This window comes from Pseudomonas qingdaonensis, assembly GCF_018398475.1.
Lineage (GTDB): Bacteria > Pseudomonadota > Gammaproteobacteria > Pseudomonadales > Pseudomonadaceae > Aquipseudomonas > Aquipseudomonas palmensis.
Window position 1 is genome coordinate 987138 of the sequence record NZ_CP074676.1, and the last position, 112052, is coordinate 1099189.

Consider the following 112052-nt stretch of genomic DNA (forward strand, 5'->3'; position numbering starts at 1 on the left):
GTACCACGCGCATGCCGCTGGTGCGCAAGCTGGCGGCCGGGCTGTTCGGGCGCTTCCCTTCGATCAGCCTCAACCCCGATGAAGTGGTGGCCCACGGCGCCGCCGTGCAGGCCGCGCTCAAGGCCCGGGATGCCGCGCTCGAAGAGGTGGTGCTGACCGACGTGTGCTCCTACACCCTGGGCATGGAAACCGTGCGCCAGGTCGGTGACCGCCACGAGAGCGGGCACTACCTGCCGATCATCGAGCGCAACAGCGTGGTGCCGGTGAGCCGGGTGCAGACGGTGTACACCGTCGGCGACCAGCAGGAGCAGGTGCTGGTCAAGGTGTTCCAGGGCGAGAGCCGCCTGGTGCGCGACAACGTGCTGCTGGGCGTGCTGGAGATTCCGGTGCCACGGCGCAAGGCCGGCGAGGTGGCCCTGGACGTGCGCTTCACCTACGACATCAACGGCATTCTCGAAGCCCAGGTGAGCATCCCGCTGACCGGCGAGCAGCATGCCCTGGTGATCGAGAACAACCCCGGCGTACTCAGCCCCGAAGAGGTACGCGAACGCCTGGCGGCGCTGGCCGAGCTCAAGACCCACCCGCGTGACCAGCAACCCAACACCCTGTTGCTGGCGCGCCTGGAGCGCCTGTATCAGGAAAGCCTGGGCGAGGTACGTGAGCTGATCGGGGCCTGGGCCGCTCAGTTCCAGCGCGTGCTGGAAACCCAGGACGAGCGCCAGATCCGCGAGGTGCGCCACGAGCTCGAACAGCGCGTGAATGAACTGGGCCAGGACAGCTGGCGCTGAAGGAGCGGCAATGAGTGACGTGATCGAAGACTGCTGGAGCGTGCTGGCCCTGCCCCTGGGCGCTGATGAACGCAGTATCAGGCGCCAGTATGCGCGCCTGCTCAAGGTGCACCGCCCCGACGAGGACCCCGAGGCCTTCCAGCGCCTGCGCGAGGCCTATGAACAGGCGCTGGCGCGCAGCCGCTGGGCACACGAGGACGATGCAGCGCCAGCGCTGGAATCGGCCGATGTGCCAGCCCCGCAGGCCGCGGCGGTGCACGTCGACGTCGAACCCGCACCCGCCAGGGAGCAACAGGCCCGCGCGCTGCTCGAAGGGCTGGACCCTGCGCAGCTCGACAACCTGTGGCGCCAGGCCGGCGAACTGGGGTGCGAGGCGGCCTTCGAGCAGCAGTTGCTGCAGCGCAGCCTGGATGACGAAACCCTGCGCCTGCCCATCCTGCACTGGGCGGTGCCGAGGCGTGGCTGGTTCACCCCCTGGCAGGCGGTGCCGATCGGCGCGTACCAGGGCGACGAACTGCTGGGCAGCCTCTGGCAAGCCTGCCACGCGCAGTTGCAGCACTACTTGCAGGCGGGCGACGAACAGGCGTTTTTCGCCAGCCTGCAGCACTGGGGCGGGCAGGCCTGGCTGGAGCCCTTCGACCGCCGCGAGCAGTTCCAGGCCATGCTGCTGGAGCTGCTGCACGATCACCCCGGCAGCAGCACCGCGCTGTTCGAACGCGTGTGCGGCTACTTCAACTGGAGCGACGATGACGGTGGCCCCCGGCCCGCGCACCTGTGGCAGGGCCTGAACGAGCGCTGGCGTCGCGATACCTGGTTCGCCCGCCAGCAGGCCCTGGCCGAGCAGTGGCACTGGCACACCAACCCCGAGGGCAATGCGGCCTACCTGCTGCTGCGCAACCTCGAGTTCAAGCAGCAGGTGGCGCTGGCCCAGGGCTTCAGCGAGGCCGACTGGGAAGCCTGTGAGCACCTGACGCAAACCCTGCTCTACCACTACCCTGAACTGCTCGACCAGGTGCCGCACCGCGACCTGTACTTCTGGCGCAGGCTGGCGCCGCGCCCGCTGCACCCGCGCAGCTACCTGCGGGTGATGAGCTGCATGGTGCTGGTGATCGTGCTGTGGCTGGCGGGGCCGGATTTCTTCGCGCACCCCTCCAATGTACTGATTGCCGCCGTGGTGGGCTCGCTGCTGACGGTGCAACTGTCGGCGGTGTTCATGCGTTTCTGGCTGTGGACCGCGCCTAACCTGCTGGCGCTGGACCTGCGCCTGAGCGAATGGCTGATCCCGCGTCGGTTCAACCCCGATGGCGAGCGTCTGCTGCTGCGCCATGGCGTGCCGCGCCTGCTGCTGGCACTGCCGATCTACCCGATGCTGGCCGGTACCCACCCGTGGACCGGTATCGTCGCGCTGACGGGCTACTTCGCTGTCGGGCTGCTTGGCCTGTTGCCGTATCAGCCACCACAGGAAGGCGGCCCGGCGTGGCGCCAGCCGTGGGTGACGCTGCACCGGCTCTACGAATTCAACCTGGCCCAGGCCGCGGTGCTGCTGGTAACGGTGGGCGTGGTGGCGTGGTGGCAGGTTCACCCACCAGGAGTAATTTCATGAGTTTGCCTGAAGCTTTCGACACCGAGCTGTGCCTGAACGGGCCGCGCCTGCAACTGCGGCCCATGCAGGCCCGCGATGCCGAGCAGTGGCTGGGGATCATGGCCGACCCCGAGGTGATGCGTTACTGGCACCACGGGCCGTGGCAGACCCTGGACGAAGCCGAAGTGGCCTTGCTGGCCGACCGCGCCGCCTACCTGGCCGGGCGCAGCCTGAAGCTGGGTATCTACCCGCAGGGCAGCGACCTGCTGCTGGGCATGTGCCAGTTCTTCAACATCGACGCCGAGTCGCGCCGCGGCGAAATCGGCTACTGCCTGGCCAGCAGCGCCCAGGGCCAGGGCTACATGGGCGAGGCGCTGGAGCTGTTCGTCGAGTACCTTGCCATCGGCCTGAACATGCGCCGCCTCGAGGCCGAGATCGACCCGCGCAACGGTGCCTCGGCGCGCACCCTCGAACGCATGGGTTTCGAGCGTGAAGGGCTGCTGCGCGAGCGCTGGTGCATCGCCGGCGAGGTGTCGGATTCGGCGTTGTACGGGCTGCTGCTCGAATCGGCCTGAATGACTTGGACAGCGGGGCAGGCGATGGGCTATCGTCGCGCCCCGCTTCCCACCCGGCTGAATGGACTTACTGGTGCGCTTCGATTTCCGCTTGCTGAGCCTGCTGCTGTACCTCGCCTGCCTGTACCCGGAGGCCTGCGCCTGGGGGCACGATTCGGTGCTGCGCGGCATGCACGCGCTGTCGATGGGCTGGCTGGCCGGCGGCCTGTGGTTCGCCAACCCGCTGCTGCTGGGCGCCTTCGCAACCCACCGCAAAGACCCCAAAACCGCTTACCGCCTGGGCTGGTGCGCACTGCTGCTGGCGGGCTCGGCCCTGGCGCTGGGCTGGACCGACTGGTCGCCGATCCCGCCGGCGCCCCACGGCGGGCCTGACGTGCGCACCGGCTACTACCTGTGGCTGGCCTCGATGCTGGCATTCGTGATCGGCCAGCACCGCTACCGGCGCCAGCCCAGGCTTACCCAGCCAGCGCTGGGCTGGCTGCACTGGGTGCTGGTGGCGGGTATCGTGCTGACCATTCCACTGTCGTTCGTCAAGGCCACCGTCGCGCCGGCGCGACCGGTCTACATGAACCTCGGCGAGCCGCCAGCGGCCTGCGACGACTGCGAACTCGGGGTCAACTAGATGCTGGCACTGTTCAAGCGGCATTACGTGGTACTGAGCCTGGCGCTGTACCTGGGCAGCCTGTTTCTGGATGCCGTGCCGGTCAGCGAGGTGACCATGCGCGGCATGCATGTGCTGACCCTCGGCTGGCTGGGTGGCAGCGCCTGGTGGGCCAACCCGCTGCTGTGCCTGGCACTGATGCTGCGGCGCAACCGGCCGCTGCTGTCGCTGTTGGCGGCGGTCGCGGCACTGGTGCTGGCGGCGCAGTGGCTGCCAGTGATCGGCTGGGGCGACAGCGCGCTGGTGCCGCGCAAGGCCAATGGCCAGGCCAACCTGCTCGGCGCCTACTACCTGTGGTTGCTGGCGTTGGCGGCATACGTGGCCGGCCAGTTTCTCAACCGCCGGCAGGCGCCGGGCGGGCCGGGCCAGGGCTGGCTGGCCTGGGTGCTGGTGGCGGCGATCTATGCCACGGCGGCGTTCTCGTTCAGCGTGGGCAGCGGCGCCAATGTCACGCCCCCGGCCCCGGCAATACCCTCCAATTCCATCTGACCTGCGGACACTCCTGTGAAACGTCATTACCTCACGCTCAGCCTGGTGCTGTACGTGGCCTGCCTGTATTTCAATGCCTACTACACCGACAACGGTGCCCACATGAGTTCGGTATGGTTGCTGGTGTACGGGCTGTGGGGCATCCCGTTCCAGATCTATGGCTGGTTTGCCAACCCGGTCTTCGGCCTGGCGCTGCTGGCCCACCGCTGGTGGCCGCGGGTGGGGTTGGGCCTGTCGGTGCTGGCGCTGCTGCTGGGGCTGTCGTTCCTGGTGGTGAGCACGGTGCCGGATAACACGCCGCAGTCCTACGATTTCGTGCAACTCACCGCGCTGGGCGTGGGGTACTACCTGTGGATCGGCGCCTTCGTACTGATGACCCTGGGGCAAGCGCTGCACTGTCGTGACCGGCGCGAGGTGCGCCAGGTGCCGCATCTGCGCGTTGTCGACTGGCTGCTGTTGCTGGTGGTGCTGGGGGTGATCCTGTTCAATGCGTTCCCCCAGCACGGCTACGTGTTCGAGCGCACCCACCCCTGGTGAGCCCTCAACGGTTGGCGCGGGTGCCCCATTGCACCACCAGCATGCCGACGATGATCAGCGCCACCCCGGCGATGCGCAGGCCGTTGACCGGGCGCGATGGCAGGCCCATCAGCCCCCACTGGTCGATGATCAGCGACGAGAGTACCTGGCCGGCGATCACGCACACGATGAAGCCGGCCGCGCCCAGGCGCGGGGTGAGGATCAGCGCCGCGGTGATGTAGGCCACCCCGGCCACGCCACCCAACCACGCCCACCACGGCGCCTGGCCGAGGTTGGCCAGTTGCGGCAGCGGTGCGCGCATCAGCAGCAGGGCCGGCAGCACCATCAGCACGCTCACCGCCAGCGAGATCAGCGTGGCCCACAGCGGGTGCCCGAGCAGGCGCCCGAGCGCGGCGTTGGCGCCGGCCTGGAACGGCACGGCGGCACCGGCCAGCAGGGCGACAAGCAGCGGTATGGCGACAGCGAGGTTGAGGTTCATGGTGGTTTCCTTCTGGCTATGGAGGGCTTGGTACAGTCTTGGTTATCTGTTTCACTGATGGAAATTCGAATTGTGCACAGGGGCTATTCGCCACATGGATGATCTGCGCCGTATCGACCTCAACCTGCTGCTGACCCTGCATGCGCTGCTGGCCGAGCAGCACGTCTCGCGCGCGGCCTTGCGCCTGCACCGCAGCCAGCCGGCGGTGAGCCATGCGCTGGCGCAGTTGCGCGAGATCTTCCAGGACCCGCTGCTGGTGCGCCGTGCGGGCCGCCTGCAGCCCACGTTGCGTGCGCTGGAACTGGCGGCGCCGTTGCAGGATGCCCTGCAGCAACTGGATGCGCTGCTGGGCAGCCCCGGTTTCGAGCCGGCGCGGGCGCGGCGCAGCTTTCGCCTGGCGATGTCGGACTATGGCGCGCGGGTGGTGCTGCCGGGCCTGATGCGCTGCCTGCGCGAGACCGCACCGGGCATCGACCTGGTGGTCAGCCAGGGCAGCCGCGAGGCGATGCTCGGCCAGTTGCTCGATGGCGAGGTGGACCTGGCGCTGGGCGTATTCCCCACCCTGGCCGAGCCGTTGCAGGCCGCCACGCTGTTCGAGGAGGGGTTCGTGTGTGTGGCCGACCGCGCCACGCTGCCGGCCCGTGGCGGGCTGACACTGCCCGCCTGGCTGGCGCGCCCCCATGTGCTGGTGGCGATGCGGCCCGGGGCCGACAACGAGATCGACCAGGCCCTGGCGGCGCTGGGGCAGCAGCGCCGGGTGGTGCTGGCGTTGCCGCACTGGGCGGCGGCCAGCGACGTGCTGGTGGGTACCGACCTGGTGCTGACCGTGGCGCGGCGCAGCGTGCAGAACATCAAGGCGCTGCGTGGGTTGCGCTGTTTCGAGCCGCCGCTGGCGATTCGCGCGTTCGCCTTTCAGCAGGTGTGGCACGAGCGACGCAAAAAGGAAGCGGCGCACCATTGGTTGCGCGAGCAGGTCATGCGAGCCTGTGCGCCCTAGGCAGTCAGAACAGGAGAGGCAAGCCATGAGTATCAAGCGGATGATGGGGGTTGCGGTGCTGTCGCTGGCGGCAGTTGCGCCGTTGGCGCTGGCGCAGGACAAGACTTCGGCGGCCTACAAGGCCTGCATGGACACCGCGAACACCACGGTGAGTATGAACGAATGCAACAACGCCGAGAACGCCCGCCAGGACAAACGCCTGAACCAGGTCTACAAGAAGGCCATGGCCGCGTTTGGGCCGGTGCAGCAGGGCAAGCTCCGGGATGCGCAGCGGGCGTGGATCAAGTACATCGACAGCAACTGCGATTTCTACTTCACGCAGACCGGCGGCACCATGGACATCCTCAATGGCGGTGGCTGCCGCCTGCGCATGACCTCCGAACGCGCGGATGAGCTGGAGGCATTGCAGGCGCCTTGAACGCCCTTCGCCGGCAATGGCACGCGCTCGATGACAGGCGCGCGCCTTGCTGGCGAAGGCCGTGCCGCAACCCTCAGCGCAGAAACGGCAGCAGGTGCCCGACAAATGCCTCGGGCGCCTCTTCGGTCACAAAGTGCCCGCAGCCCTCGATGATCGCGCCCTGCAACGTGGCGGCGCGCCCCTCCAGGGTTACCCGCGGCGCATCATTGGTTGCCAGTTGCGCCCCGATCGCCAGCACCGGCATGCCCAGTGGCACCTGCCCGCGCTGCTGGTTCTGGCGAATCGTTTCGGGTATCGCGCGGTAGTAGGCAAACCCGCCACGCAAGCCCCCCGGCGCCGAGTACGCCTGCACATAGGTATCCACCGCCACCCGATCCAGGCGCACAGCCCATTTCTCGAACATGAACCTCAGGTACTGCGCTTCGCGCCCGGTAATCAGCGCCTCGGGCAGGTCCTGCAACTGGTTGAACATGAAGTGCCACAGGAAGATGTTCTGCTCCGGCGGCGCGAAGATCGACGGCGCCGGCGCCAGGCCCGGAATCACCGCTTCGCTCAGGCACAGCCGGTTCACCACCCCCGGAAAATCGCTGGCCAGGGCATACCCCACCCACATGCCCACATCGTGGCCCACCACGGCATAGCGTTCGTGCCCCAGTTGCCCCATCAGCGCGTGCAGGCGGGCGGCGCAGGTGCCGGTGTCGTAGCCGTCCAGCGGCTTGTCGGAAAGCCCCATGCCGGGAAGGTCCACGGCAATCGCCTGGTAACCGTTGTCGGCCAGGGCCGCCATGACGTGCCGCCAGGTGTACCAGGTCTGTGGCCAGCCGGGGATCAGCAGTACCGGTGCCCCTTCGCCCTGGGTGACGTAGTGCAGGCGCAGGCCGTGCACATGGGCGTAATGGTGAGAGTGCGTGCTCATCGTTGCAGCTCCCCGACAGGGTTGCCTTCAAGGCCGAGCATCCTGGCGATGACCGCCGGCGCCACCGGGGTACCGGCGAAGTCGTCGAACACCGTGTCGGTGACCTGGATGATGTGCCGGTTGATGAACGCCACCCCTTCACGTGCCCCATCGTGCTGGTTTTTCAGGCAGCACTCCCACTCCAGCGTGGCCCAGCCGCTGTAGTCGTATTCGGCCAGCTTGCTGAAGATGCCCTTGAAGTCGACCTGCCCGTCCCCCAGCGAACGGAAGCGTGCGGCGCGCTTGAGCCAGGGTTGATAACCGCCGAACAGGCCCTGCTTGCCGGTGGGCAGGAACTCGGCGTCCTTGACGTGGAACATGCGGATGTAGTCCCGGTAGTGGTCGATGAACGCCAGGTAGTCGAGTTGCTGCAGGATCAGGTGGCTGGGATCGAACAGCATCTTGCAGCGCGGGTGGTGGCCGACGTGTTCGAGAAACAGCTCGAAGCTTGCGCCGTCGTGCAGGTCTTCGGCGGGGTGAATTTCGAAGCACAGGTTGATGCCCTGTTCGGCGCAGGTATCGAGCACCGGCAGCCAGCGCCTGGCCAACTCGGCGAAGGCTGTTTCAACAAGGCCGTCGGGGCGTTGCGGGAAGGGAAAGACGTACGGCCATGCCAGTGCACCGGAAAAAGTCCCCATGTCGCTCAGGCCCAGGCGCCGCGACGCGATGGCCGCGCAGGTGAGCTGGTGCACCGCCCAGGCACTGCGGGCAGCCGCGTCGCCCTGCAGGTGGGCCGGTGCAAAACTGTCGCACAAGGCATCGTATGCCGGGTGTACCGCCACCAGTTGGCCAAAGAGATGCGTGGTCAGCTCGCTGATCACCAGCCCGTGTTCGGCCAGCATGGCGGTGATGTCGTCGCAGTAGGCCTGGCTGCTTGCGGCTAGCTCGACATCGAACAGACGCTTGTCCCAGGCCGGTATCTGCAACGCCTTGAAGCCCATGTGCGCAGCCCACCGGGCGATGTTTGGCAGTGAGTCGAACGGTGGCTGGTCGGCACTGAATTGCGCCAGATGCAGGCTGGGGCCTTTCAACGTGATCATGTGGAACTCCTATTGTTTGTTGATCGACAAACAATAAGGATGCAGCCTGCGCGTCGTCAAGTATTCTTTGTCTTTCGACAAACAATTACGGATAATGCCGCCTTCATTCCTGGTTGGAGAACTATCGAGATGGCAGGCCGACCACGCCAGTTCGACCGTGAAGCCGCGTTGCGCACCGCCCGGGATGTGTTCTGGGCACGCGGTTTCGAAGCCACATCCATGAGCGACCTGGTGGCTGCGCTGGGTATCGCTTCGGCGCGCATCTATGCCGCGTTCGGCTCCAAGGAGCGCTTGTTCAAGGAGGCCATCGAGCTGTATGAGCGCGAAGAGGGCGCATTTTCGACCCAGGCGCTGAGCGAGCAACCCACGGCCTACCAGGCCATCGAGCGGCTGTTGCTCGATGCCGTCGACCTGTACACCCGCCCAGCGGGTCCACTGGGCTGCATGGTGGTGTCGGCAGCCACCAACTGCTCGGCCGACAACGACGCCGTGCGTGAATGGCTGGCCGACCACCGCCGCGAAAAAACCTTGTCGATCATTCAGCGCTTGCAGCAGGCGGCCGAGGCGGGCGAGTTGAAACCCGAGGTCGATGTGCAATCGCTGGGCGATTTTTTTGCCACGCTGCTGCATGGGTTGTCAGTGCAGGCCCGCGACGGGATCGCGCGTGAGCGCCTGCTCAAGGCAGTGGCGCCGGCCATGCAGATGCTGGCCCTGGCTACCGGTGGGCATGGACCATCGGCCGCCGATCAAATACCCTGACACCGTCATTTCCCAACCCCGTACCGACCATGATTGCCCACTTCGCGATTTTTCTCTGCACCCTGGTCGCCATGGAAGGTGTCGGTTATCTGGCGCACAGGTACGTGATGCACGGCTGGGGCTGGTTTCTGCATCGCTCGCACCACGAACCGCACCTGGGCACGCTGGAAACCAACGATATCTACCTGCTGATCCTGGCCCTGGCCGCGATCACCCTGATCGTGCTGGGCAATGCCGGCCACGACCCGTTGCAGTGGGTGGGCGCCGGGGTGGCGGGGTTCGGGCTGATCTACGTGTTGGTGCACGACGGCATCGTGCACCGCCACTGGCCCGCGCGTCCCAGGCCGCGCCACCCCTATCTGCGTCGGCTGTACCACGCACACCTGATGCACCACGCGGTGAAGGGGCGCAGGCACAGCGTGTCGTTCGGCTTCCTCTACGCACCGCCCCTGCATGTGCTCAGGCAGCAGCTGCGCGAGCGCCGTGTCAGGCCGGCTCGCTCAGCGCCGGGGCCTTGCTCGGCGGCTTTATCGAGCCAATGTACACCGCCAGCACCGTCACCAGCGCCCCGGTGATCTGCATGGCCGAACTGGCCTTGTCCAGAAACGCCACGTCGATGAAGTAGGTGATCACCGGCTCCAGCAGCAGGATCAGCCCTGCCAGCCCGAGGCTGATGGCACCAATCGAGCGGTTGACCAGCAACCAGCCGACGAACTGCACCAGCACGCCATAGATCACCAGCATGTAGAAGGTCTGCTGGTCGGCGATGGCCAGGCTCTCGCCCCGCAACAGCGCGTACCCCAGCATCACCCCGGCCGCCCACAGGCTCAGGTGCAGCATCTGCGCGATCTTGTCGCCGCCGCCCTGGGGCAGTTGGGTGGTGACTTTCAGGTAGTACACGCACACGGCATAGGCCAGCCCCGACAGCACGCCATAGACCACGCCCTGGATACCCAGCGCGCTGCCCATCTCCGGCAGCAGCAACAGGTACAGGCCGACGAAGGCCAGGCTGATGGAGGCGACGAAATACAGCGACGGTTTCTCTTTGAGCAGGCACAGCCCGAGCAAGGTCATGAAGAACACCTGGCAGTTGGTCAGGATCGAGCCGATGCCCGGCCCGACGATGTAGATGCTGTGGTGCCACAGGATCAGGTCGATGGCCAGGAACACGCCGGCCAGGGCGGTGTAGCGTCGAGCCCTGGGGTGGGCCAGGCGAGCAGGTTGGCTTCTCACCCGCAGCAGCAGGTAGAACAGCACCGAGGCGATCAGCATCCGGTAGAAACCCGCGCCCCCGGCGCCGATATGGGCGAAGGCCACCGCCAGCGCCGACAGGCTGAGCATCAGCCCGCCCAGTGTCAGCTCGACGATGGCCCGGTTGCTGGAGAGGGTGACCCCGTTGGATGACTGCATGGTTTTCTCTGGTCTGTTGCGAAGAAGTCGGGCAAATTTATCCACCCGCCCTGCGCGCGTATTGCACAAAACTGGACAGGCCATGGAGCAACAGGACTTCTCGCGCTTCTGGCGCGTCCCCGAAGGGGGCTGTGAATTGCTGGCGGCGCGCTACAGCGCACGGGCCTTCGGCCGCCATTCCCATGAGCGCTACGCGGTGGGGGTGATCGGCGCGGGCGTGGAGAAGCTCTTCTACCGTGGCACCCAGCACCTGGGCACCGCCGGCAGCATCGTCACCCTGACCCCGGGCGAGATGCACGACGGCGTGCCGGGCAGCGCCGAGGGTTGGAGCTACCGCATGCTCTACCTTGACCCGCAGTGGCTCAACCGTGCGGTGTTCGAAGGGCGTTTCGGTGACGGGCATATCCACCTGTTCCAGCAGGCGCTGACCCACGACATGGGCTTTGCCCAGGCCTTCCTGCACCAGCATCAGGTGATCGAGCAGTCGTGTTCGAGCCTTGAGCGCGAGAGCGTGCTGCTGCACCTGGTCAGCCAGCTGTTCGAGCGGTGCGGCGGGCCGCAGCCCCGGGCGGTGGCCGACGAACGCGAAGTGGTGCGACGGGTGCGGCAGATGCTCGACGAGCAGTACGCGCAGAACATCGCGCTGAACGACCTGGCGCAGTGGGTGGGGCTCGATCCGCTGTACCTGATACGGGTGTTCAAGAAGAGCGTGGGCGTATCGCCGCACAGCTATCAGATCCAGACGCGGGTGGCGCGGGTGCAGCAGTTGCTGCGCAGTGGCGTGGGCATCGCCGAGGCGTCGCTGCGTTGCGGGTTCTTCGACCAGAGCCACATGACCCGGGCCTTCAAGAAAGTGGTCGGTATCACCCCGGGCTGCTTCCAGCGCGGCTGACTCGTGCAGGAGCCGGCGTGCAGGAGCCGGCCTTGCCGGCGAGGCGCCTGGCCCCGACAATGTGTTCCCGATGGATGCTCCACCAAGGAAGGACTTCACCGTGCACCGTATCGCCACGCTGTTGTGCTTGCTGCTCACCCTGGGCGGCTGTACCGAATACAAATGGGGTCATGACTGGAAGCCCGACCGCCTGGGCGGCTGGCAGGACCACACCGATCCCAAGCTGCGCTACGGCGCGTCGCTGGGCGCCACCTGCAACGCCAGCCCGTTGTGGCTCAAGGTGGTGAATCACGGTCAGTCGACCTACCAGTCGCTGTTGTTCATTCCGTTGTTCCCTGACCGCACAGGCGGCGAGTACCCCCTGTGGATAACCGTCAACCATCCGGCCCTCAAGGCGTGCAGCTCATCGGCACCGAGCCCGCTGCGGGTGAAGATGGGCGATCAGGTGGTACAGGGCCTGCGCTTTCCCGAGCGGGCGCAGGAGGACGGCACCTGCGTGATCGAATTCGATGACGATCGCTACGCGGCCGATGAGATGTCGATCGAGATCGACCCGGCGGTGCTGCCTTGCACGATCGCCCCCGTGACCCTGAAAAAGGACCGCTACTTCTGCATTCGCAACATGCGCTGGGGCGGCTCGCCCAGTTGCCGCGAGTAGGGCACGGCTTGCAAATCCCAGGGCGAGGGATAAGAATGCGAACAATTACCATTAGTGTGCCCCTCGCATGTCCAACCCGCGCCCGTCCGCCCAGCACCCGTTGCACCTGCTGTACGCCGAACACCATCACTGGTTGCGCGGCTGGCTGGCCCGTCGGCTCAATTCCCACGCCGATGCCGCGGACCTCACCCACGACACCTTCCTGCGTACCCTGACTTCGCCGCACCTGGGTCAGCTGGACGAACCGCGGGCGTTCCTGTGCATGGTCGCCAAGCGGGTGCTGTACACCTTCTGGCGTCGCGGCGAACTGGAGCGCGCCTACCTTGAAGCGCTGGCCAACCTGCCCGAGCCGGTGGCGCCGTGCGAGGAAACCCTGGCGGTGCTGCGCGAGGCGCTGGAGGCGGTGGATGCCTTGCTGGCCGGGTTGCCGGCCAAGGTGCGCCATGCCTTTCTGCTCAACCGCCTGGAGGGCCTGACCCACCAGCAGATCGCCGACCAGATGCAGGTGTCGTTGAGCAGCGTCGAGCGCTGGGTGCGGCGCGCCGTGACCCATTGCTACCTGGCGCAACTGGGCGCGGGCACGTGAGCGGCCGCAGCCTGGCAGCGCTGACCCCGGCGGTGCGCGAAGCCATCGAATGGAGCGTGCGCCTGGGCTCGGGGGCGGCGACGGCAGCCGACCGCGACGCCTTCGAGCAGTGGCAGGCGCTGGACGCAAGCCATCGCCAGGCCTGGCAGGCGGTTACCCAGGCCACCCACACACCCTTGAACCCCTTGCTGGAAGTGCCCGGCAGCGCCAGTGCGGCCACCCGCGCCCTGCGCAGCAGCGGGTTGTCGCTGCAGCGGCGCCGGTTGCTGCGCGGCGGCAGCGCCTTGCTGCTGATGCTGGGCCTGCCGGCGTTGTTGACGGTGCAACGGCGCATGCCACTGGACGCCGTGTTCAGCGACCACTACAGCGGCACCGGCGAGCGCAGGCGCATTCAACTGGCCGACGGCAGCGTGCTGCTGCTCAATGCGCGCACCACCGTGGAGGTGGCGTTCAGTGCCGAAGCCCGGGTGATCCATCTGCGCCACGGCGAGCTGAACATCCAGGTGGCCCGCGACCCGCACCGCCCCCTCGAGGTGGTTACTGCACAAGGCCGGGTGCGGGCCCTGGGCACGCGCTTCAGTGTCGCCACGCTGGATCAGCGCAGTGCCGTCAGCGTGCAGCAGCACAGCGTGCAGGTGCGCAATCGCGCCGGGCAGAGCATCGTGGTGGACAGCGGGCAGACCCTGCGCTTTGCCGACGATGCACTCTCGCCCCTGGGCAATGAGCAAGGCCGCCTGGATGCCTGGATGGAAGGTCGCCTGGAGGTGGACGACATATCGCTGGGCAGCGTGATCGATGCCTTGCGCCCTTACCGCTACGGCGTGCTGCGGGTTTCCCCGGCGGCGGCGCAACTGCGCGTGTTCGGGGTGTTCCCGCTGGACGACAGCGACCGCGCCCTGCAATCGCTGGCGCAGGTGCTGCCGATCAGTGTCGAGGCGTTCGGGCCGATCACCCTGATCGACCTGCGCTGAAAAAACATTCCGCCAGGGTGAAGGCTTTTTTCGGCTCGCTGGACATAGCAGGAAACGCCCATTCACTTCCTGCGAGGAAAGCCCTTCACATGCGTCCCCAACTCCTGAGCCCCGCGCGCCTGGCACTGGCTGTCGCGGTTGCCGTTTCTGCCTGCTCCCTCGACCTGAACCGCGCCTGGGCGGACCCAGCCATGCAGCGCTATGCGTTGCCGGCGCAACCACTGGACCAGGCCCTGCGCCAGATCGCCCGGCAAAGCGCCAGCACCCTGGTGGTGGACCCGGCGCTGCTGCGCGGGCGCCAGAGCGCGGCGGTGAACGGGCAACTGAGCGCCGAGGCAGCGGTGCGCCAGGCAGTGGCGGGCAGCGGCCTGCAACTGCGCGTGACCGACAACGGCACCCTGACCCTGGAGAAGGCCGACAGCAGTGATGCGCTGCAACTGGGTGCCACCAGCATCACCGGCAGTGCGCTGGGCGAGGTCACGGAAAACACTGGCTCCTACACCACCGCCAGCATGGCCACGGCCACCAAGTTCAAGGCCTCGGCCCGGGAAACCCCGCAGTCGGTGACCGTGGTCACCCGCCAGCGCATGGACGACCAGAACATGCAGACCCTGGACGACATCGCCAGTTACACGCCGGGGCTGACCCTGCGCAAGACCGGCGGCGAGCGCCCGCAGTTCTACTCGCGCGGTGCGGCCATCGACAACATCATGGTCGACGGCCTGCCCATCGCCTACGACAGCGACACCCTGGGCACCGCGACCCTGGCGATGTTCGACCGGGTGGAGGTGGTACGCGGGGCTTCCGGCCTGATGGTGGGCTCGGGCAACCCGTCGGGTACCCTCAATCTGGTGCGCAAGCGCCCCACGCTGGCGCCGCAGATCACCCTCACGGCGGCAGCCGGCAGCTGGGACAATTACCGTACCGAAATCGACGCCAGCAGCAGCCTCAATGATGCCGGTACCGTACGCGGGCGAGTGGTGGGCAGCTACCAGGACAAGAACAGCTTTACCGATGCCTACAGCAACCAGCGCCAGTTGCTGTACGGGATCACTGAATTCGACCTGTCGGACGCCACCACGCTGACCCTGGGCGGCTACTACAACCGCGAGGACAACCCCGGCGCGGACTGGAACGGCAGCCCGACCCATGCCGATGGCAGCTTCCTCGACATTTCCCGCTCGTCGCGCTTCAGCCCCGACTGGACCTACTGGGACAAGACCAACAAGAGCGTGTTCGCCGAGGTGGAACATCGCCTGGACAACGACTGGCGCCTGCGCCTGAGCGCCAGCTGGCTGAAGGCCAACCTGGAGATGCTGGGCAGCAGCTACTACCGGCTCGACCCGACCGCCGACGAGCTGCAACTGAATGTGGGGCGCTACTCCTACGAACATACGCAGAAGAGTATCGATGGTTATGCCAGCGGGCCGTTCAGCTTGTTCGGGCGTACCCATGAACTGGTGGTGGGGGCGAGCTACCGCCGCGACGATACCGACGACGGCCCTGGCGGCGGCCCGGATGCGAGCTTCAACTATGTCGTGGACCCCAACAACTTCCACTACAAGGACGTGCCCCGGCCGGCCATCGACTACAACTGGTCGCGCAAGGGCAAGGTGGATCAGTCCAGTGCCTACACCGCCGTGCGTTTCAACCTGCGCGATGACCTGAAGCTGATCCTCGGCTCGCGCCTGGACTGGTATGAGTACCAGCAGCACACCGAGGTCGGGGCCTACGCCTTCGGCGCCGACTACAAGGCCACCCGCGAGGTCACCCCGTATGCGGGGCTGATCTATGACCTGAACGACACCTACTCGGTCTACACCAGCTGGACGCGCATCTTCAAGCCGCAGGAGTACCAGAACAGCAGCGGTGGCCTGCTGGCGCCGGTAACCGGCACCAACTACGAGGCCGGGCTCAAGGCCGAGTACTTCGGTGGTGCGTTGAACGCCAGTTTCGCGCTGTTCCAGCTCGACCAGGAGAACCTGGCCAAGTCGTTGCCGGCAGGTGATTGCCCGACCATGGATGCCTGCTACGAGGCGGCCGGCGAAATTCGTACCCGCGGCCTGGAACTGGAGCTGGGCGGCGAACTGGCGCCGGGTTGGCAGGCGTCGGCCGGCTATACCTATGCGGCGGCCGAGTATGTGAAGGCCACCGGCTCGGCGCAGAAGGGTGACCGCTTCGACAGTGATTCGCCGTACAACCTGTTCAAGCTGGCGACCAGCTACCAGTTGCCGGGCGACCTCGATCAATGGAGCGTGGGCGGGGCCTTTCGCACCCAGAGCCGCACCTATACCAGCTACAGCGTGAAGCAGGGCGGGTACAGCGTGGTCGACCTGATGGCCCAGTACCGCGTGACGCCGGCGGCGACGTTGCAGACCAACCTCAACAACGTGGCGGACAAGCGTTACTACCAGAGCATCAGCAACCCGGCCGGGGCCAACATCTTCGGCGAGCCGCGCAATGTGATGTTCACCGTGAAGTGGTCGTTGTGAAGTCGCTGAAGGCGCGGAACAGGCGGGTGCCCACGTAGCTGCGCAGGTGCGGGTGGCGGCTGCGGTGGTAGCAATCCCAGTAGCTGACCATGCGTGCGCGGGTCAGGCTGAAGTAGGCGGGGTTGTCGTTGAAGAAGCGGCCGTAGGCGCTGGCGTCCAGGGTCGGCAGGTTGGCCTCGCACAGCGCCAGCAGCTCGATCACGTATTCGCCGGTGAGCTGGAACACGAACGGGATGACCCACGTCTCTGGTGCCCGAATGATCTGCTGCAGGTAACGCTCGCGCACGTGGCCGTCGGGGTGGCGGGTGAGCAGGCAGGCGTGGATCAGTGACCGGGCTGTATCGGCAGCCGGCAGGTGAAGGCGGTAGGGCAGGGTCAGGGGTTCGCCGTCGAGGGTGACGGCGATGCCCTGGTCACCGTTGGGCAGGTCGAGTTGCCGGGCCAGGTCCTGGACTTCGCGGGCCAGGTGGTGGGGGAAGGCGGCGGTGAGGGTGGTGGGCATGCACTGCTCCGGATTGTTGGGGTATGTGCTGGCGTCATCGCGGGTCAAGCCCGCTCCCACAAGGAACTGCGCCGAACCTGTGGGAGCGGGCTCGACCCGCGATGGGCGGCGCCGCTGCCCGCTTCAGCGCTGCGTCGCCCAGTACCCCTGCAACGCCCGCGCCGCCGGCTCGATGGCGGCCACGCGCTGGCGATGCAGCGCCACATCCAGGTCGGCGGGCAGTTCGAAGTTGTCCTGTGCGGCACAGGTCTCGATCACATCCAGTGCCACCTGCTGCGCCGCCGGCAAGGCCGGCCAGTTGGCCAGGCCTGCACCGCGCAGGTAGCCAAAGCACCACTCTTCGGCCAGCGTCAGCGGCTGGCCGTTGTGCTCGGTCTCCTCGAAGCGCGGCGAGAAACGCTGGGCCAGGTTGTTCGCGTGCAGGGTCACCAGCTCGACGAAGCGCTGGCAGTCTGCAGCGCTTTCCCATTCCGGCTGGCGGCCACCGAAGATCCCCGGGAACCATTCGTCGATAGCCACAGGCGCCGGGCCGGACACCAGCGCGGTGAGGTAGCCGTCCAGTTCCGAGGCGTTGAGCACCGAATGGTCATCGCCATACTGCAGCAGGATGTCTTCGATGAACTCGAAGTCGGTGTCGTTGAGCGTCTGCATGAAAAAGGTCCTTCACATAGCGGTGGGCGCAGCCAGGCTGCGCGTCAAAGGCGAGAAGGATGGCGCTTTCGCCGGTTTTTATCCAGCGTGCTGATCAGCGCTCAGAAGCGCTCGTCGAGCAGGGCCGGCAAGGTCAGCTCCTTGACGTAGCTGGCCGACGACAGGCTCAGTGCCATGCGCACCACCTGCACCACGTCGTGCACGGGGATCAGCTGGCCTTCGCCGCGTTGCTCGGCCACGTCGCGGGGCGTGCTGAGCGGGTCTTCGGTGTTGAGGTAACCCAGGTTCAGGCAGGTCACGGCCAGGCGCTGCTCGCGGTAGCCTTCGCGCAGCGCATCGGCGATGCCACGCAGGGCGAACTTGGAGGCGCCGAAGGCCACCTCGGGGCGCCCGCTCTGGGGCAGGCCGGAGGTGGAACCGGTGAGGATGATGCGCGGGGTGGCGCTGCGCAGCAGGGTGGGCAGCAGGCGCTTGATCAGCAGCAGGGTGGCGGTGATGTTGCAACTGACGATGGCCTGTACCTGCGCGTCGCTGTCGCCGAGAAAGTCGTAGGCCGGGTCGAAGGCCAGCTCTTCCCAGATGCCGAGGTTGTAGATCAGCGTGTCGAGGCCGTGCTCTGCCACAGCCTGGGCGATGGCGTGCGCGGCGCTGGCCGGCTCGGCCAGGTTGGCTTCGACCCAGTTCAACTGCACGCCGGCCTTGGCGGCGATGCCGTCGGGGCGCGTGCGCGACACGCCGACCAGCGTGTCGCCCGCCTCGCCGAGGCCTTCGATCAGGGCCTTGCCCAGCCCTTTGCTGGCACCGACTACCAGGGTTTTCATGGGGTGATTTCCTTGTCTGCACGGGGAGAGAGCGCGGATGCAAACAGAGGGCGAGGGGAATGGCAAATGGCCGGATGTATCCAGATGTGAATCTACTTGAGCGCTTAGCCTGTAGCAGCCGGCTGCCGGCGATGGGCTGCGCAGCAGCCGCGAAACTCGCCATAATGCGCCCCCCGCCAAGGAGAACGCTGTGAACAACCCCGTACAAGGAAGTCCCGTGACCACCCCTTACATCGCCAGCACCGCCGGCAAGCGCATCGGCCTCGCGCTGCTGGGTCTGCTGCTGTACTTCACCGCGCAGTTCGCCGGCGCCTTTCTGTTCGGCAGTGGCCTGGACTTCACCCTGGCTTTGTTCGGCGCCCACCTGGTGGCGTGTGCAGCCATCGGCGGGCTGTACCTGTTGCTGCGGCGCAACCCGCTGGCCGGGCATGCCTTCAGGGGGGCCAACTTCAGCTACAAGGCCCTCTGGCTTGGCCTGACCAGCGTGGTGGTGGTCTACCTGCTGGCCTACAACTACGCCGCCCTGGTCGACCAGCCCGCCGAGCCGTTCATGCTGCAGTTCATGACCCTGCTCGGTGCCGGTTCGCTGGCCGATCGCGTGCTGCTGACCAGCATGGTCATCGTGCTCGCCCCCCTGGGCGAAGAGCTGGCATTCCGGCATTTTCTGCTCAACCTGTTCCCGTTCCGCAAGCCGCTGTGGGCGGTGGTGGCGATCGTGGTCAGCGCCCTGGCGTTTGCCGCCATCCACCTGCAGTACACCTTCAGGTCGACCGTGGTGCTGTTGTTCATCCTCGCCCTGATGCTGGCCTATGCGCGGATCAGGACCGGCGGCCTGCTGGTGCCCATGGCGATGCATGCCTGCGCCTCGACCCTGGCGCTTGCGATGTACCCGCTGTTCTATCCGTGAGCCCGCACGGTGGCTGGTGACGGTATACTCGCGGCCTGTTCCGTCTATATCCGAGTATCGTCATGGGTCTTTCTCTCTCCGCGGCGCCTGAGCGCCGTCTCGGCGCGCCACTGGTTGCGCTGTCATTGCTGGTGGTCGGCGCCGTCTTTCTGAATGCCAGCGTGGGCATCAAACAGGTGCTGCTGCTGATCGTCGGCGCCGCCCTGGGCCTCACGCTGTACCACGCCGCGTTCGGCTTCACGTCCGCCTGGCGGGTGTTCATCAATGAGCGCCGTGGCGCCGGCCTGCGCGCGCAGATGGTGATGCTGGCTATCGCCGTGCTGCTGTTCTTTCCGGCCCTGGGCGCCGGCACGCTGTTCGGCCAGCCGGTGACCGGGCTGGTGGCGCCGGCCGGGGTGTCGGTGGTGTTCGGTGCGTTCATCTTCGGCATCGGCATGCAGATGGGCGGCGGCTGTGCCTCGGGCACCCTGTTCACCGTGGGCGGTGGCAACGCGCGCATGCTGGTGACGCTGCTGTTCTTCATCATCGGTTCGGTAACTGCAACCCACCACGCCGACTGGTGGTTCGCGCTGCCGTCGTTCCCGGCCACCTCCGTGGTGCAGACCTTTGGCGTGGCCCCCGCGCTGGTGCTTAACCTGGTGGTGTTCGGCCTGATCGCCTGGGGCACGGTGGTGCTGGAGAAGCGTCGCCACGGCGCCCTCGAGGCCCCGGCAGGCAGCCAGCATGAGGGCCTGCGTCGCTTCCTGCGTGGCCCGTGGCCGCTGGTGTGGGGCGCGATCGGCCTGGCGCTGCTGAACTACGCGACCCTGGCACTGGCGGGCCGGCCCTGGGGCATCACCTCGGCGTTCGCCCTGTGGGGCGCCAAGACCCTGAGCGGGCTGGGCGTGGACGTGGGCAGCTGGGCGTTCTGGCAGATGCCGGGCAACGCCAAGGCGCTGGCTGCACCGCTGTGGGAGGACGTGACCACGGTGATGGACATCGGCATCGTGCTGGGTGCGTTGCTGGCAGCAGGCCTGGCCGGGCGCTTCGCGCCGAGCCTGAAGATTCCGCTGCGCTCGCTGCTGGCCGCGGTGATCGGCGGCCTGCTGCTGGGCTACGGCTCGCGGCTGGCGTATGGCTGCAACATCGGCGCGTACTTCAGCGGTATCGCCTCGGGCAGCGTGCATGGCTGGCTGTGGCTGGTGGCGGCGTATGCCGGCAACGTGGTGGGGGTGCGGATTCGCCCGCTGTTCTTCGTGGCTGAACGCAAGAGCGTGGCAGCCAGCGGCGGCTGAGGCTGGCGGTACTGCATGGGAACCGGCTCGCAGTAGCCGGTTTTTTCATGCCCGCCCGTTACTGCGAATAGGCGCGCGGTGTACGGGGAGCAACTGACCGCTGTCGTACTGTTGCACTGCGAACAGTTGGCCAACACTTTGTTGCCGTGCATCCAGCCATGCCGCTTTCTGTTGTGCGTAACTAATTGATTTATAGGTGAAATTCAAGTGGCATGGGTTGTGCTATCTCACGGGGGACTCTGTGTACTCATCGAGATAGACCATGACTGCCACCCCTGTTTCTGCCCACTACGACATCCGCCAGCCGGATGCCCACGTCATCCGTGACGATGCCGAAGCCATTGCCATTGCCCATCGGGTTGCCGCGCTGCTGCGCGAAGGCGCGTCCGAGCGCGACCGCAGCCGCCAGGTCCCGGCCGACGTGGTGGATGCGTTCTCCAACAGCGGCCTGTGGGGCATCACCGTACCGAAACAGTACGGCGGGGCGCAGGTGTCCTTCGCCACCCTGGCCGAAGTGATCGCGATCATCTCCGCCGCCGACCCTTCGCTGGGGCAGATACCGCAGAACCACTACTGCCTGCTCGAAGACATCCGCCTGCAGGGCAGCGAAGAGCAGAAGCGCTTCTTCTTCGACCTGGTGCTGGCCGGGCACCGCTTTGCCAATGCGCTGTCGGAAACCGGCGGCAAGAACGTCAAGGAGATCCAGACCCGCATCGTGCCCCATGCCGATGGCTACCGCATCGACGGGCGCAAGGGCTACTGCACCGGCTCGTTGTACGCGCACTGGCTGGGGGTGCTGGCGCTGGACGCGCAGGACCGCTCGCAACTGGCCTTCGTGCGCCGCGATACCCCGGGCCTGGTGATCGTCGATGACTGGGACAACATCGGCCAGCGCACCACCTCCAGCGGCACGGTGCTGGCGCAGGAGCTGATCGTGCCGGCGTTCAACCTGTTTCCCACCTACCGCTCGTACGAAACCCCGACCCTGGCCGGCCCCTTCGCGCAACTGACCACCGCCGCCATCGACGCCGGCATCGGCCGTGCGGCGCTGGACGACGCCATCACCTTCATCCGCGAGCAGGCCCGCCCGTGGATCGATGCGGGCGTGGAGCAGGCCAGCCAGGACCCGCTGACCATCGTGCAGATCGGCGCGCTGGAGATTCGCCAGGAAGCCGCCGAGGCCCTGCTGGAGCGCGCCGGCAAGGTGCTCGACCGGGCCAGCCTGGCCCCCGACGAGGACTCGGTGGCCCAGGCCTCGGTGGCCGTGGCCAAGGCCAAGGTGCTGACCACCGAAGCGGCGATCGAGGCCAGCAACCGCCTGTTCGAGCTGGGCGGCACGCGCTCCACCCAGGTGCGCCACAACCTCGACCGGCACTGGCGCAACGCCCGCGTGCACACCCTGCACGACCCGGTGCGCTGGAAGTACCACCTGGTGGGCAACTGGGCCTTGAACGGGGCCAAGCCACAGCGTCACGACTGGAACTAGGCCGCCACCATGCCCAAGCAGATACGCCTCAATGCCTTTGCCATGAACACCGTCGGCCACCTGTCGCCGGGCTTGTGGCGCCATCCGCGTGACCAGGCCACGCGCTACACCGACATCCACTACTGGACCGAGCTGGCCAGGACCCTGGAGCGCGGCAAGATCGACGGGCTGTTCATCGCCGATGTGCTGGGCGCCTACGACGTGTACGGCGGCAACGCCGACGAGGCGCTGCGTACGGCTGCGCAGGTGCCGGTCAACGACCCGCTGCAGCTGGTGCCGGCCATGGCCGCCGTCACCGAGCACCTGGGGTTTGGCGTGACCGCCTCGGTGTCGTTCGAGCAGCCGTACCCGTTTGCCCGGCGCATGTCCACGCTCGACCACCTGACCCGTGGCCGCGCCGGCTGGAATATCGTCACCTCGTACCTTTCCAGCGGGGCGCGCAACCTTGGCCAGCGCGAGCAGCTGTCGCATGACCAGCGCTACGCCCTGGCCGAGGAGTACCTGCAGGTCTGCTACAAGCTGTGGGAGGCCAGCTGGGAAGACGACGCCGTGCGCGCCGACCGCGCCAGCGGGGTGTATGCCGACCCGGCCAAAGTGCACGGCATCGGCCACCAGGGCGAGTTCTTCCAGGTGCCGGGCTTTCACCTGTGCGAGCCTTCGCCCCAGCGCACCCCGGTGCTGTACCAGGCCGGTGCCTCGACGCGCGGCAGGGCGTTTGCGGCGGCCAACGCCGAGTGCGTGTTCGTTGCTGCGCCGAGCAAGACGGTGCTCAAGAACCAGGTGGCGCAGGTGCGCGCTGCGGCGGTGGCGGCCGGCCGCGCACCGGGCGATATCCTGGTGCTGGAGCAGCTTACGGTGATTGTCGCCCCCACCGATGAACAGGCCCTGGCGCGCCTGCGCGAGTACCGCGAGTACGCCAGCGCCAGCGGTGCGCTGACGCTGATGTCGGGCTGGACCGGCATCGACTTCGCCCAGTACCAGAGCGACCAGGTGCTGCGCGAAGTGCAGAGCGATGCGATCCAGTCGGCGGTGGAAGCCTTCACCCGTGCCGACCCCAGCCGCACCTGGACCACCGCCGAAATTGCCGACTATTGCGCCATCGGCGGCGACGGCCCGGTACTGGTGGGCTCGGCGCAGACGGTGGCCGACCTGTTGCAGGAATGGGTGCAAGAGACCGACGTGGACGGCTTCAACCTGGCCAGCGTGGTGGCCCCGGAAACCTTCGAGGCGGTGGTCGATCTGCTGGTGCCCGAGTTGCAGGCCCGTGGCCTGTTCAAGCGCGATTACGCCCCGGGCACGCTGCGCAACAAGCTGTTCGGCGCAGGTGACCGGCTGGGCGCGCCGCACCCGGCCGCCGCGCTGCGCAGGGGCGCTGGGCAATGAGCGAGCTGCTGGCCCATGTCAACTGGCCCGAGGTGGGCCAGGCCTGCCTCGACACCTTGAGCATGCTCGGCGTAGCGCTGGGTTTCACGGTGCTGATGGGGCTGCCGCTGGGGGTGCTGCTGTACCTCACCGGCCAGCGCCAGTTGCTGGCCTCGCCGCTGGTGTACCGCGTGCTGTCGGTGGTGGTGAACGTGCTGCGTTCGATGCCGTTCATCATCCTGCTGATTGTGCTGATCCCGCTCACCCAGGTGGTGGCCGGTACTTCGCTGGGCGTGCCCGGCGCCATACCGCCGCTGGTGATCGGCTGTACGCCGTTCTTTGCGCGGCTGGTGGAAATCGCCCTGCGCGAGGTCGACCGCGGCCTGGTGGAGGCCACCCAGTCGATGGGTGGCAGCACCTGGCAGATCGTATGGCACACCGTGCTGCCCGAGGCGCGCACCGGCCTGATCGCGGCGGTGACGGTGACCGCCATCGTGCTGGTGGACTACACGGCGATGGCCGGGGTGGTCGGCGGCGGCGGCCTGGGCGACCTGGCGATCCGCTTCGGCTACCAGCGCTTCCAGACCGACGTGATGGTGGTGACCGTGCTGCTGCTGATCGTACTGGTGCAGGTGCTGCAGGTGAGTGGCGACCGCCTGGTGCGGCGCTTCACCCGGCGTTGAATTGTGTTTCCCGTCAGCGGCAGCCGGGTTTCGCTGCCGCCGGCCCACGTATCCCACGGCGGCCAATGTTCTACCTGTTCAGGAGCAAGCCCATGAAGAAGACCCTGGCCGTACTGGCCGCCGTGCTGTCGCTGTCGGCGCACGCCAACGAGAAACTGGTGGTGGGCGCCACCCCGGTGCCGCATGCCGAGATCCTCGAGTTCGTCAAACCGGCGCTGGCGGCCGAAGGCGTGGACCTGGACATCAAGGTGTTCAGCGATTTCATCCAGCCCAACCTGCAACTGGCCGAGAAGAACCTGGACGCCAACTACTACCAGTACCGGCCGTTCCTCGACGAATTCAACGCCACCCGCAAGACCGACCTGGTGCCGGTGGTGGGCGTGCACATCGAGCCTTTCGGTGCGTACTCCACCCGCATCAAGAGCATCGCCGAGCTCAAGGACGGTGCCAGCGTCGCCATCCCCAACGACCCGGTCAACGCCGGGCGTGCCCTGGTGCTGCTGCACGAAGCCGGGCTGCTCACCCTCAAGGACCCGAGCAACACCCTGGCGACCCAGCGCGACATCGCGGCCAACCCAAGGCACCTGAAGATTCGCGAACTCGAAGGCGCGCTGCTGGCCCGTGCGGTGAACCAGGTGGACCTGGCGTTCGTCTTCGCCAACTACGCGCTGGAGGCGGGCATCGATACCAGCAGCGCGCTGATCGTGGAGAAGGGCAAGGACCTGTACGTGGAGTACCTGGTCGCACGCCCCGACAACATCGATGACCCGCGCATCCAGAAGCTGGCCAAGGCGCTGAACTCGCCACAGGTGCGCGACTTCATCCTGACCCGCTACAAGGGCCAGATAGTGCCCGGCTTCTGAGCCCCGGTGGCCCGCGCTGGCGACAGCGCGGGCCTTGGTCGAATCGCATCCTTCGCAGGGCAGGCCTTGATCCATGGTCAGTTTCAATCAACAGCCGCTGGCAGGCGCCGTGCATATCCGCCTGGTGGGGCTCGGCAAGCAGTACCCGGGGCGCGAGCGCACTGTGCATGCGCTGCGCGACATCAACCTGGAGATACGCCGGGGCGAGGTGTTCGGCATCATCGGGCGCAGCGGCGCGGGCAAGTCGTCGCTGCTGCGTTCGCTCAACCGCCTGGAGCAACCCAGCAACGGCCAGGTGCTGATCGACGGCGAGGACATCGCCGGCTACGACACCGCGCAACTGGCCCGCCAGCGCCAGCGCACCGGCATGATCTTCCAGCACTTCAACCTGATGTCGGTGAAAACCGTCGGCGAGAACATCGGCCTGCCGCTCAAGCTGGCCGGCATTGGCCGCGCCGAGCGCGAGCGGCGGGTGAGCGAGATGCTGCAACTGGTGGGCCTGGAGGACAAGCGCGATGCCTTCCCCGCACAGCTGTCCGGTGGCCAGAAGCAGCGCGTCGGCATCGCCCGGGCGCTGGTGCTGCAGCCCGACCTGCTGCTGTGCGACGAGGCGACCTCGGCGCTGGACCCGCAAAGCACCCAGTCGATTCTGGCGCTGCTACGCGATATCAACCGGCGCCTGAACCTGACCATCGTGCTGATTACCCACGAGATGGAAGTGATCCGCGAGCTGTGCGACCGCGTGGTGGTGCTGGAGGCGGGCGAGGTGGTGGAGCAGGGCGAGGTGTGGCGGGTGTTCGGCTGCCCGTGCCACGAGGTGACCCGCACCCTGCTGCGCACCCTGCACCCTGGCGGCGCCCATGACCTGGCCCCAGCCAGCGCCGGCGACTGGCTGCTCGACCTGCATTACACCGGGGCCCGTGGCCAGGCGCCGGAGCTGAGCGCGATCAGCGCGGCACTGGGGTACCCGACCCACCTGGTGCAGGCCAATATCGAGCGTATCCAGGGGCGTATCCTTGGCCGTCTGCGCGTGCGCGTGGAGGCCCCTGAACAGGTGTGTGCGCAGGTGCTGCAGCAGGCCCGCACAGTGGCCGACAGCGTCGAGCGGGTGGCCGCACGGGCCTGAGCCGACCCGCCTGCACCGGGTAGCCCGGGCCCTGCCCGTTACTGGCTGGCGGCGGGCCTGGCCTGGCCGGCACGCACGTCGAAGGCGCCCCCGGTGAAGGCGCCATCCACCGTCACCTTGCTTTTGCCGGGCAGCAGCGGGAACACCAGTTCGGCGAAGCGGTAGGCTTCCTCCAGGTGCGGGTAGCCCGACAGCACGAAGCGGTCCACGCCCAGGGCGACGTACTCCTGCAGCCGTGCCGCCACCGTGGCCGGGTCGCCGACCAGTGCGGTGCCGGCGCCGCCACGCACCAGGCCGACCCCGGCCCACAGGTTGGGCGAGACTTCCAGTCGGTCGCGGCGCCCGCCGTGCAGCGCGGCCATGCGCCGCTGGCCTTCGGAATCCATGCTGGCGTAGTTGGCCTGTGCGGCGGCGATGGTGGCCTCGTCCAGGTGGCTGATCAGTTCCTCGGCCGCCGCCCAGGCCTGTTCACTGGTTTCACGCACGATCACATGCAGGCGCACGCCAAACTGCACCGTGCGCCCGTGGCGGGCGGCACGGGCGCGCACGTCGGCGATCTTTTCGGCCACCGCGGCGGGTGGCTCGCCCCAGGTCAGGTAGGCGTCCACATGCCTGGCCGCCAGCTCGTGCGCGGCGGCTGACGAGCCACCGAAGTACAGCGGCGGGTAGGGCGTCTGCACCGGCGCGAAGAAGTTCTGCGCGCCCTCCACCCGCAGGTGCTCGCCGTGAAAGTCGACCCGTTCGCCACTGAGCAGCTGGCGCCACACGGTGAGGAATTCGTCGGCGGCGTCGTAGCGCTGGTCGTGCGCGAGAAACACGCCATCGGCGGCCAGCTCGGTGGCATCGCCGCCGGGCACCACGTTGAGCAGCAGGCGTCCGCCGCTGGCCTGGTCGAGGGTGGCGGCCTGGCGCGCCGACGCGGTGGGGTTGCCCAGCGAGGTGCGCAGGGCCACCAGCAGCTTGAGGCGGTGGGTCACCGGCACCAGGCTGGCGGCGGTGACCCAGGGGTCGAGGCAGCTACTGCCGGTGGGGATGAGAATGCCGTCATAGCCGAGGTTCTCGGCGGCCACGGCAATCTGGCGCATGTAGGCGTTGGTGGCCGGGCGCCCGCTGGCGGAGTGGCCGAGGTAGCGGGTGTCGCCGGAGGTGGGCAGAAACCAGAAGATATCGAGGCTCATGGTGGGGTGCTCGTTGCAGGAAGAATGGGCCACCGCCCCGGCCGGGACGGCGTGCAACGCAAGGTGGGTGAAGTCGCTGCTTGCTTGGGCAAGTCTGGGTCAGATCGACAGGTTGATGACGCGTGTGGCGTTCGGCTCCGGTGGCGGCTGGCGCTTGTTCACCACCAGTTCGCCGATGCGGATCAGCAGGGCACGGGTGACGTTGCGGCTCAGGCCCAGCAGGCGCGCGGTGTGCACCTGGTTGTAGTGGCAGAAGCGGTAGGCACTGCGCAGCAGCGCCTCCTCGACCTTTTCATGCAGCGCGCCGTGCTCTTCTTCGAACAGCTTCTGAAACGCGCGCTGCAACAGGGCGTTGGCGGATGTGTCCGGGGCGGGTGTGCCCTCGGGTCGCTCGATGCGCAGGTTGGACAGGCGCAGGTCGTCCTGCTGGATCACGCCGTCATGGCAGATCAGCAGGGTGTGGTGGATGACGTTTTCCAGCTCGCGGATGTTGCCCGGCCAGTCGTAGCTGGCCAGCTTGTGCTCGGCCTCGCTGCTCAACTGCACATCGCCATAGCCCAGGCGGGCGCTGTAGCTGGCCATGAAGTGGCGGGTCAGCGGCAGGATATCGCCGGGGCGCTCGCGCAGCGGGTGCAGCTGCAGGCTGACCACGTTGAGGCGGTAGAACAGGTCTTCGCGAAAGTGCCCGGCGTTGATCGCCTTTTCCAGCTGCACATTGGTGGCGGCCAGCACGCGCACGTTGATCGGGATGCTCTTGCGCGACCCCAGGCGCACCACTTCGCGCTCCTGCAGCACACGCAGCAGCTTGACCTGGATGGCCATCGGCAGGTCGCCGATCTCGTCGAGAAACAGCGTGCCGCCGTCGGCTTCCTCGAACCAGCCGGCCTTGGACGCCAGGGCGCCGGTGAAGGCGCCCTTTTCGTGTCCGAACAGTTCGGCCTCGACCAGCGACTCGGAGAACGCCCCGCAGTTGACCGCCACGAACGGCCCTTGGTGGCGCCGGCTGAGGTTGTGGATATGTCGCGCCACCAGCTCCTTGCCCGTACCGGTTTCGCCAATGATCAGCACGCTGGCCTCACTCGGCGCGACCTGCTGCAGGTGGGCGAGCAGCGCCTGCGACCTCGGGTCTTCGAACACCTGTGCGGTGGCCCTGATCGAGGTGGCCAGGGTTGGCGATGGCGGGAGCGTCAACAGGTGCATGGGCAGCCCTCAGGAGTAGAAGGACGGGGCGGGCACCGTCCGGTTCAGGGCCCAGTCACCCAGCTCGTGGACCTTGTAGTCCACCGGGTCGTGCAGGGTCTGGGTGCGCAGGTTGCGCCAGTAGCGGTCGAAGCGCAGCGAGGCATGCGTGGCGCGCGCGCCGGTCACTTCGAACAGGCGGTTGCACAGGTCCAGGCCGGTGCGGGTGGCCGCCACCTTGGCCGCGGCGATGGACAGCGCCAGCTGCCCGCGCTCGTCGCTGCTCAGCGTGGGGCCCTTGTGCCAGGCTTCGTCGAGCTGGTTGCAGGCGCGTTCGGCCAGCAGCCGAACGCCTTCCAGGCCCACCCAGAAGTCGCCGTAGTGGCGCAGGATGTACGGGTCTTCGCTGACGTGCCGGGCGTTGGACTTGAACCACGGTCGCCCTTCCTTGAGCGTGTACTGGCGTGCCTCTTCCAGCGCACCTTCGGCGATGCCGAGGAAGATGTGCGCAAAGTGCAGTTGCGCGATCAGCGGGCGCAGGCAGGCGAACGGAGTGCTCAGCGGGCCGGGGTCGAGCAGCAGTTCGGATTCCTCGACGCGCACGCGCTCGAAGGTGGCGCTGCCGCTGTCGGTCTGGCGCTGGCCCATGTTGTTCCAGTCGCCATGCAGGGTGATGCCGGTACGTGCCGTGGGGATGGCGGCGATCAGCAACTTGCCGCCGGCGCTTTCATCCACCGCCGAGGCGATCAGCATTTCCGAGTCGCTGGCGCCGGAGCAGAAGCTCTTCTTGCCCGAGAATTCGCGCCAGCCGTCGTACTTCTTGACCACGGTGCGGGTGTCGAGCGGGTTCAGGGCGTTGCCCCAGAACCAGTTCTTGCGGGCGGTCTGCTCGAACCAGGGCTGCCACTGGTCGGGGCTGGAGAACAGGCGCACGGTGGCCAGCATCAGGTGCTGGAAGCCGAACACGTGGGCGATGGAGCTGTCGACCCGGGCGAACTCTCGCACGATGTTCAGGGTTTCGCCCCAGCTGGCGCCCATGCCGCCGAACTGCGTGGGAATGCTCAGGGCCAAGAGGCCGCTGTGGCGAATGGCGTCACGCTCGGCCTTGGGTGTGCCGCCGCGCTCGTCGCGTTCGGCGGCGGTCAGTGCGAACTCGGCGGCCAGGGCGCGCGCGGTCTGCAGCGGGTTGAGCAGGGTGGGTTCCGGTTGCTTGGCACTCATGCGGTCTGCGCCTTGGGCAGCACATCGTTGGCGATCATTTCGCCGAACGGCCCGGTCAGGTTGGTGACGCCGCGCCCGGCCAGACTGGCGTAGGGTTCTGGCAGCAGCGGGAACACCAGCTCGGCGAAGCGGTAGGCTTCCTCCAGGTGCGGGTAGCCGGAGAAGATGAAGCTTTCGATGCCCAGGTCGGCGTATTCCTTGATGCGCGCGGCCACCTGTTGCGGGTCGCCCACCAGCGCGGTGCCGGCGCCGCCCCGTACCAGGCCCACACCGGCCCACAGGTTGGGGGCGATCTCCAGCTGGTCGCGGCGACCGCCGTGCAGGGCAGCCATGCGCCGTTGGCCTTCGGAGTCGAAGCGCGCGAAGGACTGTTGCGCCGCGGCGATGGTGTCGTCGCTGATGTGCGCGATCAGGCGGTCGGCGGCCTGCCAGGCCTCTTCGGCGGTTTCGCGCACGATCACGTGCAGGCGGATGCCGAATTTCACCGTGCGCCCGTGCCTGGCGGCGCGGGCGCGCACATCTGCGATCTTCTCGGCGACGGCGGCGGGCGGTTCGCCCCAGGTGAGGTAGACGTCCAGCTGTTCGGCGGCCAGGTCATGGGCGGCGTCGGACGAGCCACCGAAGTACAGCGGCGGGTAGGGCTTTTGTACCGGTGGGTAGAGCGCCTTGGCGTTCTCGACCTTGAAGTGCTTGCCCTCGAAATCCACCGACTCGCCTTGCAGTACGCGGCGCCAGATACGCAGGAACTCGTCGGTGACCTCGTAGCGTTCGCTATGGCTGAGGTGGATGCCGTCGCCGCGGTTCTCGTCGGGGTCGCCGCCGGTGACCACGTTGATCAGCAGGCGCCCGCCGGAGAGGCGGTCCAGGGTGGCGGTCATGCGCGCCGACACGGTGGGCGAGATGATGCCGGGGCGTATCGCCACTAGGTAGCGCAGGCGTTCGGTCAGCGGCGCCAGGGCCGAGGCGACCACCCAGGAGTCCTCGCACGAGCGGCCGGTGGGGATCAGCACGCCGTGGTAGCCCAGGCCATCGGCGGCCTGGGCGATCTGCTTGAGGTAGTTGAGGGTGACCGGGCGCGCGCCGTCGCTGGTGCCGAGGAAATGACCGTCGCCGTGGGTGGGCAGGAACCAGAACACGTTCACCGTTCGGCCCCGCTGGCGAGCTTGCGCTGGCTGTGGGCGTGGGCGGCGAAGAACGGTGCGGCACGCTCGGCGGCCAGGCTGACACGGGCTTGCAGCACCGGGCTGCTGACCTGGTAGTTCTGCAGGTCGCCTTCGCTGCCATACACGCCGATGGGCAGGGTCAGCGCCTGGAAGAAGCTGAACAGCGGGCGCAGCTGGTGGTCGATCACCAGCGCATGCAGCGGGCTGCCACCGGTGGCGGCCAGCAGCACCGGGGTGTCGATCAGGCTGTCCTGGCCCACCAGGTCGAACAGGTGCTTGAGCAGGCCGGGGTACGAGCCGCGGTAAACCGGCGAGGCGACGATCAGCAGGTCGGCATGCTCGATGGCCTGCAGCTGCTGTTCGACCGTGGCCGGCAGTTCGGCGCGCGACAGGGCGCCGCCTACCGGGCGGGCGATCTCGCTCAGCTCGATGAGCTGGGCGTCGATGTGCAGGTGCTTGCCCAGCTCGGCGACGATCGCCTCGGTCAGTGCCAGGGTGCGTGAGGGGCGATAGGCGCCGCCGGAAACGGCGACGACCTTGAGTGCTGCGGTCATGTGTGCGTCCTGTGGTGTGGCCCTGCGCTCAGAGCGTTACCCAGGCTTGAGCAAGAGCCGTACCACTGTCGCAGGCCCCGTTTTTGCTGGGCCTGGCGCGGTAGTGAGGTGGCAATGGTGTTGGTGCGGGAGGTTTTTGTTGGCTGGCTGTTGCTGGGGCAACAGTTGCTGGGCAGACAGTTGGCTATCTGTGTAGGCCTGGCGCGCTACTGCTTGGGTTGCAGCGAATCGTGTTGCATCAACTTGCCGCGTTGGCGAAGTACTGGCTGGGCGCCGCGCCCAGCACGCGCCGGAACACACTGGTGAACGCACTGGGGCTGCTGTAGCCAAGGTCCGTCGCCACCCGCGTGATCGCCTCGCCATTGCCCAGGCGCACCACCGCCGCCATCAGGCATGCCTGCTGTCGCCATGCCACGAAGCTGATGCCGGTGTGCTGGCGAAACAGCCGGGTGAAGGTGCGCCGGCTCATGCCCACCTGGCGGGCCATGTCATCGATCCCTGTATCCAGCGAGGGCTGTGCCAGCAAGTGCTGGCAGGCCCGGGCGAGCCTGGGCTCGCTGGGCAGCGGTGCATTCAGCGACAGCGCCGGCATGTCGGCAATCTCGTGCAGCAGCAGGTTCATCAGGTAGCCCTCGCGGCTGCCTTCGGCATACAGCGCCGGCACATCCCGGGCGCCCAGCAGCAGTTGGCGCAGCAGCGTCGACACACCGAACACCTGGCAGTGTTCGGGCAGGCCGAGGCGGGTGGCGGCAGGCTGGCGCACATAGGTGTTCAGCATCGTCACCGGGCCGTTCATGCTCATCTCGTGGGGCACGCCTGCGGGCACCCAGATGGCCCGCTGCGGCGGCACCACCCAGTTGCCCTGGCGGGTGAACACCGTGATCACCCCGCAGGCCGCATACGCGAACTGCCCGCGCTGATGGGTATGCAAGGCAAAGTGCTGCCCGTCGTCATAGTCGTTGGCCGTGACCACGGCGTCGCGGGGGGTGTGTTCATAGGGGTCGATGTCGATTTCGCGCATGGCCCGAATTTAATGATCTATGACCTGATAGTGCAAGCGAGCCAGTGTGCTCATTGCGCATAGTGGCGCCCTGACTTTCGGGATAGGTACGCCATGCAAAAGAAACATCTGGCCCTGGCCGTGCTGGTGACGGCGATGTGGGGGTTCAACTTTCCCATCACCAAGCTCGGCCTGGCCGCAATTGACCCGCTGCTGTTGACGGCGTTGCGATTCACCCTGGCGGCGTTGCCGTGGGTGTTCTTCATCCGGCGCCCGGCGGTCGGCCTGGGCTGGGTGGCGGCATACGGGTTGATCTTTGGCGTGGCGATGTGGGCGTTGATCAACCTGGGAATCGAGCTGGGCGTGCCGCCGGGTACGGCGGCGTTGCTGGTGCAGTTCAGTGCGTTTTTCACCCTGGGTTGGGGCGTGTTGCTGTTTCGCGAACGCCTTGGCGTGGGGCAGGGCGTCGGGGTGGGGCTGGCAGTGCTGGGGCTGGTGTCCATCATCGGTGGCAGGCCCGGCGATGGCTCGGTGGTGGGTTATGGCTTGTTGCTGGTGAGTGCGTTCAGCTGGAGTGTGGGCAATGTCATCATCAAGCGCTCGAAGGTGCGCGAGATGTTTGCCTTTGTGGTGTGGGCGAGCCTGTTCGCACCGCTGCCGCTGGTGCTGCTCACCTGGCTGATGCATGGCACCGCGCCGTTCACCGGTGTGGCTGCGCAGGTGGGGTGGGTGGCGGTGTTTTCGCTGGTGTTCCAGGTGTATGCGGCGACGCACTTCTGTTACTGGGGGTGGAACCTGCTGCTGCGCGAGTACCCGGTGTCGAAGGTGGCGCCGTTGTCGTTGCTGATCCCGGTATTCGGGGTGGCAGGGTCGATGGTGCTGCTGGGGCACCGGGTGGATGCGCACGAGGCGGTTTCGATCGGGTTGATTCTGGCGGCGCTGGGGGCGGGGTTCGTGAAGTGGCCTGGGCGGGCGCATTCGCCAGCAAGGCTGGCGCCTACAGGGGAGCGCGAGACGGTGTAGGCGCCAGCGTTGCTGGCGAAGGGAGGTGACATGCTCTTGCAGCTGCAATAGCTGGAGGTTTTTTAACCTTGGGAAATGTACCGCTTCAAATCAGGAATTGTCTTGTTCCAGAGGCATGCGCAAGCGCCCATCGTATTCCAGTTGCTCGTTCGAAAGGCGAGCGATTCACCGGCAGTCTGGTAAGCATCCAAACTTGATCTTGCTTGCCAGCCTGTATCCGTAGGGATACATTCAGGGCCTGATGTGATCTATTCCATAGAACAGACTTTGGCATTCAGCGGCTGGCTTCTGGCGCTACGCGATGTGCGAGCGAGGATCGCCATTGGTCGACGCATCGAACGTGCGCTTGCGGGCAACTTGGGGGATACGAAGGCGGTTGGTGATGGTGTTTCAGAGATGCGCATCGATTCCGGCCCAGGCTATCGGGTGTACTTCACCGTGCGTAGCGGCGTAGCAATCTTGTTGCTGACAGGCGGGGACAAGTCTTCTCAAGCAGCAGATATCCGGATGGCCAAGCGGTTGGCCAAAGAGGTTTGACCATGAGCGTTACATTGATTCCATTCGACATGGCGGCACTGCTTGATAGTGATGAAGCCATCAGCGAGTACTTGTCTCAGGTGCTGGCAGAGGGCGACAGCGACGAGCTTTTACGTGCAATAGGGTACGTGGCCAAAGCGCGCGGAATGTCGCTGGTTGCCAAAGAGACTGGATTGGGAAGAGAGAGCCTTTACAAGGCCTTCGCGCCAGGCGCCAAGCCTCGTTTCGATACGGTGCTGAAGGTGATGCATGCGCTGGGAATCGAACTCTGTGCGCGCTCGCATCGAGGGGCTTCGGTGTAGGTTGATTCTGGAATGCTTCAGCGACTTTTTTGTCTGGAAACAACTTCTGAGCTGCCTGTATGGCAGCCCAGAAAAATCACCGTGTCCTCAGTGAATCGCCTCAGAGTGAACGCTGAAGAATTCAGCGGAACACTGCTGCTCGACCTACCGTTTGGGGGATAGCAATCCCCAAGCCCTGGTGGCGGGTAGCCCGCGCCAACCGGTGAGGGCACTGATCGCTACTGCACCGGATCACTCACCGGCTTGGCAATGATCGCCTTGAGTTCACTGGTCATCGGGAACTCGAGGTTCAAGCCTTTTGGCGGGATCGGCTGCTCAAACCAGCGCTGGTAGATCCCGTTGATCTCCCCCGAGCTGTACAGCTCGCCCAGTGTCGAATTCACCAGTGCGAGGAATTGCGGATCGTCCTTGCGCACCATGCAGCTGTAGATTTCCCGCGACTGCTCCTCCCCAACCACTACCCACTTGTGCGGATCGCGAGCCTTGGCGCGCTCGCCGTAGAGCAACGCATCGTCCATGTAGAACGCCGCTGCCCGACCGGACTGCAACAGCTGGAAGGCTTCGCCGTGGTCCTTGGCGCTGATCACGAACATGTCGATCTTGTTATCGATGTTGTAGCTCTTCAGATAGCGCTCGTTGGTGGTGCCGGCGGTGGTCACCACGTTCTTGCCGCGCAGGTCGGCGAAGCTCTTGATCCCACTGTCGTTGGCGGTCAACAACTGGCCTTTGACGTAGATGAAGCCGTAGGAAAACGCCACCTGTTTTTGCCGCTCAGCGGTCACGCCGGTCGAGCCACATTCCAGGTCGACCGTGCCGTTCTGCACCAGCGGAATGCGGGTTTGCGAAGTCACCAGGTTGTACTTGACCTTGAGCTGGGGCGCCGCGAGCTTTTGCTGCACGCGCTCGACGATCTTGTTCGCCAGGTCCACCGAGTAACCCATCGGTTGACCCGAGTGATCGCCCACGTAGGAGAAGGGCACCGATGCATCGCGATAACCCAGGGTAATGCTGTTGGTACTGGCAATCTTGCTCAGGGTCGGCCCCAGCGAGGTTTCTTCAGCCTGCACTTGAGTGCCGAGCAATACGCCCAGGGTGCAGCCGAGCAACGTGATTTTTTGCATTGTTATTCTCCGTTGTGGGTGATGGATTGCTTAGCGGCGGGCCGCGATAACGCTGATTTCGACTCGCACCTGCGGGCGGGCCAGCTCGGCCTGCAAGGTCGTGCGACTCGGTGCCTGGCCAGGCGACAACCAGTCCGACCATACGTAGTTCATCGCCGCGAAATCCTCACCAATGTCCTTCAGGTAAATGGTCGCGCTGAGCAGGTGATCCTTGTCGCTGCCCGCCTCGGCCAACAGTGCGTCGATTTTTGCCAGCACCTGGCGAGTCTGGCCAGCGGCGTCGGTGGCATCACCCGGTACTTGGCCGGAGAGAAACACCAGGTCGCCAAAGGTCACGGCAGCGGACAAGCGTGGATTGGTCTGGATGCGGCTGATGGTCATCGGATAGTCCTTCTCTTGGGTAATTTCAGGCCACACGGGGCGCAAAGCCCTGCAGATCAATGGAGGGGCGGCGCTGGCCGATCAGCTCGCTGAGCAACTGCGCACTGCCGCAGGCCAGGGTGAAGCCCAGGGCACCATGGCCGAGATTGAGCCACAGGTTGCGATACGCCGTTGCGCCCAGCAGCGGCACGCCGCTAGGGGTCGCCGGGCGCATACCGGCCCACTCGATGGCCTGCTCGTAGTCGCCGGCATTGGCGAAGGTGTCACGCGCCTGGCGCTTGATCAGGGCCAGCCGCTTGGGGTCCAGCGCCGGTTCAAAGCCGACGATGTCGACCATGGCCGCTACCCGCAGTTGCTCGCCGATGCGGGCGTAGACGATCTTGCGGTCATAGTCAGTGATGCTCAGATCCGGGGCCCGGTGGTGGGCGCCGATCGGCACGGTGAGGCTATAGCCCTTGAGCGGGTACAGGGGCAGGTGCACCCCTGGCAACGTCAGCAGTGGGCTGCGATGGCCGGCGGCAATCACCAGATGCTCCACTGGCAGCACTTCATCCCCCAGTTCGATTGCGCTCACCATGCCATTGGCCTGGCGAATACCGGTCACGGCCTGGCCCAGGCGGAACTCGCAACGGCCCGAGGCCCGCAAACGCGCCGCCAGTTGCTGGCAGAAGCCGTGGCAGTCACCGACCTCTTCATCGGGGGTGTAGATCGCGCCAACAAAGGGGGCATCGGCCAGCGCCGGGTCCAGGCGGGCGCAGTCGGCAGACGACAGCACCTGCTGTTGCTGGGGGGCGGCCAGCCTGTGGCGGGCGTGCTCGAAGCTCGCGGTGTTGCGAAAGGTCACCAGCTTGCCATTGCGCCGCCAGTGGAAACCGTCCAGGGCATCGTCTTCGCGCCAGGCCTGCAGGGTGGCCTGGCTGAACAACGCCAGGCGCAGCAGGTGGGCTGCATTGGTGCGGTTGACGGAGGAGCGACAGGCCCCCAGAAAGGACGCCATCCAGCGCCACTGCGCCGGGTCCAGGCGGGGGCGCAGCTTCAACGGTGAGTCACCGCGCAGCATCCAGCCGATGGCCTGCAATGGCACGCCGGCATCGGCCAGGGGCGCCACGTAGCGATAGGACAACTGGCCGCCATTGGCAAAGCTGGTTTCACTGCCCAGCGAATCCCGCGCCTCGACCAGGGTCACCTCAACGCCATCGCGCACCAGTGCGTAAGCCGTTGCCAGGCCAATGACGCCGCCGCCGATGATGCATACACGCTGAGCCATGTCATTCCTTAGCCGTGGTTGAGACGAGACCGAGGTTAGAGCCAGGTGACAGGCGCCGAACAATGAACAAAGATGGTCATCCCATAAACAAAGGTTATGGACTCGCCATGCGCCTTCGCCACATCGAGATCTTCCAGGCCATCCGCCAGACCGGTTCGGTCAGCGCTGCCGCGCAGCTACTGCATGTCTCCCAACCCGCCGTGACCAAAGTGCTGCAACACGCTGAGCAGCATCTGGGTTTCCCGCTGTTTCTACGGGTGCGCGGCAAACTCCAGGCCACCCCGGAAGCGCTGGAGCTGGAGCGTGAGGTCGACAAGGTCACCGAAAGCCTGCAAGGGGTGCGACGCCTGGCCCAGAGCCTGCGCCGTGAGCCGGGCCACAGCCTGCGGATCGGCGCGACCCCGGCACTGGCCCTGTCGTTGTTGCCGCCGGCCATTCATGAATGGACGCAACGTTATCCGGAGATCGCCTGCGAGCTGTCCAGTGCCCATAGCCGCGAGCTGGTGCAGAACCTGCTGATGCGCGAAATCGATGTCGCCCTGACTCTGCAACTGCCCGATCATCCGGGGCTCAAAGCCCAGGCGCTGGCCAGTGGGGTGTTGGTGGCGTTGGCGCCGGTCGGTTACTGGCCCCAGGAGGAAGAAGGCCAGCCGCTGCCGCTACAGGCCCTGGCCGACGCGCCGCTGATCGGGCTGTCCAGTGCCGACCCGCTGTCGGCCCGCCTCGACAGCTATCTCGAGGCGGTAGAGCCGCCGCCACGGGTGAGCATCGCGGTGCAAACCTATTCACTGGCCAGGGCGATGGTCGAATCCGGTGCAGGGCTGGCGGTGATCGATCCCTTCACCGCCCTCAGCGCGTCGCCTGGGGCCACCGCCATTCGCCCCCTGGCTCCAGCGTTGCCGATCACCCTGTACGCGGTGACCCGCGCTGCCGAACCGCCACCGCATACACTGGGCGAGCTGCTGACGATCTTCAGCACTCGTGCGCAGGGGCAATTGGATTGTTGGCGCTGAAGCGTTGACTTGCCAGGGAAGGGGATTAAACCCCAGAGACTAAAAAGCCCGCAGTCAGTGGGCTTTATGGGTGTTGCGTAGTCGTCGTTGGACGGCTATGTACATCGAAATAGTAATGGGTTTGGAAGCCATTCGGTAAGCACATCCAAAACAGAGTTGGGCTGTGATAAGCGATGTGTTTTCCACCGCATACGAAAAACCGTAATTGCTACATTAGAGCGTGCAGATGTAAAAAATCTTGTCATCATTTCATGGGTAGGTCATAAAGCAGAAGGTTTGTTGCGGATGACTGTTGACAGGTATTCCGAAGGAAAGCACTTGAAGAACTCGCATACAAGTTCCAGTCTTAAATATATTGCATCCCCGCGATGTTGGAATGCTGGCGTTTAACTATTGCTCAAATGGTGATAGCATTTTGCCTTACCAGCAAGACTTGGCTCTCGCGATTCAACTGAATGGATAAGGAAAAAATGGAAAAAATTAAAAGCTTTGTGTTGGCATCGTTGGTTGCCGCTTTTGCGTGCACAGCATCAGCAGAAACCTTTGAACACGTCGAGCTTGATAAAGACAGAAGAAGCGTTGAGTATTCTGGACCTATCAATAAGACAATCAGTGCGATTAAAGAACGTAAATGGCTAGGACAAACCAAGGCTATGGATGGTGGGGTCGTGTTCACCCCTTATGTGAATCCCCAATTCGGTAAGAACAATACTGAATCCGGGGGTGCCATTATGGTGACTGCTACATTCTATCTCTATGACAAGCCAGTCAAAGAAGCGTTGATGGTTGCACGTCAAAGTCAAATTCCCGGTTTTGTTGAGTTTTATGGCTATGATTCAAGGGAGCTTCAAATGCATATAAGAATGGTTGACGATGACACCTTTCAATCGTTCGCAAGTGATACGCAATATCGCTCTCCTGAAAAGTTGAATACTTACAAGAAAGTCGACAGTTTTAATAAGAGTAATTACAAGAGCGAGTTGAAGTCTGCCTTGGATGATGGCACTGTTTTTTGAAATGTGTAAACGACAATAAAGCACATCAGTGTTTTTGTTGATTTGAGGTCGATGAAGAGAAGATAGACCGCGTTCGTATAATGGTCGATAACTATCAGGCTGCCCTTCAAGGTGGCCTTTTCAATGCCTGCTATACAGTTGCCAAGCATTGTTGAATGCTTGATTTGTTCGGTCTTTTAATTTCGATGACAGTCAAATAATGGCTTGATGCAACGAAATATTGTGTCAATGGTAGATTGAAAATATATGTAGGGTTGGATGGTAGCTGTCAAAAATTAAAAGTTAGGGTTAGACCCGTGCTCAATTTTCATGCTTGAACACGTTCAACCACAAAAAACGACCTTGCCGGAGACGCGAAGGTTTTTGAATACCCATAAAATCTATTGATTTTTGTGGGTTTGTATGATCTTGACTTCGCGTGATGTGACGCTTTGGGGCCGCATTTTCCGAGGGAAATGGGTTTGAGAAGAACAGATTTTCTGAATAGAAAAAGGGGTAGAAATTTCTTTCTACCCCTTCTCTAAGCCCTTGATTTACAAGGATTTGTATGGTGCCCCGAGGGAGACTCGAACTCCCACTCCTTTCGAAAACGGATTTTGAATCCGCCGCGTCTACCAATTCCGCCATCAGGGCTTGTGGCGGCGAAGTATAGTGAGGCGCCTACCGTTGGTCAATCAGCTTTCATGGTCAATTTTGCCGCTTTCCGCTAAACTTTGCGGCCCTGTCAAACCGATCACCATCATGCGCGTCGCCGATTTCTCCTTTGAGCTTCCAGATTCCCTGATCGCCCGCCATCCACTGGCTGAACGGCGCAGCAGCCGGCTGTTGACCCTCGACGGGCCTACCGGCGCGCTCGCGCATCACCAGTTCACCGACCTGCTCGAGCACCTGCGCCCGGGCGATCTGATGGTGTTCAACAACACCCGGGTGATCCCGGCCCGACTGTTCGGCCAGAAGGCCTCCGGCGGCAAGCTGGAGATCCTCATCGAGCGTGTGCTCGACAGCCATCGCGTGCTCGCCCACGTGCGCTCGAGCAAGTCGCCCAAGCCAGGCACCCAGCTGCTGATCGACGGCGGCGGCGAAGCCGAGATGGTCGCGCGCCACGACGCGCTGTTCGAGCTGCGCTTCACCGAAGAGGTGCTGCCACTGCTCGACCGCGTCGGCCACATGCCGTTGCCTCCTTATATAGACCGCCCCGACGAAGGCGCCGACCGCGAGCGCTATCAGACGGTCTATGCGCAGCGCTCCGGCGCCGTCGCCGCGCCCACCGCCGGCCTGCACTTCGATGAAGAGCTGATGGGCAAGATCGCCGAAAAGGGCGTGAGCACCGCCTTCGTCACCCTGCACGTGGGCGCCGGCACCTTCCAGCCGGTGCGCGTGGAACGCATCGAAGATCACCACATGCATAAAGAGTGGCTCGAAGTGGGCCAGGACGTGGTGGACGCCGTGGCCGAATGCCGGGCGCGCGGCGGGCGGGTGATCGCGGTCGGCACCACCAGCGTGCGCTCGCTGGAAAGCGCGGCGCGCGACGGTACGCTCAAGCCGTTCAGCGGCGATACCGACATCTTTATTTTCCCGGGCCGCCCGTTCCACGTGGTCGACGCCCTGGTGACCAACTTCCATTTGCCCGAATCCACGCTGCTGATGCTGGTTTCGGCCTTCGCCGGTTACCCCGAGACCATGGCTGCCTACGCCGCAGCGGTGGAAAACGGCTACCGCTTCTTCAGTTACGGTGATGCCATGTTCATCACCCGCAATCCGGCGCCACGCGGGCCCGAGGATCAAGCATGAGTCGCACCTGTCGTATGTCCTTCGAGTTGCTGGCCACCGACGGCAAGGCCCGTCGCGGCCGCCTGACATTCCCCCGGGGCGTGGTCGAAACCCCGGCCTTCATGCCGGTGGGCACCTATGGCACGGTCAAGGGCATGCTGCCGCGCGACATCGAGGCCATCGGCGCGCAGATGATCCTGGGCAACACCTTCCACCTGTGGCTGCGCCCGGGCACCGAGGTGATCAAGGCCCACGGCGACCTGCACGACTTCATGAAGTGGCAGGGCCCGATCCTCACCGACTCCGGCGGCTTCCAGGTGTTCAGCCTGGGCGCGATGCGCAAGATCAAGGAGGAGGGCGTGACCTTCGCCTCCCCGGTGGACGGCTCCAAGGTGTTCATGGGCCCGGAAGAGTCGATGCAGGTGCAGCGCGACCTGGGCTCGGACGTGGTGATGATTTTCGACGAGTGCACCCCGTACCCGGCGGATGAAGATGTGGCGCGCATCTCCATGGAGCTGTCGCTGCGCTGGGCCCAGCGCTCCAAGAACGCCCACGGCGACAGCACTGCAGCGCTGTTCGGCATCGTGCAGGGCGGCATGCACCGCAACCTGCGCGAGCGTTCGCTGGAGGGCCTGGACAAGATCGGCTTCGACGGCCTGGCCATTGGCGGGCTGTCGGTGGGCGAGCCCAAGCACGAGATGATCAAGGTGCTGGACTACCTGCCGGGCATGATGCCGGCTGACAAACCTCGTTACCTTATGGGGGTAGGCAAGCCGGAAGATCTCGTTGAGGGTGTGCGCCGCGGCGTCGACATGTTCGATTGCGTGATGCCCACGCGCAATGCGCGCAACGGTCATCTGTTTGTCGATACCGGCGTGCTTAAAATCCGTAACGCGTTCCATCGCCATGATGATTCGCCACTGGATCCGACCTGTGACTGCTACACCTGCCAGAACTTCTCCCGCGCTTATCTGCATCACCTGGATAAATGCGGCGAAATGTTGGGCAGCATGTTGAATACCATCCACAACTTGCGTCATTACCAGCGCCTGATGGCTGGTTTGCGCGAGGCTATTCAACAGGGTACATTGGCCGCCTTTGTCGATGCCTTTTACGCCAAGCGCGGGCTGCCTGTGCCGCCCTTGGATTGATGTTCTGTCGAACCTGACACACGTACAACAACTTGCAACTTGGAGTGCTAAATGAGCTTTCTGATTCCTGCCGCTTACGCGGACGCAGCAGCCCCGGCAGCTGCCGCCGGCCCAGCCGGTACCGGCTTCGAGTGGATTTTCCTGGTCGGCTTCCTGGTCATCTTCTACCTGATGATCTGGCGTCCACAGGCCAAGCGCGCCAAAGAGCAGAAGAACCTGCTGAGCAACCTGCAGAAAGGTGACGAAGTTGTCACCAACGGCGGTATTGCCGGCAAGATCGTCAAAGTGGCCGATGACTTCGTGGTGCTGGAAGTGTCCGACACCGTGGAACTGAAGTTCCAGAAGGGTGCTATTGCCGCGACCCTGCCCAAGGGCACGCTCAAAGCGATCTAAGTTTCAGATTTTCTACAATCGACGGGGCGCGCAAGGCGCCCCGCGTCTTGAACGGGCGGCGTGATGCTGAACAAATATCCTCTATGGAAATACGCACTGATCCTGGCGGTACTGGCGATCGGTTTTATTTATTCCGCTCCCAACCTCTACCCTGACGACGCGGCTATTCAGGTCAGTGGTGCCAGCACGGCGCTGCAGGTCAGCCAGGCCGACCTGGACCGTGCCACCAAGGCACTGGCCGACGCCGGTATCGCGGTCAAGGGTGCAAGCCTGGGCGAGAAGGGCAAGGGCGCACTGGTGCGTCTGGCCAAACAGGACGACCAACTGCCGGCCAAGGACGTTGTGCGCAAGGCGCTGGGTGACGACTACGTCGTTGCACTGAACCTGGCCCCGACCACTCCGCAATGGCTGCGCAACCTGGGTGCAAGCCCGATGAAGCTGGGCCTGGACCTGTCCGGTGGTGTGCACTTCCTGCTTGAAGTGGACATGGACAAGGCCATGGCGGCACGTCTGAAGGTGTACGAAGGCGAAGTCAAAAGCCTGCTGCGCAAGGAGCGTGTGCGCTACCGCAGCCTGCCGCAGCAAGATGGCGGCATTCAACTGGGCTTCTCCGATGACCAGTCCCGCGAACAGGCTCGCAGCCTGATCCGCAAGAATTTCAACGATTTCGAGCTGACCACCACCGAGCGTAACGGCCTGTCGGTGCTGCGTCTGGCGATTACCCCGGCCAAGGTCGCGGAAATCCGTGAATACTCGATCAAGCAGAACCTGACCACGGTACGTAACCGCGTCAACGAACTGGGTGTGGCCGAGCCACTGGTTCAGCGCCAGGGTGCCAACCGCATCGTGGTCGAGCTGCCAGGCGTGCAGGACACCGCCGAAGCCAAGCGTATCCTGGGCAAGACCGCGAACCTGGAGTTCCGTCTGGGTGCCGAGCCGGGTGCGTCCAAGGCCACTACCGAGACCTTCGAGTTCCGTGAGGGCGGTCGCCCACCGGCAGCGGTCGAGCGTGGCCTGATCATCACCGGTGACCAGGTCACCGACGCCCAGGCCAGCTTCGACGAGCAGGGTCGCCCGCAGGTGAACATCCGCCTGGATGGCCACGGCGGTGAGCTGATGAGCCGCGCCACGCGCAGCAACGTCGGGCGCAGCATGGCGGTGATCTTCATCGAACAGCGTCCGGTTACCCGCTACGTCAAGCAGATGGTCGACGGTGTCGAGAAAGACGTGCCGGTGCAGTCGTTCGTGGAAGAGAAGCGCATCATCAGCCTGGCGACCATCCAGTCGCCGCTGGGCAGCCAGTTCCGCATCACCGGCCTGAACGGCCAGGGTGAGTCGTCCGAACTGGCCCTGCTGCTGCGTGCCGGTGGTCTGGCGGCGCCGATGTACTTCGCCGAAGAACGTACCATTGGCCCGAGCCTGGGTGCCGACAACATCACCAAGGGTATCGATGCATCGCTGTGGGGCATGCTGTTCGTGTCGCTGTTCATCATGGCCATCTACCGTGCTTTCGGCCTGATCGCCACCATCGCCCTGGCGGGCAACATGGTGCTGCTGCTGGCGCTGATGTCGCTGCTGGGGGCTACGCTGACCCTGCCGGGCATTGCCGGTATCGTGCTGACCATGGGTATGGCGGTCGACGCCAACGTACTGATCTTCTCGCGCATACGTGAAGAACTGGCCAATGGCATGTCGGTGCAGCGCGCCATCCACGAAGGCTTCAATCGTGCCTACACCGCGATCGTCGATGCCAACCTGACCACCCTGCTGGTGGGCGGCATCCTGTTCGCCATGGGTACCGGTCCGGTCAAGGGCTTCGCGGTTACCATGTCCCTCGGGATTTTCACCTCGATGTTCACGGCCGTCATGGTCACCCGCGCAATGGTCAACCTGACCTGCGGTGGGCGGGATATCAAGAAGTTGTGGGTATAAGGGGCTGCCATGTTACGTACCATTAACTTCATGGGTGTGCGGAACGTCGCGTTCGGCGTCACCCTGCTGCTGACTGTGCTGGCACTGTTCAGCTGGTTCTACAAAGGGCTCAATTTCGGCCTGGACTTCACCGGCGGTACGCTCATCGAGCTGACCTACGAGCGCCCGGCCAACCTTGGCGAGGTTCGTGAAGAGCTGGTCAGGTCCGGCTTCCACGATGCCGTGGTGCAGAGCTTCGGTGCTACCACCGACCTGCTGGTGCGCATGCCGGGCGACGACCCGATGCTGGGCAACAAGGTGGCCGAGGCGCTGCAGAAGATCAGCACCGACAACCCGGCCACGGTCAAGCGTGTCGAGTTCGTCGGCCCGCAGGTGGGCGAGGAACTGCGTGACCAGGGCGGCCTGGGCATGCTGCTGGCGCTGGGCGGCATCCTGGTCTACCTGGCCTTCCGCTTCCAGTGGAAGTTTGCGGTGGGCGCCATCCTGTCGCTGGTGCACGACGTGATCGTGACCATGGGCATCCTGTCGTTCTTCCAGATCACCTTCGACCTGACGGTGCTGGCGGCGGTGCTGGCGATCATCGGCTACTCGCTCAACGACACCATCGTGGTGTTCGACCGGGTACGGGAAAACTTCCGCGTGATGCGCAAGGCTTCGCTGATCGAGAACATCAACGTCTCGACCACCCAGACCCTGCTGCGTACCGTGGCCACCTCGGTGTCCACCTTGCTGGCGATCGCGGCACTGCTGTTCTTCGGTGGTGACAACCTGTGGGGCTTCTCGCTGGCACTGTTCATCGGTGTAATGGCCGGTACCTACTCGTCGATCTACATCGCCAACGTGGTGCTGATCTGGCTGAACCTGAACAGTGAAGACCTGATCCCGCCGGTGAAAACCGAGGGTGTGGACGAGCGTCCATAAGGCTTTTTGCCACTGTCCTGAGCGGTACAAGAAGGCGCGAGTATTGAACTCGCGCCTTTTTTTATGCTCCAAGGCTGGGAGAAGCGCGGGCGTGTTCCCGCAGGTAAATCAGGAGGTTCACGTGAACAAGTCAATGCTGGTGGGTGCGGTGCTGGGTGCTGTCGGTGTCACTGCCGGAGGTGCCGTGGCTACCTACAGCTTGGTCAAGGGCGGGCCGCAATACGCGCAGGTGACGTCGGTGCAGCCGGTCAAGCAGACCGTCAAGACGCCACGGGAAGTCTGCAAGGATGTCACGGTGACCCGTCAGGCGCCGGTGAAGGATCAACACCAGATCGCCGGTACCGTGCTGGGCGCCGTGGCAGGTGGGTTGCTGGGTAACCAGATCGGCGGCGGCAATGGCAAGAAGATCGCGACCGTGGCCGGTGCCGTCGGTGGTGGCTATGCCGGCAACAAGGTGCAGGAAGGCATGCAGAACCGCGATACCTACACCACCACGCAAACCCGCTGCAACACGGTCAATGACCTGAGCGAGAAGGTGGTGGGGTACGACGTGAAGTATTCGATTGGCGACAAGGCCGGGCAGGTGCGCATGGAGCGCGACCCGGGTTCGCAGATCCCGCTGGACGAGAATGGCAAGCTGGTACTGACGCAGGCACAGCCTGGGCAGTGATGGCCCTTTCGCCGGCAAGGCGGGCTCCTACAAAGCCATGCGCAACCTGTAGGCGCCGGCCTTGCCGGCGAAGAGGCCCGAAAGCCAGCCACAAAAAAGCACCCCGAAGGGTGCTTTTTTATTGCCCGGCTGAAACTCAGCGCTTCAGCGAGGCCGGCAGGTGCGGCTGGATCGCCGTCAACACCGCCTTGAAGCACTTGATGTTGCCGGCAACGATGTGGCCCTTCTCGAGGAAGTCATGACCACCGGTGAAGTCGCTCACCAGGCCGCCCGCTTCCTGGATCAGCAGTGCGCCTGCCGCCATGTCCCACTCGCTCAGGCCCGACTCCCAGAACGCATCGAAGCGGCCGGCGGCCACATAGGCCAGGTCCAGGCTCGCGGCGCCGGCGCGGCGGATGCCGGCGGTCTGGCCGACCAGGGCACGGAACATGCCCAGGTAGTTGTCCAGGCCATCCATCTGGTTGTCACGGAACGGGAAGCCGGTACCCAGCAGGGCGCCGTCCAGGCTGGTGCGACCGCTGACGCGCAGGCGGCGACCATTGAGCTGGGCGCCACGGCCACGGCTGGCGGTGAATTCTTCCTGGCGTACCGGGTCGAGGACCACGGCGTGTTCCAGGCGGCCGCGGTACTTGCACGCGATGCTCACGGCAAAGTGAGGGACGCCACGCAGGAAGTTGGTGGTACCGTCGAGCGGGTCGATGACCCACAGGTAGTCCTTGCCTTCTTCGCCGTTGCCAGCATGCAGGCCGGTTTCTTCACCGTAGATGGAGTGGTTCGGGTACGCCTTGCGCAGGGCGTCGACGATGACTTTTTCCGCCGCGCGGTCGACTTCGGAGACGTAATCCTTGGCGTCTTTCTCATCTACCTTGATGGTATCCAGGCGCTCGATGGAGCGGAAAATCAATTCACTGGCGCTGCGGGCGGCGCGCAGCGCGATATTCAGCATGGGCTGCATGGACGTTTCACCTGGGTCGTTAAAGAAAGCCGAACATTCTAGCAGAAAACTTTGAACGAAGAAGGGCGACATTTGCTTTCATAGCGTAATGCCGGTCGCTTCTGTAAGATTTGCTCCCTTCCTTCCGTGTCTGTGAGCCGTGCCCGTGCTGCCAAGAATTCGTGTCGTCCTGGTCAATACCAGTCACCCCGGCAATATCGGCGGGGCTGCGCGCGCCATGAAGAACATGGGCCTGTCGCGCCTGGTGCTGGTCGAGCCGAACGACTTTCCTTCCCACGAGGCCAGTGCCCGTGCCTCCGGCGCCGATGACGTGCTGGCGGGTGCCGAGGTGGTGGCCACGCTCGAGGATGCGCTGGTGGGCTGCACCCTGGTGGTGGGCACCAGTGCCCGCGACCGGCGCATCCCGTGGCCCCTGCTCGATCCGCGCGAATGCGGCGCCAAGGTCGTCGAGCAGGCAGGCGAGGGTGCCGAGGTGGCGCTGGTGTTCGGCCGTGAACATGCCGGCCTGACCAACGACGAGCTGCAGCGATGTCATTATCACGTGCATATCCCGTCCAACCCGGATTTCAGTTCGCTGAATCTGGCGGCTGCGGTCCAGGTCCTGGCCTATGAAGTGCGCATGGCCTGGCTGGCAGCCGACGGGCAGGCGTCGAAAGTCGAGAAGGTCGAAGTGGCCTCGGTGCGCAGCGCCGAGCTGGCGACCATGGACGAAATGGAGCTGTTCTACCAGCACCTGGAGTCCGCGCTGGTGGACATCGGCTTTCTCGACCCGACCAAGCCCAAGCACCTGATGCCGCGTTTGCGTCGCCTGTACGGGCGCAGCGCGGTGAGTCGATCGGAAATAAGCATTTTGCGCGGCATCCTCACCGAAACCCAGAAAGCGGCCCGGGGCGATGCGCACAAGCGGAAGGATCAGTAAATGTTCGAGCGTCTGCGTGAAGATATCCAAAGCGTTTTCCACCGTGACCCGGCGGCGCGCAATGCCTTTGAAGTGCTGACCTGCTACCCGGGCATGCATGCGATTTGGCTGCACCGCGCGGCGCATGCCCTGTGGGTACGGGACTGGAAGTGGCTGGCGCGGCTGGTGTCCAACTTCGGTCGCTGGATGACCGGCATCGAGATTCACCCCGGTGCAAAGGTAGGACGGCGCTTCTTCATCGACCACGGCATGGGCATCGTGATCGGCGAAACCGCCGAGATCGGCGATGACGTGACCCTGTACCAGGGCGTGACCCTGGGCGGCACCAGCTGGAACAAGGGCAAGCGCCACCCGACCCTGGAGGACGGCGTGGTGGTGGGGGCCGGCGCCAAGGTGCTGGGCCCGTTCACCGTGGGCGCGGGGGCCAAGATCGGCTCCAATGCGGTGGTCACCAAGGCGGTGCCGGCCGGCGCTACGGCGGTGGGCATCCCGGGGCGTATCATCGTCAAGTCCGACGCCGAGCAGGAGGCCCGGCGCAAGGCCATGGCCGAGAAGATCGGCTTCGACGCCTACGGCGTGAGCGAAGACATGCCCGACCCGGTGGCCCGCGCCATCGGCCAGTTGCTCGACCACCTGCAAGCGGTGGACGGGCGCCTGGAGGACATGTGCGGTGCGCTCAAGAACCTGGGCAGCGACTACTGCGCCAAGGAACTGCCGGCCCTGCGTGACGAAGACTTCGCGGACGTGAAGGCCGACGCCCGCAGCGACGCGTCGACGCATTGACAGAAGGGCGTGCGCTGGCGCGCCCGACTTTGCTACACTCTGCGCCGCCTCTCAGGCGCAATCCCGACTAAAGCAGTAGGTCTTATAGTTGACTTAAATGCTCGGGAATCGCATACTCGCACACATCCCGTAACTCCCGTGGTACCAAATAGCCATGCGACTGACTACAAAAGGCCGATACGCCGTGACTGCCATGCTTGACCTGGCGTTGCACGCGCAAAACGGGCCGGTGTCCCTGGCCGACATTTCCGAGCGCCAAGGCATCTCCCTTTCCTATCTGGAGCAGCTGTTTGCCAAGCTGCGTCGCAGCAGTCTGGTTTCCAGTGTGCGCGGTCCAGGCGGCGGCTACCAGCTGTCGCGCGTGATGGAAAGCATCCAGGTAGCCCAGGTGATCGATGCGGTCAACGAATCGGTCGACGCTACACGCTGCCAGGGCCTGGGTGATTGCCACGCTGGCGATACCTGCCTGACCCACCACTTGTGGTGTGATCTCAGCCAGCAGATTCACGAATTTCTGAGCGGTATCAGCCTGGCTGACCTTGTTACTCGCCGTGAGGTGCAAGAAGTCGCCCAGCGTCAGGACCTGCGCCGCATGGCGGGCCGGACACCGCATCTGGACAAGATTGAGACATCCGCCGTCGAATGACCGTTTCGACTGCGCGATGAGCCCGCCTGATAGGAGATATTCAATGAAGTTGCCGATCTACCTCGATTACTCCGCGACCACCCCGGTCGACCCACGTGTCGCCCAGAAGATGAGCGATTGCCTGCTGGTCGACGGGAACTTCGGTAACCCGGCCTCGCGGTCCCACGTCTTTGGCTGGAAAGCCGAAGAAGCGGTCGAGAACGCTCGCCGCCAGGTCGCCGACCTGGTCAACGCCGACCCGCGGGAAATTGTCTGGACCAGTGGCGCCACCGAGTCCGACAACCTGGCAATCAAGGGCGTCGCGCACTTCTACGGCACCAAGGGCAAGCACCTGATCACCTCCAAGATCGAGCACAAGGCCGTTCTGGACAGCACCCGTCAGCTGGAACGTGAAGGCTTCGAAGTCACCTACATCGAGCCGGGCGCCGATGGCCTGATCACCCCGGCCATGGTCGAGGCAGCCCTGCGTGAAGACACCATCCTGGTGTCGATCATGCACGTGAACAATGAAATCGGCACCATCAACGACATCGCCGCCATTGGCGAGCTGACCCGCTCGCGTGGCGTCATGTTCCACGTCGATGCCGCGCAGTCCACCGGCAAGGTCGAGATCGACCTGCAGAAGCTGAAGGTCGACCTGATGTCGTTCTCGGCGCACAAGACCTACGGCCCCAAAGGCATCGGCGCGCTGTACGTCAGCCGCAAGCCGCGCGTGCGTCTTGAAGCCACCATGCACGGCGGCGGTCACGAGCGCGGCATGCGTTCGGGCACCCTGGCTACCCACCAGATCGTCGGCATGGGCGAAGCCTTCGCCATCGCCAAGGAGCTGATGGCCAGCGAGAACCTGCGTATCAAGGCGCTGAGCGACCGCTTCTACAAGCAGGTCGAGAACCTTGAAGAGCTGTACATCAACGGCAGCATGACCGCGCGTATTCCGCACAACCTGAACTTGAGCTTCAACTACGTCGAAGGCGAGTCGCTGATCATGGCCCTCAAGGACCTGGCAGTGTCTTCGGGTTCGGCGTGCACCTCGGCATCGCTCGAGCCGTCCTACGTGCTGCGCGCCCTGGGCCGCAACGACGAACTGGCGCACAGCTCGATCCGCTTCACCTTCGGTCGCTTCACCACCGAAGAAGAAATCGACTACGCCGCGCAGAAGGTCTGCGAGGCCGTGACCAAGCTGCGCGAATTGTCGCCGCTGTGGGATATGTACAAAGACGGCGTCGACATCTCCAAGATCGAGTGGGCTGCGCACTAAGTAGTCGCCAGCAAGAGCGGCTCTCTGATGAGGAAGGAATAGCACCATGGCTTACAGTGAAAAGGTCATCGACCACTACGAAAACCCACGCAACGTCGGCAAGATGAATGCCGAGGACCCGGATGTCGGTACCGGCATGGTCGGCGCGCCTGCGTGCGGCGACGTGATGCGCCTGCAGATCAAGGTCAACGAGCAGGGCGTCATCGAAGATGCCAAGTTCAAGACCTACGGCTGTGGTTCGGCCATCGCTTCCAGCTCCCTCGCTACCGAGTGGATGAAGGGCAAGACCCTGGACGAAGCCGAAACCATCAAGAACACCCAGCTGGCCGAAGAACTGGCGTTGCCGCCGGTGAAGATCCACTGCTCGGTACTCGCCGAGGACGCCATCAAGGCGGCCGTGCGCGATTACAAGCAGAAGAAAGGTTTGCTCTAAGTTCGCCTGTTGCAGGTAAGGAGTCTCGATGGCTATCAGCATGACAGAAGCCGCCGCCAACCACGTGCGGCGCTCCCTCGAAGGACGCGGCAAGGGTGACGGCATTCGCCTGGGCGTTCGCACCACCGGCTGCTCGGGCCTGGCCTACGTGCTGGAGTTCGTCGACGCGCCGGACAGCGAGGACCAGGTGTTCGAAAGTCACGGCGTCAAGGTGATCATCGACCCGAAAAGCCTGGTGTACCTGGACGGAACCGAACTGGATTTCGTCAAGGAAGGGTTGAACGAAGGCTTCAAGTTCAACAATCCCAACGTGCGCGGTGAGTGTGGCTGCGGCGAAAGCTTCAACGTCTGAGGCTGCGCGTGGGTACTCCTTGTCATTTCGCCCTGTTTGACCTGCAGCCGGGCTTTCGCCTGGACCTCGATAAGCTGGCCGCGCGCTATCGCGAGCTGGCCCGCGAGGTTCACCCGGACCGCTTCGCCGATGCCCCCGAGCGTGAACAGCGCCTGGCGCTGGAGCGCTCGGCCGGCCTCAACGACGCCTACCAGACCCTCAGGAGTGCGCCCAAGCGGGCGCGCTACCTGTTGGCGATGGGGGGCCACGAAGTGCCGCAGGAAGTCACTGTCCACGACCCCGAGTTCCTCTTCCAGCAGATGCAATGGCGAGAAGAGCTCGAAGACCTGCAGGACAGTGCCGACCTCGATGGCGTGGGCGCGTTCAAGCGCCGCCTGAAGGTCGCCCAGGAAGCACTCAACGAGGACTTCGCCGCCTGCTGGGAGGATGCTGCGCAGCGTGAACAGGCCGAGCGCCTGATGCGCCGCATGCAGTTCCTCGACAAGCTCGCCTATGAAGTGCGCCAGCTGGAAGAGCGCCTCGACGATTAACCCGGTGGCGCCGTTGGCGACACCCCTGGTATCAGATAAGCATGGCCCTACTGCAGATCGCCGAACCCGGTCAGACGCCACAGCCCCATCAGCGCCGCCTGGCCGTGGGCATTGACCTTGGCACCACCAATTCGCTGGTCGCTGCATTGCGCAGTGGCATTTCCGAACCGCTGCCAGACGCCGAGGGCCGGGTCATCCTGCCGTCGGCGGTGCGCTATCACGCCAACCATGTCGACGTGGGCTACAGTGCCCGTGACGCGGCCTCCAGCGACCCGCTGAACACCGTGCTGTCGGTCAAGCGCCTGATGGGGCGCGGCCTGGCCGACGTCAAGCAACTGGGCGAGCAACTGCCCTACCGCTTTGTCGGCGGCGAGTCGCACATGCCGTTCATCGACACGGTGCAGGGCCCGAAAAGCCCGGTGGAAGTCTCGGCCGACATTCTCAAGGTGCTGCGCCAGCGCGCCGAAGCCACCCTGGGTGGCGAGCTGGTCGGCGCGGTGATCACCGTGCCGGCGTACTTCGACGACGCTCAGCGCCAGGCCACCAAGGACGCTGCGCGCCTGGCCGGGCTGAACGTGCTGCGCCTGCTCAACGAACCGACCGCTGCGGCTGTGGCCTATGGCCTGGACCAGAACGCCGAAGGCGTGGTGGCCATCTATGACCTGGGCGGCGGCACCTTCGACATTTCCATCCTGCGCCTGACCGGCGGTGTGTTCGAAGTGATGGCCACCGGCGGCGACAGCGCCCTGGGCGGCGATGACTTCGACCATGCGGTGGCCGGCTGGATCATCGAGCAGGCGGGCCTGTCTGCCGACCTCGACCCCGGCACCCAGCGTCAACTGCTGCAAGCTGCCTGTGCGGCCAAGGAAGCGTTGACCAACAGCGATGTCGTGTCCGTGAGCCATGGCGCCTGGCAGGGCGAGCTGACCCGTGCCGGCTTCGACGCGCTGATCGAACCGATGGTGGCGCGCAGCCTCAAGGCCTGTCGCCGCGCCGTGCGCGACAGTGGCATCGAGCTGGATGAAGTCGAAGCCGTGGTCATGGTCGGTGGTTCCACTCGCGTGCCGCGTGTGCGCGAGGCGGTGGGCGCGCTGTTCGGGCGTACCCCGCTGACCGAGATCGACCCCGATCAGGTGGTGGCCATCGGCGCCGCGATCCAGGCCGATACCCTGGCCGGCAACAAGCGCGACGGCGGCGAACTGCTGCTGCTCGACGTGATTCCGCTGTCCCTGGGGCTGGAAACAATGGGCGGGTTGATGGAGAAGGTGATCCCGCGCAACACCACCATCCCGGTTGCCCGTGCCCAGGAATTCACCACGTACAAGGATGGCCAGTCGGCCATGATGATCCACGTGCTGCAGGGTGAGCGTGAGCTGATCAGCGACTGCCGCTCCCTGGCGCGCTTCGAACTGCGCGGCATTCCGGCCATGGTGGCCGGTGCGGCGAAGATTCGCGTCACCTTCCAGGTCGACGCCGACGGCCTGCTCAGCGTTTCGGCGCGCGAGCTGGGCTCGGGTGTGGAATCGAGCATTCAGGTCAAGCCGTCCTACGGCCTGACCGACGGCGAGATCACTCGCATGCTCAAGGACTCCTTCGAGCATGCCGGCTATGACAAGGTGGCGCGCCAGTTGCGCGAGCACCAGGTCGACGCCGAGCGTCTGCTCGAAGCGGTGCAGGGCGCGCTGGACGCCGATGGCGAGCGCCTGCTGGACGCCGAAGAGCGCCTGGCGATCGAACAACAGATGCAAGACTTGCGTGATTTGATGAACGGTACCGATGGCGCCGCCATCGAGCAGCAGACCAAGCGTCTGTCGCAAGTGACCGATGCCTTTGCCGCCCGTCGCCTTGATTCGACGGTAAAAGCCGCTTTGGCCGGGCGCAACCTGAATGAGATCGAGGAGTAACTGATGCCGCAGGTGATTTTTCTGCCCCACGAGAAGTTCTGTCCGGACGGAATGGTGGTGGAGGCCGAAACCGGTAAGTCCATCCTTGAAGTGGCCCATGACAACCACATCGAGATCGAAAGCGCCTGCGGCGGCGTCTGCGCCTGCACCACGTGCCACTGCGTGATCCGCGAGGGTTTCAACTCGCTGAACGAGGCCGACGAGTTGGAAGAGGACTACCTCGACCGCGCCTGGGGCCTGGAGCCCACGTCGCGCCTGACCTGCCAGGCCAAGGTCGGCACCGAGGACGTGACCGTCGAGATCCCGAAATACTCGCTCAACCACGCCGCCGAAGCGCCGCACTGACCGTTGGAGTCATCATGAGCCTGAAATGGGTTGATGTACTTGAAATTGCAATTCAGCTTGCCGAAAGCAAGCCGCAAGTCGATCCTCGCTACGTGAATTTCGTCGAACTGAGCCGCTGGGTGCAGGCCCTGCCCGACTTCAGCGACGATCCGAACCGTGGCGGAGAGAAGGTGCTTGAAGCCATTCAGGCCGCCTGGATCGAAGAAGCCGACTGAGCGCACTCGGCAGGTTAGGCAATCCCCCGGAACCCGCGTATAATTCGCGGGTTTAATTTTTCGCTTCACTTACTGTTTCTGGAGTTACACCATGGCTGTTCAACGTACTTTCTCCATCATCAAGCCTGACGCCGTTGCCAAGAACGTGATCGGCGAGATCACCACCCGTTTCGAAAAAGCCGGCCTGCGCGTCGTTGCCTCGAAACTCAAGCAACTGTCCAAAGCCGAAGCCGAAGGCTTCTACGCCGAGCACAAAGAGCGCGGCTTCTTCGGTGACCTGGTTGCCTTCATGATCTCCGGCCCGGTCGTTGTACAGGTTCTGGAAGGCGAAAACGCCATCGCTCTGAACCGTGAGCTGATGGGCGCCACCAACCCTAAAGAAGCTGCTGCCGGTACCATCCGTGCCGACTTCGCCGAGTCGATCGACGCCAACGCCGTTCACGGTTCGGACTCCGAAGCCGCTGCTGCTCGCGAAATCTCGTACTTCTTCGCAGCTACCGAGGTAACCGCTCGCTAAGCGACAGCTTACGAGTGAGGGTGAATCCATGACGACATCGACTGGTAAAACTAACCTGTTGGGCCTGACCCAGCCGGAAATGGAAAAATTCTTCGAGTCCATCGGGGAGAAGCGTTTCCGTGCCGGCCAGGTAATGAAATGGATTCACCACTTTGGCGTCGATGATTTCGACGCCATGACGAATGTCGGCAAGGCCCTGCGCGAGAAGCTCAAGGCCGTTGCCGAGATTCGCGGCCCCGAAGTGGTCAGCGAGGACATCTCCAGCGACGGCACCCGCAAGTGGGTGGTGCGCGTGGCGTCCGGCAGCTGCGTCGAGACCGTGTACATCCCCCAGGGCAAGCGTGGCACCCTGTGTGTCTCGTCCCAGGCCGGTTGCGCCCTGGACTGCAGTTTCTGCTCCACCGGCAAGCAAGGATTCAACAGCAACCTCACCGCCGCCGAAGTGATCGGCCAGGTGTGGATTGCCAACAAGTCGTTCGGCAGCATTCCCGCCACCATCGACCGCGCCATCACCAACGTGGTGATGATGGGCATGGGTGAGCCGCTGCTCAACTTCGACAACGTGGTCGCCGCCATGCACCTGATGATGGACGACCTGGGCTACGGCATTTCCAAGCGCCGTGTGACCCTGTCCACCTCCGGCGTGGTGCCGATGATCGACCAGCTGGCCAAGCACATTGACGTGTCCCTGGCGCTGTCGCTGCACGCACCCAACGACGCCCTGCGCAACGAGCTGGTACCGATCAACAAGAAGTACCCGCTCAAGATGCTGCTCGAGTCGTGCATGCGCTACATGGCCGAACTCGGCGAGAAGCGTGTGCTGACCATCGAGTACACCCTGCTCAAGGACGTCAACGACAAGCTCGAGCACGCGGTCGAGATGGTCGAGCTGCTCAAGAACATCCCGTGCAAGATCAACCTGATTCCGTTCAACCCGTTCCCGCACTCCGGCTACGAGCGTCCGAGCAACAACGCGATCCGCCGCTTCCAGGACCACCTGCACCAGGCCGGCTACAACGTTACCGTGCGCACCACCCGTGGCGAGGACATCGACGCGGCCTGTGGTCAGCTGGTGGGGCAGGTGATGGACCGCACGCGCCGCAGTGAGCGCTATATCGCGGTACGGCAGCTCAATGCCGACGCCGATATGCCGCAAACCGGCGCGGCGGGCAACTGAGGCCGACATGGGCCTGCGCGCCGCGCTGCCAACCCTGTTGCTGACGCTGCTTGCCGGCTGCGTCGGCAGCGGCAGTTCCGACCCGCTGCAAAGCGGCAAGGGGCGCGAAGAGGCACGCCAGGCCTATGTGCAACTGGGCCTGGGTTATTTGCAACAAGGTTTGACCGAACGCGCCAAGGTGCCGCTGAAAAAGGCCCTTGAACTGGACGCTCGCGACCCGGCAGCCAATGCCGCGCTGGCCCTGGTGTTCCAGCGCGAGGACGAGCCGGCGCTGGCCGAGGGGTATTACCGCAAGGCCCTGGCTGCCAACCCCGACGACCCCCGTATTCGCAACAATTTCGGCAGTTTCCTGTATGCACAGGGGCGCTATGCCCAGGCGCAGCAGATGTTTCGCCAAGCGGCGGCCGATACCCTGTATCCTGAACGCTCCCGGGTTTTCGAGAACCTTGGCCTGACCGCCATCAAGCTGGGTCAGCGCGAGCAGGCGCGTGAACACCTGCAAAAGGCTTTACGGCTCAACCAGCAGCAACCGCGCGCGTTGCTCGAAATGGCTGAGTTGTCTTACGAAGACAGGCATTATGTGCCGGCGCGCGACTACTACGATCGTTTCAGCCAGCTGAGCGATCACGGCCCCCGCAGCCTGCTGCTGGGTTCGCGCCTGGCAACTGTATTCGAAGAACCTGACAAGGCCGCCGAACTGGGCGTGCAATTACAACGACTTTATCCCGGTACGCCGGAATATCAGCAATACCTGTCGGAGCAATGATGAAAGCGGCGCATCCCGAAGTAGCAGCAGCGACTCGCCAGAATCCCGGTGAGACCTTGCGTCAGGCCCGTGAAAGCAAGGGCTTGTCGCAGGCCGAAGTGGCCCGCAAGCTCAACCTGACCGTGAGTTCCCTGAACAACCTTGAAACCGGCGCGTTCGACAAGCTGCCAGGGCATACCTTCGCCCGCGGCTATATCCGTGCCTACGCCAAGCTGTTCGAGATGGACCAGGCCGAACTGGTGCTGGCCTTCGACCAGGCCACTGGCAGCAATTCCCAGGGCAGCGACGTGCATGCGCTGGGGCGTATCGAAGAGCCGGTACGCCTGTCGCACAACATCCTGCGCATCGTCAGCCTGTTGCTGCTGATCCTGGTGATCGGCGGTGGCTTCTTCTGGTGGCAGGACCAGACCAGCCTGCGCGGCAAGGACCTGGCCAGCCTGGCCATGGAACACGTCGAGGTCGAGAGCGCCGACGGTACCACCCAGATCCACCCGCTGGACGAGCCTGAAGACCAGGCCGTGGCCGAAAGCCAGGAAGCGCCGGCTGCCAGCGCACCGGCCGAGCAGGCCCAGCCTGCCACCGACGAGGCTGCCGCACAGGCCCCGGCCGCCAGCAACCCGGCGCCAGCTGCGCCTGCCGCACCCGTAGCCCCGGCTCCCGTAGCGCCGGCCCCTGCGGCCAGCGCCCCGGCTGTGGCTGCCGCCCCTGCGCCTGCCACCCCCGCTGCGCCAGCGGCTGCACCGGCTGCCGGCAGCGCCTCGTTGCACATGCAGTTCGTTGCCGATTGCTGGACTTCGGTCACCGACGGCAACGGCAAGGTGCTGGTCAATGCCACCAAGCGCAAGGGCGAGACCCTCGAGCTCACCGGCAAGCCGCCGTTCGCGGTACGCCTGGGCTTTGCCCGTGGCGCACAGATCAGTTTCAACGGCCAGCCCGTCGACGTGGCGCCGTTCACCAGTGGCGAGACTGCTCGCCTGAAGTTGGGACAATAAGTCATGCACGGCGAATCTCCGATCAAACGTCGCGAATCGCGCAAAATCTGGGTAGGTAATGTGCCTGTCGGCGGCGATGCACCCATCGCCGTCCAGAGCATGACCAACACCGACACCAACGACGTCGATGCCACCGTCGCACAGATCACCCGCCTGGTGGATGCCGGCGTCGACATCGTGCGCGTCTCGGTACCGGACATGGACGCGGCCGAAGCCTTCGGCCGCATCAAGCAGCGGGTCAGCGTGCCGCTGGTGGCCGATATCCACTTCGACTACCGCATCGCCTTGCGCGTGGCCGAGCTGGGTGTGGACTGCCTGCGCATCAACCCCGGCAACATCGGCCGTGAAGACCGCGTGCGCGCGGTGGTGGATGCCGCGCGTGATCGCGGCATCCCTATCCGTATCGGCGTCAACGCCGGCTCCCTGGAAAAGGACCTGCAGAAGAAGTACGGCGAGCCCACCCCGGCGGCCCTGGTCGAGTCGGCCATGCGTCATGTGGAGCACCTCGATCGCCTGGACTTCCAGGACTTCAAGGTCAGCGTGAAGGCCTCCGACGTGTTCATGGCCGTCGAGGCCTATCGCCTGCTGGCCAAGCAGATCGTGCAGCCGCTGCACCTGGGCATCACCGAAGCAGGCGGCCTGCGCTCGGGCACGGTGAAATCGGCCGTGGGCCTCGGTATGCTGCTTGCCGAAGGGATTGGCGATACTATCCGCATCTCGCTTGCCGCCGACCCGGTCGAGGAAGTGAAGGTCGGCTACGACATCCTCAAGTCGCTGCACCTGCGTTCGCGTGGCATCAACTTCATCGCCTGCCCGAGCTGCTCGCGGCAGAACTTCGATGTGGTCAAGACCATGAACGAGCTCGAAGGGCGCCTCGAAGACCTGCTGGTACCGCTGGACGTGGCGGTGATCGGCTGTGTGGTCAACGGCCCCGGCGAAGCCAAGGAAGCCCACGTGGGGCTCACCGGCGGCACGCCGAACCTGATCTACATCGATGGCAAGCCGGCGCAGAAGCTGACCAATGACAACCTGGTGGATGAGCTGGAAAAACTCATCCGCCAGAAAGCGGCCGAGAAGGCCGAGGCCGACGCGGCAGTGATTGCCCGCGGTTGACCGACACCGATTTCGTTAAGGATTTACCGTGAGCAAATCGCTGCAAGCCATTCGTGGCATGAACGACATCCTGCCCGAGCAGACCCCGCTGTGGCGCTATTTCGAGAGCACCGTGGCCGGCCTGCTGGACACCTACGGCTATCGCCAGATCCGCACCCCGATCGTCGAGCCGACCGAGCTGTTCAAGCGTTCCATCGGTGAAGTGACCGACATCGTCGAAAAAGAGATGTACACCTTCGCCGACCGCAACGGCGACTCCCTGACCCTGCGCCCCGAAGGCACCGCCGCCTGTGTGCGCGCCGTGCTCGAACACGGCATCAGCGGTGGTGGCCAGGTGCAGAAGCTCTGGTACATCGGCCAGATGTTCCGCCACGAGCGCCCGCAGAAGGGCCGCTATCGCCAGTTCCACCAGATCGGCCTGGAGGTGTTCAACCTCGATGGCCCGGACATCGACGCCGAGCTGATCGTGCTCACCTGGCGCCTGTGGGGCCTGCTGGGCATCCGCGATGCGGTCAAGCTCGAACTCAACAGCCTGGGTACCAGCGAAGCCCGCGGCCGTTACCGTGACGCGCTGGTCGAGTTCCTCTCGGCGCGCCTGGAGCAACTGGACGAAGACAGCCAACGTCGCCTCAAGACCAACCCGCTGCGCATCCTCGACAGCAAGGACGCCAACACCCAGGCGGCGCTGGTGGGTGCACCGAAGCTCGAAGACTACCTGGACGAAGAATCGCGCGTGCACTTCGAGGGCCTCAAGGCTCGTCTGGACGCCGCCGGCATTCCGTTCGTGATCAACACCAAGCTGGTGCGTGGCCTGGACTACTACAGCAAGACCGTGTTCGAGTGGGTCACCGACAAGCTCGGTTCCCAGGGCACCGTATGTGCCGGTGGCCGCTACGACGGCCTGGTCGAGCAGATGGGCGGCAAGCCGACCCCGGGCGTGGGTTTTGCCATGGGCATCGAGCGTCTGCTGCTGCTGATCGAGACCCTGGGCCAGGTGCCCGAGTCGATTTCGCGTCAGATCGACGTCTACCTGTGCGCCTTTGGCGAACAGGCCGAACTCGCCGGGCTGGCCCTGAGCGAGCGTCTGCGTGACCGCCTGCCGGGCTTGCGCCTGCAGGTCAATGCCGGTGGCGGCAGCTTCAAGAGCCAGTTCAAGAAGGCCGACAAGAGCAACGCTCTGTATGCCTTGATCCTGGGGGACGACGAACTGGCGCAACAAGTGGTAGGTTTCAAACCCCTGCGTGGTCAGGGCGAACAACAAAACATTGCCTGGGATGCTCTGGCCGAGCACCTGGAAGCTTCCCTCGCGCAGGCGTGAAGCGGGTCAACAGCCGATTTGGTGAAAAGGAGTATTGGGGTGTCGAGTAGCGATGATGAACAACTGGCCGCATTCAAGGATTGGTGGCAGCGCAACGGCAAACCACTGCTGACCGGTGGCCTGTTGGCGCTGGTGGTAGTGTTGGGCTGGCAGACCTGGCAGAAGTACCAGGGCAACCAGTCCCAAGGTGCTTCGAACCTTTATCAGGCCCTGCTTGAAACCACCCTGACGCCGACCGGCCAGCCGGACATGGCCCAGGTCGCGGACCTGTCGGGCAAGCTCAAGAGCGAGTTCGGCGGCACGGCCTACGCGCAGTACGCCAGCCTGTTCGTGGCCAAGGTCGCGGTCGAGAGCGGCAAGCTCGACGACGCCGCCAGCGAACTGAAAAGCGTGCTCGACAAGCCGGCCGACGCCACCCTGGGCGAAATTGCCCGTCAGCGCCTGGCCCGTGTACTGGCCGCGCAGAACAAGGTCGATGACGCCCTGAAGCTGCTCGATGGCGATGCCGACAAGGCCTTCCTGGCCAGCCGTGAAGAACTCAAGGGCGACCTGCTGGTACAGCTGGGTCGCGCCGATGATGCTCACGCCGCGTATCAGAAGGCCAAGGCCGCGCTGTCGGATGACGCCGCGATCGGTGGCCTGCAACTCAAGCTCGACGACCTTGCCAAAGGGGATGCGTGACGTGATCGGTTGGAAACATGCAGCAGTGCTGGCCGTGGCCCTTCTGGCCGTTGGTTGCAGCAGCAACAGCAAAAAGGAACTGCCGCCGGCCGAGCTGACCAAGTTCACCGAAGAGGTGGTACTGAAGAAGCAGTGGAGCCGTTCGATCGGTGACGGCCAGGGCGAGAGCTTCAACATGCTCGTCCCGGCCATCGAGAACGACCGCATCTACGCCGCCGATGTGACCGGCGTGGTGATGGCGCTGGACCGCATGAACGGCGACGTGATCTGGAAGAAAGACCTCGACCTGCCGGTATCCGGTGCGGTGGGTGTCGGCTACGGCCTGGTCATGCTCGGCACCCTCAAGGGTGAAGTGATCGCCATGGATGCCAGCACCGGCGAAGAAAAGTGGCGTGCGCGGGTCACCAGTGAAGTACTGGCGCCCCCGGCGACCAACGGTGACGTGGTGGTGGTGCAGACCCAGGACGATCGCGTGATCGGCCTGGATGCCAGCACCGGCGACCGCCGCTGGATCTACGAAAGCACCCCGGCCGTACTGACCCTGCGCGGTACCGGTGCGCCGATCGTGACCAACCGCCTGGCCGTGGCCGGCCTCTCGACCGGCAAGGTCGTGGCGCTGGACACCCAGAACGGCGTGCCGGTCTGGGAGCAACGTGTTGCCGTTCCGCAAGGGCGTTCCGAGCTTGACCGCGTGGTGGATATCGACGGCGGCCTGCTGCTGTCGGGCGGTGTGCTGTACGTGGCCAGCTACCAGGGGCGCGTCGCCGGCCTCGAGCTGGAAAGCGGTCGCGTGCTGTGGCAGCGCGATGCCTCCAGCTACGCCGGTGTGGCCCAGGGCTTTGGCAACGTCTACGTGAGCCTGGCGTCCGGTACGGTCGAAGGCATCGACGAGCGTTCTTCGTCGGCGCTGTGGAGCAACGACTCGCTGGCCCGTCGCCAGCTGTCGGCACCGGAAGTGTTCTCCAGCTACGTGGCCGTGGGTGACCTGGAAGGTTACCTGCACCTGCTGAGCCAGGTGGACGGCCGCTTCGTGGGTCGCGAGCGCATCGACAGCGATGGCCTGCGTGCACGCCCGCTGGTGGTAGGTGACATGATTTATGTGTTTGGCAACAGCGGCAAACTCGAGGCGCTGACCATTCGCTGAGTCTATGCTTGAGGCCTGCGGGCCTCGGGCTGCGGCGCCTTCGGGGCGCCGCCCGAACTCCGGCCGCTGCACTGCAGCGGCCTTTGTATTTTTTGAATTCAAGCAGTGGAGAGCCGCATGGTTCCCGTAATCGCCCTGGTGGGCCGACCGAACGTCGGCAAATCTACAATGTTCAACCGCCTGACCAGGACCCGCGATGCCATCGTTGGCGACCTGTCTGGCCTGACCCGTGACCGTCAATATGGCGAGGCGCGCTGGCAAGGGCGCTCCTACATCCTGGTCGACACCGGTGGTATCTCCGGTGACGAACATGGCATGGACGAAAAAATGGCCGAGCAGTCGCTGCTGGCCATCGAAGAAGCCGATGTGGTGCTGTTCCTGGTCGATGCCCGTGCCGGTCTGACCGCTGCCGACCAGATGATTTCCGAGCACCTGCGCAAGCGCAACAAGCGCTCGTTCCTGGTGGCCAACAAGATCGACAACATCGACCCGAACACCGCCATTGCCGAGTTCGCACCGTTGGGTATGGGCAACGCCATCGGCGTGGCCGGCGCCCAGGGCCGTGGCGTGAACAACCTGCTCGAGGCTGTGCTCAGCGACTTCCCGCGGGACAAGGAAGAAGAAGAGATCGACATGAACGTCGCCGAGGGCGAGGAAGCCGTGCGCATTCCTGGCCCCAGCGAGAAGGATGGCATCAAGATCGCCATCATCGGTCGCCCCAACGTCGGCAAGTCGACCCTGGTCAACCGCATGCTCGGTGAAGACCGTGTGATCGTGTACGACCAGCCCGGCACCACCCGCGACAGCATCTACATTCCCTTCGAGCGCAATGACGAGAAGTACACGCTGATCGACACCGCCGGTGTGCGCAAGCGCGGCAAGATCCACGAGGAAGTCGAAAAGTTCTCGGTGGTCAAGACCCTGCAGGCGATCAAGGACGCCAACGTGGTGATCTTCGTCATGGATGCCCGCGAAGGCGTGGTGGACCACGACCTGAACCTGCTGGGCTTCGCCCTGGAAGCCGGTCGCGCCATCGTGATCGCGCTCAACAAGTGGGATGGCATGCAGCCGGGCGAGCGTGACTACGTGAAGACCGAGCTGGAACGACGGCTGTTCTTCGTCGACTTCGCCGACATTCACTTCATTTCGGCACTGCACGGCACTGGCGTGGGCAACCTGTACCAGTCGGTGCAGAACTCGTTCAAGTCGGCGGTCACCCGCTGGCCGACCAGCCGCCTGACCCAGATCCTCGAAGACGCGGTCAGCGAGCACCAGCCGCCGATGGTCAACAGCCGTCGCATCAAGCTGCGCTATGCCCACCTGGGGGGTGCCAACCCGCCGATCATCGTGATCCACGGCAACCAGGTGGAGAAGGTGCCCAAGTCCTACTCGCGCTACCTGGAAAACACCTACCGCCGTGTGCTCAAGCTGGTCGGTACGCCGATTCGCATCGAGTACAAGGGTGGCGAGAACCCGTACGAAGGCAACAAGAACACCCTGACCGACCGCCAGGTCAACAAGAAGCGCCGCCTGATGTCGCACCACAAGAAGTCGGCCAAGAAGCGCAAGGACAAGCGCTGATGGTGCGGGAGCCGGCCTTGCCGGCGAAATGGGCAGCGCGGATCAACTGAACCGCGCTTACCCTTTCGCCAGCAACGCTGGCTCCTACAACCTGGCGGTCCAATCCGCTATGCTCGGAGCCTGACCGCGCAGGAAAGAGGGCTCCATGATCAGCAGCAAGTTGCCGAACGTCGGCACCACCATCTTTACCACCATGTCCCAGCTCGCCGTGCAAACCGGCGCCCTGAACCTGTCCCAGGGCTTTCCCGATTTCAACGGCCCGCAAGCGCTGCTGGACGCGGTAGGGCGGCACATCAGTGCCGGCCACAACCAGTATTCCCCCATGACCGGCCTGCCGGCCCTGCGTCAGCAGGTAGCGGCCAAGGTCGCTCGCCAGTATGGCGTGACGGTCGATGCCGACCACGAGGTGACCATCACCCCCGGCGCCACGGCCGCGATCTTCTGCGCCATCCACGCGGTGATCCGCCCCGGCGACGAAGTCATCGTCTTCGACCCCTGCTACGACAGCTACGAACCCGCCGTGGAACTGGCCGGTGGCCGTTGCGTGCACGTGCAACTGGGCGCCGACAGCTTTGCCATCGACTGGCAGAAACTCAGCGATGCGCTGAGCCCGCGTACCCGCATGATCGTCATCAACTCGCCGCACAACCCCAGCGGCGCGCTGATTACCCGTGCCGAGCTGGACCAGCTGGCGGCGCTGATCGCCGACCGTGACATCTATGTGCTCAGCGACGAGGTGTACGAGCACCTGGTGTACGACGGCGCGCGCCACGCCAGCGTGCTGGCCCACGAAGCCCTGTACGCGCGGGCCTTCGTGGTCAGTTCGTTCGGCAAGACCTACCACGTGACCGGCTGGAAGACCGGCTATGTGATCGCGCCGCCAGCCCTGAGTGCCGAGTTGCGCAAGGTGCATCAGTACGTCAACTTCTGCGGCGTGACGCCGCTGCAGTGGGCGCTGGCCGATTTCATGGCCGAGCACCCGGAACATGTCGAAGAGCTGCCGGCGTTCTACCAGGCCAAGCGCGACCTGTTCTGTGGCCTGCTGCAAGGCTCTCGCTTCCAGTTCAAGCCGGTGGCCGGTACGTATTTCCAGCTGGTGGACTATTCGGCGATTCGCCCGGACCTCGACGACGTGCAGATGTCGGTATGGCTGACCCGCGAACACGGCGTGGCGACCATTCCGGTGTCGGTGTTCTACCAGCAACCCATTCCCGAGCAGCGCCTGGTGCGCCTGTGTTTCGCCAAACGCGAGGAGACGCTGCGTCAGGCAGCGGAAAAACTATGCGCGATCTGAGTACATTGCCCAACTTGACCGTGGCGCTGGTGCAGACCAGCCTGGCCTGGCAGGACCGCATGGCCAACTACGAGCATTTCGAGGTGCTGCTGGAGCAGGCCCGCGGCGCGGACCTGATCATCCTGCCGGAGATGTTCACCACCGGTTTTTCGATGGACTCCGAAAGCCTGGCCGAGCCGGAAAACGGCCCCACCTACAAATGGCTCAAGAGCCAGGCCAGGAAGCTCGATGCCGTGGTGACCGGCAGCGTGATCATCCAGGCCGAGGACGGCAGCCACCGCAACCGCCTGCTGTGGGCGCGCCCGGACGGCGAGATCCTGTTCTACGACAAGCGCCACCTGTTCCGCATGGCCGGCGAGCACAAGCATTACACCCCCGGCGAGCGCCAGGTGCAGTTCGAGCTCAAGGGGTGGCGGGTGCGCCCGCTGATCTGCTACGACCTGCGCTTCCCGGTGTGGAGCCGCGATGCACAGGACACCGACCTGCTGCTGTACACCGCCAACTGGCCGGCGGCACGGCGCCTGCACTGGAACCGCCTGCTGCCGGCACGGGGCATCGAGAACCTGTGCTATGTGGCGGCGGTGAACCGCGTGGGCACCGATGGCAAGGGCTTTGGCTACAGCGGCGACAGCCAGGTGCTGGACTTCCAGGGCGAGAGCCTGCTCAGTGCCGGCGAGGCAGACGGCGTGTTCACCGTGGTGCTGAGTGCGGCGGACCTTGCCGCATACCGCACGCGGTTCCCGGCCAACCTGGATGCCGACACCTTCGACCTGCACTGACCCCTTCGCCGGCAAGGCCGGCGTCTACGGGCATCCACCAGCCCCGTAGGCGCCGGCCTTGCCGGCGAAGAGTGACGCTCAATACACATCCCGCCGGTACCGCCCCAGCTCGATCAACTGCTCAAGCTCTTCAGCCCCCAGCACCTCGGCCAGCACCGCATCCACACCCGCCGCCATGCCTTCAAGGCTGCCGCAGATATAGATCGACGCTCCCTCCGCCAGCCATCGGCGCAGCTCATCAGCCTGTTCGCGCAGCCGATCCTGCACATACACCTTCTGCGCCTGGTCCCGCGAGAACGCCAGGTCCAGCCGCGCCAGTTCACCACTCGCCAGCCAGCCCTGCAGTTCCTCCTCGCACAGGAAGTCATGCGCCCGGTTACGTTCGCCAAACAGCAGCCAGTTGCGTTGCTCGCCGTCCACGATTCGCGCCCTCAGCAGGCTGCGCAACCCGGCCAGCCCGGTACCGTTGCCGATCAGGATCATCGGTGCCGGAGCCGTCGGCAGATGGAAACCGCTGTTGCGGCGCAACCGCACGCTCACGCTCGCGCCCAGCGCCAGGTGTTCGGTCAACCAGCCCGAGCCCAGGCCCAGCGTGCCGTCCGGATGACGCTCCTGGCGCACGATCAGCTCCAGCACACCATCACTGGCAATCGAGGCGATGGAGTATTCGCGCGCTGCCACCGGGATCAACGCATCCACCAGCGCCTGCGCGTGCAGGCCGATCAGGTGGCCGCGGCTGGCCGGCAACAGCCGCCCGCCCAGTGCATGGTCCAGGCGCTCCTCCAGGCCGTCCACTCGCACAGGCGTGTGAGGCTCAAGGCCAAGCCCGTCGAGCAACGCCTTGACCGTCGAACCGGCATTGCGCGGCAGTACATCGACCAGGTCCCCGGCATCCCAGCGCTCTGGCTGCGACGGTTGCAGACCGAGCAGGTACACCGGTGCGCCCTGGCTGCCGGGGTTGAGCAGCTCGCGTCGGGTCAAGGTCCAGGCGCTGAACTGCGGCGGCTGCCAGGCAGACAGCGGCGCTGCGCCGGTCAATGCCGCCAATTGCTGCTGCCATTGCTGCAAGGCAGCAGGATCTGCACTGTCGACTTCCACGGCAGAGAAACTGGCGGTGGCACCGCGAGCCTCCAGCCAGTGCTGCAAGCTGCGCGCAAACCCGCAGAAATGCGGGTACTGGCGGTCTCCCAGTGCGAGCAGGGCGTAGTTCAGGTTACCCAGCGTCCACGGCTGGCCAAGCACCTTGCGCTCGAAGCCGCGGGCGCTGTCCGGCGCCTCGCCGTCGCCAAAGGTGCTGACCACGAACAGCGCGCGTTGCGCCTGCTGCAGATCGGTTTCGGTCAGCGTCGCCAGGGGCTGCACGCGCACCGCCAGGCCCGCCGCCTGCAGTTGCCCGGCGCTCTGCCAGGCCAGTTGTTCGGCGAAGCCGCTCTGGCTGGCAAACCCCACCAGCCATCCGTTGCCTGTGTCGCCGGCCGGGTTCAGGCCCTTGCGCGCCTCGCGTACCTGGCGCTTCTTGCGCCTGCGGTCCAGGTACAGCAGCCAGCCGGTGATGAAGAACAGCGGCATGCTCAGGCTGGCGAGGGTCACCAGGATGCGCCCGGTGAGCCCGAAGTAGCTGCCCACATGCAGGGCATACACGCTGGCCAGCAGCTGCGCCTTGAACGACTTGTCGGCGTAGCGATCGTGCTGGCGTACCGCGCCGGTGGCCGGGTCCAGGCTCAGGGTGTTGAGCGCGCGCTCGTGCTCGGCGTTGTCGAGCAGGTAGAACAGGGTGGCGGGCTGGCCGCCGGCCGGTGGCAGGCGCAGGTTGTAGGTGCGCAGGCCCGGGCCGGCCGCTGCCTGCAGGCTGGTCCAGATGGCGTCGTAGTCCACCACCAGCGGCGCCGCATCCTTGCCGGGTGCGGGCGGGCGGCCACGGCCTTCGCCGCGCTTGCGCTGTTCGCCAGCGGCCGGTGCATCGCCCAGCAACCGGTTCAGCCCCTCGCGGTACCACTCGTAGGACCAGAACAACCCGGTCAGGGCAAACAGCAGGTAGAACAGCAGGCACCAGGTACCGGCCACCGCGTGCAGGTCCCAGTTGAAGGCACGACCTTTCTTCGCCCAGTCCAGGGTCAGCCAGGTTCGCCAGTTCAGCGCCTGGCGCGGCCAGCGCAGGTACAGCCCCGACAGGCAGAAGAAGATCAGCATCAGGGTACAGGCACCGGTGATCTGCCGGCCGGTGTCGCCCATGGCGAGGAAGCGGTGCAACTGCAGCATCAGGTCGAAGAACCCCTGGCCACTGACCGGGGGCTGCAGCTTGCCGGTGTAGGGGTCGGCATAGCGCAGGGTGCCGCGGCGCTCGCCCGGCGGTGGGGTGAAGAAGATGCGCGCAGCTTCGTCGCTGCGCACGTTCACCCACAGCATCGACACCTTGTCGCCCTGTTCGGCCTCGACGCGGCGCACCAGTTCGGCCGGCGGCAGCACGCCTTCGTCGCGCACCTGCACCTTGAGCACCTGTGGGTTGAACAGGCGCAGCAATTCGTCCTGGAACGACCAGGTTGCCCCGGTCACTCCCATCAGCGCCAGCACCAGCCCGGCGGTGATGCCGAAGAACCAGTGCAGTTGAAACAGGCTTTTCTTCACCACATCGACCACCTTGTGTTGCGGGTTGCGTGAATGCGCCGCGCATTATGCCTTGATACACAAAGGCCCCGATCACCGAAGTGAACGGGGCCGGGCCTGCCAGCTGCCGTCAGAAGTGGAAGCTGGTGGTCAGCAGCGCCGTGCGACCGGCCGCCTGGTTGGCGTAGTGCGCCGCGTAGGCCTTGTCGTAGTAGACCTCGTTGGTGAGGTTCTGCACGTTCAGCTGCAGGTCGACGTTCTTGGTCAGCTTGTAGCTGGCCATGGCGTCGTAGCGCCAGTACGAATCGACCATCACGCTGTTGGTCACGTTGCCGAACACGTCGTCGACGTAGAAGGCACCACCGCCGAGGGTGAGTTTTGGCGTGACGTTGTAGGTGGTCCACAGGGTCAGGCTGTTGTTCGGCGTGTTGGGCATCTGGTTGCCGTCGTTGTAGCCGTCCACCAGCACACCGCCGACCGACTGCGCGCCACCGTCGACCAGCTTGGCGTCCATGTAGGTGTAGCCGGCGAATACCTGCCAGTCATTGGTCAGCTTGCCGGTGGCGGTCAGCTCCAGGCCATCGACGCGGCTCTTGCCGGCGTTCTGGTAGGTGTTGGCATCGACCAGTACGCGGGCGTTTTCCTTCTCGGTGCGGAAGATCGCGGCGGTCAGGTTCAGACGCTGATCGAGCAGGTCCCACTTGGTGCCGATTTCGTAGTTGGTGGTCTCTTCGGCCTTCAGGTCGCTGGTGGTGGTCGGCGTCAGCAGCGGGTTGCCGTCGCTGCCTTCACCCAGCGAAGCGCCGGCCGGGGTGGCCGAGGTCGCATACGAGATGTACACGCTGCCGTTGTCGGTCGGCTTCCAGGTCAGGCCCAGCTGGCCGGTCACGAACTCGCTGGTGTCTTCGGTCTTGAAGCTGGTCGCACCGCCCGCCACCTTGGTCTTGGCCTTGGTGTCGAAGTGGTCGTAGCGCAGGCCCATGGTCAGCAGCCAGGCCGGGTTCAGCTCCAGGGTATCGGTCAGGTAGATGGCGCGGGTGCTGCTGGTGGTGTCGGCGCCGGCATCGGTACGGGTCACGTCGCCGCCCCAGGCCTCGTTCGGGTTGGGATTGGGGAACGAGGTGCACACACCCGGGATCTGGCCGGTGGCCGAAGAGCAGTTGCCGGAACGGAAGCCGGTGATGTCGTAGCCTTCCTTGGTGGAGGCCTCGCGGCTCAGCTCGATACCGGTGGAGAAGGTGTTCTTGAACCCGCCGATGTACACCTCGCCGAACAGGTCGGTCTGGTTGGTGGTGGTGCGGGTGTTGGCCACGCGGTTGTTCGGGCGGCGCCAGACTTCACCGTTGAGGATGTTGCCCTTGCTGTCGTCGGGCTGGCTGTAGATGAAGTCTTGCAGGGTGTTGCCGTGACGCAGGGTGTTCTTGAGGGTCAGCGCATCGTTCAGGTCGTGCTCGACGGCGATGGTCGCGATATCGGCACGTGTCTTGTAGAAGTCGCGATCGACCAGGCCGTAGTAGTTGCTGCTGCGGCCGCCATCGTCAGGCTTGTCCGGGTTGGCCGAGGTGCGCCCGGCGGTGCTGCCCGAGCGCAGGCCGTAGGGGATGCCCGAATCCGGCAGGTCGTCGCTCTCCACGTGGTAGTAGTCCAGGCTCACGCGGGTCGGGGTGCCCAGGCCGAACACCAGGGACGGGGCCACGCCCCAGCGGTCGTAGTTGACCTCGTCGCGACCGGCCACGTTGCTTTCGTGGCTCATCAGGTTCAGGCGAAACGCTGCGGTGTCGAGGAACTGGTAGTTGCCATCGAAGGTGTAGCGCTTGGTCTGGTCCGAGCCCCAGGTGAAGGCACCGTCGGTGCTGTTGCCCAGGTGGGCCTTCTTGGTCACCAGGTTGATGGTGCCACCGGCTGCACCGCGCCCGCCGATGGTCGAGTTGGGGCCCTTGGCCACTTCAACCGATTCGATGGCGAAGATCTCGCGGGTCTGCGAGCCCACGTCACGCACGCCGTCCAGGTACATCGAGCCTTGCGAGTCGAAGCCGCGAATGAACGGGCGATCACCCGACGGGTTGCCGCCTTCGCCGGCGCCCATGGTGATGCCCGGCACGGTACGCAGGGCATCCTGCAGGGTCAGGGCGTTGGTGTCCTTGATGACCTGTTGCGGCACCACGGTCACGCTGCGCGGGATGTCCACCAGCGGCGCCGTGTACTTCTGCGATGAGGACTTCTCGACCTTGTAGTCGGTGCTGGCGGTATCGGCCTGGCCATTGATGCTGGTGGCATCCAGCGCGATCGAGCCGCTTGTGGCCGGGGCTGCGTCGGCCGCATAGGCCAGGTGGCCGGCGGACGTGGCGCTCAACGCGACCCCGATGGCAGAAGCAAGCAGGCGTGGTGAACTGACAGCGGTAGGCACGTAATGGCGCGACATCGGAAGGTCCCCAAGGTGTGAAGGCGCCGAAATATAATGTAAACAAATATGAGTAACAATTGAGATCAATTGCTATTCTTACTGAATTTACATTCTTTACACCTTTGTGTGGCGGTTTATGCCTGCTGAAACGTCCCGCCCCTCGCAAGGGGCTTGTACTGGTTCAATAAGAATCAATACCATTGACGCCCTTTAGCCGACCCCTGGTGCCTGCGCCATGCTTTTACACATTCCCGGCCTGTTCACCCGCGAAGAAGTGCAGCGTATTCGCCAGGCGCTGGAGCAGGCCGATTGGGCCGACGGCAAGATCACCGCGGGCTACCAGTCGGCCAAGGCCAAGCACAACCTGCAGCTGCCCGAGGCGCACCCGCTGGCCAAGGAAATCGGCAGCGCGATGATCGAGCGCCTGTGGAGCAACCCGCGCTTCATGTCGGCGGCGCTGCCGTTCAAGGTGTTCCCGCCGCTGGTCAACTGCTACCGCGAAGGGGGCAGCTTCGGCTTTCACATCGACAACGCCATTCGCCAGCCGCGCGGCAGCCATGAGCGGGTACGTACCGACCTGTCGTCGACACTGTTCTTCAGCGACCCCGACGAATACGACGGTGGCGAGCTGGAGATCCAGGACACCTATGGCCTGCAGCAGGTCAAACTGGCGGCAGGCGACATGGTGCTGTACCCCGGCACCAGCCTGCACAAGGTCAACCCGGTAACCCGTGGGGCGCGCTATGCGGCGTTTTTCTGGACCCAGAGCATGGTGCGCGAGGACAGCCAGCGGGCCTTGCTGTTCGAGATGGACAACGCCATCCAGCAGCTCACGGTGGATGTGCCCGACCACCCGTCGCTGATTCAGCTCACCGGCACCTACCACAACCTGCTGCGCCGCTGGGCAGAGGTCTGAGCCGTGACCTTCAGCCTGCGTCGCGAAGAACAGGTCGATATCGACCAGTTGCATCAACTCATCGAACACAGTCCGGGCAAGGCGGCCCAGGCCCTGCTGGCGGCTGCCGCGCAGAACGTTGTCGAGGCACAGCTGCTGCTGGGGCAGATCCTGCTCGACGGGCGTGGCATCGAGCAGGACCCGGCACTGGCGCGGACCTGGTTCGGCATTGCCGCCCGCCAGGGCAGTTCGATGGGGCACAACATGCTCGGGCGCTGCCTGGAGCATGGGTGGGGAGGGCAGGCCGACCTGGCGGCGGCGGCCGCTCACTACCGTGCGGCCGCTGCCGCAGGGCTGGACTGGGGTCAGTACAACCTGGCCAACCTGCTGGCCACGGGGCGGGGTGTGGGCCAGGACCATGCTGCGGCCCTGCACCTGTATCAGCAGGCCGCCCACGCCGGCCACGCCAAGTCGATGAACCTGCTGGGACGTTACCTGGAGCAGGGGCTGGCCTGCGCGGCCGACCGGCACGCCGCCATGCACTGGTATCGTCTTTCTGCCGAGGCCGGCGATTTTCGCGGGCAGTTCAGCCATGCGGCGATCCTCGCCGAGCAAGGCCACATGGAGCAGTCGCTGGTGTGGCTGCAAAAGGCCCTGGAGCAGGGTAACGGCAACTTCCTGCGTGCTGCAGTGGCCAGCCTGGAGCAGGCCGAGCAGCCGCAGATCCAGGCGATGGCGGGGGCCTATCGGCAGCGTCTGGAGCAGGTGTCGCGGCAGGCCACGGAAAGCCTTCACTCTCGGGTTTAGCCTGCCGCCTTTCTATGCTCGATCACTCCCATGCTTCTCAAGGAAGATCGACCATGAACAGCAACCACCGTCTTGCCAGTCACCCGGGCCTTGCCTGCGCAGGGGGTCCCCATGAGTGACACCTGGAATTTCTCATTCATCGCCAGCCTCTACTCGGTGACGCCGGGCCACAAGGGCCGTATCGGTATCAGCCTGGTCGAAGGCGGCATCGACAACGATGGCTGGTTGCAGGTGATGACCGACACCCGGCTCATCAAGCCGGTCAATTTTCGTTTCGACTACGTCTCCCACACCGACCGGCGCATTACCTACAACATCTCCAGCTCTTCGGATACCGGGTTCTATCGGGGCGCGGCGGTGGGCAAGAACTTCAATCACTATGTGGGCCTGTTCCCGGGGGGTACCAGCGAGCCCTGGCTGGTCAAGCCCATGGGGGAGTGGGGCGACCATGACGTGCTGCGACTGAAGCTCTATGACACCTACGAGTGCAGCATCGGCAACTACCGTCACTCCGACGGCATGGATTACCTGAATGTGATCAGCGGGGAGAACCTCGAGTTCGAGGCACATGTACTGCGTGTGCTGAGCTGACCGCGTGGGCCCATGAAAAAAGGCGACGGTAGCAACCGTCGCCTTTCGTGTGCAGCTGACCCGTGGTTACAGGTAGTACGCCTTCAGCGGCGGGAAGCCGTTGAACTCCACCGCGCTGTAGCTGGTGGTGTAGGCGCCGGTCGACAGCCAGTACAGGCGGTCACCGATGGCCAGGTTCAGCGGCAGGCCGTACTTGTAGTGTTCATACATGATGTCGGCGCTGTCGCAGGTCGGGCCGGCGATCACCACCTCTTCCATCTCGCCTTTCTTCTCGGTCCAGATCGGGAACTTGATCGACTCGTCCATGGTTTCGATCAGGCCGGAGAACTTGCCCACGTCGGTGTATACCCAGCGCTCCACGGCGGTACGCGACTTGCGCGCCACCAGCACCACTTCGCTGACCAGGATGCCGGCGTTGGCGATCAGCGAGCGGCCAGGCTCCAGGATGATTTCCGGCAGGTCGTCGCCGAAGTCTTCCTTGAGAAAGCGAATGATCTCTTCGGCGTAGGTTTCCAGGCTGTTGGTACGGGTGATGTAGTTGGCCGGAAAGCCGCCACCCATGTTGATCAGCTTGAGCACGATGCCGTCTTCTTCCTTCAGGCGCTCGAAGATCACCTTGACCTTGGCGATGGCCGCATCCCACACGCTGATGTCGCGCTGCTGCGAACCCACGTGGAAGGAGATGCCGTAAGGCACCAGGCCCAGGTCGCGGGCCAGGATCAGCAGGTCCATGGCCATGTCGGTCTGGCAGCCGAACTTGCGCGACAGCGGCCAGTCGGCGGTGGTGGAGCCTTCGGTAAGGATGCGTACATACACTTTCGAGCCCGGTGCGGCCTTGGCGATATTGCGCAGGTCGGCTTCGGAGTCGGTGGCGTACAGGCGCACGCCCTTCTCGTAGAAGTAGCGGATGTCCTTGGATTTCTTGATGGTGTTGCCGTAGCTGATGCGCTCCGGGCCGATGCCGCGGGCCATCACCTTGTCCAGCTCGTAGATCGAGGCGATGTCGAAGTTCGAGCCCTTGTCCTTGAGCAGGTCGATGATTTCGACCGCAGGGTTGGCCTTGACCGCGTAGTACACCTTGGCGAATTCGAAACCGGCGCGCAGGTCGTCATAGGCCTTGCTGATCATGGCCGTGTCGATGAGCACGAACGGGGTTTCTTGCTTGTCGGCGAACGCCTTCATTTTGTTGAAGGTATCGCGTGCGAAGTAGTCTTCGACCTGGATCGACATGCTGGGGGACTCCATGGGCAAACTGAATGAATAAGTGGCTGCAACTGAGCGCCCTCCGTATCCCCACTTTGGTTCGCCTACTTCCCAAGGCATGTCGCCGAAAGCAAAAAGGTCAACCGGGTCGCAGAAGCTGCGCAGCGGGTGACCTTGCTGTCTCGTCGTCAGTACTTGAGCCGGATGGATCGTTTCCAGCATGGACGCTCGGCGCGAACTTTAGGACCTGAAGGATTCAAGATCAACAAAAAATCTCGCGTTTTTTCGCTACGCTGACGCACGTTGCAGACACCCCTCGTTTTAACCGACCCGGATGACAGGCAGATGTTCCCGAAGTTTTGCGAAGCGTTAAAAATACCCGCACGTTCGCAGCTTTTGCAGGCCAACTCAGCTAAAACAACGATGGCGTCAACTTCGGCGACGATGGCCCCAAAAGGTTGGGCAAGCGCACGCAAACAGCTTGAACGGGCAGGGCACGGGCACCGTTCGCAGCGGGGCGTGTGTGCATATTTTTAGCCGCTCGCATGGGCGCTGTTGCAGGGCAATCGCTCGGCGGTGATTGCCGGGTTTAATAAGAAACATTACTATTCGCAACCTCCCTCCCGCCTAGCGACGACCCCCGCACCGTGTCTCGACACAAAGGCTTCCTCGACCACTACCATGAGCTGATCGGCACCTGGACACGCAAGCTGCGCAGTCGTCAGCAGGCCGAGGACCTCGCGCACGATGCCTTTGTGCGGGTGCTGGAAAACCCCGCCCTGCCAGTCGAGCAGCCGCGCGCCTATCTGCACCAGACGGCACGCAACATTGCCGTGGACGGCTACCGGCGCGAAGACCGGCGCCAGGCCCTGGAGCAGGAAGGGCTGGACCTGTCGCCCACCCCGGGCGATGACCCCGAGGCCTATGTGCATGCACTGGAGCTGGCCGACAGCGTGGAACGCGCCCTGGCCGAGTTGCCGCTCAACTGCCGCAAGGTGTTCATCTGGCAGAAGCTCGAAGGCCTGACCCAGGCCGAGATCGCCGAGCGCATGGGCTTGACCAAGAACATGGTCGAAAAGTATATGATCCGCACGCTCCGGCATCTGCGTGAGCACCTGGATGTGTCAACGAGATGAGTCAGGCAAATGTTTTCATGAATCAGGGCACATGCCCCTGCGGCGATGACGCCGTGCGCGAGCAGGCCGCCGAATGGTTCGCCCGTGGCCGCGATGCGCCCCTGACGCCCCAGCAGCAGGCGCAACTGCATGCCTGGCTGGCGCAGCACCCCCAGCATAAATATGAGTACGACCTGCTCGGGCGCCTGTGGGGCGCGGCCGACCTGCTGCCGCGCGAGCGCCTGCAGGCCTTGTGTGCGCCCGACCCGGTGCGCCAGCTGCCGCGTCGACGCCTGTTGCGCCAGGCCCTGGCAGCCAGTGTGGTGGCGGTCGCGGCAGGGCTTGGCTGGTTCGGCTGGCAGCAGCACCAGCTCAATTACCAGGGCCAGATGCAGACCGGCCTGGGCGAGCGTCGCCAGCTCGACCTGCCCGATGGCTCGCGCCTGGAGCTCAACGGCCGCACGCGGGTGCAGGTGAGTTTCAGTGCCGGGCAGCGGGACATTCGCCTGGAGCAGGGCGAGGTGATGTTCAGCGTTGCCCATGATACGGCCCGCCCCTTCGTGGTCAGCACCGGCCATGGCAAGGTCACGGTCACCGGTACGCGCTTCGATGTGCGCCGCGACAGCGAGCAGACCCGCGTGGCGGTCGAGCAGGGTTCGGTGCGCGTGCAGGGCGACGGCCAGGCGCAGGCGCTGCTGAGCGCCGGCCTCGGTTCGCACATCGATGCCCATGGCGCGGTGGCAGCGCCCTATACGGTGGACGCCGCCGCGTTGACCGCCTGGCGCGGCGGCAAACTGGTGTTCAACGATGTGCCGCTGGGCGAGGTGGTGCGCGAGGTGTCGCGCTACCGCGAACACCCGCTGCGCGTGGCCCCCGGCAAAACGGCGGCGCTGCGCCTCAGCAGCAGCTTCAGCACCGATGACACCGACGCCCTGCTGCGCGCCTTGCCCAGCATCCTGCCGGTGGCCATCAAGGCCCATGCCGATGGCTCGCAAGAAATAATCGCAAAATAGATTCAGGTTTTTTTCCCGTTGTTCGTCTTCCTGCCCAACTGCAACTGCCAAGCATTTTCATTCGCAGGCGGTGGCCGATTTTCTGACCCTCAGGACTTCTCGACGACGTGAACAACAACAAGGTTTCCAAACGCTGGCTGCCGCTGGCACTGGCATTGGCCGTCAGCGGCGGCATCGCCAACAGCTACGCCGATTCGGCACCCACCAGCATCCAGATCCAGGCCCAGCCGCTGGCCGCGGCACTGGGCCAGCTGGGCCGGCAGACATCGCTGCAACTGTTCTTCAGCCCCGACCTGGTGGCCGGCAAGCAGGCCCCGGCGGTGTCCGGCAACCTGGCCCCCGAACAGGCGCTGCAGGCCCTGCTGCAGGGCAGCGGGCTGACCTACGAGATTTCCCAGGGCACCGTGGTGCTGCACGCGGCGCAGCCAGTGAGCACGGCGCCCGGCACCCTGGAGCTGGCGCCTACCGACATCAGCATGGTCGGCGACTGGCTGGGCGACGCTCAGGAAAGCGTGGTGCAGAACCACCCCGGTGCGCGCACCGTGGTACGCCGTGAAGCCATGGTCGAGCAGGGCGCGCTGAGCGTGCGCGACGTGCTGCGCGGGGTGCCGGGTGTGCAGGTGCAGGACTCCAACGGCACCGGCGGTAGCGACATCGCGCTGAACGTCGGCGTGCGCGGGCTCACCTCGCGCCTGTCGCCGCGTTCCACGGTGCTGATCGATGGCATTCCCGCCGCATTCGCCCCGTATGGCCAGCCGCAGTTGTCGATGGCGCCGATTTCCTCGGGCAACCTGGACAGCATCGACGTGGTGCGCGGCGCAGGCTCGGTGCGCTATGGGCCGCAGAACGTCGGCGGGGTGATCAACTTCGTCACCCGAGCCATCCCCGAGAAGGCCACCGGCGAGCTGGGCACCACGATCCAGACCTCGCGTCATGGCGGCTGGAAGCACATCGAGTCGGCCTTCCTTGGCGGCACCGCCGACAATGGCCTGGGTGCGGCGTTGCTGTACTCCGGGGTCAAGGGCAATGGCTACCGCAGCAGCAACAACAGCAACGACATCGACGACGTGCTGTTCAAGACCCACTGGGCGCTGACCGACCGTGACGAGCTGTCGCTGAACTTCCATTACTACGATGGCAAGGCCGACATGCCCGGCGGCCTGACCCAGGCCCAGTTCGACAAGAACCCCTACCAGTCCGACCGCGACCACGACAACTTCACCGGTCGGCGCAAGGATGTCTCGCTCAAGTACCTGCGCCAGATCGACGACGTGACCCAGTTCGAGGTGCAGACCTACTACACCGACAGCTTCCGTGGCAGCAGCATTGCCGCGCGCGACCAGCAGACGCTGTCGTCGTACCCGCGCAGCTACCACACCTTTGCCGTCGAGCCGCGCCTGTCGCGGGTGTTCGTCACCGGGCCGGCCACCCAGGAGGTCAGCGTCGGTTATCGCTACCTCAAGGAAGCCATGCACGAGCAGGCCACGCGCCTGGCGCTGATCGACAACGTGCCCACCGTAACCCCTGAATCCGACGGCCACGTGTACCAGGACCGTACCGGCGGCACCGAGGCCAGCGCCTACTACATCGACAACAAGATCGACGTGGGCAACTGGACCATCACCCCGGGCGTGCGTTTCGAGCACATCAACACCGACTGGAACGATCGCCCGGTCATGGGCCTGGGCAACAAGCCGGTGGTGGCCAAGAGCCGCAGCGTGACCAGCAACGAACCGCTGCCGGCATTGAGTGTGATGTATCACCTGTCCGATGCGTGGAAGCTGTTCGCCAACTACGAGACCTCGTTCGGCAGCCTGCAGTACTTCCAGCTGGGCCAGGGCGGGCAGGGCGACCAGACCGCCAACGGCCTGCAGGCCGAGAAGGCCAAGACCTACGAGATCGGCACGCGCTATGACAACGGCAACTGGGGCGGCGAGCTGACCGCGTTCTACATCGACTTCGATGACGAGCTGCAGTACATCAGCAACGACGTGGGCTGGACCAACCTGGGCGCGACCAAGCACCAGGGCATCGAGGCCTCGATGCACTACGACCTGGCAGGGCTGGACCCGCGTCTGCAGGGCTTGAGTGCGAACGCCGGCTTCACCTACACCCGCGCCACCTATGAAGGGGCGATCCCGGGCTTCGAAGGGCGCGACCTGCCGTTCTACTCACGCCAGATCGCCAATGCCGGGCTGCGTTACCAGGTGGACCGCTGGACCTGGAATGTGGACGCCTATGCGCAATCCAAACAGCGTGCTCCGGGTACCGGCATGACCAGCAAAGGTGCCTTCACCGGCGACTACATCACCGAACCGACGGCTGATGGGCAGTATGGCGACATTCCGGGGTATGTGACCTGGAGTGCGCGGGGCGGGTATGACTTTGGTGCGCAGCTGTCGAACCTGAAGCTGGCGGCGGGGGTGAAGAACATCTTCGACAAGCAGTTCTTCACCCGTTCCAGCGACAACAATTCGGGGATCTATCTGGGCGAGCCGCGCACGTTCTATGTGCAGGCCAGTGTAGGGTTCTGACAACGCCTTCGCTACGCCGATCACACAGGCCATGGCCTGCCGGACCGGCGTTGTCAGCCTTGTCTGTTCGGCAGTAGATCGCGGTGGAGCTATTCAGGCCACTGTTTCGGCCGGCGACACGATGCTGGTCTTCATGCCCCGCGAACGCCCCGAGCTCAGGTACGCGGCAATCGATTCCTGGGTGACCTCGCCCAGGAACACGTTCTCGGCGTCCAGCACCGGCAACCACGAACGGTTGAACTCGTACATGCGCGACAGCAGGATGCGCAGGTGCTCGTCATGCGCGGCGGTGGCGTTGAACGTGCGCAGGAAGTCCGCGCAGGTGCCCTGCTGACGGTGCAGGTCGCGCCGGCGCACATAGCCCATCGCCTTGTTCTGGCCATCGGTGACCACCACGTAGCGACGGTCATGTTCGTCCATCAGCTCCAGCGCATCGGCCACCGACGTCTCGGGGCTCACCGATGGCGCGTTGTCCGCCGCATCCTCGGCACGCACCAGCAGCAGGCGCTTGAGGGTGCTGTCCTGGCCCACGAAGTTGCTCACGAAGTCATCTGCCGGGTGCGCCAGCAAGGTGTCGGGGTGGTCGATCTGGATCAGCTTGCCGGCGCGGAAGATGGCGATCTTGTCGCCCAGCTTGATCGCCTCGTCGATGTCGTGGCTGACCATGATCACGGTCTTGTTCAATGCACGCTGCATCTCGAAGAACTCGTTCTGGATCATCTCGCGGTTGATCGGGTCGACCGCACCGAACGGCTCGTCCATCAGCAGCAGCGGCGCATCCGCCGCCAGCGCGCGGATCACGCCGATACGCTGCTGCTGGCCACCGGACAGTTCACGCGGGTAGCGGTGCAGGTACTGCTTGGGCTCGAGCTTGATCATGCTCATCAGCTCGCGGGCCCGCTCGTGGCACTTGTGCTTGTCCCAACCGAGCAGGCGCGGCACCACGGTGATGTTCTCCTCGATGGTCATGTTGGGGAACAGGCCGATCTGCTGGATCACATAGCCGATGGTGCGACGCAGCGTCACCGCGTCCAGGTCGGTGGTGTCTTCGCCATTGATCAGCACCTTGCCCGAGGTGGGCGCGATCAGGCGGTTGATCATCTTGAGGGTGGTGCTCTTGCCGCACCCGGACGGGCCGAGGAACACGCAGATCTCGCCTTCGTTGACCGTCAGGCTTACCGAGTCGACGGCCTTTACGTCCTTGCCGTTGCTGTGGAAGGTCTTGCACAGGTTCTGAAGTTCGATCATTTGAGCAGTCCTTTTGGAGTCAGCGAGCGTTGCAGGGCTTGCAGCAGCAGGTCGGCGAAGATGGCCAGCAGGCTCACCAGCACGGCGCCGACCAGCAGCATCGACATGTCGCTGCGGCTGATGGAGGTCAGGATAAGTACGCCAAGGCCACCGGCACCGATGGTCGCGGCAATGGTCATCACGCCGATGTTCATCACCACGGCGGTGCGTACACCAGCCAGAATCACCGGTACCGCAATCGGCAGCTCGACCATGCGCAGGCGCTGGCCGAAGGTCATGCCGATGCCGCGGGCGGCTTCGCGTATGCCGGGCTCGACGTTGGTCAGCGCCAGGTAGGTGTTGCGCAGAATCGGCAGCAGTGAGTACAGAAACACCGCGGTGATCGCCGGCAGCGGGCCCAGGCCCTGGCCGAACTTGGAATAGAACGGCAGCAGCAGGCCGAACAGGGCGATCGACGGCACGGTCAGCAGCACCGTGGCGCTGGCCTGCAGAGGCCCGGCAAGCACCGGAAAGCGGGTCATCAGGATGCCCAGCGGTACGCCGATCAGAATGGCCAGGGTGACCGCGATGCCGACCAGGGTGATGTGCTCCCAGGTCAGTTGCAGCACCTGGGCCCAGTCCAGGTGGGCGAAGGTATCAAGCAGACTCATGGTTGCTCCTCGGCAGGTGGATGCTGGCGCAGGTAGGCGGCGGCGACTTTGCTCGGGCTCTGGTGCTCGACGTCCACCTTGGCATTGAGCTGGCGCATGGTCTCGTCATCCAGTTGCTCGGCCAGCGGCTTGAGCAGCCCGGCCAGTTGCGGATGGGCGTCGAGCACGGCCTGGCGCACCACCGGGGCGGCGGTGTAGTCGGGGAAGTAATGCAGGTCGTCGTCCAGCAGCTTGAGGTCGAAGGCGCTCAGGCGCCCGTCGGTGGTGTACACCAGCCCGCTGAACACCTGGCCGTTGCGCAGCGCGGTGTACACCAGCCCGGCGTCCATCTGGCGGATGTCGCGGCGGGTGAACTGCAGGTCGTAGGTCTGGGTCAGGCCCACCAGGCCGTCGGGGCGGTTGGCGAACTCGGTGTCCAGCGCCAGTACATGGCTGCGGTCGGGCTCGTCGCGCAGCACCTGATTGAGCTGGCTGATGGTGTTGACCTGCGGGTACTGCTCGGCGATGTTGCGCGGCAGCGCCAGGGCATAGGTGTTGCTGAACTTCGAGGGTGCCAGCCACACCAGGCCCTTCTTCACGTCCAACTGCTTGACCCGGGCGTAGGTGGCCTCGGCGCTGTCCATGCGTTCGTCGATATGGTTGTAGGACACCAGCGACACGCCGGTGTATTCCCACACCATGTCCAGCTGGCCGCTTTCCTGCGCGCTGCGCGCCAGGGTGCTGCCCAGGCCGCCGGTGATGCGCACGTCGAAGCCGTGGCTGCGCAGGTACTGCGCGGTGATTTCGGCCAGCACGGTCTGTTCGGTGAACACCCGCGCGCCGAGGCGGATCAGGGGTTTGTCGGCGGCCTGGGCGAATCCTGCGAACAGCAGGGCCGCGCCCAGCAACAAGGCGATTCTTTTCATGGGGGTTCCTTCGCTTAGTTGGCCAGGCCGCGTTCGAGCCAGCGGCGACTGCATTGGCTGACCAGCGCATCGAGCAGCAGGGCGAGCAAGGCCGTGGTGGCGGCGCCCAGCAACAGTTGCGGCTGGTTGTTAAGGGCGATGCCGGGGAAGATCAGGCTGCCCAGGCTGTTGGCGCCGATCAGGAACGACAGCGGCGCGGTACCCACGTTGATTGCCAGTGCCACTCGAACGCCGCCGACGATGATGGGTACCGCATTGGGCAGCTCGACCCGCCACAGCGTCTGGCGCGGGGTCATGCCGATGCCGGTGGCGGCTTCCTTGAGCGAGGCGGGGACGTTTTTCAGGCCTTCGTAGGTGTTGCGCACGATGGGCAGCAGGGAGGCGAGGAACAGCGCGAAGATTGCCGGGCCTGCGCCGATGCCCAGAAAGCTCAGGGCGATGGCCAGAACGGCCAGGGGGGGAACGGTGTTGCCAATGTTGAAGATCTGCATGAAGCGTTCGGCGCGGTCGACCCGGTGCGGTCGACTCAAGGCAATGCCGGCGGGGATACCCACGGCCAGCGCCGCCACCATCGAGCACGCCACCAGCATCAGGTGCGCTTGCAGGTAGAACCACAGATCGGCGCGGTAGTGCGCGATTGTATCGATGCCGATCCAGTGGATCAGCAGGGCCAGGATGACGAGCGCGGCGGCCCATCCCATCAGCCCCTTGCCATAGCGTTTAGCCACAGGCGGACTCCTTTTTTTTGTCGGCGGGCACACTCCCGTGGCGGCTGCCGGTCCAGGCAGCAGGCAGTGTGATCGCGATAAGCAGCGGGTCGCTCCGGTAGAGCGGAACACGCCATGAGCGCAGCCTCGTCAGGCGCATGTTGCCGATGAAACCCACCCTGACGAACGGTTGAAAACCGTATACGTAACATCTCGTAACAGGGCAGTGGACGTCTCCGCAGATGCAAAGGTTCCCATCCGAAGCGGCATTTGGCCAGCGCAGATCGACCCAGTGGTTCAGTTAGGGGGTGAGTTTGGGCTATAATCGCCGCCCTTTTTTGAATCTCCAGTCAGGCGATTTCCCATGACCAACCAGGCCGCCGAAGTCGCGAAACGCCGCACCTTCGCCATTATTTCCCACCCCGATGCGGGTAAGACCACCATCACCGAGAAGCTGCTGCTGATGGGCAAGGCGATTGCCGTCGCCGGTACGGTGAAATCGCGAAAGTCCGACCGCCATGCCACCTCCGACTGGATGGAAATGGAAAAGCAGCGCGGCATCTCCATCACCACCTCGGTGATGCAGTTCCCGTATCGCGACCATATGGTCAACCTGCTCGATACCCCCGGCCACGAAGACTTCTCCGAAGACACCTACCGCACCCTGACCGCAGTGGACTCGGCGCTGATGGTGCTCGACGGCGGCAAGGGCGTAGAGCCACGTACCATCGCCCTGATGGACGTGTGCCGTCTGCGTGACACGCCCATCGTCAGCTTCATCAACAAACTCGACCGCGATATCCGCGACCCGATCGAGCTGCTCGACGAGATCGAGGCGGTTCTCAAGATCAAGGCCGCGCCGATCACCTGGCCGATCGGCTGCTACCGCGACTTCAAGGGCGTGTACCACCTGGCCGGTGACTACATCATCGTGTACACCCCGGGCCACGGCCACGAGCGTACCGAGGTGAAGATCATCGAGAAGCTCGACTCGGACGAAGCCCGCGCCCACCTGGGTGACGAGTACGAGCGCTTCATCGAGCAACTGGAACTGGTGCAGGGCGCCTGCCATGAGTTCGACCAGGACGAGTTCATCAACGGCCAGCTGACCCCGGTGTTCTTCGGTACCGCGCTGGGCAACTTCGGTGTCGACCATGTGCTCGACGCGGTGGTCGACTGGGCGCCACGTCCGCTGCCACGTGTGGCCCATGAGCGCACCGTGGAGCCGACCGAAGAGAAGTTCAGCGGCTTCGTGTTCAAGATCCAGGCGAACATGGACCCCAAGCACCGCGACCGCATCGCGTTCATGCGCATCTGCTCGGGCAAGTACGAGAAGGGCATGAAGATGCGCCACGTGCGCACCGGCAAGGACCTGCGCATCGGCGACGCACTGACGTTCTTCTCGTCCGAGCGCGAGCAGCTCGAAGAGGCGTTCGCCGGCGACATCATCGGCCTGCACAACCACGGCACCATCCAGATCGGCGACACCTTCACCGAGGGCGAGAGCCTGGGCTTCACCGGTATCCCGCACTTCGCCCCTGAGCTGTTCCGCCGCGTGCGCCTGAAGGACCCGCTCAAGTCCAAACAGCTGCGCCAGGGCCTGCAGCAACTGGCCGAAGAGGGCGCCACCCAGGTGTTCTTCCCCGAGCGCAGCAACGACATCATCCTCGGCGCCGTGGGTGTGCTGCAGTTCGACGTGGTCGCCAGCCGCCTGAAGGAAGAGTACAAGGTCGAGTGCGGCTACGAGCCGATCACCGTGTGGTCGGCGCGCTGGATCAGCTGCGACGACAAGAAGAAACTCGAGGAATTCAGCAACAAGGCCGTGGAAAACCTGGCAATCGACGGTGGCGGTCACCTGACCTACCTGGCACCGACCCGGGTCAACCTGGCGCTGATGGAAGAACGCTGGCCGGACGTGAAATTCCGCGCCACCCGCGAACACCACTGAGTTTTCGCACACCCCACGCCCGCGCAGCCCCCTGGCTGCGCGGGCGTTTTCGTTTCAGCCCCCCGCCGCCGGTGGGCGATGGCTTGCCTGGCCCAGGCGGTAGACCAGCAAGGTCAGCGAGTCGGCGTTCTTGAGCATGATTCGCGAGCGCACCACCGCATCGTCCAGAAAGCGCTGGCGCGCGACCGCCAGGTCACGGGTGTCGGCGATCTTGAGGATCAGGCTCAGGCCCTTGTTGTCGTCACGGGTGATGTCGCGTCGGGTACCGTCGCGTGAGCGCACCACGAACAGGCGCCGGGCCGGTGAACGGTGAGAGAACGCCTCGTCGTGCTGGCGCCTGAGCCAATCCTGCTGCTCGCCGGGCATGAGCAGGTCGGCAAACGCCAGCGAGGCATCCAGGTAGCGCATGTCGCGTGTGTCATAGGCGATATGCGAGAACTCGTGCAGCAGGCAGTTGGCACGCGCAATGGCATCGGCTTCCTGCCAAGACAGCTCGGGCCTGAGCTGGAGCCTGCCCAGGTAGCTGACGTCGAAATAGGCGTCCAGCAGAAACAGTTGCCGGAGCGGGTCATGGGGCGAGGTGAAGGCGATGCCGGTGTAGTTGCCGATATTGCTGGCCAGGATGTAGCGCCTGGACGTGGCGACCGAGTAGTCCTGCGAGGTCATCAGTTCGAAGAGTTTTTCCACCGGTTCACGTACGCGCTGCAGCAGCGCTTCGTCGGGTTCGACGCCGAAGAAATCGCTGAGGATCGTGCGGGTCTGTGCCGGCATGCGTTGCACCGGGCTGGCCTGCTGCAGGTTGTCCAGGCAGATGCCCAGGTAGTCGAGCGCCGTGCGGTGTGCCTGGCGCAGCATGCGCGCACGGGCCGGCATGAGTCGCTGGATCTGGCGCATGCCCACGGCCCGGATGACGATATCGTTGCCGGCCATCACCTGACGCGAGGCCCACCCGCCCAGCCTGCCGATGATGCCACCACTTAGCACGGGTATGGCCTGCTGCGGGTCGATCTGCCAGCGGCCGTTGCCTTCGCTGAGCAGGCGTGGCCCTGGTTCGTCGATGTCCGGCGCACTCAGGTGCCAGCGCTGGTCCAGCTGGCGAACGCCGTACACCTTGCCCTCCAGGCAGGCGAACTGCGTCTGGCCATCGACGTCGGTATAGATCTTCTCGCGGCTGGCCAGGCCATCGAGGGACTGCTGCGGCACTTCGTAGGCGGACAGCCGCTGGTGCGACGCCTGCCCCAGGCGCCGCCAGAATTCGCCTTCGTCGGCCGGCAGCGCGCCAGGGCCCTGTTCGCGCACGCCATGCCCGGCCAGCAGGCCCTGCACCAGGGTGCAGGTCAGTTCCGACAAGGCCTGCGCCCAGTCGCCCGAGGGGCGCTCGGCCAATTGCAGCAGCGACAGTTCGCCCTGCCACGCGGCCAGCAGCAGGCCGATGCGGCCGGGGATGAACAGGGTCAGTTGGCTCCAGAGCAGCCCGAGTACCTCTTTCAGGGTGGCCCAGCGGGCTTCGGCGGTACTCACCAGTTGCGTATGGGCCATGCCCTGCAGCAACGCTGCATTGGTCTCGAACAGGTACTGCAGGGCGTTGCCCTGTACCGGGCGCCAGGCCAGGGTCACCGGCTGCTGGGCATACAGCGGCAGCTCGAAATCGAATTCGGCGCTGTAGGGCAGGTGGGCCTCGGTGAACCCACCGTGGTCGTAGCGCGGGCGCATCGTGTCGGGCATGCAGGCCAGTATCCGGGCCTGCAGGGCCGGCACGCTGCGAAGCTGCTGCAGCAGGTCGGCCGAACTGCTGAAGGCCTGGAACAGACCGCCGGCCTGGTACGGCGTGTACATCACCACGGGGCCGGGCGCGGGGCTGGCGTACATGAACAGGTACACCCCGGGCACGGTATCGGGGGGCAGGCCGCTGTCGGCGATCAGTTCCAGGGGCACCAGTTGTGCGGCGGGGGCTGGCAGCTGGTCACGGGCGGTGGCGTCGGGCTGCTCGACGACGGCGCGGATGCACTCGACGTCGGCTGCGCCCAGTTGCCCCTGGAGCCGGGCGCGCCACGCCGCCTCCAGCAGTTGCCCCGGCAATTGCCGGCAGAACAGCCGCAGGCGCCTGGGGTAGCTCGCATGGTTGCGGTCCAGTTGCTCGGCCAGCAGCTGGCGATAGCCTTGACCCAGGTCCAGTTCGCGCACCAGCGCCCGCAGGTAGGCGGCATCGATGCGTGCAGGCACGGTCATGTCGCCCTCGAGCGTGATTGCGGTGATGGCGTGGTCCCAGTCGCGGTAATGGTTGAGCGCGTAGTCGACCAGGGTCTGGCGGTGCTGGATGCTGGCGGCCGCTTCGCCTGTGGGGACCTCACCGGTGGGCGGCAACGCGGTGACCCAGCGCGTGGTGGTGATCAACAGCTGGTCGGCAGGGTAGCGGCCGGCCGCGAAGTCCTGGTCCAGGCGGGCCTGAACCCGTTGGCGGGCATAGTCGGTCACCGCCGGGATGTCGAACAGGTAGTCCTGTGGTGACGGGCTTTGCAGCAGGTTGCGCCCCAGAACCTGCAGGTAGCCGTACTGTTCGGTGGGGGCGGCCTGCGCCAGCCAGTCAGGCATATGGCCACGCAGGCGCCGGGCACTGGCCAGGCGCTGCAGACGCTGCAGGTAGCGCAGCGTGCCAGGCGTGTCGAGCGTGCTGCGCAGCAGGTCGGGCAGGTGCGCGGCAGGCAGGCCGCGCCGGGTGAGCCGGTCGAAGGCGCGCCGCGTTGCGGCCACGTCGTGTTCGGCCTGCCAGCTCTGCAGGTGGTGCGCAGGTGCGCCTGCCAGCGCCAGCCATTGAAAGCGTTGCGCGGCGGGGTAGTGCGCTGCGACGGCCTGCTCCAACGCCAGGCGCGAGGTGAATGCGGCAAAGCCCTGGTCGAGGGTCTACAGCAGCCACAGATCGGGCTGTGCCTCGAGCGGCTGGCGGGTCAGCAGCAGGGCCTCGCTGCTGGGTGCCTGGTCCAGGGCCAGTTGCCAGGCCCAGGCCGGCGCTGCCGGCGAGGGCGCCGGAAACAGGGCGGCGTGAATCAGCGCGCGTGCCGGGGCTGGCAGCAGGCTGTCGTGGTCGAGCAGGCGGTATTCGAGGGTCAGGGCCAGTTGCCACAGGTGCTTGAGGTACGTGCGTCGCTGCGCTTGATACTGCGTCAGGGCGCTCGCCAGTTGGCTGCCGGTGGCATCAGCGACCTGTGCGACAGCCTGTCGGGTCAGCGCCAGGTCGAGCGCAGGCAAGGCCACAGGCTGTTCGGCCACCACCGGGCCGCTGACCAGCCAGCGTTCATCCAGCGAGGTACCGATACCGCCGAGCCGCTGCCACACCAGTTCGGCCAGGCTCAGCCAGGTGCGCCCGGCGTCGGGCTGGCCCAGGCGTACCTGGGTCACTGGCGGGCCCTTGTCCAGCACTGCGGCAAGGGCCTGGTCGAGCCCTGCCGCAGTCACCGCCTCCAGGCCTGGCACCTCTTCGAACAGTGCCTGCGCGTGGCCGGTCAGTGCGCTCACCAGCCGGTTCAGTTCCTCCAGGTCAGCGCCGGCTGCCTGTGCCGACGCTTGCAGCCGGGCCAGGGTGGCCGGGCTGTCGTGGGCGTGGGGCGAGGTGCCCAGGCGCGCGAGTTCGCCGGCCAGTCGACTGTCGAGGTCCAGCGCCTGGCGGCATGCCTGATAACCGTCCTGGCCGCTGTCATGGCGCAGTTGTGTTTCGATGTCCTGTTGCTGGGCGCTCAGCACCTGGCCAACCCAGCTGTCCAGTGCAGGGGCGGCCAGCGGTTGCAGGTGCAGGGCGCTGATGCGCAAGGCGCCCAGTTGGCTCTGCCGCGATGGGCTGACCACCGGGCGCCAGCTGTCGCGCAACCGGGGGGCGGTCAGCGACGATAACAACGCCCGCTTGCTGGCATGGCGCTCCAGCCCGCGTGCAGCACACCAGGTGAACACCGGGCCGGCACGGGTGTCGAGCGCGAGCACGCCCTCCAGCAGTTGGCTGTGGCCTTGCGCGGTGGTGATGTTGAGGCTGAACGCCTGCAGGGGCGAGAGGGCCTCGGTGTCCAGCCATTGCAGCAGCGCTGCATGGTCGGTTTCGGCAAGGGCGCCGGCCCAGGCCTGGCGCGTGATCGCCTCGCGCACGCGCGCGCCCATCAGGCGGGCCAGTTGCCGGGCCGGGGTTTCGCTGCCGGCCTTGGCGGTATGCCAGTACCGGTGCAGTTGCCGTTGGCCGTCGCGTGCCGCCGCCAGGCGCTGCGGCGCCGCTGCAGCGGTAGCGGTGGTGGTGGCCAGGGCCTGCTCCCACAACGAGTCGGCTGGCGGCTGGCCCAGTACCTGCTGCTGCAGCTCGCCCAGCGCCTGGCCCTGGCGAGCGGCGATGACCAGCATCAGGTACTCGAACACCTCGTCCTCCAGCCGTTCGACCTGAACATCCACGATGCCGCCCTGGCCTGCCAGCAGGCGATCCCTGGGGGCGATGTAGTGCAGCAGTACGTGCGGGTGGCCGCTGTTCAGCAGTTCAACGAGGTGGTGCTTGAGCTGGGTACGGTCTTCGAAGCGCAGCAGCCCCAGCAACGGGTGGTAGAAAAAAACACGGGGGTGCGTGCTGCGGCTCAGCAGCAGGCTGGCGGTCAGTTCGCTGGCGTGGGCGCTGGCGGTGATCGCGCTCAGGCGGTCGATTCGCGGCGCGTCGGGCCCTGGCGCCTGCAGCCAGCCTTGCAGCCAGCGATGCTCCTCTTCATCGAGGCTGTCTCGGGTCTGTGCCAGGTGATCGGCAAAGCGCTGGCGCAGCGCAATGCGGTGAAAGTACGGCAGGGTCTTCAAGGGCATGGTGTGTGCTCGGCAGTGGGTGGGCGCCGGGCAACGGGCGGGCTGCGCTGTTGCCCCGGCAAGGGCTTCAGGCTGCCGGGGCACACAGGCCGAGGGTGGTATCTATTGCAGGGTGGCTCAGTTGCCGGCCTTGATGCTGGTCCAGATGCGGGTGCGCAGGCGGTCGATCTTGGCCGGCATGGCCTGCAGGGCGAACAGCTTGCCGAGCATGGCATCGGTCGGGTAGATCATGCTGTTGGCCTTGAGCGCCGGGTCCACCAGGCGGTCGGCTGCCTGGTTGCCGTTGGCGTACTGCACATGGTTGCTGATGTCGGCCATCACCTCGGGCTGCAACAGGTAGTTCATGTAGGCATAGCCGGCCTTTTCGTCCGGGGCATCGGCGGGCATGGCGACCATGTCGAACCACATCGGCGCGCCTTCCCTGGGAATCTCATAGCCCACCTTCACCCCGTTTCTGGCCTCTTCTGCACGGTTTCTGGCCTGCAGCACGTCGCCGGAGAAGCCCACCACCACGCAGATATCGCCGTTGGCCAGGTCGCCGGTGTATTTGGAGGAGTGGAAGTAGCTGATGTACGGGCGCACCTTCATCAGCAGGGCCTTGGCCTTCTCGTAGTCGGCCGGGTCCTGGCTGTGGTGCGGCAGGCCCAGGTAGTTGAGCGCGATCGGCAGCAGTTCGGGGCCGTTGTCGAGGATCGCCACGCCGCAGCTCTTGAGCTTGCTGATGTTCTCTGGCTTGAAGATCAGGTCCCAGGAGTCCACCGGGGCATTCTCGCCCAGCGCCGCCTTGACCTTGTCGATGTTGTAGCCGATGCCGGTGCTGCCCCACAGGTAGGGGAAGCCGTAGCGGTTGCCCGGGTCGTTGACTTCCAGCGCCTTGAGCAGCACCGGGTTGAGGTTCTTCCAGTTGGGCAACTGGCGCTTGTCCAGCGCCTTGAGCGCCTTGCCCTGGATCTGCCGGGCCATGAAGTGGTTGGAGGGGAACACCACGTCGTAGCCCGAATTGCCGGTCATCAGCTTGCCGTCGAGGGTCTCGTTGCTGTCGAACACGTCATAGGTGGGCACGATGCCGCTGGCGGCCTGGAAGTTCTTCAGGGTGTCGGGGGCGATGTAGCTGGACCAGTTGTAGATTTTTACCGAGTCGGCCGCCTGGGCGATGGAGGCGGCCAGCAACAGCGGGGCGAAGAGCAATGGGCGCATGTCCGGATTCCTTGCTTGGTCTGTTTTTGTCGAAGGAGGCAGGCGATCAAAGGATCAGAAAATCAATACGTAGGTCTTGCGCACGGTCTCGTGGATATCCCAGATACCGGTGCTGTTGGCCGGCAACATCAGTGCGTCGCCGGCTTCTATGGTCAGCGGCTCGCCGCCATCGGGGGTGAAGGTGCAGCGGCCCTTGATGAAGTGGCAGAACTCCTGCTGCTCGATCTGGCGCCGCCAGCGGCCCGGGGTACATTCCCAGATGCCGGTTTCGACGCCGTCGTTGCGCTCCACGCAGGTCACCGAGGTGACCGCCACCGGCTCGCCCAGGGGCACGGCCACCGGGTTTGACTGTTCGAGAGCGACGCTATGGGTGTGCTTGAACTGGGTAATGCGCATGCCGGTGGTCCTGTGCAGGGGGAAGTCAGTGCATCAGGCTTTCCATGAAGTCCGCCACACCGCTGGCCAAGCGCCGGCGCCAGGGGGCGCTGGCCGGGTTGGCAAGGGTCTGGTCTTCGTGGACGAAGCTCTTGATGATCGCGTTGTAGCCGAGCCAGCGGCATGGCTCGGGCTCCCAGCGCGCCAGGCTGTTCAGGCGCGCCGCGGGGTGTACCCAGGGCTGGGCGGTGAGTGCGTTGCGTTGGCCCAGGATCAGCGCCGCCACGGTGCGCCCGCCCAGGTTGCTGGCGCCCACGCCTTCGCCGCCATAGCCACCGGCCAGGGCGATTCCCTGCTCGGCATCGCACAGCATGTGCGGGCGAAAGCGCCGCGCCATGCCCAGGTTGCCGCCCCAGGCGTGGGTGATGTCGACGTTCTTGAGCTGCGGAAACAGCTCGCCGAACAGGTAGCGGCGCAGGCCGATTTCGCTGTCGCTGAGGGTGAAGTCTTCGCGCAGGCGCCCGGCGAAGCGATAGCCGCCGCGGGCGCCGAACACCAGGCGGTTGTCGGCACTGCGCTGGCCGTAGGTGACCTGGCGGCTGTTTTCGCTGAAGGCCTGACCGGCGTTCAGCCCGATCTGCTCCCACACCTGCTCAGGCAGCGGCTCGGTGGCCACCAGCAGGCTCTGTACCGGCAACTGATAGCGACCCAGCGGCGGCAGCCCGACGGCATAGCCTTCCACCGCCGGCACCACCCACTGGCAGCGCACCTGTGCCTGGGCGGTGCGTACCTGCCCCTTGTGCCAGTCGATGACCGGGCTGTTCTCGTAGAGCTTCACCCCCAGACGCTCGACGGCCCGGGCCAGGCCGCGCACCAGTTTGGCCGGGTGCACGGTGGCCACGTTCGGCGTGTAGATCGCCCCATAGGGCTTGGCGATGCGCAGCTGCGCGGCCAGCTCGACCGGGCTCAGCCAGCGATACTCGGCCTCGTTCAGGCCCTGCCGGTAGAGCTTTTGCAGGTAACTGCGCAGGCTCGCTTCCTGCTCGGGGTAGCGCGCCGCGCAATAAAGGGCGCCGCCCTTGCGGTAGTCGCAGTGGATGCCTTCGCGCTCGAGTACCGTTTCCACTTCGTCGGGGATGCCGTGCAGCAGGTCATAGGCGTCGCGGCGCTGTTCGGGGGAGCAATCGGCCAGCAGGCGGTCTTCGCCCAGCAGGTTGCCCATCAGCCAGCCGCCGTTACGCCCCGAGGCGCCGAAGCCTGCGATGTTGGCCTCGACGATGGCGATGTTCAGGTGCGGTGCCTGGCGCTTGAGGTAGTAGGCGCTCCACAGGCCCGTGTAGCCGGCGCCGATGATGCATACATCCACGTCTAGGTCCTGGCGCAACGCCGGGCGCGCGATCAGCGGCTCGTCAAGCTGGTCCATCCAAAGGCTGATACTGCGCCATGCCTGCATTGTGTTCGGCTCCACATCCGTAACGGTGTGGGCCGATGCTAGGGCTGGGCGGGCGGATTGTCTTGCGTGCGTGTCCGCAGAGAAATCTGTTGCACGTAGGCCTTGGGCGACAGGCCGGTGTGCTGGCGAAAGCACTTGTAGAACGCCGACAGTGAATTGAAGCCGGCGGCGAAGGCCAGGTCATCGACCTTGGGCGCCGGGCCTGCGCGTTCCAGTTCAGCCAGCAGATGCTGCAGGCGGGCCTGGTTGACGTAGCGGTAGAAGCTCTGGCCCAGCACCTGGTTGAGCAGGTAGGAGATCTGGTTGCGGCTGTAGCCGCACTCGCGGGCGACCTGTTGCAGGTCCAGTTGCGGGTCCAGATAGGGCTGGCGACGGGTGAAGTAGTGCTGCAGGTCCTGGGCCATGAAGCTCAGCTGGCGCGGTGACAGGCCCAGGCGGCTGGTGGCCGGGCGCAGGCTGGGGTGGCCGGTGTGGCGTGAAGGCTCGCGCACCAGCGAGGCGTATTCGTTGACCTGCCAGATCAGGCCGTCGCGCACGGTGATGGCCTCGCTGGCACGAAACGCGGTGATGCCGTCGCCGCCGCGCAGCGTTACCTGGTACTGGATGAAGGCGGTGCAGCCGTCGGTGCGGATGCGGTCGCTGTGCACGATGTCCTCGCCGTCCTGGCGCGGCATGCTGGCGGCCACGTATTCGCGCAGCTCGGCCAGGTGCAGTACGCGGTTCTGGAAGAAGTCGTTGTACTGGATGTCGGGGTGATAGAGCGCCATCACGCCGTCGAGGTCGCGGTGTTTCCAGCACAGGTGGTAGCGCAGCACGGTGGCGGCGGTTTCGGCGGTGTGTTCGGGGCCGTCGGGGATCGGGTGTGCGGCCATGGGGCTGGCTCATTGGAGGTAGGAAAGCAGAATACCTGCAGGGCCCTATCGCGGGTCAAGCCCGCTCCCACAAGGACAGCAGTGATCCGTGTGGGAGCGGGCTTGACCCTCGATTGCTGGCGCAGCGGTTCTAGAGAAACTGCTCCGCATAGTGGCACGCCACCTGCCGTGTACCCACTGGCCGGAACGCCGGTTCTTCACTGGCACAGCGCTCGGTGGCATACGGGCAACGCTTGTGGAACGCGCACCCCGGCGGTGGGTTCAGCGGGTTGGGCAGCTCGCCCACGATCCTGATCTTTGGCTTGAGCGGGTCGGGGTGAATGGTCGGGGTCGCCGACAGCAGGGCCTGGGTGTAAGGGTGCAAAGGCCTGGCATAGATATCCTCCTTGGGCCCCATTTCCGCCGGGCGCCCCAGGTACATCACCAGCACCTGGTCGGCCACATGCCGTACCACCGCCAGGTTGTGCGAGATGAACACGTAGGCGGTGTTGAACTCCTTCTGCAAATCCATGAACAGATTCAGCACCTGCGCCTGGATCGACACGTCCAGCGCCGAGGTCGGCTCGTCCGCCACCAGCACCTTGGGTTGCAGCATCATGGCCCGCGCCAGGGCGATGCGCTGGCGCTGGCCACCGGAGAACATGTGCGGGTAGCGCTGGTAGTGCTCGGGCCGCAGGCCCACCTGCTGCATCATCGCCTGCACCTTCTCGCGGCGTTCGGCCCTGGACAGCCGGGTGTTGATCAGCAGCGGCTCGGCCAGTTGGTCACCGACCTTCTGGCGCGGGTTGAGCGAGGCATAGGGGCTCTGGAACACCATCTGCACATCGCGGCGCAGTTGCCGGCGCTGCTGCTTGCTGGCACCGGCCACCTCCTGCCCGGCGATCTGCAACGAGCCCGACGACGGTTCCTCGATCAGGGTCAGGGCGCGGGCCAGGGTCGACTTGCCGCAGCCGGATTCGCCGACCACGGCCAGGGTCTTGCCGGCCTCCAGTTCGAACGACACCCCATTGAGGGCGCGTACCAGGGCATGGCCCTTGAACAGGCCCAGGGACACTTCGTAATGACGGGTGAGGTCACGGGCGGTCAGTACGACGCTCATCACGCCACCTCCTGGTTGAGCGGGTAGAAGCAGCGGGCCAGGCTGTGGGCCTTGGGGTCCAGGCTCGGACGCTGCTGGCGGCAGTGGTCCTGCACGTAGGGGCAGCGCGGCGACAGCAGGCAGCCGTGGGGCCGGTCGTAGCGTCCGGGCACGATGCCGGGCAGGGTCGCCAGGCGCTCGGCGCCTTCGCTGTGCTCGGGGATCGCTGCCAGCAGGGCTTCGCTGTAGGGGTGCGCAGGCACCTCGAACAGCTCGGGCACCTGGCCGACTTCCACTGCCTGGCCGGCATACATCACGCACACGCGGCGGGCGGTTTCGGCCACCACGGCAAGGTCGTGGGTAATCAGGATCAGCGCCATGTCCTGCTCTTTCTGCAGGTTGAGCAGCAGCTCCATGATCTGCGCCTGAATGGTCACGTCCAGCGCCGTGGTGGGCTCGTCGGCGATCAGCAGCTTGGGTTCGCCGGCAATCGCCATGGCGATTGCCACGCGCTGGCTCATGCCGCCGGAGAGTTGATGGGGGTAGGCATCCAGGCGGCTTTCCGGGGCCGGGATCTCGACCTTCTTCAGCAGCTCCAGCGCACGCTGGCGCGCCGCCTTGCCGCGCAGCCCCAGGTGCTGGCGCAGCACCTCCTCGATCTGGAAACCCACGGTGTAGCTGGGGTTGAGTGCGGTCATGGGGTCCTGGAAGACCATCGCCATGTCCTTGCCGACCACCTTGCGCCGCTGCCGGCCGCTCAGGGTGAGCATGTCGCTGCCGTTGAAGGTCAAGGCGTCAGCGGTGATGCGCCCGGGGGCGTCGATCAGGCCCATCAGCGCCATCATGGTCACCGACTTGCCCGAGCCGGACTCGCCCACAATCGCCAGCACCTCGCCCTTTTCCACGTTCAGGTCGAGGCCGTCGACCACCGGTACCGCCGAGGCGTCGCCGAAGCGCACGCTCAGGTTCTTGATGTGTAGAAGTGACATGGGCTTCTCCTCAGGCGGCATTCTTGAGTTTCGGGTCCAGCGCATCGCGCAGCCCGTCGCCCATCAGGTTGATTGCCAGCACGCTGAGCAGGATGGTCAGGCCCGGCAGGCTGACCACCCACCAGGCGCGTTCGATGTAGTCGCGGGCCGAGGCCAGCATGGTGCCCCACTCCGGGGTCGGCGGTTGCACGCCCAGGCCCAGGAAGCCCAGCGCGGCGGCATCGAGAATCGCCGAACTGAAACTCAGGGTGGCCTGCACGATCAGCGGCGCCATGCAGTTGGGCAGCACGGTGACGAACATCAGGCGCGGCAGGCGTGCCCCGGCCAGGCGTGCGGCGGTGACGTAGTCGCGGTTCAGCTCGCCCATCACCGCGGCGCGGGTCAGGCGCACGTAGGCCGGCAGCGAGACGATGGCGATGGCGATCACGGTGTTGATCAGGCCAGGGCCCAGGATCGCCACGATGGCCACCGCCAGCAGCAGCGAGGGCAGCGCCAGCATCACGTCCATCAGGCGCATGATGGACGGGCCAAGCAGACGCGGGAAAAACCCGGCCAGCAGGCCCAGCAGCACGCCGGGGATCAGCGAGATCAGTACCGACGACAGGCCGATCAGCAGCGACAGGCGCGAACCCTGGATCAGCCGCGAGAGCAGGTCGCGGCCCAGCTCGTCGGTACCCAGCAGAAACTGCCACTGGCCGCCTTCGAGCCATACCGGCGGGGTCAGCAGGAAGTCGCGGTACTGCTCGCTGGGGTTGTGCGGCGCCACCCACGGGGCGAACAGCGCGCAGAACACGATCAGGCACATGAACAGCAGGCCGGCCACCGCGCCCTTGTTGCGTGAGAAGGCGTGCCAGAATTCCTTGTAGGGGGAGGGGTAGAGCAGGCTCTGGTCGAGCGGCGCGGCGTCGACGGCAGCGGTTTTTGCAAGCGGATTGGTCATGAGCGAAGGCCTCAGCGCTGATGTCGGATGCGTGGGTTGGCCAGGCCGTAGAGGATGTCCACGACGAAGTTGACCAGGATCACCAGGCAGGCAATCAACAGGATGCCGTTCTGTACCACGGGGTAGTCACGGGCGCCGATGGCTTCGATCAGCCATTTGCCGATGCCCGGCCAGGAAAAGATGGTTTCGGTAAGCACCGCGCCACCGAGCAACGTGCCGACCTGCAGGCCGACCACCGTAAGCACCGGGATCAGCGCGTTGCGCAGGCCGTGCACGAACACCACCCGTGCCGGCGACAGGCCCTTGGCCCGTGCGGTGCGGATGTAGTCCTCGCGCAGCACTTCGAGCATCGAGGAGCGGGTCATGCGTGCGATCACCGCCAGCGGGATGGTGCCGAGCACGATGGCCGGCAGGATCAGGTGCATCAACGCGTCCTTGAACGCGCCTTCCTCGTCGCTGAGCAGGGTGTCGATGAGCATGAAGCCGGTGGTCGGCTCGATGTCGTAGAGCAGGTCGATGCGCCCGGACACCGGCGTCCAGCCCAACCCGACCGAGAAGAACATGATCAGGATCAGGCCCCACCAGAAGATCGGCATCGAGTAGCCGGCCAGGGAGATGCCCATGACCCCGTGATCGAACAGCGAGCCGCGCTTGAGCGCGGCGATCACCCCGGCCAGCAGCCCGACGATGCCGGCGAACAGCAGCGCGGCCATGGCCAGTTCGAGGGTGGCGGGGAACAGCGCGAGAAACTCGTGCCACACGCTTTCGCGGGTACGCAGCGACTCGCCCAGGTCGCCCTGGGCCAGCTTGCCGACGTAGTCCAGGTACTGCTGCGCCAGCGGCTTGTTCAGGCCGAGCCGTTCCATGGCCTGGGCGTGCATCTCGGGGTCGACCCTGCGTTCGCCCATCATCACCTCCACCGGGTCACCGGGGATCAGGCGTATGAGCGCGAACGTGAGCAGGGTGATGCCGAAGAACGACGGGATCAACAGGCCCAGACGCCGTGCAATAAAACTAAACATCGTGTGGTGTACCTCATCAGCCTAAGGCATGCCTGCGAGCGCCCGGGGGCGGGCGCTGCAAGCGTTATCGTTCTACTTCACCCGCGTGTTGGCGAAGTTGTTGTTGGTCATCGGGTTGATGACGTAGCCCTCGACGTTCTCGCGCAGGGCGGTGAACACCTTCGGGTGGGCCATGTTGATCCACGGTTTGGCCTCATCGTACACCGCCAGTGCCTGGACATAGAGTGCGGCGCGTTGATCGGGGTCGGCGGTTTCGCGGGCGTGGTCGATCAGCACCTGGAATCGCGGGTTGCACCAGCGTGCGTAGTTTTCCCCATTCTTCGCTGCGGCGCAGCTGAGCAGCGGGGTCAGGAAGTTGTCCGGGTCGCCGTTGTCGCCCGCCCAGCCGGCCGACACCATGTCGGCTTCGCCGGCCTTGGCGCGGCGCAGCATCTCGGCCCATTCCATCACGCGGATGTCGACCTTCAGGCCGACCTGGGCGAGGTCGGCCTGAAGCATCTCGGCGCTCAGGCGCGGGTTGGGGTTGGTGGGCCCGCCGCCGTTGCGGGTGAACAGGGTGAGCACGGTGCCTTCGGGTACGCCGGCCTCCTTGAGCAGCGCGCGGGCCTGTTCCAGGTCGCGGGGCGGGTTGCGGTTCTGGCTGTTGTAGCCCATCAGGGTCGGCGGGTAGGGGTTCACCGCCAGCAGGGCGTTGCCCTTGCCGAACAGTTGCTCGACATGGTGTTCGCGGTCGAAGGCCAGGTTGATGGCGCGTCGTACGCGCACGTCGCTCAGGTACCTGTGCTCGGTGTTGAGCGAGATGTAGCCGGTGGTCAGGGCCTCCATTTCGGCCACCTTCAGGCGCGCGTCGGCCTTGATGCCGGGTATGTCGTCAGGCTTGGGGTACAGCGCCACCTGGCATTCGTTGGCGCGCAGCTTCTGCAGGCGCACGTTGTTGTCGGGGGTGATGGCGAAGATCAGCGCATCGCTCGGCGGCTTGCCGCGAAAGTAGTCCGGGTTGGGCCTGTAGCGCACCTGCGCGTCCTTGTTGTAGCGCTGGAAGATGAACGGGCCGGTGCCGACCGGCTTGCTGTTGAGTTCGGCGGTGGTGCCGGCCTTGAGCAACTGGTCGGCGTATTCGGCGGAATAGATCGAGGTAAAGGCCATGGCCAGGTCGCGCAGAAACGGTGCCTCGGGGCGGGTCAGGTGAAACGCCACGGTGTGCGGGTCGAGCTTTTCCACCGACTTGAGCAGGTGCTGGAAACCCATGCTCTCGAAATAGGGGAAGCCGATGCTGGTCTTGTCGTGCCAGGGGTGGGCGGGGTCGAGCTGGCGCTGGAAGCTCCACAGCACGTCGTCGGCGTTCAGGTCGCGGGTGGGGGTGAAGTAGTCGGTGGTGTGGAACCTGACCCCGCTGCGCAGGTGAAAGGTGTAGGTCAGGCCGTCGGGGCTGACCTCCCAGCGTTCGGCCAGGGCCGGCTGCACCTCGGTGGTGCCGGGCTTGAAGTCCACCAGGCGGTTGAACAGGGTTTCTGCGGCGGCATCGGCGGTGACGGCCGTGGTGTACTGCACGATGTCGAAGCCCTCGGGGCTGGCCTCGGTGCACACCACCAGGGGCTTGGCCATCAGCGGGGCTGCGGCGCTCAACAGGATGGCTGCAAGGGCAGCCTGTAGGGTTGACTGTTTCATGACACTTCCCTGCATTCGATTAAACCAGCGTAGCCATCGCGGCCGATTCGGCGAATCGGCCGCGACCTGCCGCCCTAGAGGATGTTGAACGGAATGGTTGTGACCACGCGCACCTCGTTCAGGCTCCCGTCACCCTGCAATTTGCTGGCGCGGTGGGTGGTGTAGGTGGCGCGCACGGTGGTGTCCTTGAACGCGCCGCCTTGTACGGCATAGCTGGTGCCGATGCCCCATTCGTCGTGGTGCTCGCCGTCGAGGTTCTTCACGTCGTAGCCACCGCCCTTGTAATGGGTGCCGTCGATGCCCCAGCCGCGGGCGTTGTACAGGTTGAACTTGAGGCCGGGCACGCCGAAGGGGGCCATGTTCAGCACGTAGCCGATCTGCAGTGATTTCTCGTTGGGGCCGTTGAAATCCGACAGCAGCGAGTTGGCCAGGAAGATCGCGTTGGTGTCGTGCAGGTAGTCGAAGTACTCGTTGCCGTTGACCTGCTGGTAGGCGACCGACACGGTGTGCGCCTGGTGGGTCAGGGCCAGCGACAGGCTGAAGGTGTCGTTGTCGATGGCGCCCAGCTTGCTCTGGCCGGCGTCGCGGGTCTTGTAGTAGTTGAGCCCGGTGTTCAGGCCCAGCACCGCGTTGTCGCCCAGCAGGTGGTTGGCGCCGAAGTAGTACTGGTTCCACAGGTCCTCGACCTTGGACACGTAGAGGCTGGTGCTCAGGCTCTGCAGCGGCTGGTAGTTGACCCCGGCCATGCTGACCCGGTCGGTGAACTGGCGGGAATCGCCATACTCGGAGCGAAACTTGCTCTGGCCCTGCTCGGTACGCATCGACACACGGTCGAAGGTGCCCAGGTCGAAGCTCAGGTTGTCGAACTCGGCGCTGTGCAGGCTCACGCCCTGGAAGCTGGAGGGCAGTGCGCGGTTGCCGATGTAGGCGATCACCGGGGTGTCGATGGACTGGCGGCCGGCGGTGAGGGTGGTGTTGGACACCCGGGCCTTGAGGTTGGCCAGGCCGACCTTGCTCCACTGGTCGAGTACCTCGCCGTCGCTGTGGGTGAGGGTGCGGTTGTTCGGCCCGGCCACGCTGGCGCGACCGCGCTGCAGGGCCACCGCGTTGTACAGCGCCACTTCGGTGCTCAGGCCCACGGTGCCCTCGGTGAAGCCGGAGGTGTAGTTGAGGAGGGTGCCCTGGACCCAGTTGTCGCGGCTGCTGGTGGGGTGGCGGCTGCCGTCGCGCTTGCTGTACGACCACAGTGGCCCGCGGGTGGCGTGCTCGTGGGCGTACCAGTTGCGGGTCGAGCCGGACAGGCGCTGGCCGTCGAGAAAGCCGCTGGCCTGGGCCTGGTCGGAGGTGGTGCGCAGGGTAAGCGCAACGAAATCCTGGCTGACGGGCTCGGCCTGGGCCAGCGCGCTCAGGCCGCCAAGTGCCAGGCAAAGTGCTGCGTGTCGGGTAGGTCTCAAGGTGATGCTCCTTTGCATGTTTTTATTAGCCGCCGGGCCTCGTGAGCCCGGCGGGTGCGGCGGTGAACCTTGGGAGGGGGCGGGCAGAGGTCAGTCGACGCTGACGCCCGAAAAACTGTTGCGCCCGAACGGGCTGACCTTGAAGTCCTGTACCCGGACGCTCAGCGGTTGATGCACGGTGGAGTGGGCGACCGGGGTGATCGGCACCTGCTGCTTCATGCGCTGCTGGGCCTGCTGGTACAGCGCGGTGCGCGCGGCGGGGTCGGTGATGCGCTTGGCCTGCTGCACCAGGGCGTCGTATTCGGGGTCGCACCACATCGACACGTTGTTGCTGCCGATGGCACCGCAGCTGTAGAGGGTGCCCATCCAGTTGTCGGGGTCGCCGTTGTCACCAGTCCAGCCCAGCAGCATCACGTCGTGCTCGCCGTTCTTGGTGCGCTTGATGTACTCGCCCCATTCGTAGCTGACGATCTTCACGTCCAGCCCGACCTTGCCCCAGTCGGCCTGGAGCATCTCGGCCATCAGCTTGGCGTTGGGGTTGTAGGGGCGTTGCACCGGCATGGCCCACAGGGTGATGGGCGTGCCGGGCTTGACCCCGGCGGCCGCCAGCAGGGCGCGGGCCTTGTCGGGGTCGTAGCCGGCATCGCGGATGCTCGGGTCGTAGGACCACTGGGTGGGCGGCATGAAGTTCACGGCCAGTTGGCCGGCATCCTGGTACACCGCCTTGACGATGGCCGCCTTGTTCACCGCCATGTCCATGGCCTGGCGCACCTGCAACTGGTCGAACGGCGGGTGCTGCACGTTGTAGGCGATGTAGCCCAGGTTGAAGCCGGGCTGGTCGAGCATGTTGATCTTCGGGTCGGCGGCCAGGGCCTTGAGGTCGGCGGGGCGCGGGTTGACGGTGACCTGGCATTCCCCCTTGCGCAGCTTCTGCACCCGCACCGAGGCATCGGTGTTGATCGAGAAGATCAGCTGGTCGAGCCTGACCTGCTGCGGGTCCCAGTAGTCGGGGTTGGCCCGGTAGCGGATCTGCGCATCCTTCTGGTAGCGCTGGAACACGAAGGGGCCGGTGCCGATCGGCTTCTGGTCGAAGTCGCTGAGCCGCCCGCTGGCCATCAGCTGGGTGGCGTATTCGGCCGAGACGATCGAGGCAAAGCCCATGGCCAGGTTCTGGATGAAGGCGGCATCGACGCTGTTGAGGGTGAAGACCACCGTGTAGGGGTCGCGCTTTTCGACCCGGGCGATGTTCTTGTCCAGGTCCATGCTGACGAAATAGGGGAACTCGGCCGGGTAGGCCACGCGAAACGGGTGCTGCGGGTCGAGCATGCGCTGGAAGGTGAGCAGCACGTCGTCGGCGTTGAAGTCGCGGGTGGGGGTGAAGTCCTTGTTGGCGTGGAACTTCACGCCCTGGCGCAGGCGGAAGGTATAGGTCAGGCCGTCATCGGAAACGTCCCAGCCGGTCGCCAGCGAGGGGATGACGCGGGTGGCGCCGCGTTCGAATTCCACCAGGCCGTTGTACAGCGGCTCGGCGGCGTCGTTTTCGATGGAGGTGGTGTACTGGGCGATATCGAAGCCGCCCGGGCTGCCCTCGGAGCAGAACACCAGGTTGCCCTTGGCCAGGGCTGTCGGGCCATAGGCCAGTGCCCCCAGGCCCAGCAGTGCGGTGAAAACCGGAGAAATACGCATGCGGTCCCATTCCTTTGTTGTTGTACGAGGCGTGGGGGGCGCGGCGACAGCAGGGTGCCAGCACCACCACGCGCTCCACGGTAGGGACGCGGGCGGCGGGCGTGCAGGTAAGGAAGTGGGTGTGAGGCGTGGGAAAAATCTTGGTGTGGTGTCGTAATTTTCAAGCAGGTATCAGTGCCCCGCGTGCACCGATGAGCTCGGCGCCCGCAGGGACAGGCTAAACATCGCGTTGCGTGTCTATTGGCTGACGCTTACGCCGTAGAAGGCATTCAGGCCGAAGGGGCTGATCTTGAAGTCCTGCACGGTCTTGCGCATCGGCTGGTACACCGTGGAATGGGCGATCGGGGTGATCGGCACCTGCGCCTTGATGATGTGCTGCGCCTGCTTGTACAGCTCGGTGCGTCGGGCCTGGTCGGGGGTGGCCTTGGCCTGCTTGATCAGCGCGTCGTAGGCGGGGTCGCACCATTTGGAGAAGTTGTTGCCGTTCACCGCGTCGCAGCCGTAGAGGGTGCCCAGCCAGTTGTCCGGGTCGCCGTTGTCGCCGCTCCAGCCGATCAGCATGGCGCCGTTCTCACCGGCCTTGGCGCGCTTCATGTATTCGCCCCACTCGTAGCTGACGATGCTGGCCTTGATGCCGATCTTCGCCCAGTCGGCCTGGATCATCTCGGCCATTAGCCGGGCGTTGGGGTTGTAGGGGCGTTGCACCGGCATGGCCCACAGGGTGATCTCGGTGCCCTCCCTGACCCCGGCCTCGTGCACCAGCGCCTTGGCTTTGGCCGGGTCGTAGGGCACGTCCTTGATGGTGTCGTCGTAGCTCCACTGGGTGGGCGGCATGGCATTGACTGCCAGTTGCCCCGCGCCCTGGTACACCGCGTCGATGATCTGCTGCTTGTTCACCGCCATGTCCAGGGCCTGGCGCACCTTGAGCTGGGCCATCGGGTTGGGCGCGGTGGTGCCCTTGATCGGGTCGGTCACGTTGTAGGCGATGTAGCCCAGGTTGAAGCCGGCCTGGTGCGGCAGGTTCAGGTTGGGGTCCGCTTCCAGCGACTTGAGGTCGGCCGGGCGCGGGAACAGGGTGATCTGGCATTCGTTCTTCTTGAGCTTCTGCATGCGCACCGACGGGTCGGTGGTGATGGCGAAGATCAGGTTGTCGATCTTCACGTCCTGCGGTTGCCAGTAGGTCTTGTTGCCCTTGAAGCGGATCTGCGCGTCTTTCTGGTACTTGGCGAACACGAAGGGGCCGGTGCCGATCGGCTTCTGGTTGATGTCGGCCGGCTTGCCCTGCTTGAGCAGTTGCTCGGCGTATTCGGCGGACTGGATCGAGGCGAAGCTCATGGCCATGTTCTGGATGAACGCGGCGTCCACGCTGGCCAGGGTGAACCTGACCGTGTGTTCGTCGAGTTTTTCGAGCTTGACGATGTTCTTGTCCATGCCCATGTCGGTGAAGTAGGGGAACTCGGTGGGGTAGGCCTTGCGAAACGGCAGGTTCCTGTCGAGCATGCGGTTGAAGGTGAACAGCACGTCATCGGCGTTGAAGGGGCGGCTGGGCTTGAAGTAGTCGGTGCTGTGGAACTGCACGCCTTCGCGCAGGTGGAAGGTGTAGCTCAGGCCGTCGTCGCTGATGTCCCAGCGTGTGGCAAGCCCGGGGATCACCGCCGTACCGCCGCGTTCGAACTGGCTGAGGCGGTTGAAGACGGTCTCGGCCGAGGCGTCGAAGTCGGTACTGGTGGTGTACTGGCCCGGGTCGAAGCCCGCCGGGCTGCCCTCGGAGCAGAACACCAGGTTGCTGGCCGCATGGGCTAGCGGTGCGCCGGCCAGCAGGCCTGCGCCGAGCAGGTAGGGAAGGACCGCGTGTTTGAGCATTGTTGGCCTCATCGATGTCATTGGTGCGCCGGGCGGCCAGTAGGGCCGCTCGGCGGGCAGGGAGGCTGGCCTGTTGACCAGCGCGACCCTCAAACCATAGCTGACAGCGATGCAGGCGTTGCCCGCGGGTGAATCAGGGCATCAGCACTTCGATGGTGCCGTCTGCGCTGAGGCTGACCTGGCTGGTACCGGCTTCGATTTCCGGGCTTGGCGCGGCTTCGGCGTCCATGCTGGCCTTCATCATCATGGCGCCGCGGGCGTAGGGGTGCGGGTAGCCGCTGCTGTTGAGGTTCAGGTTGACCACCTTGTAGCCCTTGCCGCCGAGGGCTTCGGTGGTCAGCTGGGCGCGGGCCTTGAAGGCGTCGATGGCATCCTTGAGCAGGGCGTCTTCGCTGCTCTTGCGGGTGGCCGGGGCGATGGCGAAATCCATCCCGCCCATCTTCAGGTCCTGCAGCAGCTCGCCGGTGAGCTTGGACAGCGCCGGGAAGTTCGCGCTTTCCAGGCGCAGCTCGGCACGTTCGCGCCAGCCGGTGATCTTCTGGTTCTTGTTGTCGTAGATCGGGTAGCTGTTGCGGCTGTCCTGGCTGAGCTTGACGTCCTTGACCGCACGGGCCTTTTCCAGCGCCTTGTTCATGCTGGTGGTGATCTCGTTGGCCAGCTTGGCCGGGTCGGTGTTCTGCGCCTCGGTGTACAGGGTCACGACCATCAGGTCGCGGGCGACTTCCTTGCTGGCTTCGGCGCGCAATGAAACCTGGTTGTAGCGAGGCTCGTCGGCCAGTGCCGCAAAGCTGGCAAACAGGCCGGTCGCGAGGACGAGGGTGGTACTGGCGCGAGACACAGTGTGCATGGGCAACTCCTTGAAATTGAGGCGTGGCGGCGGTCGATCCCGACCACGCAGACCCCATCAGACTCGCACAAACCGACGAGGTTCAAAAAGCCATCATCGATGCCGGTGTGCCTGTGGCGCTTTGCCGCATTGCTGCAGCGCGGGGTGCAGCTTGGGTATACTCGCCACGATTCACCTGGAGCACTCATCAGGAGAGCTCATGCTCGCCCCCGTACTCATGCTGTCTGCCACACGTCAGAACCTCTGGCGCCTGACCTTCATCCGCACCCTGGTGCTGGCCGCCCAGGCCGGTTCGGTGGCGGTCGCCTACTGGACCGAACTGCTGCCACTGCCGTGGCTGGCGCTGAGCATCACCCTGGGGTTCTCCATGGTGCTGTGCGTGCTCACGGCCATCCGGCTGCGCACCTCGCTGCCGGTCACCGAGCTGGAGTATGCGGTGCAGCTGGCCTGCGACCTGCTGATCCACAGTGCGCTGCTGTATTTTTCCGGGGGCTCGACCAACCCCTTCGTGTCCTATTACCTGGTGCCCCTGGCGATTGCCGCGGTGACGCTGCCATGGCTGTATTCGCTGATTCTGTCGGGCATTGCGCTGGTGGCCTACACCCTGCTGCTGGTGCAGTACTTCCCGCTCGAAACTTTCCCCATGGCCCGCGAGAAGATGCAGATCTACGGCATGTGGCTGAGTTTTGCCCTGGCCGCCGGGGTGATCACCTTCTTTGCCGCCAAGATGGCCGAAGAGCTGCGTCGCCAGCAGCAGTTCCAGGCCCAGCGCCGCGAGGAAGGCCTGCGCGACCAGCAACTGCTGGCCGTGGCCACCCAGGCCGCCGGTGCCGCCCATGAGCTGGGCACGCCGCTGGCGACCATGAGCGTGCTGATCAACGAGATGCGCCAGGACCACACCGACCCGCTGCTGCAGGAAGACCTGGAGACGCTGCAGGAGCAGGTCAAGCAGTGCAAGCACACCTTGCAGAACCTGGTGCGCGCCGCCGAGGCCAATCGGCGCATGGCGGTGCAAGAGCAGGAGGCGAGCTTCTGGCTGGACGAGGCGCTCAACCGCTGGCACCTGATGCGCCCCGAGGCCAGCTATCGCTTCCAGCGCCTGGGCCAGGGTACGGTGCCGCGCCTGGCGCCGCCGCCGGACCTGACCCAGGCCCTGCTGAACCTGTTGAACAATGCAGCCGATGCCTGCCCCAATGACCTGGAGGTGTACCTGGACTGGGACGCCGAGGACATCGTGATCAGCATTCGCGACCATGGCCCCGGCGTGCCGGTGGCGATCGCCGAGCAGATCGGCAAACCCTTCTTTACCACCAAGGGCAAGGGCTTCGGCCTGGGCCTGTTCTTGAGCAAGGCCAGCGTGACCCGTGCTGGCGGCTCGGTAAAACTCTATAGTCATGAGGAAGGCGGTACGCTCACCGAGCTGCGCCTGCCGCGTGACGCGCGAGGAGACGTGTGATGAGTGATGAAATTCAGGCTGAAGGCGAAGAGCTGCCGCACCTGCTGCTGGTGGATGACGACGCCACGTTTACCCGGGTGATGGCCCGGGCCATGAGCCGGCGCGGGTTTCGCGTGAGCACGGCGGGTTCTGCCGAAGAGGGCCTGCAGATTGCCCAGCAGGACGTGCCGGACTACGCCACGCTGGACCTGAAGATGGAGGGCGACTCCGGGCTGGTGCTGCTGCCCAAGCTGCTGGAGCTGGACCCGGAGATGCGCGTGGTGATCCTCACCGGCTATTCGAGCATTGCCACCGCGGTGGAGGCGATCAAGCGCGGCGCCTGCAATTACCTGTGCAAGCCGGCCGATGCCGACGACGTGCTGGCGGCGCTGGCGTCCGAGCACGCCGACCTGGACACGCTGGTACCGGAAAACCCGATGTCGGTGGACCGCCTGCAGTGGGAGCACATCCAGCGTGTGCTGACCGAGCATGAGGGCAATATCTCGGCCACGGCACGGGCGCTGGGCATGCACCGGCGTACCCTGCAGCGCAAATTGCAGAAGCGCCCGGTTCGGCGCTGAACCTCAGGGCCTCTTCGCCGGCAAGGCCGGCGAAGAGGCTGCATGGCAGCCCCAAGGTTGACGTATGATTAGCTCCCTAACGACGCCGACGGGACCACCTGCATGCTCGCCCTTTTTCTCCAGACCCTGAACATCACCGCGCCGGTGTTCGCGATGATGTTCATGGGCGTGCTGCTGCGCCGCATCAACGCCATCAACGACAGCTTCATCCAGACCGCCTCGGCCCTGGTGTTCAACGTGAGCATGCCGGCGCTGCTGTTTCTGGGCATCTACCACGCCGATCTCGAGGCGGCGGTCCAGCCCTCGCTGCTGCTGTACTTCACCGTCGCCACCCTGGGCAGTTTCGGCCTGGCCTGGCTGATCGCGATCTGGCGCTGCCCCCGTGAAGATCGCGGCATCTACGCCCAGGGCGGCTTTCGCGGCAACAATGCGGTCATCGGCCTGGCGCTGGCCGGGAGCATGTACGGCGATCATGGCATCTCCATCGGCGCGGTGCTGGCCGGGCTGGTGATCCTGCTCTACAACTCGCTGTCGGCCGTGGTGCTGGCGGTGTACAGCCCGACCATCAAGTCCGACCCCTGGAGCATCCTCAAGAGCATCCTGCGCAACCCGCTGATCATCAGTGTGCTGGTGGCCGGCGTGCTGGCGTATGCCAAGGTGGGGCTGCCCAACTGGCTGCTGACCTCCGGTGACTACCTGGCGCAGATGACCCTGCCGCTGGCGCTGATCTGCATCGGCGGCACGCTGTCGATGGCCTCGTTGCACGCCAGCGGGCGCATGGCGCTGAGTGCCAGCCTGGTAAAGATGGTGTGGCTGCCGCTGCTGGCCACCTTCGGCGCCTGGCTGTGCGGCTTTCGCGGCGCGGAGCTGGGGGTGCTGTTCCTGTACATCGCCAGCCCCACCGCCGCGTCCAGCTACGTGATGGCGCGCGCGGCCAACGGCAATCACCAGCTGGCCGCCTCGATCATCGTGATTACCACGCTGATGGCCGCAGTTACGACGAATATCGGCATATTTATCTTGCAGTGGGGCGGCTGGATCTAGATCCTGTCGCCCACACTCAAAATAACGGCCTCCCTGCCTGAGGACACTTCATGCAAGACCAGATCACGCCCGAGCGTTTGCATCGCGGCCTGAAGAACCGTCACATCCAGTTGATCGCGCTGGGCGGCGCCATCGGCACCGGGTTGTTCCTGGGCATCGCCCAGACCATCCAGATGGCAGGCCCTGCCGTGCTGCTGGGCTACGCCATCGCCGGCCTGATGGCCTTTTTCATCATGCGCCAGCTGGGTGAGATGGTGGTCGAGGAACCGGTGGCGGGCAGCTTCAGCCACTTTGCGCACCGCTACTGGAACGAGTTCGCCGGCTTCGTCTCGGGCTGGAACTACTGGGTGGTCTATGTGCTGGTGGGCATGGCCGAGCTGACGGCGGTGGGTATCTACGTGCAGTACTGGTGGCCGGACTTCCCCACCTGGGCCACTGCAGCGATCTTCTTCGTGGCGATCAACCTGATCAACCTCACCCAGGTCAAGGTGTACGGCGAGCTGGAATTCTGGTTCGCGCTGGTCAAGGTGATCGCCATCGTCAGCATGATCGGTTTCGGCGCCTGGCTGCTGGCCAGCGGCAGCGGCGGGCCGGATGCCAGCGTGGCCAACCTGTGGCAGTACGGCGGGTTCTTCCCCAATGGCATCACCGGGCTGGTGATGGCGATGGCGGTGATCATGTTCTCCTTCGGCGGGCTGGAGCTGGTCGGCATCACCGCGGCCGAGGCGGACAACCCGCGCTACAGCATTCCACGCGCGACCAACCAGGTGGTGTACCGCATCCTGATCTTCTACATCGGCGCACTGGCAGTGCTGCTGTCGCTGTACCCCTGGCAGAAGGTGGTGCAGGGCGGCAGCCCGTTCGTGATGATCTTCCACAACCTGGACAGCAACCTGGTGGCCACCATTCTCAACGTGGTGGTGCTGACTGCCGCGCTGTCGGTGTACAACAGCTGCGTTTACTGCAACAGCCGCATGCTGTTCGGCCTGGCCAGCCAGGGTGATGCGCCGCGGGCACTGCTCAAGATCAACCGTCGTGGCGTGCCGCTGGCGGCGCTGGGCGTATCGGCGGTGGCCACCGGCCTGTGCGTGCTGATCAACTACCTGATGCCGGGCGAAGCCTTCGGCCTGCTGATGGCGCTGGCGGTGTCGGCACTGGTGATCAACTGGGCGAGCATCAGCATCACCCACCTGAAATTTCGCAAGGCCAAGATCGCTGCCGGCGAGTCGACCTTCTACAAGAGCTGGGGGCACCCGGTGACCAATTACCTGTGCCTGGCGTTCATCGTGCTGATTCTGGTGGTGATGTACCTGACCCCGCCGATCCGCATCTCGGTACTGCTGATTCCGGCCTGGATCGCCACCCTGGGCGTGGCGTTCTGGCTCAAGAAGAAGGGGCAGAAGGCCGCCGCCGTCGCCGGCTGACGGCCCTGCGGGGTGATCGGTCAGCCCTGCTGGTAGCTGTCGATCACTTCCTGGGCGGCGCGAAACGCATCGATCGCCGCCGGTACGCCCGCGTACACGGCGCAATGCAGCAACGCCTCGCGAATCTCTTCCACCGTACAGCCGTTGTTCAGGGCGCCACGCACGTGGCCCTTGAGCTCCTGCGGGCACTTGAGCGCGGTCAGCGCCGCCAGGGTGATCAGGCTGCGGGTTTTCAGCGGCAGGCCCTCGCGGCTCCACACGCTGCCCCAGGCGTGCTCGTTGACGAACGCCTGCAGCGGCTCGGTGAACTCGGTGGCATTGCCCAGTGCACGGTCCACGAATGCATCGCCCATGACCTGGCGGCGAACCTGTTCGCCGGTTTTGTTGCTCTCGCCCATGTTGTTTTCCTTAGTGTTGGCGGCGCCAGGCGCGCACGGTGGTGTACATCAGCACCACCGCCAGCGTCGGCAGGACATAAAGCAGCATCAGCTGCTCCAGACGGTTGGCCAGCGGCATGCCGGTGGTGAAGGCCACCACGTGCAGACCATAGGCCAGGTAAAGACACAGGAACACCAGACCTTCGGCGCGGGTGACGCGGTAGCCGGAATAGAACACCGGCAGGGTCAGCACGGCCACGCCGAGCATCACCGGCAGGTCGAAGGCCAGCGCGTTGGGCGAGATCGACAGCGGCACCGGGGCCACCAGCGCGGTCAGCCCGAGCACCGCCAGCAGGTTGAACAGGTTGCTGCCGATCACGTTGCCCACGGCGATTTCACGCTCGCCGCGCAAGGCGGCGATCAGCGAGGTGGCCAGCTCCGGCAGCGAGGTGCATACCGCCACCACGGTCAGGCCGATCACCCGCTCCGACAGGCCCAGGTCGACGGCCACTTCCACTGCTGCCTCCAGCAACAGGTGCCCGGCCAGGCTCAGCAGGCCCAGGCCGGTGAGCATCAGTGCCAGGGTGCCGAACCAGAAGCCGACGCCACGCTGCGGCCGCGGACCGGGGGCGGGGTAGGTGCGTGCGTGGTGGCGTGACTGGTGCCACAGGATGGCCAGGTAGGCAACCAGCCCGAGCAGCAGCAGGGCGCCTTCGAGGCGGCCGATGCGCTCGTCCAGGGCCAGCAGGTACACCAGCAGGCTGGCGCCGATCATCAGGGGGATATCCAGGCGTACCAGTTGCCGCGAAACGCGCAGGGGGATGATCAGGGCGGCCAGGCCCAGGGTGACCAGCACGTTGAAGATGTTGCTGCCGATCACGCTGCCCACCGCCACGTCGGGTGCGCCGGTGTAGGCCGCCTGCAGGCTCACGGTCAGTTGCGGGGCGCTGCTGCCGAAGGCCACCAGGCTCAGGCCGATGATCAGCGGACGCACCTGCAGGCTGGCGGCCAGGCGCAGGGCGGCGCGCACCAGCAGTTCGGCGCCGGTGATCAGCAGCAGCAGGCCCAGGGCCAGTTGCAGCAGGCTGAAGGTGGGTAAAGCGGCCAGGTCGAAAATGGTCGTGCTCCGAAGCAGGGTCAGTTGCTGAGACTTTGTACCCGTACCCGCGCGGTTCCGCTACGGAGCATGCCCAGTTGGTCGGCGGCGGCGCGTGACAGGTCGATGAGTCGACCCCGGGTATGCGGGCCGCGGTCGTTGATGCGTACCACGACGCGGCGGTCGTTGGCGAGGTTGGTGACCTGCACGCGGGTGCCGAAGGGCAGGCTGCGATGGGCGGCGGTCAGGCCGTGCTGGTCGAAGGGTTCGCCACTGGCGGTACGCTTGCCGTGATGGCGGGAACCGTAATAGGAGGCGGTGCCGGTCTGGTCGTAACCGCGGGGGTCGAGGGTGTGGCTGGCACAGCCGGCGAGCAGGGTGAAAAGCGCGAGCAGTGCGCTGAGGGGACGCCACATGTATCCGGTTACTCCGTGGTGTGGCCTTCGCCGGCAACGCCGGCTCCTGCAGGGATTGGTGCGTCCTTGTAGGAGCCGGCGTTGCCGGCGAATGCAGGCGACGCGGTTCAGCCTTCGAGCTTGCTCTTGAGCAATTGGTTCACCTGTTGCGGGTTGGCCTTGCCCTTGGACGCCTTCATCGCCTGGCCGACGAAGAAGCCGAACATCTTGCCGCGCTTGGCCTCGTCCGCCGCGCGGTACTGCTCGACCTGCTCGGCGTTGGCCGCCAGCACTTCGTCCAGCACCTTCTCGATCGCGCCGGTGTCGGTCACCTGTTTCAGGCCTTCTGCCTCGATGATCTGGTCGGCATCGCCTTCACCGGCGGCCATCTTCTCGAACACCACCTTGGCGATCTTGCCGCTGATGGTGTTGTCCAGAATGCGCTGCAGCATGCCGCCCAGTTGCGCGGCGCTGACCGGCGCCTGGTCGATCTCCAGGCCCAGCTTGTTCAGCAGGCTGCCCAGCTCGACCATGACCCAGTTGGCCGCCAGCTTGGCATCGCCGCACACACCGACCACCTGCTCGAAGTAGTCGGCCTGCTCGCGGCTGGAGGCCAGCACGTTGGCGTCGTAGGCCGACAGGCCGAACTGGCTCTGGAAGCGCTCGCGCTTCTGCGGCGGCAGTTCGGGCAGGGTGGCGCGGATGGCGTCGAGGAACGCCGGCTCGATGACCACCGGCAGCAGGTCCGGGTCGGGGAAGTAACGGTAGTCGTTGGCCTCCTCCTTGCTGCGCATGGAGCGGGTCTCGTCCTTGTTCGGGTCGTACAGGCGGGTTTCCTGGATCACCCGGCCGCCATCCTCGATCAGTTCGATCTGGCGCTGCACCTCGGTGTTGATCGCCTTCTCGATGAAGCGGAACGAGTTGACGTTCTTGATCTCGCAGCGGGTGCCGAACTCGACCTGGCCCTTGGGCCGGATCGACACGTTGCAGTCGCAGCGCAGCGAGCCCTCGGCCATGTTGCCGTCGCAGATGCCCAGGTAGCGCACCAGTGCGTGGATCGCCTTGACGTAGGCCACGGCTTCCTTGGCGCTGCGCATTTCCGGCTCGGAGACGATTTCCAGCAGCGGCGTGCCGGCGCGGTTCAGGTCGATGCCGGTGGCGCCGCTGAAGTCTTCGTGCAGGCTCTTGCCGGCGTCTTCCTCCAGGTGTGCGCGGGTGATGCCGATGCGCTTGACGGTGCCGTCTTCAAGGGCGATGTCCAGGTAGCCCTTGCCGACGATCGGCAGCTCCATCTGGCTGATCTGGTAGCCCTTGGGCAGGTCGGGGTAGAAGTAGTTCTTGCGCGCGAACACGTTGT

Annotated in this window: 108 protein-coding genes and 1 tRNA gene (2 of these 109 cut by a window edge); 65 read left to right on the plus strand and 44 right to left on the minus strand. The window is 65.1% G+C overall.

Features of this window, described 5'->3' with window-relative positions:
- The 6 genes from KH389_RS04385 to KH389_RS04410 form a co-directional block, all read left to right on the plus strand.
- On the plus strand, positions 1-788 hold the 3' end of the coding sequence (locus KH389_RS04385) for a molecular chaperone HscC (protein ID WP_043864413.1). Its footprint begins 907 nt before the window's first position; 788 of the gene's 1695 nt are visible here — the last part of the coding sequence; its start codon lies beyond the left edge, outside the window; its stop codon occupies positions 786-788.
- A gap of 10 nt (positions 789-798) precedes the next feature.
- A complete protein-coding gene (locus KH389_RS04390) occupies positions 799-2391 on the plus strand; it encodes a J domain-containing protein (protein ID WP_213606948.1) in 1593 nt (530 codons plus the stop codon).
- Positions 2388-2945 (plus strand): GNAT family N-acetyltransferase, encoded by a 558-nt coding sequence (locus KH389_RS04395; protein WP_100633006.1) that lies wholly within the window; start codon positions 2388-2390, stop codon positions 2943-2945. Before KH389_RS04390 ends, KH389_RS04395 begins: the two co-directional genes overlap by 4 nt.
- Before the next feature lie 73 nt (positions 2946-3018).
- Positions 3019-3567 (plus strand): hypothetical protein, encoded by a 549-nt coding sequence (locus tag KH389_RS04400; RefSeq protein ID WP_054916297.1) that lies wholly within the window; start codon positions 3019-3021, stop codon positions 3565-3567.
- Positions 3568-4095, plus strand: coding sequence for a hypothetical protein (locus tag KH389_RS04405; RefSeq protein ID WP_078479916.1), 528 nt, complete (start codon positions 3568-3570; stop codon positions 4093-4095).
- A 15-nt stretch (positions 4096-4110) separates the two neighbouring features.
- Entirely contained in the window at positions 4111-4632 is a 522-nt protein-coding gene (locus KH389_RS04410) for a hypothetical protein (RefSeq protein ID WP_213606950.1), read from the plus strand.
- A gap of 4 nt (positions 4633-4636) precedes the next feature.
- Here KH389_RS04410 and KH389_RS04415 read toward each other — a convergent pair whose 3' ends face one another.
- Complete coding sequence (locus KH389_RS04415; protein WP_054916300.1) at positions 4637-5110, minus strand: DMT family transporter; 474 nt, start codon at positions 5108-5110, stop codon at positions 4637-4639.
- 94 nt (positions 5111-5204) lie between these two features.
- On the opposite strand from KH389_RS04415, the gene KH389_RS04420 reads away from it, so the two are divergent.
- Positions 5205-6107 carry a LysR family transcriptional regulator gene (locus KH389_RS04420; protein ID WP_100633007.1) on the plus strand — a complete coding sequence of 301 codons (903 nt, stop codon included), beginning with the start codon at positions 5205-5207 and terminating at the stop codon, positions 6105-6107.
- 25 nt (positions 6108-6132) lie between these two features.
- Positions 6133-6525 carry a lysozyme inhibitor LprI family protein gene (locus KH389_RS04425; RefSeq protein ID WP_213606952.1) on the plus strand — a complete coding sequence of 131 codons (393 nt, stop codon included), beginning with the start codon at positions 6133-6135 and terminating at the stop codon, positions 6523-6525.
- Positions 6526-6598: 73 nt separating this feature from the next.
- On the opposite strand, the gene KH389_RS04430 is transcribed toward KH389_RS04425, so the two are convergent.
- Positions 6599-7441, minus strand: a complete 843-nt coding sequence (locus KH389_RS04430) for an alpha/beta fold hydrolase (protein WP_123752905.1) — start codon at positions 7439-7441, stop codon at positions 6599-6601.
- The gene (locus tag KH389_RS04435; protein ID WP_078479921.1) at positions 7438-8520 is read right to left on the minus strand and encodes a sugar phosphate isomerase/epimerase family protein; all 1083 of its coding nucleotides are present in this window, start codon (positions 8518-8520) and stop codon (positions 7438-7440) included. The genes KH389_RS04430 and KH389_RS04435 overlap by 4 nt, the downstream gene beginning before the upstream one ends.
- A gap of 129 nt (positions 8521-8649) precedes the next feature.
- Here KH389_RS04435 and KH389_RS04440 point away from each other — a divergent pair, with 129 nt between their 5' ends.
- Together KH389_RS04440 and KH389_RS04445 are read left to right on the plus strand one after the other, a co-directional pair.
- Positions 8650-9279 carry a TetR/AcrR family transcriptional regulator gene (locus KH389_RS04440; protein WP_043864423.1) on the plus strand — a complete coding sequence of 210 codons (630 nt, stop codon included), beginning with the start codon at positions 8650-8652 and terminating at the stop codon, positions 9277-9279.
- Between the two features lie 29 nt (positions 9280-9308).
- Positions 9309-9854, plus strand: a complete 546-nt coding sequence (locus KH389_RS04445; RefSeq protein ID WP_054916305.1) for a sterol desaturase family protein — start codon at positions 9309-9311, stop codon at positions 9852-9854.
- On the opposite strand, the gene KH389_RS04450 is transcribed toward KH389_RS04445, so the two are convergent.
- A complete protein-coding gene (locus KH389_RS04450; RefSeq protein ID WP_213606954.1) occupies positions 9766-10689 on the minus strand; it encodes a DMT family transporter in 924 nt (307 codons plus the stop codon). The genes KH389_RS04445 and KH389_RS04450 overlap by 89 nt on opposite strands.
- A gap of 82 nt (positions 10690-10771) precedes the next feature.
- Here KH389_RS04450 and KH389_RS04455 point away from each other — a divergent pair, with 82 nt between their 5' ends.
- From KH389_RS04455 to KH389_RS04475, 5 genes are all read left to right on the plus strand, one after another.
- Entirely contained in the window at positions 10772-11581 is an 810-nt protein-coding gene (locus tag KH389_RS04455) for an AraC family transcriptional regulator (protein ID WP_058541391.1), read from the plus strand.
- 70 nt (positions 11582-11651) lie between these two features.
- Positions 11652-12239, plus strand: a complete 588-nt coding sequence (locus tag KH389_RS04460) for a hypothetical protein (RefSeq protein ID WP_043864427.1) — start codon at positions 11652-11654, stop codon at positions 12237-12239.
- Between the two features lie 67 nt (positions 12240-12306).
- Positions 12307-12825 (plus strand): sigma-70 family RNA polymerase sigma factor, encoded by a 519-nt coding sequence (locus KH389_RS04465; protein ID WP_043864428.1) that lies wholly within the window; start codon positions 12307-12309, stop codon positions 12823-12825.
- A complete protein-coding gene (locus KH389_RS04470; RefSeq protein WP_213606955.1) occupies positions 12822-13796 on the plus strand; it encodes a FecR domain-containing protein in 975 nt (324 codons plus the stop codon). Before KH389_RS04465 ends, KH389_RS04470 begins: the two co-directional genes overlap by 4 nt.
- Positions 13797-13885: 89 nt before the next feature.
- Positions 13886-16288 (plus strand): TonB-dependent siderophore receptor, encoded by a 2403-nt coding sequence (locus KH389_RS04475; protein ID WP_213606956.1) that lies wholly within the window; start codon positions 13886-13888, stop codon positions 16286-16288.
- Here KH389_RS04475 and KH389_RS04480 read toward each other — a convergent pair.
- From KH389_RS04480 to KH389_RS04490, 3 genes are all read right to left on the minus strand, one after another.
- A complete protein-coding gene (locus KH389_RS04480; RefSeq protein ID WP_213606957.1) occupies positions 16266-16790 on the minus strand; it encodes a hypothetical protein in 525 nt (174 codons plus the stop codon). The two genes, KH389_RS04475 and KH389_RS04480, sit on opposite strands and share 23 nt — an antisense overlap.
- A 123-nt stretch (positions 16791-16913) precedes the next feature.
- Complete coding sequence (locus KH389_RS04485; protein ID WP_213606958.1) at positions 16914-17441, minus strand: UPF0149 family protein; 528 nt, start codon at positions 17439-17441, stop codon at positions 16914-16916.
- Positions 17442-17542: 101 nt separating this feature from the next.
- The gene (locus KH389_RS04490; RefSeq protein WP_043864432.1) at positions 17543-18262 is read right to left on the minus strand and encodes an SDR family oxidoreductase; all 720 of its coding nucleotides are present in this window, start codon (positions 18260-18262) and stop codon (positions 17543-17545) included.
- A gap of 217 nt (positions 18263-18479) precedes the next feature.
- Here KH389_RS04490 and KH389_RS04495 point away from each other — a divergent pair, with 217 nt between their 5' ends.
- The 7 genes from KH389_RS04495 (at position 18480) to KH389_RS04525 (ending at position 25963) form a co-directional block, all read left to right on the plus strand.
- Positions 18480-19169 (plus strand): CPBP family intramembrane glutamic endopeptidase, encoded by a 690-nt coding sequence (locus KH389_RS04495; RefSeq protein WP_052504326.1) that lies wholly within the window; start codon positions 18480-18482, stop codon positions 19167-19169.
- Between the two features lie 62 nt (positions 19170-19231).
- A complete protein-coding gene (locus KH389_RS04500; RefSeq protein WP_058541398.1) occupies positions 19232-20443 on the plus strand; it encodes a YeeE/YedE family protein in 1212 nt (403 codons plus the stop codon).
- 262 nt (positions 20444-20705) lie between these two features.
- The gene (locus KH389_RS04505; protein ID WP_043864434.1) at positions 20706-21929 is read left to right on the plus strand and encodes an SfnB family sulfur acquisition oxidoreductase; all 1224 of its coding nucleotides are present in this window, start codon (positions 20706-20708) and stop codon (positions 21927-21929) included.
- A 9-nt stretch (positions 21930-21938) separates the two neighbouring features.
- On the plus strand, positions 21939-23312 hold the full coding sequence (locus KH389_RS04510) for an LLM class flavin-dependent oxidoreductase (RefSeq protein WP_213606959.1): 1374 nt from the start codon (positions 21939-21941) through the stop codon (positions 23310-23312).
- Positions 23309-23974, plus strand: a complete 666-nt coding sequence (locus KH389_RS04515) for a methionine ABC transporter permease (RefSeq protein ID WP_054916316.1) — start codon at positions 23309-23311, stop codon at positions 23972-23974. The genes KH389_RS04510 and KH389_RS04515 overlap by 4 nt, the downstream gene beginning before the upstream one ends.
- Before the next feature lie 92 nt (positions 23975-24066).
- Positions 24067-24837 (plus strand): MetQ/NlpA family ABC transporter substrate-binding protein, encoded by a 771-nt coding sequence (locus KH389_RS04520; RefSeq protein WP_213606960.1) that lies wholly within the window; start codon positions 24067-24069, stop codon positions 24835-24837.
- Between the two features lie 73 nt (positions 24838-24910).
- Positions 24911-25963: a methionine ABC transporter ATP-binding protein gene (locus tag KH389_RS04525; RefSeq protein WP_058541401.1), complete on the plus strand. Its 1053-nt coding sequence runs from the start codon at positions 24911-24913 to the stop codon at positions 25961-25963.
- Positions 25964-26001: 38 nt separating this feature from the next.
- Here the strand turns inward: KH389_RS04525 and ssuD (KH389_RS04530) are convergent, their stop codons facing one another.
- From ssuD (KH389_RS04530) to KH389_RS04555, 6 genes are all read right to left on the minus strand, one after another.
- Positions 26002-27141, minus strand: a complete 1140-nt coding sequence (ssuD, locus tag KH389_RS04530) for an FMNH2-dependent alkanesulfonate monooxygenase (protein ID WP_043864439.1) — start codon at positions 27139-27141, stop codon at positions 26002-26004.
- A gap of 99 nt (positions 27142-27240) precedes the next feature.
- A complete protein-coding gene (locus KH389_RS04535) occupies positions 27241-28341 on the minus strand; it encodes a sigma-54 interaction domain-containing protein (RefSeq protein WP_210014181.1) in 1101 nt (366 codons plus the stop codon).
- A 9-nt stretch (positions 28342-28350) separates the two neighbouring features.
- The gene (locus KH389_RS04540) at positions 28351-29541 is read right to left on the minus strand and encodes an acyl-CoA dehydrogenase family protein (RefSeq protein WP_213606961.1); all 1191 of its coding nucleotides are present in this window, start codon (positions 29539-29541) and stop codon (positions 28351-28353) included.
- A complete protein-coding gene (gene ssuD, locus KH389_RS04545; protein WP_043864442.1) occupies positions 29538-30683 on the minus strand; it encodes an FMNH2-dependent alkanesulfonate monooxygenase in 1146 nt (381 codons plus the stop codon). Before ssuD (KH389_RS04545) ends, KH389_RS04540 begins: the two co-directional genes overlap by 4 nt.
- Positions 30680-31258, minus strand: a complete 579-nt coding sequence (gene msuE, locus KH389_RS04550; RefSeq protein ID WP_043864443.1) for an FMN reductase — start codon at positions 31256-31258, stop codon at positions 30680-30682. The genes ssuD (KH389_RS04545) and msuE overlap by 4 nt, the downstream gene beginning before the upstream one ends.
- A gap of 238 nt (positions 31259-31496) precedes the next feature.
- The gene (locus KH389_RS04555) at positions 31497-32279 is read right to left on the minus strand and encodes an AraC family transcriptional regulator (RefSeq protein ID WP_213606962.1); all 783 of its coding nucleotides are present in this window, start codon (positions 32277-32279) and stop codon (positions 31497-31499) included.
- A gap of 93 nt (positions 32280-32372) precedes the next feature.
- Here KH389_RS04555 and KH389_RS04560 point away from each other — a divergent pair, with 93 nt between their 5' ends.
- From KH389_RS04560 to KH389_RS04570, 3 genes are all read left to right on the plus strand, one after another.
- Positions 32373-33281 (plus strand): EamA family transporter, encoded by a 909-nt coding sequence (locus tag KH389_RS04560; protein ID WP_213606963.1) that lies wholly within the window; start codon positions 32373-32375, stop codon positions 33279-33281.
- Positions 33282-33527: 246 nt separating this feature from the next.
- Positions 33528-33818 carry a type II toxin-antitoxin system RelE/ParE family toxin gene (locus KH389_RS04565; RefSeq protein WP_371917311.1) on the plus strand — a complete coding sequence of 97 codons (291 nt, stop codon included), beginning with the start codon at positions 33528-33530 and terminating at the stop codon, positions 33816-33818.
- A gap of 2 nt (positions 33819-33820) precedes the next feature.
- Entirely contained in the window at positions 33821-34120 is a 300-nt protein-coding gene (locus KH389_RS04570; RefSeq protein ID WP_043864447.1) for an addiction module antidote protein, read from the plus strand.
- A 218-nt stretch (positions 34121-34338) separates the two neighbouring features.
- Here the strand turns inward: KH389_RS04570 and KH389_RS04575 are convergent, their stop codons facing one another.
- The 3 genes from KH389_RS04575 to KH389_RS04585 are packed head-to-tail and all read right to left on the minus strand — an operon-like array spanning position 34339 to position 36889.
- Positions 34339-35241: a transporter substrate-binding domain-containing protein gene (locus KH389_RS04575; protein ID WP_043864448.1), complete on the minus strand. Its 903-nt coding sequence runs from the start codon at positions 35239-35241 to the stop codon at positions 34339-34341.
- Between the two features lie 30 nt (positions 35242-35271).
- Positions 35272-35622 carry a RidA family protein gene (locus KH389_RS04580; protein ID WP_043864449.1) on the minus strand — a complete coding sequence of 117 codons (351 nt, stop codon included), beginning with the start codon at positions 35620-35622 and terminating at the stop codon, positions 35272-35274.
- A gap of 25 nt (positions 35623-35647) precedes the next feature.
- Positions 35648-36889, minus strand: a complete 1242-nt coding sequence (locus KH389_RS04585; protein WP_213606965.1) for a D-amino acid dehydrogenase — start codon at positions 36887-36889, stop codon at positions 35648-35650.
- Positions 36890-36996: 107 nt separating this feature from the next.
- Between KH389_RS04585 and KH389_RS04590 the strand changes: the two genes are divergently transcribed.
- On the plus strand, positions 36997-37902 hold the full coding sequence (locus tag KH389_RS04590) for a LysR family transcriptional regulator (RefSeq protein WP_213606967.1): 906 nt from the start codon (positions 36997-36999) through the stop codon (positions 37900-37902).
- A gap of 455 nt (positions 37903-38357) precedes the next feature.
- On the plus strand, positions 38358-38918 hold the full coding sequence (locus KH389_RS04595; RefSeq protein ID WP_143516664.1) for a hypothetical protein: 561 nt from the start codon (positions 38358-38360) through the stop codon (positions 38916-38918).
- A gap of 548 nt (positions 38919-39466) precedes the next feature.
- On the opposite strand, the gene KH389_RS04600 is transcribed toward KH389_RS04595, so the two are convergent.
- A tRNA-Leu gene (locus KH389_RS04600) sits at positions 39467-39551 on the minus strand.
- Between the two features lie 108 nt (positions 39552-39659).
- Between KH389_RS04600 and queA the strand changes: the two genes are divergently transcribed.
- The 6 genes from queA to KH389_RS04630 all read left to right on the plus strand — a co-directional run bounded on the left by queA (position 39660) and on the right by KH389_RS04630 (position 45755).
- Positions 39660-40709: a tRNA preQ1(34) S-adenosylmethionine ribosyltransferase-isomerase QueA gene (queA, locus tag KH389_RS04605; protein ID WP_213606969.1), complete on the plus strand. Its 1050-nt coding sequence runs from the start codon at positions 39660-39662 to the stop codon at positions 40707-40709.
- Positions 40710-40723: 14 nt separating this feature from the next.
- A complete protein-coding gene (gene tgt / locus KH389_RS04610; RefSeq protein ID WP_162484886.1) occupies positions 40724-41839 on the plus strand; it encodes a tRNA guanosine(34) transglycosylase Tgt in 1116 nt (371 codons plus the stop codon).
- 51 nt (positions 41840-41890) lie between these two features.
- Positions 41891-42232, plus strand: coding sequence for a preprotein translocase subunit YajC (gene yajC / locus KH389_RS04615; RefSeq protein WP_043864455.1), 342 nt, complete (start codon positions 41891-41893; stop codon positions 42230-42232).
- 63 nt (positions 42233-42295) lie between these two features.
- A complete protein-coding gene (gene secD, locus KH389_RS04620; RefSeq protein ID WP_054916607.1) occupies positions 42296-44164 on the plus strand; it encodes a protein translocase subunit SecD in 1869 nt (622 codons plus the stop codon).
- 9 nt (positions 44165-44173) lie between these two features.
- Positions 44174-45085: a protein translocase subunit SecF gene (gene secF / locus KH389_RS04625; protein ID WP_043864457.1), complete on the plus strand. Its 912-nt coding sequence runs from the start codon at positions 44174-44176 to the stop codon at positions 45083-45085.
- Between the two features lie 121 nt (positions 45086-45206).
- Positions 45207-45755: a glycine zipper 2TM domain-containing protein gene (locus KH389_RS04630; protein ID WP_043864458.1), complete on the plus strand. Its 549-nt coding sequence runs from the start codon at positions 45207-45209 to the stop codon at positions 45753-45755.
- A 136-nt stretch (positions 45756-45891) separates the two neighbouring features.
- Here KH389_RS04630 and suhB read toward each other — a convergent pair whose 3' ends face one another.
- Positions 45892-46710, minus strand: coding sequence for a type III secretion system regulator SuhB (gene suhB, locus KH389_RS04635; RefSeq protein WP_043864459.1), 819 nt, complete (start codon positions 46708-46710; stop codon positions 45892-45894).
- Between the two features lie 145 nt (positions 46711-46855).
- Between suhB and trmJ the strand changes: the two genes are divergently transcribed.
- From trmJ to KH389_RS04740, 21 genes are all read left to right on the plus strand, one after another.
- On the plus strand, positions 46856-47629 hold the full coding sequence (gene trmJ, locus KH389_RS04640) for a tRNA (cytosine(32)/uridine(32)-2'-O)-methyltransferase TrmJ (RefSeq protein WP_043864460.1): 774 nt from the start codon (positions 46856-46858) through the stop codon (positions 47627-47629).
- Positions 47630-48412, plus strand: a complete 783-nt coding sequence (cysE, locus tag KH389_RS04645) for a serine O-acetyltransferase (protein WP_054916605.1) — start codon at positions 47630-47632, stop codon at positions 48410-48412. It abuts the gene before it with no gap.
- A gap of 154 nt (positions 48413-48566) precedes the next feature.
- Complete coding sequence (gene iscR / locus KH389_RS04650; RefSeq protein ID WP_043864462.1) at positions 48567-49058, plus strand: Fe-S cluster assembly transcriptional regulator IscR; 492 nt, start codon at positions 48567-48569, stop codon at positions 49056-49058.
- A 43-nt stretch (positions 49059-49101) separates the two neighbouring features.
- Positions 49102-50316: an IscS subfamily cysteine desulfurase gene (locus tag KH389_RS04655; RefSeq protein ID WP_043864463.1), complete on the plus strand. Its 1215-nt coding sequence runs from the start codon at positions 49102-49104 to the stop codon at positions 50314-50316.
- Positions 50317-50362: 46 nt separating this feature from the next.
- Positions 50363-50749 (plus strand): Fe-S cluster assembly scaffold IscU, encoded by a 387-nt coding sequence (iscU, locus tag KH389_RS04660; RefSeq protein ID WP_002552476.1) that lies wholly within the window; start codon positions 50363-50365, stop codon positions 50747-50749.
- A gap of 28 nt (positions 50750-50777) precedes the next feature.
- Positions 50778-51101 (plus strand): iron-sulfur cluster assembly protein IscA, encoded by a 324-nt coding sequence (gene iscA / locus KH389_RS04665; RefSeq protein ID WP_043864464.1) that lies wholly within the window; start codon positions 50778-50780, stop codon positions 51099-51101.
- An 8-nt stretch (positions 51102-51109) separates the two neighbouring features.
- Entirely contained in the window at positions 51110-51631 is a 522-nt protein-coding gene (hscB, locus tag KH389_RS04670) for a co-chaperone HscB (protein ID WP_213606971.1), read from the plus strand.
- 41 nt (positions 51632-51672) lie between these two features.
- On the plus strand, positions 51673-53535 hold the full coding sequence (gene hscA / locus KH389_RS04675; RefSeq protein ID WP_043864466.1) for a Fe-S protein assembly chaperone HscA: 1863 nt from the start codon (positions 51673-51675) through the stop codon (positions 53533-53535).
- Between the two features lie 3 nt (positions 53536-53538).
- Positions 53539-53880, plus strand: a complete 342-nt coding sequence (fdx, locus tag KH389_RS04680) for an ISC system 2Fe-2S type ferredoxin (RefSeq protein ID WP_043864467.1) — start codon at positions 53539-53541, stop codon at positions 53878-53880.
- Positions 53881-53894: 14 nt separating this feature from the next.
- Positions 53895-54095 carry a Fe-S cluster assembly protein IscX gene (gene iscX / locus KH389_RS04685; protein ID WP_054916604.1) on the plus strand — a complete coding sequence of 67 codons (201 nt, stop codon included), beginning with the start codon at positions 53895-53897 and terminating at the stop codon, positions 54093-54095.
- Between the two features lie 91 nt (positions 54096-54186).
- Positions 54187-54612: a nucleoside-diphosphate kinase gene (ndk, locus tag KH389_RS04690; RefSeq protein WP_043864469.1), complete on the plus strand. Its 426-nt coding sequence runs from the start codon at positions 54187-54189 to the stop codon at positions 54610-54612.
- A 28-nt stretch (positions 54613-54640) separates the two neighbouring features.
- Positions 54641-55789, plus strand: a complete 1149-nt coding sequence (gene rlmN / locus KH389_RS04695) for a dual-specificity RNA methyltransferase RlmN (RefSeq protein WP_054916603.1) — start codon at positions 54641-54643, stop codon at positions 55787-55789.
- A 7-nt stretch (positions 55790-55796) separates the two neighbouring features.
- Positions 55797-56555 (plus strand): type IV pilus biogenesis/stability protein PilW, encoded by a 759-nt coding sequence (gene pilW / locus KH389_RS04700; protein WP_043864471.1) that lies wholly within the window; start codon positions 55797-55799, stop codon positions 56553-56555.
- Positions 56555-57547 (plus strand): RodZ domain-containing protein, encoded by a 993-nt coding sequence (locus tag KH389_RS04705; protein ID WP_078479945.1) that lies wholly within the window; start codon positions 56555-56557, stop codon positions 57545-57547. The genes pilW and KH389_RS04705 overlap by 1 nt, the downstream gene beginning before the upstream one ends.
- A 3-nt stretch (positions 57548-57550) precedes the next feature.
- On the plus strand, positions 57551-58660 hold the full coding sequence (ispG, locus tag KH389_RS04710; RefSeq protein WP_043862521.1) for a flavodoxin-dependent (E)-4-hydroxy-3-methylbut-2-enyl-diphosphate synthase: 1110 nt from the start codon (positions 57551-57553) through the stop codon (positions 58658-58660).
- A 28-nt stretch (positions 58661-58688) separates the two neighbouring features.
- On the plus strand, positions 58689-59978 hold the full coding sequence (gene hisS, locus KH389_RS04715) for a histidine--tRNA ligase (RefSeq protein WP_054916601.1): 1290 nt from the start codon (positions 58689-58691) through the stop codon (positions 59976-59978).
- Between the two features lie 39 nt (positions 59979-60017).
- Complete coding sequence (locus KH389_RS04720) at positions 60018-60659, plus strand: YfgM family protein (protein ID WP_043862519.1); 642 nt, start codon at positions 60018-60020, stop codon at positions 60657-60659.
- Positions 60652-61803 (plus strand): outer membrane protein assembly factor BamB, encoded by a 1152-nt coding sequence (bamB, locus tag KH389_RS04725; protein ID WP_054916600.1) that lies wholly within the window; start codon positions 60652-60654, stop codon positions 61801-61803. Before KH389_RS04720 ends, bamB begins: the two co-directional genes overlap by 8 nt.
- A 117-nt stretch (positions 61804-61920) precedes the next feature.
- Positions 61921-63384: a ribosome biogenesis GTPase Der gene (gene der / locus KH389_RS04730; protein WP_043862517.1), complete on the plus strand. Its 1464-nt coding sequence runs from the start codon at positions 61921-61923 to the stop codon at positions 63382-63384.
- 145 nt (positions 63385-63529) lie between these two features.
- Complete coding sequence (locus KH389_RS04735; RefSeq protein ID WP_116052914.1) at positions 63530-64678, plus strand: pyridoxal phosphate-dependent aminotransferase; 1149 nt, start codon at positions 63530-63532, stop codon at positions 64676-64678.
- Positions 64666-65457: an amidohydrolase gene (locus tag KH389_RS04740; RefSeq protein WP_043862515.1), complete on the plus strand. Its 792-nt coding sequence runs from the start codon at positions 64666-64668 to the stop codon at positions 65455-65457. The genes KH389_RS04735 and KH389_RS04740 overlap by 13 nt, the downstream gene beginning before the upstream one ends.
- Before the next feature lie 78 nt (positions 65458-65535).
- Here KH389_RS04740 and KH389_RS04745 read toward each other — a convergent pair whose 3' ends face one another.
- Both KH389_RS04745 and KH389_RS04750 read right to left on the minus strand, forming a co-directional pair.
- Positions 65536-68085, minus strand: a complete 2550-nt coding sequence (locus KH389_RS04745) for a PepSY domain-containing protein (protein WP_196932729.1) — start codon at positions 68083-68085, stop codon at positions 65536-65538.
- Between the two features lie 106 nt (positions 68086-68191).
- Positions 68192-70483, minus strand: a complete 2292-nt coding sequence (locus tag KH389_RS04750) for a TonB-dependent receptor (RefSeq protein ID WP_058541413.1) — start codon at positions 70481-70483, stop codon at positions 68192-68194.
- A gap of 217 nt (positions 70484-70700) precedes the next feature.
- Between KH389_RS04750 and KH389_RS04755 the strand changes: the two genes are divergently transcribed.
- The 3 genes from KH389_RS04755 to KH389_RS04765 all read left to right on the plus strand — a co-directional run bounded on the left by KH389_RS04755 (position 70701) and on the right by KH389_RS04765 (position 72758).
- Positions 70701-71381: a Fe2+-dependent dioxygenase gene (locus KH389_RS04755; RefSeq protein ID WP_043862512.1), complete on the plus strand. Its 681-nt coding sequence runs from the start codon at positions 70701-70703 to the stop codon at positions 71379-71381.
- Between the two features lie 3 nt (positions 71382-71384).
- The gene (locus KH389_RS04760) at positions 71385-72167 is read left to right on the plus strand and encodes a tetratricopeptide repeat protein (RefSeq protein WP_213606972.1); all 783 of its coding nucleotides are present in this window, start codon (positions 71385-71387) and stop codon (positions 72165-72167) included.
- A gap of 111 nt (positions 72168-72278) precedes the next feature.
- Positions 72279-72758 carry a hypothetical protein gene (locus tag KH389_RS04765; protein ID WP_054916403.1) on the plus strand — a complete coding sequence of 160 codons (480 nt, stop codon included), beginning with the start codon at positions 72279-72281 and terminating at the stop codon, positions 72756-72758.
- A gap of 66 nt (positions 72759-72824) precedes the next feature.
- Here KH389_RS04765 and KH389_RS04770 read toward each other — a convergent pair whose 3' ends face one another.
- Positions 72825-73988: a type III PLP-dependent enzyme gene (locus tag KH389_RS04770; RefSeq protein WP_043862509.1), complete on the minus strand. Its 1164-nt coding sequence runs from the start codon at positions 73986-73988 to the stop codon at positions 72825-72827.
- Between the two features lie 620 nt (positions 73989-74608).
- Here KH389_RS04770 and KH389_RS04775 point away from each other — a divergent pair.
- From KH389_RS04775 to KH389_RS04785, 3 genes are all read left to right on the plus strand, one after another.
- Positions 74609-75097 carry an RNA polymerase sigma factor gene (locus KH389_RS04775; protein ID WP_043862508.1) on the plus strand — a complete coding sequence of 163 codons (489 nt, stop codon included), beginning with the start codon at positions 74609-74611 and terminating at the stop codon, positions 75095-75097.
- A 17-nt stretch (positions 75098-75114) separates the two neighbouring features.
- Positions 75115-76089, plus strand: a complete 975-nt coding sequence (locus KH389_RS04780; RefSeq protein ID WP_213606974.1) for a FecR family protein — start codon at positions 75115-75117, stop codon at positions 76087-76089.
- Positions 76090-76196: 107 nt separating this feature from the next.
- Positions 76197-78623, plus strand: coding sequence for a TonB-dependent siderophore receptor (locus KH389_RS04785; RefSeq protein WP_043862506.1), 2427 nt, complete (start codon positions 76197-76199; stop codon positions 78621-78623).
- 93 nt (positions 78624-78716) lie between these two features.
- On the opposite strand, the gene KH389_RS04790 is transcribed toward KH389_RS04785, so the two are convergent.
- From KH389_RS04790 to KH389_RS04805, 4 genes are read right to left on the minus strand one after another with little or no spacing between them, the layout of a single operon-like run.
- Positions 78717-79871: an osmoprotectant ABC transporter ATP-binding protein OsmV gene (locus tag KH389_RS04790; protein ID WP_043862505.1), complete on the minus strand. Its 1155-nt coding sequence runs from the start codon at positions 79869-79871 to the stop codon at positions 78717-78719.
- The gene (locus KH389_RS04795) at positions 79868-80521 is read right to left on the minus strand and encodes an ABC transporter permease (protein ID WP_043862504.1); all 654 of its coding nucleotides are present in this window, start codon (positions 80519-80521) and stop codon (positions 79868-79870) included. The genes KH389_RS04790 and KH389_RS04795 overlap by 4 nt, the downstream gene beginning before the upstream one ends.
- Positions 80518-81426, minus strand: coding sequence for a glycine betaine ABC transporter substrate-binding protein (locus tag KH389_RS04800; protein ID WP_213606976.1), 909 nt, complete (start codon positions 81424-81426; stop codon positions 80518-80520). The genes KH389_RS04795 and KH389_RS04800 overlap by 4 nt, the downstream gene beginning before the upstream one ends.
- 14 nt (positions 81427-81440) lie before the next feature.
- A complete protein-coding gene (locus KH389_RS04805; RefSeq protein WP_054916398.1) occupies positions 81441-82154 on the minus strand; it encodes an ABC transporter permease in 714 nt (237 codons plus the stop codon).
- Between the two features lie 343 nt (positions 82155-82497).
- On the opposite strand from KH389_RS04805, the gene KH389_RS04810 reads away from it, so the two are divergent.
- The gene (locus tag KH389_RS04810; RefSeq protein WP_043862501.1) at positions 82498-84081 is read left to right on the plus strand and encodes a peptide chain release factor 3; all 1584 of its coding nucleotides are present in this window, start codon (positions 82498-82500) and stop codon (positions 84079-84081) included.
- A 54-nt stretch (positions 84082-84135) separates the two neighbouring features.
- Here KH389_RS04810 and KH389_RS04815 read toward each other — a convergent pair whose 3' ends face one another.
- The 15 genes from KH389_RS04815 to KH389_RS04885 all read right to left on the minus strand — a co-directional run bounded on the left by KH389_RS04815 (position 84136) and on the right by KH389_RS04885 (position 104343).
- Positions 84136-86940: a dermonecrotic toxin domain-containing protein gene (locus KH389_RS04815; protein ID WP_213606977.1), complete on the minus strand. Its 2805-nt coding sequence runs from the start codon at positions 86938-86940 to the stop codon at positions 84136-84138.
- A 42-nt stretch (positions 86941-86982) separates the two neighbouring features.
- The gene (locus KH389_RS04820; RefSeq protein ID WP_213606978.1) at positions 86983-88899 is read right to left on the minus strand and encodes a hypothetical protein; all 1917 of its coding nucleotides are present in this window, start codon (positions 88897-88899) and stop codon (positions 86983-86985) included.
- 117 nt (positions 88900-89016) lie between these two features.
- A complete protein-coding gene (locus KH389_RS04825; RefSeq protein WP_054916396.1) occupies positions 89017-90096 on the minus strand; it encodes a polyamine ABC transporter substrate-binding protein in 1080 nt (359 codons plus the stop codon).
- A 54-nt stretch (positions 90097-90150) separates the two neighbouring features.
- Positions 90151-90492, minus strand: a complete 342-nt coding sequence (locus tag KH389_RS04830) for a cupin domain-containing protein (RefSeq protein ID WP_043862498.1) — start codon at positions 90490-90492, stop codon at positions 90151-90153.
- Positions 90493-90517: 25 nt separating this feature from the next.
- The gene (locus tag KH389_RS04835) at positions 90518-91924 is read right to left on the minus strand and encodes an NAD(P)/FAD-dependent oxidoreductase (protein WP_054916395.1); all 1407 of its coding nucleotides are present in this window, start codon (positions 91922-91924) and stop codon (positions 90518-90520) included.
- Positions 91925-91962: 38 nt separating this feature from the next.
- Positions 91963-92796 (minus strand): AraC family transcriptional regulator, encoded by an 834-nt coding sequence (locus KH389_RS04840; protein ID WP_043862496.1) that lies wholly within the window; start codon positions 92794-92796, stop codon positions 91963-91965.
- A 130-nt stretch (positions 92797-92926) separates the two neighbouring features.
- Positions 92927-93895: a peptide ABC transporter ATP-binding protein gene (locus KH389_RS04845; RefSeq protein WP_043862495.1), complete on the minus strand. Its 969-nt coding sequence runs from the start codon at positions 93893-93895 to the stop codon at positions 92927-92929.
- Complete coding sequence (locus KH389_RS04850; protein ID WP_054916393.1) at positions 93895-94863, minus strand: ABC transporter ATP-binding protein; 969 nt, start codon at positions 94861-94863, stop codon at positions 93895-93897. Before KH389_RS04850 ends, KH389_RS04845 begins: the two co-directional genes overlap by 1 nt.
- Positions 94864-94873: 10 nt before the next feature.
- A complete protein-coding gene (locus KH389_RS04855) occupies positions 94874-95803 on the minus strand; it encodes an ABC transporter permease subunit (protein WP_078479966.1) in 930 nt (309 codons plus the stop codon).
- A gap of 11 nt (positions 95804-95814) precedes the next feature.
- On the minus strand, positions 95815-96825 hold the full coding sequence (locus tag KH389_RS04860) for an ABC transporter permease subunit (RefSeq protein WP_043862492.1): 1011 nt from the start codon (positions 96823-96825) through the stop codon (positions 95815-95817).
- A gap of 72 nt (positions 96826-96897) precedes the next feature.
- The gene (locus KH389_RS04865; protein WP_196932736.1) at positions 96898-98493 is read right to left on the minus strand and encodes an ABC transporter substrate-binding protein; all 1596 of its coding nucleotides are present in this window, start codon (positions 98491-98493) and stop codon (positions 96898-96900) included.
- A 74-nt stretch (positions 98494-98567) separates the two neighbouring features.
- Positions 98568-99947 carry an OprD family porin gene (locus KH389_RS04870; RefSeq protein WP_231390709.1) on the minus strand — a complete coding sequence of 460 codons (1380 nt, stop codon included), beginning with the start codon at positions 99945-99947 and terminating at the stop codon, positions 98568-98570.
- Positions 99948-100037: 90 nt separating this feature from the next.
- Complete coding sequence (locus KH389_RS04875; RefSeq protein ID WP_213606979.1) at positions 100038-101633, minus strand: ABC transporter substrate-binding protein; 1596 nt, start codon at positions 101631-101633, stop codon at positions 100038-100040.
- Between the two features lie 237 nt (positions 101634-101870).
- Positions 101871-103496 (minus strand): ABC transporter substrate-binding protein, encoded by a 1626-nt coding sequence (locus KH389_RS04880; protein WP_213606980.1) that lies wholly within the window; start codon positions 103494-103496, stop codon positions 101871-101873.
- A gap of 133 nt (positions 103497-103629) precedes the next feature.
- On the minus strand, positions 103630-104343 hold the full coding sequence (locus tag KH389_RS04885; protein WP_043862487.1) for an SIMPL domain-containing protein: 714 nt from the start codon (positions 104341-104343) through the stop codon (positions 103630-103632).
- 199 nt (positions 104344-104542) lie between these two features.
- On the opposite strand from KH389_RS04885, the gene KH389_RS04890 reads away from it, so the two are divergent.
- From KH389_RS04890 to KH389_RS04905, 4 genes are all read left to right on the plus strand, one after another.
- Positions 104543-105799, plus strand: coding sequence for an ATP-binding protein (locus KH389_RS04890; protein WP_054916388.1), 1257 nt, complete (start codon positions 104543-104545; stop codon positions 105797-105799).
- Positions 105799-106359: a response regulator transcription factor gene (locus KH389_RS04895; protein ID WP_043862485.1), complete on the plus strand. Its 561-nt coding sequence runs from the start codon at positions 105799-105801 to the stop codon at positions 106357-106359. The genes KH389_RS04890 and KH389_RS04895 overlap by 1 nt, the downstream gene beginning before the upstream one ends.
- Positions 106360-106461: 102 nt before the next feature.
- Positions 106462-107403 (plus strand): AEC family transporter, encoded by a 942-nt coding sequence (locus KH389_RS04900; RefSeq protein ID WP_054916387.1) that lies wholly within the window; start codon positions 106462-106464, stop codon positions 107401-107403.
- Between the two features lie 50 nt (positions 107404-107453).
- Positions 107454-108827: an amino acid permease gene (locus KH389_RS04905; RefSeq protein ID WP_043862483.1), complete on the plus strand. Its 1374-nt coding sequence runs from the start codon at positions 107454-107456 to the stop codon at positions 108825-108827.
- A 20-nt stretch (positions 108828-108847) separates the two neighbouring features.
- On the opposite strand, the gene KH389_RS04910 is transcribed toward KH389_RS04905, so the two are convergent.
- From KH389_RS04910 to gatB, 4 genes are all read right to left on the minus strand, one after another.
- On the minus strand, positions 108848-109225 hold the full coding sequence (locus tag KH389_RS04910) for a carboxymuconolactone decarboxylase family protein (RefSeq protein ID WP_043862482.1): 378 nt from the start codon (positions 109223-109225) through the stop codon (positions 108848-108850).
- Positions 109226-109235: 10 nt separating this feature from the next.
- On the minus strand, positions 109236-110279 hold the full coding sequence (locus KH389_RS04915; protein ID WP_043862481.1) for a calcium/sodium antiporter: 1044 nt from the start codon (positions 110277-110279) through the stop codon (positions 109236-109238).
- A gap of 62 nt (positions 110280-110341) precedes the next feature.
- Positions 110342-110716 (minus strand): septal ring lytic transglycosylase RlpA family protein, encoded by a 375-nt coding sequence (locus KH389_RS04920; protein WP_043862480.1) that lies wholly within the window; start codon positions 110714-110716, stop codon positions 110342-110344.
- A gap of 107 nt (positions 110717-110823) precedes the next feature.
- A protein-coding gene (gene gatB / locus KH389_RS04925) for an Asp-tRNA(Asn)/Glu-tRNA(Gln) amidotransferase subunit GatB (RefSeq protein WP_054916385.1) crosses the window boundary here: on the minus strand, positions 110824-112052 show its 3' portion. Its footprint extends 217 nt past the window's final position; 1229 of the gene's 1446 nt are visible here — the last part of the coding sequence; the start codon falls outside the window, past its right edge — the gene reads right to left on this strand; it ends in the stop codon at positions 110824-110826.

Excerpts from the sequence above, each read along its gene's own strand:
- KH389_RS04390 (WP_213606948.1), top strand. The coding sequence starts at position 799 with ATGAGTGACGTGATCGAAGACTGCTGGAGCGTGCTGGCCCTGCCCCTG.
- KH389_RS04395 (WP_100633006.1), top strand. The coding sequence starts at position 2,388 with ATGAGTTTGCCTGAAGCTTTCGACACCGAGCTGTGCCTGAACGGGCCG.
- KH389_RS04405 (WP_078479916.1), top strand. The coding sequence starts at position 3,568 with ATGCTGGCACTGTTCAAGCGGCATTACGTGGTACTGAGCCTGGCGCTG.
- KH389_RS04415 (WP_054916300.1), bottom strand. The coding sequence starts at position 5,110 with ATGAACCTCAACCTCGCTGTCGCCATACCGCTGCTTGTCGCCCTGCTG.
- KH389_RS04420 (WP_100633007.1), top strand. The coding sequence starts at position 5,205 with ATGGATGATCTGCGCCGTATCGACCTCAACCTGCTGCTGACCCTGCAT.
- KH389_RS04425 (WP_213606952.1), top strand. The coding sequence starts at position 6,133 with ATGAGTATCAAGCGGATGATGGGGGTTGCGGTGCTGTCGCTGGCGGCA.
- KH389_RS04430 (WP_123752905.1), bottom strand. The coding sequence starts at position 7,441 with ATGAGCACGCACTCTCACCATTACGCCCATGTGCACGGCCTGCGCCTG.
- KH389_RS04435 (WP_078479921.1), bottom strand. The coding sequence starts at position 8,520 with ATGATCACGTTGAAAGGCCCCAGCCTGCATCTGGCGCAATTCAGTGCC.
- KH389_RS04440 (WP_043864423.1), top strand. The coding sequence starts at position 8,650 with ATGGCAGGCCGACCACGCCAGTTCGACCGTGAAGCCGCGTTGCGCACC.
- KH389_RS04445 (WP_054916305.1), top strand. The coding sequence starts at position 9,309 with ATGATTGCCCACTTCGCGATTTTTCTCTGCACCCTGGTCGCCATGGAA.
- KH389_RS04450 (WP_213606954.1), bottom strand. The coding sequence starts at position 10,689 with ATGCAGTCATCCAACGGGGTCACCCTCTCCAGCAACCGGGCCATCGTC.
- KH389_RS04455 (WP_058541391.1), top strand. The coding sequence starts at position 10,772 with ATGGAGCAACAGGACTTCTCGCGCTTCTGGCGCGTCCCCGAAGGGGGC.
- KH389_RS04460 (WP_043864427.1), top strand. The coding sequence starts at position 11,652 with ATGGATGCTCCACCAAGGAAGGACTTCACCGTGCACCGTATCGCCACG.
- KH389_RS04465 (WP_043864428.1), top strand. The coding sequence starts at position 12,307 with ATGTCCAACCCGCGCCCGTCCGCCCAGCACCCGTTGCACCTGCTGTAC.
- KH389_RS04475 (WP_213606956.1), top strand. The coding sequence starts at position 13,886 with ATGCGTCCCCAACTCCTGAGCCCCGCGCGCCTGGCACTGGCTGTCGCG.
- KH389_RS04480 (WP_213606957.1), bottom strand. The coding sequence starts at position 16,790 with ATGCCCACCACCCTCACCGCCGCCTTCCCCCACCACCTGGCCCGCGAA.
- KH389_RS04485 (WP_213606958.1), bottom strand. The coding sequence starts at position 17,441 with ATGCAGACGCTCAACGACACCGACTTCGAGTTCATCGAAGACATCCTG.
- KH389_RS04490 (WP_043864432.1), bottom strand. The coding sequence starts at position 18,262 with ATGAAAACCCTGGTAGTCGGTGCCAGCAAAGGGCTGGGCAAGGCCCTG.
- KH389_RS04500 (WP_058541398.1), top strand. The coding sequence starts at position 19,232 with ATGGGTCTTTCTCTCTCCGCGGCGCCTGAGCGCCGTCTCGGCGCGCCA.
- KH389_RS04505 (WP_043864434.1), top strand. The coding sequence starts at position 20,706 with ATGACTGCCACCCCTGTTTCTGCCCACTACGACATCCGCCAGCCGGAT.
- KH389_RS04510 (WP_213606959.1), top strand. The coding sequence starts at position 21,939 with ATGCCCAAGCAGATACGCCTCAATGCCTTTGCCATGAACACCGTCGGC.
- KH389_RS04515 (WP_054916316.1), top strand. The coding sequence starts at position 23,309 with ATGAGCGAGCTGCTGGCCCATGTCAACTGGCCCGAGGTGGGCCAGGCC.
- KH389_RS04520 (WP_213606960.1), top strand. The coding sequence starts at position 24,067 with ATGAAGAAGACCCTGGCCGTACTGGCCGCCGTGCTGTCGCTGTCGGCG.
- KH389_RS04525 (WP_058541401.1), top strand. The coding sequence starts at position 24,911 with ATGGTCAGTTTCAATCAACAGCCGCTGGCAGGCGCCGTGCATATCCGC.
- ssuD (WP_043864439.1), bottom strand. The coding sequence starts at position 27,141 with ATGAGCCTCGATATCTTCTGGTTTCTGCCCACCTCCGGCGACACCCGC.
- KH389_RS04535 (WP_210014181.1), bottom strand. The coding sequence starts at position 28,341 with ATGCACCTGTTGACGCTCCCGCCATCGCCAACCCTGGCCACCTCGATC.
- KH389_RS04540 (WP_213606961.1), bottom strand. The coding sequence starts at position 29,541 with ATGAGTGCCAAGCAACCGGAACCCACCCTGCTCAACCCGCTGCAGACC.
- msuE (WP_043864443.1), bottom strand. The coding sequence starts at position 31,258 with ATGACCGCAGCACTCAAGGTCGTCGCCGTTTCCGGCGGCGCCTATCGC.
- KH389_RS04555 (WP_213606962.1), bottom strand. The coding sequence starts at position 32,279 with ATGCGCGAAATCGACATCGACCCCTATGAACACACCCCCCGCGACGCC.
- KH389_RS04560 (WP_213606963.1), top strand. The coding sequence starts at position 32,373 with ATGCAAAAGAAACATCTGGCCCTGGCCGTGCTGGTGACGGCGATGTGG.
- KH389_RS04570 (WP_043864447.1), top strand. The coding sequence starts at position 33,821 with ATGAGCGTTACATTGATTCCATTCGACATGGCGGCACTGCTTGATAGT.
- KH389_RS04575 (WP_043864448.1), bottom strand. The coding sequence starts at position 35,241 with ATGCAAAAAATCACGTTGCTCGGCTGCACCCTGGGCGTATTGCTCGGC.
- KH389_RS04580 (WP_043864449.1), bottom strand. The coding sequence starts at position 35,622 with ATGACCATCAGCCGCATCCAGACCAATCCACGCTTGTCCGCTGCCGTG.
- KH389_RS04585 (WP_213606965.1), bottom strand. The coding sequence starts at position 36,889 with ATGGCTCAGCGTGTATGCATCATCGGCGGCGGCGTCATTGGCCTGGCA.
- KH389_RS04590 (WP_213606967.1), top strand. The coding sequence starts at position 36,997 with ATGCGCCTTCGCCACATCGAGATCTTCCAGGCCATCCGCCAGACCGGT.
- KH389_RS04595 (WP_143516664.1), top strand. The coding sequence starts at position 38,358 with ATGGATAAGGAAAAAATGGAAAAAATTAAAAGCTTTGTGTTGGCATCG.
- queA (WP_213606969.1), top strand. The coding sequence starts at position 39,660 with ATGCGCGTCGCCGATTTCTCCTTTGAGCTTCCAGATTCCCTGATCGCC.
- tgt (WP_162484886.1), top strand. The coding sequence starts at position 40,724 with ATGTCCTTCGAGTTGCTGGCCACCGACGGCAAGGCCCGTCGCGGCCGC.
- yajC (WP_043864455.1), top strand. The coding sequence starts at position 41,891 with ATGAGCTTTCTGATTCCTGCCGCTTACGCGGACGCAGCAGCCCCGGCA.
- secD (WP_054916607.1), top strand. The coding sequence starts at position 42,296 with ATGCTGAACAAATATCCTCTATGGAAATACGCACTGATCCTGGCGGTA.
- secF (WP_043864457.1), top strand. The coding sequence starts at position 44,174 with ATGTTACGTACCATTAACTTCATGGGTGTGCGGAACGTCGCGTTCGGC.
- suhB (WP_043864459.1), bottom strand. The coding sequence starts at position 46,710 with ATGCAGCCCATGCTGAATATCGCGCTGCGCGCCGCCCGCAGCGCCAGT.
- cysE (WP_054916605.1), top strand. The coding sequence starts at position 47,630 with ATGTTCGAGCGTCTGCGTGAAGATATCCAAAGCGTTTTCCACCGTGAC.
- iscR (WP_043864462.1), top strand. The coding sequence starts at position 48,567 with ATGCGACTGACTACAAAAGGCCGATACGCCGTGACTGCCATGCTTGAC.
- KH389_RS04655 (WP_043864463.1), top strand. The coding sequence starts at position 49,102 with ATGAAGTTGCCGATCTACCTCGATTACTCCGCGACCACCCCGGTCGAC.
- iscU (WP_002552476.1), top strand. The coding sequence starts at position 50,363 with ATGGCTTACAGTGAAAAGGTCATCGACCACTACGAAAACCCACGCAAC.
- iscA (WP_043864464.1), top strand. The coding sequence starts at position 50,778 with ATGGCTATCAGCATGACAGAAGCCGCCGCCAACCACGTGCGGCGCTCC.
- hscA (WP_043864466.1), top strand. The coding sequence starts at position 51,673 with ATGGCCCTACTGCAGATCGCCGAACCCGGTCAGACGCCACAGCCCCAT.
- fdx (WP_043864467.1), top strand. The coding sequence starts at position 53,539 with ATGCCGCAGGTGATTTTTCTGCCCCACGAGAAGTTCTGTCCGGACGGA.
- iscX (WP_054916604.1), top strand. The coding sequence starts at position 53,895 with ATGAGCCTGAAATGGGTTGATGTACTTGAAATTGCAATTCAGCTTGCC.
- ndk (WP_043864469.1), top strand. The coding sequence starts at position 54,187 with ATGGCTGTTCAACGTACTTTCTCCATCATCAAGCCTGACGCCGTTGCC.
- rlmN (WP_054916603.1), top strand. The coding sequence starts at position 54,641 with ATGACGACATCGACTGGTAAAACTAACCTGTTGGGCCTGACCCAGCCG.
- pilW (WP_043864471.1), top strand. The coding sequence starts at position 55,797 with ATGGGCCTGCGCGCCGCGCTGCCAACCCTGTTGCTGACGCTGCTTGCC.
- KH389_RS04705 (WP_078479945.1), top strand. The coding sequence starts at position 56,555 with ATGAAAGCGGCGCATCCCGAAGTAGCAGCAGCGACTCGCCAGAATCCC.
- ispG (WP_043862521.1), top strand. The coding sequence starts at position 57,551 with ATGCACGGCGAATCTCCGATCAAACGTCGCGAATCGCGCAAAATCTGG.
- bamB (WP_054916600.1), top strand. The coding sequence starts at position 60,652 with ATGCGTGACGTGATCGGTTGGAAACATGCAGCAGTGCTGGCCGTGGCC.
- der (WP_043862517.1), top strand. The coding sequence starts at position 61,921 with ATGGTTCCCGTAATCGCCCTGGTGGGCCGACCGAACGTCGGCAAATCT.
- KH389_RS04735 (WP_116052914.1), top strand. The coding sequence starts at position 63,530 with ATGATCAGCAGCAAGTTGCCGAACGTCGGCACCACCATCTTTACCACC.
- KH389_RS04740 (WP_043862515.1), top strand. The coding sequence starts at position 64,666 with ATGCGCGATCTGAGTACATTGCCCAACTTGACCGTGGCGCTGGTGCAG.
- KH389_RS04750 (WP_058541413.1), bottom strand. The coding sequence starts at position 70,483 with ATGTCGCGCCATTACGTGCCTACCGCTGTCAGTTCACCACGCCTGCTT.
- KH389_RS04755 (WP_043862512.1), top strand. The coding sequence starts at position 70,701 with ATGCTTTTACACATTCCCGGCCTGTTCACCCGCGAAGAAGTGCAGCGT.
- KH389_RS04765 (WP_054916403.1), top strand. The coding sequence starts at position 72,279 with ATGAGTGACACCTGGAATTTCTCATTCATCGCCAGCCTCTACTCGGTG.
- KH389_RS04770 (WP_043862509.1), bottom strand. The coding sequence starts at position 73,988 with ATGTCGATCCAGGTCGAAGACTACTTCGCACGCGATACCTTCAACAAA.
- KH389_RS04780 (WP_213606974.1), top strand. The coding sequence starts at position 75,115 with ATGAATCAGGGCACATGCCCCTGCGGCGATGACGCCGTGCGCGAGCAG.
- KH389_RS04790 (WP_043862505.1), bottom strand. The coding sequence starts at position 79,871 with ATGATCGAACTTCAGAACCTGTGCAAGACCTTCCACAGCAACGGCAAG.
- KH389_RS04795 (WP_043862504.1), bottom strand. The coding sequence starts at position 80,521 with ATGAGTCTGCTTGATACCTTCGCCCACCTGGACTGGGCCCAGGTGCTG.
- KH389_RS04800 (WP_213606976.1), bottom strand. The coding sequence starts at position 81,426 with ATGAAAAGAATCGCCTTGTTGCTGGGCGCGGCCCTGCTGTTCGCAGGA.
- KH389_RS04810 (WP_043862501.1), top strand. The coding sequence starts at position 82,498 with ATGACCAACCAGGCCGCCGAAGTCGCGAAACGCCGCACCTTCGCCATT.
- KH389_RS04820 (WP_213606978.1), bottom strand. The coding sequence starts at position 88,899 with ATGCCCTTGAAGACCCTGCCGTACTTTCACCGCATTGCGCTGCGCCAG.
- KH389_RS04825 (WP_054916396.1), bottom strand. The coding sequence starts at position 90,096 with ATGCGCCCATTGCTCTTCGCCCCGCTGTTGCTGGCCGCCTCCATCGCC.
- KH389_RS04830 (WP_043862498.1), bottom strand. The coding sequence starts at position 90,492 with ATGCGCATTACCCAGTTCAAGCACACCCATAGCGTCGCTCTCGAACAG.
- KH389_RS04835 (WP_054916395.1), bottom strand. The coding sequence starts at position 91,924 with ATGCAGGCATGGCGCAGTATCAGCCTTTGGATGGACCAGCTTGACGAG.
- KH389_RS04840 (WP_043862496.1), bottom strand. The coding sequence starts at position 92,796 with ATGGCCGCACACCCGATCCCCGACGGCCCCGAACACACCGCCGAAACC.
- KH389_RS04845 (WP_043862495.1), bottom strand. The coding sequence starts at position 93,895 with ATGAGCGTCGTACTGACCGCCCGTGACCTCACCCGTCATTACGAAGTG.
- KH389_RS04850 (WP_054916393.1), bottom strand. The coding sequence starts at position 94,863 with ATGTCACTTCTACACATCAAGAACCTGAGCGTGCGCTTCGGCGACGCC.
- KH389_RS04855 (WP_078479966.1), bottom strand. The coding sequence starts at position 95,803 with ATGACCAATCCGCTTGCAAAAACCGCTGCCGTCGACGCCGCGCCGCTC.
- KH389_RS04860 (WP_043862492.1), bottom strand. The coding sequence starts at position 96,825 with ATGTTTAGTTTTATTGCACGGCGTCTGGGCCTGTTGATCCCGTCGTTC.
- KH389_RS04865 (WP_196932736.1), bottom strand. The coding sequence starts at position 98,493 with ATGAAACAGTCAACCCTACAGGCTGCCCTTGCAGCCATCCTGTTGAGC.
- KH389_RS04875 (WP_213606979.1), bottom strand. The coding sequence starts at position 101,633 with ATGCGTATTTCTCCGGTTTTCACCGCACTGCTGGGCCTGGGGGCACTG.
- KH389_RS04880 (WP_213606980.1), bottom strand. The coding sequence starts at position 103,496 with ATGCTCAAACACGCGGTCCTTCCCTACCTGCTCGGCGCAGGCCTGCTG.
- KH389_RS04885 (WP_043862487.1), bottom strand. The coding sequence starts at position 104,343 with ATGCACACTGTGTCTCGCGCCAGTACCACCCTCGTCCTCGCGACCGGC.
- KH389_RS04890 (WP_054916388.1), top strand. The coding sequence starts at position 104,543 with ATGCTCGCCCCCGTACTCATGCTGTCTGCCACACGTCAGAACCTCTGG.
- KH389_RS04895 (WP_043862485.1), top strand. The coding sequence starts at position 105,799 with ATGAGTGATGAAATTCAGGCTGAAGGCGAAGAGCTGCCGCACCTGCTG.
- KH389_RS04900 (WP_054916387.1), top strand. The coding sequence starts at position 106,462 with ATGCTCGCCCTTTTTCTCCAGACCCTGAACATCACCGCGCCGGTGTTC.
- KH389_RS04905 (WP_043862483.1), top strand. The coding sequence starts at position 107,454 with ATGCAAGACCAGATCACGCCCGAGCGTTTGCATCGCGGCCTGAAGAAC.
- KH389_RS04910 (WP_043862482.1), bottom strand. The coding sequence starts at position 109,225 with ATGGGCGAGAGCAACAAAACCGGCGAACAGGTTCGCCGCCAGGTCATG.
- KH389_RS04920 (WP_043862480.1), bottom strand. The coding sequence starts at position 110,716 with ATGTGGCGTCCCCTCAGCGCACTGCTCGCGCTTTTCACCCTGCTCGCC.